Origin of the sequence: Klebsiella sp. RCJ4 (assembly GCF_009025755.1) — a bacterium.
Taxonomy (GTDB): domain Bacteria; phylum Pseudomonadota; class Gammaproteobacteria; order Enterobacterales; family Enterobacteriaceae; genus Klebsiella; species Klebsiella michiganensis.
Window position 1 is genome coordinate 57,672 of the sequence record NZ_WCIN01000027.1, and the last position, 115,343, is coordinate 173,014.

The 115,343-nt window shown below is 56.5% G+C and carries 102 protein-coding genes (2 of these 102 cut by a window edge); 47 read left to right on the forward strand and 55 right to left on the reverse strand.

Going from position 1 to position 115,343, the window contains the following annotated elements:
* The 6 genes from F8562_RS08785 to leuL form a co-directional block, all read right to left on the reverse strand.
* Positions 1-1,361, reverse strand: partial view of an FAD-dependent oxidoreductase gene (locus F8562_RS08785; RefSeq protein ID WP_014227912.1) — the 5' portion only. 673 nt of this gene lie to the left of the window's left edge; 1,361 of the gene's 2,034 nt are visible here — the first part of the coding sequence; its start codon is at positions 1,359-1,361; its stop codon lies beyond the left edge, outside the window.
* A 402-nt stretch (positions 1,362-1,763) separates the two neighbouring features.
* Entirely contained in the window at positions 1,764-2,369 is a 606-nt protein-coding gene (leuD, locus tag F8562_RS08790) for a 3-isopropylmalate dehydratase small subunit (RefSeq protein ID WP_014227913.1), read from the reverse strand.
* Positions 2,370-2,379: 10 nt separating this feature from the next.
* Positions 2,380-3,780: a 3-isopropylmalate dehydratase large subunit gene (leuC, locus tag F8562_RS08795; RefSeq protein ID WP_014227914.1), complete on the reverse strand. Its 1,401-nt coding sequence runs from the start codon at positions 3,778-3,780 to the stop codon at positions 2,380-2,382.
* Positions 3,781-3,782: 2 nt separating this feature from the next.
* Entirely contained in the window at positions 3,783-4,874 is a 1,092-nt protein-coding gene (leuB, locus tag F8562_RS08800) for a 3-isopropylmalate dehydrogenase (RefSeq protein WP_004098566.1), read from the reverse strand.
* Positions 4,874-6,445 (reverse strand): 2-isopropylmalate synthase, encoded by a 1,572-nt coding sequence (gene leuA, locus F8562_RS08805; protein WP_004098567.1) that lies wholly within the window; start codon positions 6,443-6,445, stop codon positions 4,874-4,876. Before leuA ends, leuB begins: the two co-directional genes overlap by 1 nt.
* A 95-nt stretch (positions 6,446-6,540) precedes the next feature.
* Entirely contained in the window at positions 6,541-6,627 is an 87-nt protein-coding gene (gene leuL, locus F8562_RS29760) for a leu operon leader peptide (RefSeq protein WP_009654551.1), read from the reverse strand.
* Between the two features lie 603 nt (positions 6,628-7,230).
* On the opposite strand from leuL, the gene leuO reads away from it, so the two are divergent.
* The 23 genes from leuO to mutT all read left to right on the forward strand — a co-directional run bounded on the left by leuO (position 7,231) and on the right by mutT (position 34,460).
* Positions 7,231-8,199 carry a transcriptional regulator LeuO gene (leuO, locus tag F8562_RS08815; protein WP_086073947.1) on the forward strand — a complete coding sequence of 323 codons (969 nt, stop codon included), beginning with the start codon at positions 7,231-7,233 and terminating at the stop codon, positions 8,197-8,199.
* 391 nt (positions 8,200-8,590) lie between these two features.
* A complete protein-coding gene (gene ilvI / locus F8562_RS08820) occupies positions 8,591-10,315 on the forward strand; it encodes an acetolactate synthase 3 large subunit (protein WP_025106489.1) in 1,725 nt (574 codons plus the stop codon).
* 2 nt (positions 10,316-10,317) lie between these two features.
* Positions 10,318-10,809, forward strand: coding sequence for an acetolactate synthase small subunit (gene ilvN, locus F8562_RS08825; RefSeq protein WP_004098573.1), 492 nt, complete (start codon positions 10,318-10,320; stop codon positions 10,807-10,809).
* Between the two features lie 180 nt (positions 10,810-10,989).
* Positions 10,990-11,994 (forward strand): catabolite repressor/activator, encoded by a 1,005-nt coding sequence (gene cra, locus F8562_RS08830; RefSeq protein WP_004098577.1) that lies wholly within the window; start codon positions 10,990-10,992, stop codon positions 11,992-11,994.
* A gap of 626 nt (positions 11,995-12,620) precedes the next feature.
* Positions 12,621-13,079 (forward strand): division/cell wall cluster transcriptional repressor MraZ, encoded by a 459-nt coding sequence (gene mraZ, locus F8562_RS08835; protein ID WP_009654608.1) that lies wholly within the window; start codon positions 12,621-12,623, stop codon positions 13,077-13,079.
* A gap of 1 nt (position 13,080) precedes the next feature.
* Positions 13,081-14,022 (forward strand): 16S rRNA (cytosine(1402)-N(4))-methyltransferase RsmH, encoded by a 942-nt coding sequence (gene rsmH, locus F8562_RS08840; protein WP_004098579.1) that lies wholly within the window; start codon positions 13,081-13,083, stop codon positions 14,020-14,022.
* On the forward strand, positions 14,019-14,384 hold the full coding sequence (ftsL, locus tag F8562_RS08845) for a cell division protein FtsL (RefSeq protein WP_002888550.1): 366 nt from the start codon (positions 14,019-14,021) through the stop codon (positions 14,382-14,384). The genes rsmH and ftsL overlap by 4 nt, the downstream gene beginning before the upstream one ends.
* Positions 14,385-14,399: 15 nt before the next feature.
* Positions 14,400-16,166 (forward strand): peptidoglycan glycosyltransferase FtsI, encoded by a 1,767-nt coding sequence (locus F8562_RS08850; RefSeq protein WP_004098582.1) that lies wholly within the window; start codon positions 14,400-14,402, stop codon positions 16,164-16,166.
* Positions 16,153-17,640, forward strand: a complete 1,488-nt coding sequence (gene murE / locus F8562_RS08855; protein WP_014837402.1) for a UDP-N-acetylmuramoyl-L-alanyl-D-glutamate--2,6-diaminopimelate ligase — start codon at positions 16,153-16,155, stop codon at positions 17,638-17,640. Before F8562_RS08850 ends, murE begins: the two co-directional genes overlap by 14 nt.
* Entirely contained in the window at positions 17,637-18,995 is a 1,359-nt protein-coding gene (murF, locus tag F8562_RS08860; protein ID WP_014837403.1) for a UDP-N-acetylmuramoyl-tripeptide--D-alanyl-D-alanine ligase, read from the forward strand. The genes murE and murF overlap by 4 nt, the downstream gene beginning before the upstream one ends.
* Positions 18,989-20,071: a phospho-N-acetylmuramoyl-pentapeptide-transferase gene (gene mraY, locus F8562_RS08865; RefSeq protein ID WP_004098585.1), complete on the forward strand. Its 1,083-nt coding sequence runs from the start codon at positions 18,989-18,991 to the stop codon at positions 20,069-20,071. Before murF ends, mraY begins: the two co-directional genes overlap by 7 nt.
* A gap of 2 nt (positions 20,072-20,073) precedes the next feature.
* A complete protein-coding gene (murD, locus tag F8562_RS08870) occupies positions 20,074-21,390 on the forward strand; it encodes a UDP-N-acetylmuramoyl-L-alanine--D-glutamate ligase (RefSeq protein ID WP_014837404.1) in 1,317 nt (438 codons plus the stop codon).
* Positions 21,390-22,649 carry a cell division protein FtsW gene (ftsW, locus tag F8562_RS08875; protein WP_004098587.1) on the forward strand — a complete coding sequence of 420 codons (1,260 nt, stop codon included), beginning with the start codon at positions 21,390-21,392 and terminating at the stop codon, positions 22,647-22,649. Before murD ends, ftsW begins: the two co-directional genes overlap by 1 nt.
* A complete protein-coding gene (murG, locus tag F8562_RS08880) occupies positions 22,646-23,716 on the forward strand; it encodes an undecaprenyldiphospho-muramoylpentapeptide beta-N-acetylglucosaminyltransferase (protein WP_014837405.1) in 1,071 nt (356 codons plus the stop codon). Before ftsW ends, murG begins: the two co-directional genes overlap by 4 nt.
* Before the next feature lie 47 nt (positions 23,717-23,763).
* Positions 23,764-25,239, forward strand: coding sequence for a UDP-N-acetylmuramate--L-alanine ligase (gene murC, locus F8562_RS08885; RefSeq protein ID WP_014227921.1), 1,476 nt, complete (start codon positions 23,764-23,766; stop codon positions 25,237-25,239).
* Positions 25,232-26,152 (forward strand): D-alanine--D-alanine ligase, encoded by a 921-nt coding sequence (locus F8562_RS08890; protein WP_014227922.1) that lies wholly within the window; start codon positions 25,232-25,234, stop codon positions 26,150-26,152. The genes murC and F8562_RS08890 overlap by 8 nt, the downstream gene beginning before the upstream one ends.
* A gap of 1 nt (position 26,153) precedes the next feature.
* Positions 26,154-26,987 (forward strand): cell division protein FtsQ, encoded by an 834-nt coding sequence (gene ftsQ, locus F8562_RS08895; protein WP_014227923.1) that lies wholly within the window; start codon positions 26,154-26,156, stop codon positions 26,985-26,987.
* Entirely contained in the window at positions 26,984-28,240 is a 1,257-nt protein-coding gene (gene ftsA, locus F8562_RS08900; RefSeq protein WP_004098594.1) for a cell division protein FtsA, read from the forward strand. The genes ftsQ and ftsA overlap by 4 nt, the downstream gene beginning before the upstream one ends.
* A 62-nt stretch (positions 28,241-28,302) precedes the next feature.
* A complete protein-coding gene (gene ftsZ / locus F8562_RS08905; RefSeq protein ID WP_004098597.1) occupies positions 28,303-29,454 on the forward strand; it encodes a cell division protein FtsZ in 1,152 nt (383 codons plus the stop codon).
* Positions 29,455-29,554: 100 nt separating this feature from the next.
* Positions 29,555-30,472, forward strand: a complete 918-nt coding sequence (lpxC, locus tag F8562_RS08910; RefSeq protein ID WP_004098599.1) for a UDP-3-O-acyl-N-acetylglucosamine deacetylase — start codon at positions 29,555-29,557, stop codon at positions 30,470-30,472.
* 247 nt (positions 30,473-30,719) lie between these two features.
* Complete coding sequence (secM, locus tag F8562_RS08915; RefSeq protein ID WP_014837406.1) at positions 30,720-31,229, forward strand: secA translation cis-regulator SecM; 510 nt, start codon at positions 30,720-30,722, stop codon at positions 31,227-31,229.
* Positions 31,230-31,291: 62 nt separating this feature from the next.
* The gene (secA, locus tag F8562_RS08920; protein ID WP_004098603.1) at positions 31,292-33,997 is read left to right on the forward strand and encodes a preprotein translocase subunit SecA; all 2,706 of its coding nucleotides are present in this window, start codon (positions 31,292-31,294) and stop codon (positions 33,995-33,997) included.
* Positions 33,998-34,058: 61 nt separating this feature from the next.
* Entirely contained in the window at positions 34,059-34,460 is a 402-nt protein-coding gene (gene mutT / locus F8562_RS08925) for an 8-oxo-dGTP diphosphatase MutT (protein ID WP_014227925.1), read from the forward strand.
* Between the two features lie 56 nt (positions 34,461-34,516).
* Here mutT and yacG read toward each other — a convergent pair whose 3' ends face one another.
* From yacG to coaE, 3 genes are read right to left on the reverse strand one after another with little or no spacing between them, the layout of a single operon-like run.
* Positions 34,517-34,711 (reverse strand): DNA gyrase inhibitor YacG, encoded by a 195-nt coding sequence (yacG, locus tag F8562_RS08930; RefSeq protein ID WP_014227926.1) that lies wholly within the window; start codon positions 34,709-34,711, stop codon positions 34,517-34,519.
* A gap of 9 nt (positions 34,712-34,720) precedes the next feature.
* On the reverse strand, positions 34,721-35,464 hold the full coding sequence (zapD, locus tag F8562_RS08935; RefSeq protein WP_014227927.1) for a cell division protein ZapD: 744 nt from the start codon (positions 35,462-35,464) through the stop codon (positions 34,721-34,723).
* On the reverse strand, positions 35,464-36,084 hold the full coding sequence (gene coaE / locus F8562_RS08940) for a dephospho-CoA kinase (protein WP_004098610.1): 621 nt from the start codon (positions 36,082-36,084) through the stop codon (positions 35,464-35,466). Before coaE ends, zapD begins: the two co-directional genes overlap by 1 nt.
* Positions 36,085-36,432: 348 nt before the next feature.
* Between coaE and F8562_RS08945 the strand changes: the two genes are divergently transcribed.
* Positions 36,433-37,476 carry a GMP reductase gene (locus tag F8562_RS08945; RefSeq protein ID WP_009654638.1) on the forward strand — a complete coding sequence of 348 codons (1,044 nt, stop codon included), beginning with the start codon at positions 36,433-36,435 and terminating at the stop codon, positions 37,474-37,476.
* 29 nt (positions 37,477-37,505) lie between these two features.
* Here F8562_RS08945 and hofC read toward each other — a convergent pair whose 3' ends face one another.
* From hofC to nadC, 4 genes are all read right to left on the reverse strand, one after another.
* Positions 37,506-38,711 carry a protein transport protein HofC gene (gene hofC / locus F8562_RS08950; RefSeq protein ID WP_032694420.1) on the reverse strand — a complete coding sequence of 402 codons (1,206 nt, stop codon included), beginning with the start codon at positions 38,709-38,711 and terminating at the stop codon, positions 37,506-37,508.
* Positions 38,701-40,086, reverse strand: a complete 1,386-nt coding sequence (gene gspE, locus F8562_RS08955; RefSeq protein WP_014837408.1) for a type II secretion system protein GspE — start codon at positions 40,084-40,086, stop codon at positions 38,701-38,703. The genes hofC and gspE (F8562_RS08955) overlap by 11 nt, the downstream gene beginning before the upstream one ends.
* A gap of 10 nt (positions 40,087-40,096) precedes the next feature.
* Positions 40,097-40,528, reverse strand: a complete 432-nt coding sequence (gene ppdD / locus F8562_RS08960; RefSeq protein WP_014227930.1) for a prepilin peptidase-dependent pilin — start codon at positions 40,526-40,528, stop codon at positions 40,097-40,099.
* 183 nt (positions 40,529-40,711) lie between these two features.
* Positions 40,712-41,605: a carboxylating nicotinate-nucleotide diphosphorylase gene (gene nadC / locus F8562_RS08965; protein WP_089046415.1), complete on the reverse strand. Its 894-nt coding sequence runs from the start codon at positions 41,603-41,605 to the stop codon at positions 40,712-40,714.
* A gap of 200 nt (positions 41,606-41,805) precedes the next feature.
* Here nadC and ampD point away from each other — a divergent pair, with 200 nt between their 5' ends.
* Together ampD and ampE are read left to right on the forward strand one after the other, a co-directional pair.
* Entirely contained in the window at positions 41,806-42,357 is a 552-nt protein-coding gene (gene ampD / locus F8562_RS08970; protein WP_094909466.1) for a 1,6-anhydro-N-acetylmuramyl-L-alanine amidase AmpD, read from the forward strand.
* 9 nt (positions 42,358-42,366) lie between these two features.
* On the forward strand, positions 42,367-43,221 hold the full coding sequence (gene ampE / locus F8562_RS08975; RefSeq protein WP_014227933.1) for a beta-lactamase regulator AmpE: 855 nt from the start codon (positions 42,367-42,369) through the stop codon (positions 43,219-43,221).
* 31 nt (positions 43,222-43,252) lie between these two features.
* Here the strand turns inward: ampE and F8562_RS08980 are convergent, their stop codons facing one another.
* From F8562_RS08980 to aroP, 3 genes are all read right to left on the reverse strand, one after another.
* Positions 43,253-44,203 (reverse strand): family 43 glycosylhydrolase, encoded by a 951-nt coding sequence (locus F8562_RS08980; protein ID WP_014227934.1) that lies wholly within the window; start codon positions 44,201-44,203, stop codon positions 43,253-43,255.
* Positions 44,203-45,609, reverse strand: coding sequence for a glycoside-pentoside-hexuronide (GPH):cation symporter (locus F8562_RS08985; protein WP_014227935.1), 1,407 nt, complete (start codon positions 45,607-45,609; stop codon positions 44,203-44,205). Before F8562_RS08985 ends, F8562_RS08980 begins: the two co-directional genes overlap by 1 nt.
* 176 nt (positions 45,610-45,785) lie before the next feature.
* Entirely contained in the window at positions 45,786-47,156 is a 1,371-nt protein-coding gene (aroP, locus tag F8562_RS08990; protein ID WP_086544283.1) for an aromatic amino acid transporter AroP, read from the reverse strand.
* A gap of 652 nt (positions 47,157-47,808) precedes the next feature.
* On the opposite strand from aroP, the gene pdhR reads away from it, so the two are divergent.
* The 5 genes from pdhR to F8562_RS09020 all read left to right on the forward strand — a co-directional run bounded on the left by pdhR (position 47,809) and on the right by F8562_RS09020 (position 55,477).
* Positions 47,809-48,588 (forward strand): pyruvate dehydrogenase complex transcriptional repressor PdhR, encoded by a 780-nt coding sequence (gene pdhR / locus F8562_RS09000; protein WP_004098632.1) that lies wholly within the window; start codon positions 47,809-47,811, stop codon positions 48,586-48,588.
* A gap of 241 nt (positions 48,589-48,829) precedes the next feature.
* On the forward strand, positions 48,830-51,493 hold the full coding sequence (gene aceE / locus F8562_RS09005; protein ID WP_004098634.1) for a pyruvate dehydrogenase (acetyl-transferring), homodimeric type: 2,664 nt from the start codon (positions 48,830-48,832) through the stop codon (positions 51,491-51,493).
* A 14-nt stretch (positions 51,494-51,507) separates the two neighbouring features.
* The gene (gene aceF, locus F8562_RS09010; RefSeq protein ID WP_014227937.1) at positions 51,508-53,397 is read left to right on the forward strand and encodes a pyruvate dehydrogenase complex dihydrolipoyllysine-residue acetyltransferase; all 1,890 of its coding nucleotides are present in this window, start codon (positions 51,508-51,510) and stop codon (positions 53,395-53,397) included.
* A 207-nt stretch (positions 53,398-53,604) separates the two neighbouring features.
* A complete protein-coding gene (lpdA, locus tag F8562_RS09015; protein WP_004098637.1) occupies positions 53,605-55,029 on the forward strand; it encodes a dihydrolipoyl dehydrogenase in 1,425 nt (474 codons plus the stop codon).
* A 163-nt stretch (positions 55,030-55,192) separates the two neighbouring features.
* Entirely contained in the window at positions 55,193-55,477 is a 285-nt protein-coding gene (locus F8562_RS09020) for a hypothetical protein (RefSeq protein ID WP_014227938.1), read from the forward strand.
* Positions 55,478-55,527: 50 nt separating this feature from the next.
* Here F8562_RS09020 and F8562_RS09025 read toward each other — a convergent pair whose 3' ends face one another.
* Positions 55,528-56,328, reverse strand: a complete 801-nt coding sequence (locus tag F8562_RS09025; protein WP_014227939.1) for a DUF2950 family protein — start codon at positions 56,326-56,328, stop codon at positions 55,528-55,530.
* 10 nt (positions 56,329-56,338) lie between these two features.
* The gene (locus F8562_RS09030; RefSeq protein ID WP_014837411.1) at positions 56,339-57,934 is read right to left on the reverse strand and encodes a DUF3300 domain-containing protein; all 1,596 of its coding nucleotides are present in this window, start codon (positions 57,932-57,934) and stop codon (positions 56,339-56,341) included.
* A 355-nt stretch (positions 57,935-58,289) separates the two neighbouring features.
* Between F8562_RS09030 and acnB the strand changes: the two genes are divergently transcribed.
* From acnB to F8562_RS09060, 6 genes are all read left to right on the forward strand, one after another.
* The gene (gene acnB / locus F8562_RS09035) at positions 58,290-60,887 is read left to right on the forward strand and encodes a bifunctional aconitate hydratase 2/2-methylisocitrate dehydratase (protein ID WP_025106504.1); all 2,598 of its coding nucleotides are present in this window, start codon (positions 58,290-58,292) and stop codon (positions 60,885-60,887) included.
* A 175-nt stretch (positions 60,888-61,062) separates the two neighbouring features.
* Entirely contained in the window at positions 61,063-61,425 is a 363-nt protein-coding gene (yacL, locus tag F8562_RS09040; protein ID WP_004098646.1) for a protein YacL, read from the forward strand.
* 181 nt (positions 61,426-61,606) lie between these two features.
* A complete protein-coding gene (locus F8562_RS09045; RefSeq protein ID WP_014227941.1) occupies positions 61,607-62,560 on the forward strand; it encodes a 2-keto-3-deoxygluconate permease 1 in 954 nt (317 codons plus the stop codon).
* Positions 62,557-63,828 (forward strand): D-threonate kinase, encoded by a 1,272-nt coding sequence (dtnK, locus tag F8562_RS09050; protein WP_014227942.1) that lies wholly within the window; start codon positions 62,557-62,559, stop codon positions 63,826-63,828. The genes F8562_RS09045 and dtnK overlap by 4 nt, the downstream gene beginning before the upstream one ends.
* Positions 63,818-64,801 (forward strand): D-threonate 4-phosphate dehydrogenase, encoded by a 984-nt coding sequence (locus F8562_RS09055; RefSeq protein WP_014837413.1) that lies wholly within the window; start codon positions 63,818-63,820, stop codon positions 64,799-64,801. Before dtnK ends, F8562_RS09055 begins: the two co-directional genes overlap by 11 nt.
* Positions 64,802-64,810: 9 nt before the next feature.
* Positions 64,811-65,581 (forward strand): DeoR/GlpR family DNA-binding transcription regulator, encoded by a 771-nt coding sequence (locus F8562_RS09060; RefSeq protein ID WP_014227944.1) that lies wholly within the window; start codon positions 64,811-64,813, stop codon positions 65,579-65,581.
* 23 nt (positions 65,582-65,604) lie between these two features.
* Here F8562_RS09060 and speD read toward each other — a convergent pair whose 3' ends face one another.
* The 5 genes from speD to F8562_RS09085 all read right to left on the reverse strand — a co-directional run bounded on the left by speD (position 65,605) and on the right by F8562_RS09085 (position 70,319).
* Positions 65,605-66,399, reverse strand: coding sequence for an adenosylmethionine decarboxylase (speD, locus tag F8562_RS09065; RefSeq protein WP_004098656.1), 795 nt, complete (start codon positions 66,397-66,399; stop codon positions 65,605-65,607).
* A 14-nt stretch (positions 66,400-66,413) separates the two neighbouring features.
* Complete coding sequence (gene speE, locus F8562_RS09070) at positions 66,414-67,277, reverse strand: polyamine aminopropyltransferase (RefSeq protein ID WP_014837414.1); 864 nt, start codon at positions 67,275-67,277, stop codon at positions 66,414-66,416.
* 165 nt (positions 67,278-67,442) lie between these two features.
* Positions 67,443-69,206 carry an FKBP-type peptidyl-prolyl cis-trans isomerase N-terminal domain-containing protein gene (locus tag F8562_RS09075; protein WP_014837415.1) on the reverse strand — a complete coding sequence of 588 codons (1,764 nt, stop codon included), beginning with the start codon at positions 69,204-69,206 and terminating at the stop codon, positions 67,443-67,445.
* Positions 69,203-69,622 (reverse strand): permease, encoded by a 420-nt coding sequence (locus F8562_RS09080; RefSeq protein WP_224316659.1) that lies wholly within the window; start codon positions 69,620-69,622, stop codon positions 69,203-69,205. The genes F8562_RS09075 and F8562_RS09080 overlap by 4 nt, the downstream gene beginning before the upstream one ends.
* A 349-nt stretch (positions 69,623-69,971) precedes the next feature.
* The gene (locus tag F8562_RS09085) at positions 69,972-70,319 is read right to left on the reverse strand and encodes a YacC family pilotin-like protein (protein ID WP_014227947.1); all 348 of its coding nucleotides are present in this window, start codon (positions 70,317-70,319) and stop codon (positions 69,972-69,974) included.
* Positions 70,320-70,465: 146 nt separating this feature from the next.
* Between F8562_RS09085 and cueO the strand changes: the two genes are divergently transcribed.
* Positions 70,466-72,067: a multicopper oxidase CueO gene (gene cueO, locus F8562_RS09090; RefSeq protein ID WP_014837416.1), complete on the forward strand. Its 1,602-nt coding sequence runs from the start codon at positions 70,466-70,468 to the stop codon at positions 72,065-72,067.
* Positions 72,068-72,167: 100 nt separating this feature from the next.
* Here the strand turns inward: cueO and F8562_RS09095 are convergent, their stop codons facing one another.
* Positions 72,168-74,558 (reverse strand): glucose/quinate/shikimate family membrane-bound PQQ-dependent dehydrogenase, encoded by a 2,391-nt coding sequence (locus F8562_RS09095; RefSeq protein WP_042933986.1) that lies wholly within the window; start codon positions 74,556-74,558, stop codon positions 72,168-72,170.
* 203 nt (positions 74,559-74,761) lie between these two features.
* Between F8562_RS09095 and hpt the strand changes: the two genes are divergently transcribed.
* On the forward strand, positions 74,762-75,298 hold the full coding sequence (hpt, locus tag F8562_RS09100) for a hypoxanthine phosphoribosyltransferase (protein WP_014227950.1): 537 nt from the start codon (positions 74,762-74,764) through the stop codon (positions 75,296-75,298).
* A 51-nt stretch (positions 75,299-75,349) separates the two neighbouring features.
* Here the strand turns inward: hpt and can are convergent, their stop codons facing one another.
* Complete coding sequence (gene can / locus F8562_RS09105) at positions 75,350-76,012, reverse strand: carbonate dehydratase (RefSeq protein WP_004098666.1); 663 nt, start codon at positions 76,010-76,012, stop codon at positions 75,350-75,352.
* Positions 76,013-76,119: 107 nt separating this feature from the next.
* Between can and F8562_RS09110 the strand changes: the two genes are divergently transcribed.
* From F8562_RS09110 to F8562_RS09125, 4 genes are all read left to right on the forward strand, one after another.
* Positions 76,120-77,046 carry an ABC transporter ATP-binding protein gene (locus F8562_RS09110; protein WP_014227952.1) on the forward strand — a complete coding sequence of 309 codons (927 nt, stop codon included), beginning with the start codon at positions 76,120-76,122 and terminating at the stop codon, positions 77,044-77,046.
* On the forward strand, positions 77,043-77,813 hold the full coding sequence (locus tag F8562_RS09115; protein WP_004098668.1) for an ABC transporter permease: 771 nt from the start codon (positions 77,043-77,045) through the stop codon (positions 77,811-77,813). The genes F8562_RS09110 and F8562_RS09115 overlap by 4 nt, the downstream gene beginning before the upstream one ends.
* A 121-nt stretch (positions 77,814-77,934) precedes the next feature.
* A complete protein-coding gene (locus F8562_RS09120; RefSeq protein ID WP_014227953.1) occupies positions 77,935-78,375 on the forward strand; it encodes a PTS sugar transporter subunit IIA in 441 nt (146 codons plus the stop codon).
* A gap of 57 nt (positions 78,376-78,432) precedes the next feature.
* Positions 78,433-79,686 (forward strand): polysaccharide deacetylase family protein, encoded by a 1,254-nt coding sequence (locus F8562_RS09125; protein WP_042933987.1) that lies wholly within the window; start codon positions 78,433-78,435, stop codon positions 79,684-79,686.
* 1 nt (position 79,687) lies between these two features.
* Here the strand turns inward: F8562_RS09125 and F8562_RS09130 are convergent, their stop codons facing one another.
* From F8562_RS09130 to thpR, 16 genes are all read right to left on the reverse strand, one after another.
* On the reverse strand, positions 79,688-80,767 hold the full coding sequence (locus F8562_RS09130) for a fimbrial protein (RefSeq protein WP_014227955.1): 1,080 nt from the start codon (positions 80,765-80,767) through the stop codon (positions 79,688-79,690).
* 14 nt (positions 80,768-80,781) lie between these two features.
* Entirely contained in the window at positions 80,782-81,333 is a 552-nt protein-coding gene (locus tag F8562_RS09135) for a fimbrial-like protein (protein WP_014227956.1), read from the reverse strand.
* Positions 81,334-81,429: 96 nt separating this feature from the next.
* The gene (locus F8562_RS09140; protein ID WP_014227957.1) at positions 81,430-81,987 is read right to left on the reverse strand and encodes a fimbrial protein; all 558 of its coding nucleotides are present in this window, start codon (positions 81,985-81,987) and stop codon (positions 81,430-81,432) included.
* A 22-nt stretch (positions 81,988-82,009) separates the two neighbouring features.
* The gene (locus tag F8562_RS09145) at positions 82,010-82,591 is read right to left on the reverse strand and encodes a fimbrial protein (RefSeq protein WP_014227958.1); all 582 of its coding nucleotides are present in this window, start codon (positions 82,589-82,591) and stop codon (positions 82,010-82,012) included.
* A gap of 24 nt (positions 82,592-82,615) precedes the next feature.
* Positions 82,616-85,171 carry an outer membrane usher protein gene (locus F8562_RS09150; protein WP_041165269.1) on the reverse strand — a complete coding sequence of 852 codons (2,556 nt, stop codon included), beginning with the start codon at positions 85,169-85,171 and terminating at the stop codon, positions 82,616-82,618.
* A gap of 45 nt (positions 85,172-85,216) precedes the next feature.
* Entirely contained in the window at positions 85,217-85,939 is a 723-nt protein-coding gene (locus F8562_RS09155; protein ID WP_014227960.1) for a fimbrial chaperone, read from the reverse strand.
* 63 nt (positions 85,940-86,002) lie between these two features.
* Positions 86,003-86,608 (reverse strand): fimbrial protein, encoded by a 606-nt coding sequence (locus F8562_RS09160; RefSeq protein ID WP_094909463.1) that lies wholly within the window; start codon positions 86,606-86,608, stop codon positions 86,003-86,005.
* Positions 86,609-86,931: 323 nt separating this feature from the next.
* Positions 86,932-87,312 carry an aspartate 1-decarboxylase gene (panD, locus tag F8562_RS09165; protein ID WP_004098675.1) on the reverse strand — a complete coding sequence of 127 codons (381 nt, stop codon included), beginning with the start codon at positions 87,310-87,312 and terminating at the stop codon, positions 86,932-86,934.
* Positions 87,313-87,405: 93 nt separating this feature from the next.
* A complete protein-coding gene (gene panC, locus F8562_RS09170) occupies positions 87,406-88,260 on the reverse strand; it encodes a pantoate--beta-alanine ligase (RefSeq protein WP_014227962.1) in 855 nt (284 codons plus the stop codon).
* An 11-nt stretch (positions 88,261-88,271) separates the two neighbouring features.
* On the reverse strand, positions 88,272-89,063 hold the full coding sequence (gene panB / locus F8562_RS09175; RefSeq protein WP_004098680.1) for a 3-methyl-2-oxobutanoate hydroxymethyltransferase: 792 nt from the start codon (positions 89,061-89,063) through the stop codon (positions 88,272-88,274).
* 119 nt (positions 89,064-89,182) lie between these two features.
* Positions 89,183-89,662 (reverse strand): 2-amino-4-hydroxy-6-hydroxymethyldihydropteridine diphosphokinase, encoded by a 480-nt coding sequence (gene folK / locus F8562_RS09180; protein ID WP_014227964.1) that lies wholly within the window; start codon positions 89,660-89,662, stop codon positions 89,183-89,185.
* Entirely contained in the window at positions 89,659-91,056 is a 1,398-nt protein-coding gene (pcnB, locus tag F8562_RS09185) for a polynucleotide adenylyltransferase PcnB (RefSeq protein ID WP_071881716.1), read from the reverse strand. Before pcnB ends, folK begins: the two co-directional genes overlap by 4 nt.
* 51 nt (positions 91,057-91,107) lie before the next feature.
* A complete protein-coding gene (gluQRS, locus tag F8562_RS09190; RefSeq protein ID WP_014837424.1) occupies positions 91,108-91,989 on the reverse strand; it encodes a tRNA glutamyl-Q(34) synthetase GluQRS in 882 nt (293 codons plus the stop codon).
* A gap of 60 nt (positions 91,990-92,049) precedes the next feature.
* Positions 92,050-92,505 (reverse strand): RNA polymerase-binding protein DksA, encoded by a 456-nt coding sequence (dksA, locus tag F8562_RS09195; protein ID WP_004098689.1) that lies wholly within the window; start codon positions 92,503-92,505, stop codon positions 92,050-92,052.
* Positions 92,506-92,669: 164 nt separating this feature from the next.
* The gene (gene sfsA / locus F8562_RS09200) at positions 92,670-93,386 is read right to left on the reverse strand and encodes a DNA/RNA nuclease SfsA (RefSeq protein ID WP_014227967.1); all 717 of its coding nucleotides are present in this window, start codon (positions 93,384-93,386) and stop codon (positions 92,670-92,672) included.
* Entirely contained in the window at positions 93,386-93,922 is a 537-nt protein-coding gene (thpR, locus tag F8562_RS09205) for an RNA 2',3'-cyclic phosphodiesterase (RefSeq protein WP_014837425.1), read from the reverse strand. The genes sfsA and thpR overlap by 1 nt, the downstream gene beginning before the upstream one ends.
* A gap of 72 nt (positions 93,923-93,994) precedes the next feature.
* Between thpR and hrpB the strand changes: the two genes are divergently transcribed.
* Positions 93,995-96,424, forward strand: a complete 2,430-nt coding sequence (hrpB, locus tag F8562_RS09210; protein ID WP_014227969.1) for an ATP-dependent helicase HrpB — start codon at positions 93,995-93,997, stop codon at positions 96,422-96,424.
* Between the two features lie 97 nt (positions 96,425-96,521).
* On the opposite strand, the gene F8562_RS09215 is transcribed toward hrpB, so the two are convergent.
* From F8562_RS09215 to gspC, 13 genes are read right to left on the reverse strand one after another with little or no spacing between them, the layout of a single operon-like run.
* Positions 96,522-97,319 (reverse strand): prepilin peptidase, encoded by a 798-nt coding sequence (locus F8562_RS09215; RefSeq protein WP_032720561.1) that lies wholly within the window; start codon positions 97,317-97,319, stop codon positions 96,522-96,524.
* 2 nt (positions 97,320-97,321) lie between these two features.
* Positions 97,322-98,086, reverse strand: coding sequence for a type II secretion system protein N (locus tag F8562_RS09220; RefSeq protein ID WP_151891900.1), 765 nt, complete (start codon positions 98,084-98,086; stop codon positions 97,322-97,324).
* Positions 98,076-98,561 (reverse strand): type II secretion system protein GspM, encoded by a 486-nt coding sequence (gene gspM, locus F8562_RS09225; RefSeq protein WP_014837427.1) that lies wholly within the window; start codon positions 98,559-98,561, stop codon positions 98,076-98,078. The genes F8562_RS09220 and gspM overlap by 11 nt, the downstream gene beginning before the upstream one ends.
* Complete coding sequence (gene gspL / locus F8562_RS09230) at positions 98,554-99,747, reverse strand: type II secretion system protein GspL (RefSeq protein ID WP_042944310.1); 1,194 nt, start codon at positions 99,745-99,747, stop codon at positions 98,554-98,556. Before gspL ends, gspM begins: the two co-directional genes overlap by 8 nt.
* Entirely contained in the window at positions 99,740-100,720 is a 981-nt protein-coding gene (gspK, locus tag F8562_RS09235; protein WP_014227974.1) for a type II secretion system minor pseudopilin GspK, read from the reverse strand. Before gspK ends, gspL begins: the two co-directional genes overlap by 8 nt.
* A complete protein-coding gene (gspJ, locus tag F8562_RS09240) occupies positions 100,717-101,313 on the reverse strand; it encodes a type II secretion system minor pseudopilin GspJ (protein WP_014837428.1) in 597 nt (198 codons plus the stop codon). The genes gspK and gspJ overlap by 4 nt, the downstream gene beginning before the upstream one ends.
* The gene (gspI, locus tag F8562_RS09245; RefSeq protein ID WP_009654631.1) at positions 101,310-101,675 is read right to left on the reverse strand and encodes a type II secretion system minor pseudopilin GspI; all 366 of its coding nucleotides are present in this window, start codon (positions 101,673-101,675) and stop codon (positions 101,310-101,312) included. Before gspI ends, gspJ begins: the two co-directional genes overlap by 4 nt.
* Positions 101,672-102,184 (reverse strand): type II secretion system minor pseudopilin GspH, encoded by a 513-nt coding sequence (gspH, locus tag F8562_RS09250; protein ID WP_014837429.1) that lies wholly within the window; start codon positions 102,182-102,184, stop codon positions 101,672-101,674. Before gspH ends, gspI begins: the two co-directional genes overlap by 4 nt.
* A complete protein-coding gene (gene gspG / locus F8562_RS09255) occupies positions 102,184-102,606 on the reverse strand; it encodes a type II secretion system major pseudopilin GspG (RefSeq protein WP_004098709.1) in 423 nt (140 codons plus the stop codon). The genes gspH and gspG overlap by 1 nt, the downstream gene beginning before the upstream one ends.
* Before the next feature lie 20 nt (positions 102,607-102,626).
* Positions 102,627-103,832: a type II secretion system inner membrane protein GspF gene (gspF, locus tag F8562_RS09260; protein WP_014837430.1), complete on the reverse strand. Its 1,206-nt coding sequence runs from the start codon at positions 103,830-103,832 to the stop codon at positions 102,627-102,629.
* 1 nt (position 103,833) lies between these two features.
* Positions 103,834-105,327 carry a type II secretion system ATPase GspE gene (gene gspE, locus F8562_RS09265; RefSeq protein ID WP_014837431.1) on the reverse strand — a complete coding sequence of 498 codons (1,494 nt, stop codon included), beginning with the start codon at positions 105,325-105,327 and terminating at the stop codon, positions 103,834-103,836.
* Entirely contained in the window at positions 105,324-107,270 is a 1,947-nt protein-coding gene (gene pulD, locus F8562_RS09270; protein ID WP_029946937.1) for a GspD family T2SS secretin variant PulD, read from the reverse strand. The genes gspE (F8562_RS09265) and pulD overlap by 4 nt, the downstream gene beginning before the upstream one ends.
* A 36-nt stretch (positions 107,271-107,306) precedes the next feature.
* Positions 107,307-108,146, reverse strand: a complete 840-nt coding sequence (gspC, locus tag F8562_RS09275) for a type II secretion system protein GspC (RefSeq protein WP_032694390.1) — start codon at positions 108,144-108,146, stop codon at positions 107,307-107,309.
* A gap of 352 nt (positions 108,147-108,498) precedes the next feature.
* On the opposite strand from gspC, the gene pulA reads away from it, so the two are divergent.
* On the forward strand, positions 108,499-111,771 hold the full coding sequence (gene pulA / locus F8562_RS09280; RefSeq protein WP_014837434.1) for a pullulanase-type alpha-1,6-glucosidase: 3,273 nt from the start codon (positions 108,499-108,501) through the stop codon (positions 111,769-111,771).
* A 71-nt stretch (positions 111,772-111,842) separates the two neighbouring features.
* Entirely contained in the window at positions 111,843-112,367 is a 525-nt protein-coding gene (gene gspB / locus F8562_RS09285) for a type II secretion system assembly factor GspB (protein WP_014227982.1), read from the forward strand.
* Between the two features lie 28 nt (positions 112,368-112,395).
* Here the strand turns inward: gspB and pulS are convergent, their stop codons facing one another.
* Complete coding sequence (gene pulS / locus F8562_RS09290; protein ID WP_004098724.1) at positions 112,396-112,773, reverse strand: GspS family T2SS pilot lipoprotein variant PulS; 378 nt, start codon at positions 112,771-112,773, stop codon at positions 112,396-112,398.
* A gap of 572 nt (positions 112,774-113,345) precedes the next feature.
* On the opposite strand from pulS, the gene mrcB reads away from it, so the two are divergent.
* Positions 113,346-115,343, forward strand: the 5' portion of a protein-coding gene (mrcB, locus tag F8562_RS09295; RefSeq protein ID WP_014837437.1) for a bifunctional glycosyl transferase/transpeptidase. The gene runs 558 nt beyond the window's last position; 1,998 of the gene's 2,556 nt are visible here — the first part of the coding sequence; the start codon lies at positions 113,346-113,348; its stop codon lies off the right edge, out of view.

Consider the following 115,343-nt stretch of genomic DNA (forward strand, 5'->3'; position numbering starts at 1 on the left):
TGCAGCATCAGGTTATCGAGCGAGGCGATACGGTTTTTCATAAACTGCGGAAAATCAGCGATACGCTTTTTCTCCGGCAGCAGGGAGATCTCGCTGGCCAGTCCGCCGATGCTGTGCTTCTCTTCCAGCAGCCAGGTATGACAGCCGACTTCAGCCGCGGTGCAGGCCGCTTCCATTCCCGCCGTACCCGCGCCGATGACCACGACGTTGGTATCGCGGATCACGCGCTGCTGCTTATACGCGTCGCCGTGGATGATATCCGGGTTGATCGAGCAGCGAAGAGGGCGGGAGCGGGCGATGCGGTGATCCGCGCAGCCAATGTTGCAGGAGATGCATTTCCGCATCAAACGTTCGTTGCCGCTTTGAACTTTTTGCACCCACTCCGGCTCGGCGATCAGGCCGCGGCCAATGGCAATCAGGTCGGCATCGCCGCTGGCGATAATATCTTCGGCGACTTTCGGGGTACGGATGTTGCCGGCAATCACCGTGGGCTTGTGGAATTTGTCGCGTACCGCACGCGAGAGGTAGCGCTTCCAGCCATCTTCCAGAGACATCTGGTCAATCTGGAAATTGAGGTTGTCGTTTTGCGCGGCGGAGACGTTGATAATATCCACTTTTTCCTGGCACAGTTCGAGGATCCGCAAGGAGTCTTCGAGCGTATTTCCACCTTTCAGAAAGTCATCGGCGCTAATACGCAGGCTGACCGGAAAACGCGGACCTACGCAGGCCCGAACCTTATCGACGATTAAGGTTAATATTCTGGCGCGATTCTCTACGCTGCCGCCAAATTCATCGGTGCGCTTATTAAACAGCGGTGATAAAAACTGGCTAATTAAATAAGAGTGGCCGGCGTGAATTTCCACGCAGTCGAATCCAGCGCGGCGAACGCGCTCCGCCGCGTCACCAAATTTATCGACGGCATGATATATCTCATCGTGCGTCATCGGGCGGGGAATATTCCCGTTCTTTTTGGACGGCGTGCTGGAAGAAGACAGCGGCATTTCGCCGTTCAGGCGATACGCATAGGCCGACGCGCCGGCGTGGTTTAATTGAATACTGACGCAGGCGCCGTGTTTATGTAAGGTTTCGGTTAATTTGAACAGGCGCGGAATATATTGATCGTTATCGATACGCAGCTGCGTAGTGCCGTTAGAGGCGAAAGGAAAATCGATGCAAATATTCTCGATAGTGATGAGTCCTGTGCCGCCCCGCGCGCGTAGCTCATAGTAGTCAATCTGCTCCTGCGTGACTTCCCCGTTCAGGCTCGCCAGGTTGGTGCCCATTGGCGGCATGATGATGCGGTTTTTTATTGTCATTCCGTTAATGGTCAACGGGGAAAAAAGATGGGGATAGTGGCTCATATGCTCTCTCCACTGGATGCCTGATGGCCTTTTACGGCGATTCTGGCCTGTCCAAAGTTAATATTTCTCTGTGGGAAAGATAACGAGGCGTTTAATAGAAAAATAATGCTTTTTTTTGCGCGGAGCTATAGCGTGATTCTATGGGATTAACAATTTATTTACACATTGGTGTTTTTACCTTAAATATTTCAATCGATTTTTTACTTGTACTTGTGGAATGACACAAAAATAGTAGGGGAATGATTGAATAGATGCCCAATTGATAATGATTTATTTTTATCGCGGCAAAAATGTCGCCCCGTGATAGCGACGAATATTGATATATGTGCGCCAGATCTCATTTTTACCGGCGAAAAAAAAGCCCGGATCGCGGTCCGGGCTGAGATATACATGGCGGCTGCCTTAATTCATAAAGGCCGGCTGTTTTTTCTCATAGGCTGAGATCGCCTCTTCATGCTGCAAAGTCAGGCCGATGCTGTCCAGACCGTTCAGCATGCAGTGGCGGCGGAAAGCGTCAATTTTAAAGCTGTAAGATTTATCGCCTGCTTTAACCACTTCGGCTTCCAGATCGACTTCAAACTTAATGCCCGGCTGGGAGTGGACCAGCTTAAACAGCTCATCGACCTGCGCTTCGCTCAGGGTGACCGGCAGCAGCTGATTGTTAAAGCTGTTGCCGTAGAAGATATCGGCGAAGCTCGGCGCGATGACGACTTTAAAACCGTAATCGGTCAGCGCCCACGGCGCGTGCTCGCGCGAAGAGCCGCAGCCGAAGTTTTCCCGCGCCAGCAGGATAGAGGCGCCTTTATATTCCGGGAAGTTCAGCACGAATTCCGGGTTAGGCTGTTCGCCTTTGTCGTCCAGGAAGCGCCAGTCGTTAAACAGATGGGCGCCAAAACCGGTACGCGTGACTTTCTGCAGGAACTGCTTTGGAATGATTGCATCGGTATCGACGTTCGCGGCGTCCAGCGGAACCACCAGGCCGGTATGTTGGGTAAATTTCTCTGCCATGATGGTTTCCTTATTTCAAGCTACGGATATCGGCGAAATGACCGGTAACGGCCGCCGCGGCTGCCATGGCCGGGCTGACCAGGTGAGTACGCCCGCCGCGGCCCTGACGGCCTTCAAAGTTACGGTTGCTGGTGGAGGCGCAGCGCTCGCCCGGGTTCAGGCGGTCGTTGTTCATCGCCAGGCACATGGAGCAGCCGGGTAAACGCCACTCAAAGCCGGCTTCAATAAAGATTTTATCCAGGCCTTCGGCTTCGGCCTGCGCTTTTACCGGACCAGAGCCTGGCACGACCAGCGCCTGAACGCCCGGCGCGACTTTGCGGCCTTTAGCGATTTCGGCCGCCGCGCGTAAGTCTTCGATACGCGAGTTGGTGCAGGAGCCGATAAAGACTTTATCAATCGCCACGTCGGTTAACGGTACGCCAGATTTCAGGCCCATATAGGCCAGCGCTTTTTCCGCGCTCGCGCGCTCTACCGGGTCGGTGAATGATGCCGGATCCGGAATGATGTCGGTGACGGAGATGACCTGACCTGGGTTGGTGCCCCAGGTGACCTGCGGGGCAATCTCTTCCGCCTGCAGGGTGACAACGCTGTCAAAGGTCGCGCCATCATCGGTGGTCAGGGTTGTCCACCAGGCGACGGCTTCGTCAAAATCCTTGCCTTTCGGCGCGTGCAGACGGCCTTTCACGTAATCGAAGGTGGTCTGGTCAGGCGCGACCAGGCCCGCTTTCGCGCCCATTTCGATAGCCATATTGCACAGGGTCATACGGCCTTCCATGCTTAAATCACGGATGGCTTCGCCGCAAAATTCGACAACATGACCGGTGCCGCCGGCGCTGCCGGTTTTACCGATAATCGCCAGAACGATATCTTTGGCGGTGATGCCCGGAGCCGCTTTACCTTTGACTTCGATCTTCATGGTTTTAGCGCGACCCTGCTTCAGCGTCTGCGTAGCCAGGACGTGTTCGACTTCAGAGGTGCCGATACCGAAGGCCAGCGCGCCGAATGCGCCATGGGTTGCCGTGTGTGAGTCGCCGCAGACGATGGTCATACCCGGCAGGGTGACGCCCTGTTCCGGCCCCATCACGTGGACGATGCCCTGGAAAGGGTGGTTCAGATCGTACAGTTCCACGCCGAACTCTTTGCAGTTTTTAATTAACTCCTGCATCTGGATACGCGCCATTTCGCCGGACGCGTTAATGTCTTTCGTCTGCGTCGAAACGTTGTGATCCATCGTGGCGAAGGTTTTGCCCGGCTGACGTACCGGGCGTTTGTGGGCGCGCAGACCGTCAAACGCCTGCGGCGAGGTCACTTCGTGAACCAGATGACGGTCAATATACAGCAGCGGGGTTTCGTTTTGCGCTTCATAAACCACGTGAGCATCAAACAACTTTTCGTATAACGTCTTCGCCATGATTACACCCCTTCAGCGACATAGCGGGCAATGATATCGCCCATTTCATCGGTACTGACCGCCGCCGCGCCGCGCGCTAAATCGCCGGTACGTACGCCTTCTTCTAATGCGCGGTTGATCGCATTTTCAATCGCGGTTGCCGCGTTATCGGCATCCAGGCTATAGCGCAGCAGCAGCGCCAGGGAGAGGATCTGCGCGATGGGGTTAGCGATGTTTTTACCGGCGATATCCGGCGCGGAGCCGCCTGCGGGTTCATATAAACCAAAGCCTTGCTCGTTGAGGCTGGCGGACGGCAGCATGCCCATTGAACCGGTAATCATGGCGCATTCGTCAGACAGGATGTCGCCGAAAAGATTGGAGCACAGCAGGACGTCAAACTGGGACGGATCTTTGATCAGCTGCATGGTGGCGTTGTCGATATACATATGCGACAGCTCAACGTCAGGATACTGCTTACTGACTTCACTAACGATTTCACGCCACAAAATAGAAGACTGCAGCACGTTCGCTTTATCAATCGAGGTCACTTTGTGGCGACGCTTGCGGGCGGACTCGAACGCAATATGGGCGATACGCTCAATCTCAAAGCGATGATACACCTCGGTATCGAACGCTTTCTCATGCTGGCCGCTGCCTTCACGGCCTTTCGGCTGGCCGAAGTAAATGCCGCCGGTCAGTTCGCGGACGCATAAAATGTCGAAGCCGTTAGCGGCGATATCGGCGCGCAGCGGGCAAAACTCTTCCAGGCCCTGGTACAGCTTAGCCGGGCGCAGGTTGCTGAATAATTTGAAATGCTTACGCAGGGGCAGCAGCGCGCCGCGCTCCGGCTGCTCCGCGGGCGGCAGGTGCTCCCATTTCGGTCCGCCAACGGAGCCAAACAGGATCGCGTCGGCCTGTTCGCAGCCTTCGACGGTAGTCTGCGGCAGGGGAGTGCCCTGACGATCGATGGCGACACCGCCGACGTCGTGCTGGCTGGTGGTAATGCGCATATCAAAACGGTGGCGAACGGCTTCCAGTACTTTCATCGCCTGGTTCATGACTTCCGGGCCAATACCATCACCTGGTAAAACAGCAATATGGTAATTCTTCGACATTACACGGTTTCCTTATTGTTCTCTTTATTCTGAGCTTTGCGTTGCAATTCTTTTTCGACTTCAGCGGCGCGCCAGATATTGTTCAGGACGTGAACCATGGCTTTCGCGGAAGATTCCACGATATCCGTCGCCAGACCCACGCCGTGGAAGCGGCGGCCGTTGTAGTTCGCCACGATGTCCACCTGGCCCAGCGCATCCTTACCCTGACCCTTGGCGTTGAGGTCATATTTGACCAGCTCAATCTCATAGCCGGTGATGCGGTTAATGGCCTGATAAATGGCGTCCACCGGGCCGTTACCGTTGGCGGCCTCAGCTTTTGTTTCATCACCGCAGGCCAGCTTCACGGAGGCGGTTGCGATATCGCTGGAGCCGGACTGCACGCTGAAGTAATCCAGGCGGAAATGCTCCGGTTCTTCCTGCTGTTTATTAATGAAGGCTAATGCTTCCAGGTCATAGTCAAATACCTGGCCCTTTTTATCCGCCAGCTTGAGGAACGCGTCATACAGATGGTCCATGTTATAGTCGGTGTCTTTATAGCCCATCTCTTCCATACGGTGTTTTACCGCCGCGCGGCCGGAGCGTGAGGTCAGGTTCAGCTGCACCTGGTTCAGACCGATAGATTCCGGCGTCATGATTTCGTAGTTTTCGCGATTTTTCAGCACGCCGTCCTGGTGAATACCGGAAGAGTGGGCAAAGGCGCCGGTTCCGACGATAGCTTTGTTGGCAGGGATCGGCATATTGCAAATCTGGCTGACGGTCTGGCTGGTACGCCAGATTTCCTGGTGATTAATGCGGGTGTGCACATTCATAATGTCTTTGCGCACTTTAATCGCCATGATCACTTCTTCCAGCGAGCAGTTGCCGGCGCGTTCGCCGATACCGTTCATCGCGCCTTCAACCTGGCGAGCGCCGGCGTGGACCGCTGCGAGGGCGTTACCGACCGCGATGCCTAAGTCGTCATGGGTATGGACGGAGATAATGGCTTTGTCGATGTTAGGCACGCGTTCGTACAAACCGGTGATGATGTTGGCGAATTCGAACGGCATGGTGTAGCCGACGGTATCCGGAATATTGATGGTTGTTGCGCCTGCATTAATCGCGGCTTCAACGACGCGAGCCAGATCGGCAATCGGCGTACGGCCAGCGTCTTCACAGGAAAACTCGACATCGTCAGTGTAGTTGCGTGCGCGCTTCACCATATAGATGGCACGTTCAATAACCTCATCCAGGTTACTGCGCAGCTTGGTGGCGATATGCATCGGCGAGGTGGCGATAAAAGTGTGAATACGGAACGCTTCCGCCACTTTTAATGATTCTGCTGCAACATCGATATCTTTTTCTACGCAGCGGGCCAGGGCGCAAACGCGGCTGTTTTTGATCGTGCGCGCGATGGTTTGCACGGATTCAAAGTCGCCTGGAGACGAGACTGGGAAGCCCACTTCCATGACGTCAACGCCCATCCGCTCCAGGGCCATAGCAATCTGCAGTTTCTCTTTCACACTCAGGCTGGCTTGTAACGCTTGTTCACCGTCGCGTAAGGTCGTATCGAAAATAATGACTTGCTGGCTCATGGTTTAGATCCTTGGTCTGTGTCCTGGCGCCTTGCTTACGAGCATAAAAAAACCCGCGCATTGGCGCGGGTTTTATAGTCTTGCTGGAAGATGACTTAACGATGAACGTCGCCCAACAGCCTACCGCGCAAAATGGATGCGTTTAGTAGTAGTAGGCTGAGAAAGCGAATGCTGCGAATCATTGCGTCATGCTCCAGATGAAATCGTTATGTATTTAGAGTTACTGGATATGGGGTTTGATGTCAACCCTTGGGTGAACAAAAGGTCTTTTTACCCGCGAGAAGAATTAGCTAATTGTGCTGACGATCGCGCTTTTTTGCCGATGATCCTTTTTAGGACATCAGCGCATGTTGAGATATTTTCACTATTTGATAATTTTGATTTTCGCTGAGAGCCGCAAGGATAGCGCGCCTGGCCAGAATCATATCTTAATGAAATAGCTGAATTTATTTGTTTGCTGAATGTGTTCATGTTTGTAAAGGGGTATTATCAATGATAATAAAATGTGAATGTTAAGGGCGGCTTAAACCGATATTGTAATAGTGCTTAAATTATAGTTAACCGCTGCTGTTATTGTTTATTTTTGATATTTATGGGTACACTTGGTTTTATCAAGTAAACAATATGGTTAGGGGGTTGCGGGTACGTTCAACTGCAGAATTTTCGTCGCCACTCATAACCTTAATATATTCCTAAAATTCATCTTTGCCCTTTTGTAAATGTCATATGCATGGTAAATGATATTTTCAGAATTAATTACTGCACTTTGGCAAAGGGAATTTAGCGTGACAGTGGAGTTAAATATGTTAAAAGAAAATACTGAATATAAGCCGGACTCAGAGGTGGAAAACGCAAAACCTCAGCTGAGAATGGTCGACCTGAATCTGTTAACCGTATTTGATGCGGTAATGCAGGAACAAAATATCACCCGTGCGGCACACTCCCTGGGGATGTCGCAGCCGGCGGTCAGCAATGCCGTATCAAGACTGAAGGTGATGTTTAATGATGAGCTGTTTGTTCGTTATGGGCGCGGCATCCAGCCAACGGCGCGTGCTTATCAGCTATTTGGTTCTGTACGACAGGCATTACAATTAGTGCAGAACGAGTTGCCGGGCTCGGGCTTCGAGCCGCTCAGCAGCGAGCGGGTCTTTAATTTATGCGTTTGCAGCCCGCTGGATAACGCATTGACTTCGGTTATTTTCAATAAAGTTGGCGAGATTGCGCCCAACATTCATTTGGTCTTTAAATCGGCATTGAATCAAAACACGGAACATCAATTACGTTATCAGGAAATTGAATTCGTTATTGGTTATGAAGAGTTTCGTCGCCCTGAGTTTGCCTGCGTGCCTTTATTTAAAGATGAAATGGTGCTGGTGGCGAGCCGGAAACATCCGCGTATTTCTGGCCCAATGATGGAAAATGATATTTATCAGGAGGAGCACGCGGTTGTCGCTCTCGACCGATACGCTTCATTTAGCCAGCCGTGGTATGACACCGCGGATAAACAATCGCGTATTGCTTATCAAGGTAACGCGATGGTCAGCGTATTAAATGTGGTTTCCCAGACCAATATGGTTGCTATCGCACCGCGCTGGTTAGCCAGCGAGTTCGCCGATAAGCTGGATTTGCAAATATTACCGTTGCCGCTGAAAGTGAATAGCCGTACCTGCTATCTTTCATGGCATGAAGCGGCGGGCCGTGATAAAGGGCATCAGTGGATGGAAGAATTGCTGGTCAATATCTGCCAGCGCTAAACGGTCGCGATACAAACGGGGGCTTCGGCTCCTGCTTTGTGTGACAAAAATCACTAAACATAGAATTTTATTCTGTTTGCGCTTGTCCGCCTCCGGCGCTGCCCGTTAAAAAATGGATGATTTGCTGTAGTTGGTTATTTTCCCCGAGCATTGACTATCATATTTTCTTATCTCCGAAGTTTTTCACCGTGTTTTAGCTGCGAACCTTTCTTTTATCCTTTTAATGCCTCTTAGGTGCCGACGGTCGCCAATTGCCTGCCCGTTAGCGAGCAGTTATGGTAACGGCATGCAGTCTATTCACCTCAGGACGAAGCTTTTGCGCTTCGTCCTGTGCGAGCGCGCGGAAATCGGATTCCGCTGTCGTTAAAAACTATAAGCCGGGAGGCAAACCATGGAGATGTTGTCAGGAGCCGAAATGGTCGTCCAGTCGCTGGTCGATCAGGGCGTCAAGCAGGTATTCGGTTATCCCGGGGGCGCGGTCCTCGATATCTATGATGCGTTACATACCCTTGGCGGAATCGATCACGTACTGGTCCGCCATGAGCAAGCTGCCGTGCATATGGCGGATGGCCTTGCGCGCGCAACGGGCGAGGTCGGGGTAGTCCTGGTGACCTCGGGTCCGGGGGCGACTAACGCGATTACCGGCATTGCGACGGCTTATATGGATTCCATTCCGCTGGTGATTCTTTCCGGCCAGGTCGCGACGTCCTTAATTGGCTACGATGCTTTCCAGGAGTGCGACATGGTGGGGATCTCCCGACCGGTGGTAAAACACAGCTTTCTGGTTAAGCAAACCGAAGATATTCCCGGCGTGCTGAAAAAAGCGTTCTGGCTGGCAGCCAGCGGGCGTCCCGGCCCGGTCGTCGTCGATCTACCGAAAGATATTCTCAATCCGGCGAAAAAACTGCCGTACGCCTGGCCAGATACGGTCAGCATGCGCTCTTATAATCCGACGACCTCAGGTCATAAAGGGCAGATTAAACGTGCGCTGCAGACGCTGGTGGCGGCCAAAAAACCGGTGGTTTATGTCGGTGGCGGGGCGATTAATGCGCAATGTGAACCGCAGCTGTTCGCGCTGGTTGAGAAACTGAAGCTGCCGGTGGCGTCTTCGCTGATGGGGCTGGGCGCCTTCCCTGCTTCACACCAGCAGGCGTTAGGGATGCTGGGCATGCATGGGACCTATGAAGCCAATATGACCATGCACCATTCCGACGTGATTTTCGCCGTCGGCGTGCGCTTCGACGATCGTACAACGAATAATCTGGCCAGGTACTGTCCGAACGCGACGGTGCTGCATATTGATATCGATCCCACTTCGATCTCCAAGACCGTTCCTGCCGACGTGCCTATCGTTGGCGACGCCCGCCTGGTGCTGGAACAGATGCTGGAACTGCTCGACCATGAAGAGACGCAGCAGCCGCTGGATGAAATCCGCGACTGGTGGCAGCAGATTGAGCAGTGGCGCGCGCGTCATTGCCTGCAGTACGACACGCAAAGCGGCAAGATTAAACCGCAGGCGGTAATTGAGACCATCTGGCGGCTGACGCACGGCGATGCGTACGTGACGTCCGATGTGGGTCAGCATCAGATGTTCGCGGCGCTTTATTATCCTTTCGACAAACCGCGGCGTTGGATCAACTCAGGTGGTCTGGGAACGATGGGATTTGGCCTTCCCGCCGCGCTGGGCGTGAAGATGGCGCTGCCGGAAGAAACGGTGATTTGCGTGACCGGCGATGGCAGCATCCAGATGAATATTCAGGAGCTCTCCACCGCGCTGCAGTACGAGCTGCCGGTGCTGGTGCTGAACCTCAATAACCGCTACCTCGGGATGGTGAAGCAGTGGCAGGATATGCTTTACTCTGGCCGTCATTCACAATCCTATATGGAGTCATTGCCTGATTTTGCTCGCGTCGCGGAAGCCTACGGCCACGTGGGGATTCGTATCAGCGACCCGCAGGAGCTGGAAGCGAAGCTCGCTGAGGCGCTGGAGCAGGTGCGTAATAATCGACTGGTTTTCGTTGATGTAACGGTTGACGGCAGTGAGCATGTATACCCCATGCAGATTCGCGGCGGCGGTATGGACGAGATGTGGCTGAGCAAAACGGAGAGGACCTGATTATGCGCCGGATATTATCAGTATTACTGGAGAACGAATCGGGCGCGCTATCCCGCGTGATCGGCCTCTTTTCACAGCGCGGTTATAATATTGAAAGCCTGACGGTAGCGCCGACGGACGATCCGACGTTATCCAGAATGACGATTCAAACCGTTGGCGATGAGAAAGCGATTGAGCAGATAGAAAAGCAGCTGCACAAGCTGGTCGACGTGCTGCGCGTTAACGAGCTTGGACAAGGCGCGCACGTTGAGCGTGAAATTATGCTGGTAAAGGTCCAGGCCAGCGGCTATGGACGCGATGAGGTCAAGCGCAATACGGAAATTTTCCGTGGGCAAATTATCGACGTCACGCCGTCTATCTATACCGTTCAGCTGGCGGGAACCAGCGATAAGCTGGATGCGTTTTTGGCTTCGCTGCGCGACGTGGCGCGAATTGTTGAAGTCGCCCGCTCGGGCGTAGTCGGATTGTCGCGCGGCGACAAAATCATGCGCTGAGCCGCTGAAACCGACGTAAAAATAGCCCGACACAGCCTGTCGGGCTATTTTTTTGCGAAATCGGTGGGAACTGTGGACTAAAGCGGTTGCTGCGCTTACTTTTCTGCGCTTAGATGTTATAAAAACGAATCCATACCTGAAGAATGGTTATGTTCTGTACTTATTACCCAAGGGGCAATTGTGAAACTGGATGAAATCGCCCGGCTGGCCGGTGTCTCGCGAACGACCGCTAGCTATGTGATTAATGGGAAAGCGAAGCAGTATCGCGTTAGCGATAAAACTGTTGAAAAGGTGATGGCGGTGGTTCGTGAGCACAACTATCATCCGAATGCGGTTGCTGCAGGCTTGCGTGCAGGACGTACGCGGTCCATTGGTCTGGTTATCCCGGACCTGGAAAACACCAGCTATACGCGCATCGCTAATTACCTGGAGCGTCAGGCGCGCCAGCGCGGCTATCAGCTATTGATCGCCTGCTCCGAGGATCAGCCGGATAACGAAATGCGCTGCATTGAGCATCTGCTGCAGCGTCAGGTCGACGCGATAATCGTTTCCACCTCATTACCGCCTGAACATCCGTTCTATCAGCGCTGGGCTAACGATCCGTTCCCGATTGTCGCGCTTGACCGCGCGCTCGATCGAGAGCACTTCACCAGCGTGGTGGGTGCCGATCAGGACGATGCTGAAATGCTCGGGGCGGAATTGCGTAAGTTTCCGGCTGAAACGGTGCTGTACCTTGGCGCGCTGCCGGAGCTTTCGGTGAGCTTCCTGCGCGAGCAGGGATTCCGTACGGCATGGAAGGACGATCCGCGAGAGGTGCATTTCCTCTATGCAAACAGCTACGAGCGCGAAGCCGCGGCGCAGCTCTTTGAAAAGTGGCTGGAAACGCATCCAATGCCTCAGGCGCTGTTTACGACTTCGTTTCCGCTGCTGCAGGGCGTGATGGACGTCACGCTGCGCCGGGAAGGGAAGCTGCCTTCCGAGCTGGCTATTGCCACTTTTGGCGATAATGAGCTGCTGGATTTCCTCCAGTGTCCCGTTTTAGCCGTGGCCCAGCGCCACCGCGACGTGGCGGAGCGCGTGCTGGAGATCGTGCTCGCCAGCCTTGATGAACCGCGTAAGCCGAAACCTGGGTTAAGCCGTATCCGGCGCAATCTTTATCGTCGCGGCAGCCTGAATCGACGCTAAGCGCGTGACCAGGATTATTCGTAGAGTATTCGCCAGACGGAGACGCGTCTGGCGATAATCCGCTGAGATGACGTAAAAATTGCAGGGTTAAGGATCTTTCAGACAAATCCTTAATCTTCCTGACATCTCTTTTAATTCTATTCTTCGCGCCATTTATTTTGCGGTTTAATTAGCCCATAAAAGGATTAGCGTATTTATTTGTATTATTTTGTTACATTCAGCGGGGGAGTTGCTGAATTAACACTCATTTCCTCGCTATTATGGTAGCGATAAGCGCTGTACCCCGCAGTAAGAGTGCCTCTCCTGTGAAAACTGGTGCTGTTAACGGTCATCAGAATGGCCTAAAATGCCGCTCGCGTCGCAAACTGACACTTTATATTTTCCCTTAGAAGATATTTTGCTGCTTTAACCGTTACAAGTTTGTTGGTTGTTTTCTTACCGATATTCATAACGTTAATTTGCCTCGTTTGTTGGTTGATTTTTCCTCAGGGCGAATATCGGCTGTAAATAATGGGTTTTTGAGCTCTGTTGGCATTCGTGCTGGCTTGACAAGCTTTTCCTCCGCTCCGTAAACTCCTTCTTGTGGGAATTTGTGGGGTAAAGTGGCGAAAAGGGGTGAGGCTGGCATGTTCCGTGGGGCAACGTTAGTCAATCTCGACAGCAAAGGCCGTCTGGCCGTACCGACGCGCTACCGCGACGGGCTGATCGAGAACGCTTCCGGTCAATTGGTGTGCACCATTGACATCCATCACCCGTGCCTGCTGCTTTACCCTTTGCCTGAATGGGAAATCATCGAGCAAAAATTATCGCGTTTATCGAGCATGAACCCCACCGAGCGGCGCGTACAGCGTTTGCTTCTGGGACATGCCAGCGAATGTCAGATGGATAGCGCCGGGAGGCTATTAATCGCCCCGGTGCTGCGGCAACACGCCGGGCTGACAAAAGAAGTGATGCTGGTCGGGCAGTTCAATAAGTTTGAGCTGTGGGACGAAACGACCTGGTATCAACGGGTCAAGGAAGATATCGACGCTGAGCAGTCCGCTTCCGGGGAACTGTCGGAGCGCCTGCAGGATTTGTCTTTGTAAAATGATGGAAAATTATAAACACACTACGGTACTTCTGGATGAAGCCGTTAACGGCCTGAATATTCGTCCTGACGGTATCTACATTGATGGTACCTTTGGCCGCGGCGGTCACTCGCGCCTGATTCTCTCCCAGCTGGGAGCGGAGGGACGCCTGCTGGCGATCGATCGCGACCCGCAGGCTATCGCCGTCGCGAAAACTATCGATGATCCCCGCTTTTCCATCGTTCATGGTCCTTTTTCTCAGCTGGCCGACTATGTTGGCGAGCGCAATCTAACCGGCAAGATCGACGGTATTCTGCTCGATCTTGGCGTCTCCTCACCGCAGCTGGATGACGCTGAACGTGGCTTCTCATTTATGCGCGATGGTCCGCTGGATATGCGCATGGATCCGACGCGCGGCCAGTCAGCCGCTGAATGGCTACAAACCGCCGACGAAGCCGATATCGCCTGGGTCATCAAAACCTTCGGCGAAGAGCGCTTTGGTAAACGCATTGCCCGCGCCATCGTCGAACGCAACCGCGTCGAACCGATGACGCGTACCAAAGAGCTGGCGGAGGTCGTTGCGGCGGCGACGCCGGTGAAAGATAAATTCAAACATCCCGCGACCCGTACCTTCCAGGCGGTGCGCATTTGGGTGAACAGTGAACTGGAGGAGATAGAGCAGGCGCTAAAAAGCTCGCTCAGCGTGCTGGCCCCGGGCGGGCGGCTCTCAATCATCAGTTTCCACTCGCTGGAAGACCGTATTGTGAAGCGCTTTATGCGCGAGCAAAGCCGCGGTCCGCAGGTTCCGGCAGGGTTACCGATGACCGAAGAGCAGCTTAAAAAACTGGGCGGCCGTGAGCTAAGAGCATTAGGCAAGTTGATGCCGGGCGAAAAAGAGGTAGCTGAAAATCCTCGTGCCCGTAGTTCAGTTCTGCGTATTGCAGAGAGGACGAACGCATGATCGGCAGAGTGACAGAAGCCCTAAGCAAGGTGAAAGGGTCGATAGGAAGCAACGAGCGCCATGCTTTGCCTGGCGTGATCGGAGACGACCTCCTGCGGTTTGGGAAGCTGCCACTCTGCCTGTTCATTTGCATCATTATTACGGCGATTACGGTGGTGACAACGGCGCACCATACTCGCCTCTTAACCGCGCAGCGCGAACAGCTGGTGCTGGAACGCGACGCGCTGGATATTGAATGGCGCAACCTGATCCTCGAAGAAAATGCTCTCGGCGATCACAGTCGGGTTGAGCGGATCGCGACCGAGAAGCTGCAGATGCAGCACGTCGATCCATCACAAGAAAATATCGTTGTACAGAAATAAGGATTATTGCGACGCATGAAAGCAGCGCCGAAAACGCCAAAAGCAAAACGTCAGGAAGAACAGGCCAACTTTATCAGTTGGCGTTTTGCGTTGCTGTGCGGCTGTATTCTGCTGGCGCTGGGCTTCCTGCTGGGCCGCGTGGCCTGGCTACAGGTGATTAGCCCGGACATGCTGGTACGCCAGGGCGATATGCGTTCTCTGCGCGTGCAGGAAGTCTCTACCGCGCGCGGAATGATAACCGATCGTTCCGGCCGCCCGCTGGCGGTGAGCGTGCCGGTAAAAGCTATCTGGGCTGACCCGAAAGAGCTGCATGAAGCCGGGGGCGTGACCCTGGACAACCGCTGGAAGGCGCTGGCCGATGCGCTGAATATGCCGCTGGATCAGCTGGCATCGCGCATCAATACCAATCCACGGATGCGTTTTATCTATCTGGCGCGTCAGGTGAACCCTGATATGGCCGACTACATCCGCAAATTGAAGCTGCCGGGGATTCATCTGCGGGAAGAGTCCCGCCGCTACTATCCGTCTGGCGAAGTAACCGCTCACCTCATTGGCTTCACTAACGTCGATAGCCAGGGGATTGAGGGCGTAGAGAAGAGCTTTGATAAGTGGCTTACCGGCCAGCCTGGCGAGCGTATCGTGCGTAAAGACCGCTATGGTCGAGTGATTGAAGATATTTCGTCTACCGATAGCCAGGCCGCGCATAACCTGGCGCTGAGCATTGACGAACGCCTGCAGGCGCTGGTGTATCGCGAGCTGAATAATGCGGTGGCGTTCAACAAAGCGGAGTCAGGTACCGCGGTTCTGGTCGACGTTAACACCGGCGAAGTGCTGGCGATGGCCAACAGCCCGTCGTACAACCCGAATAATTTCGCGGGCACCTCCAAAGATACGATGCGTAACCGCGCCATTACCGACGTGTTTGAGCCGGGTTCAACGGTGAAGCCGATGGTGGTGATGACCGCGCTTCAGCGCGGCATTGTTAACGAAAATACCGTACTGAACACCATTCCCTATCGAATTAACGGCCACGAAATCAAAGACGTGGCGCGCTACAGCGAATTGACCCTGACCGGGGTACTACAGAAGTCGAGTAACGTCGGTGTTTCTAAGCTGGCGTTAGCGATGCCGTCCTCAGCGTTAGTAGATACTTACTCACGTTTTGGACTCGGAAAAGCGACCAATTTGGGGTTGGTCGGAGAACGCAGTGGCTTATACCCTCAAAAACAACGGTGGTCTGACATAGAGAGGGCCACCTTTTCTTTCGGCTATGGGCTAATGGTAACCCCGTTACAGTTAGCGCGAGTCTACGCAACGATCGGCAGCTACGGCATCTATCGCCCGCTGTCGATTACCAAAGTTGATCCACCGGTTCCGGGCGAGCGCGTCTTCCCGGAATCACTCGTTCGTACCGTTGTTCATATGATGGAAAGCGTGGCGCTGCCCGGCGGCGGCGGCGTGAAGGCGGCGATCAAAGGCTATCGCATCGCCATTAAAACCGGTACGGCGAAAAAAGTAGGGCCCGACGGCCGCTACATCAACAAATACATTGCTTACACCGCAGGCGTTGCGCCCGCCAGCCATCCGCGCTTTGCGCTGGTGGTGGTGATCAACGATCCGCAGGCGGGTAAATACTACGGCGGCGCCGTTTCCGCGCCGGTCTTCGGTGCCATCATGGGCGGCGTACTGCGCACCATGAACATTGAACCGGATGCGCTGGCAACGGCTGAAAAAAGTGAATTAGTGATTAATCAAGGCGAGGGAACAGGTGGCAGATCGTAATTTGCGCGACCTTCTCGCTCCGTGGGTGCCAAATGCGCCGGAGCGAATTCTGCGAGAAATGACGCTGGACAGCCGGGTGGCTGCTTCTGGCGATCTTTTTATCGCGGTTTTAGGTCATCAGGCGGACGGGCGTCGTTATATCCCGCAGGCGATAGCGCAAGGTGTTGCTGCCATTATTGCTGAGGCCAAAGATGAGGCCCATGACGGCGAAATCCGTGAAATGCACGGTGTGCCGGTTATCTATCTGAGCCAACTCAACGAGCGCTTATCCGCGCTGGCCGGGCGTTTTTACCATCAGCCTTCGGAACAACTGCGCCTGGTGGGCGTCACCGGGACTAACGGCAAGACCACCACGACACAGCTGCTGGCGCAGTGGGCGCAGCTGCTGGGGGAAACCAGCGCGGTAATGGGAACCGTAGGCAATGGCCTGCTGGAGAAAGTTATCCCAACGGAAAACACCACCGGTTCGGCCGTTGATGTTCAACACGTACTCTCTGGCCTGGCAGGGCAAGGGGCGACGTTCGCCGCGATGGAAGTCTCTTCCCACGGGCTGGTGCAGCATCGCGTAGCCGCGCTGCAGTTTGCCGCCTCGGTCTTCACCAACCTGAGCCGCGATCACCTCGATTACCACGGTGATATGGAACATTACGAAGCGGCGAAATGGCTGCTCTACTCAACCCACCATTGCGGGCAGGCGATTGTTAATGCGGACGATGAAGTCGGTCGCCGCTGGCTGGCGAAGCTGCCGGATGCGGTTGCCGTATCGATGGAAGATCACATTAACCCGAACTGCCGGGGCCGCTGGCTCAAAGCGACCGCCGTGAGCTATCACGATAGCGGCGCCACCATTCAGTTTGCCTCCAGCTGGGGGAACGGCGAGATCGAAAGCCGCCTGATGGGCGCCTTTAACGTCAGCAATCTGCTGCTGGCCTTAGCCACCCTGCTGGCGCTGGGCTATCCGCTTGCCGATCTGCTGAAAACCGCCGCGCGCCTGCAGCCGGTATGCGGGCGTATGGAAGTGTTCTCCGCGCCGGGTAAACCGACCGTGGTCGTTGATTACGCCCACACGCCTGATGCGCTGGAAAAAGCGCTGCAGGCGGCGCGTCTGCACTGTCGCGGTAAACTGTGGTGCGTATTTGGCTGCGGCGGGGATCGCGACAAAGGCAAGCGCCCGCTGATGGGCGCTATCGCCGAAGAGTTTGCCGATATCGTGGTTGTCACCGACGACAACCCGCGCACCGAAGAGCCGCGGGCGATTATCAATGACATTCTGGCCGGCATGCTGGACGCGGGCCATGCCAGGGCGGTGGAAGGTCGTGCGGAAGCGGTCACTAATGCGGTGATGCAGGCGAAAGAAAACGACGTCGTTCTGGTGGCGGGCAAAGGCCACGAGGACTATCAAATCGTCGGCAATCGCCGACTCGATTACTCTGACCGCGTCACCGTGGCGCGTCTGCTGGGGGCGGTAGCATGATTCGCTTGACTCTCAGCCAGCTCGCCGGCATCACGCATGGCGAGCTGCACGGCCGCGATGTGGCGATTGATGACGTCACCTCCGATACCCGTAAAATCACGGCGGGCTGCCTGTTCGTGGCGCTAAAAGGCGAGCGCTTTGATGCGCATGACTTTGCCGAACAGGCGAAAGCTGCCGGCGCGGGCGCACTGTTGGTCAGCCGTCAGCTGGCCTGCGATCTACCGCAGGTGGTGGTGAAGGATACGCGTCTGGCGTTTGGCGAACTGGCCGCGTGGGTGCGTCAGCAGGTGCCGGCGCGCGTGGTCGCGCTGACCGGATCTTCCGGAAAAACCTCGGTTAAAGAGATGACCGCGGCGATTCTGAGCCAGTGCGGCAATACGCTGTATACCGCAGGTAACCTGAACAACGATATCGGCGTGCCGATGACGCTGCTGCGTCTCACCAAAGAACATGACTACGCGGTCATCGAGTTAGGCGCTAATCACCAGGGGGAAATTGCCTGGACCGTTAGCCTGACCCGTCCCGAAGCCGCGTTAGTGAATAACCTGGCCGCCGCGCACCTGGAAGGCTTTGGCTCTCTGGAAGGCGTGGCGAAAGCCAAGGGCGAAATCTACACCGGTCTGCCGCTCAACGGCATCGCGATTATGAACGCCGACAATAATGACTGGCTGAACTGGCAAAGCGTGATTGGCGAGCGTAAAACCTGGCGTTTTTCGCCGAACGCCGCCCACAGCGATTTCACGGCAACCAACGTTCATGTGACGTCGCACGGGACTGAATTTACTCTGCAGACCCCAACGGGCAGCGTTGATGTACTGCTACCGCTGCCGGGGCGCCATAACATCGCCAACGCGCTGGCTGCCGCGGCGCTGTCAATGGCGGTGGGGGCGACGCATGAGGCGATCAAAGCGGGTCTGAAAGATCTGAAAGCGGTACCGGGGCGGTTATTCCCGATTCAGCTGACCGACAGCCAGCTGCTGCTGGATGATTCCTATAACGCCAACGTCGGCTCGCTGACCGCTGCGGTACAGGTGCTGTCTGAGATGCCGGGCTACCGGGTACTGGTCGTTGGCGATATGGCCGAACTCGGCGCGGAAAGCCAGGCGTGCCATCGTCAGGTGGGCGAAGCGGCAAAAGCGGCCGGGCTCGATCGCGTACTGAGCGTCGGTACGTTGAGCGCAGAGATCAGCGGCGCCAGCGGCGTTGGCGAACATTTTAGCGAGAAGGCCGCGCTGGTGACCCGCCTGCGCGAGCTCACCGCAGAACATAAAATTATGACCATTTTAGTGAAGGGTTCACGTAGTGCCGCCATGGAAGTGGTAGTACGCGCATTACAGGAGAACGGAACATGTTAGTATGGCTGGCCGAACATTTGGTCAAATATTATTCAGGCTTTAACGTCTTTTCCTACCTGACGTTTCGCGCCATTGTCAGCCTGCTGACCGCGCTGTTCATCTCTCTGTGGATGGGCCCGCGCATGATCGCCCGTCTGCAAAAACTCTCCTTTGGCCAGGTTGTACGTAACGATGGCCCGGAATCTCACTTTAGTAAGCGCGGTACGCCGACCATGGGCGGGATCATGATCCTGACCGCCATTGTTGTCTCCGTTCTGCTGTGGGCCTATCCATCTAACCCCTACGTCTGGTGCGTGCTGACGGTACTGGTGGGCTACGGCATCATCGGCTTCGTTGATGACTACCGTAAGGTGGTTCGCAAAGATACCAAGGGCCTGATTGCCCGCTGGAAATACTTCTGGATGTCGGTGATTGCGCTGGGCGTCGCCTTTGCGCTGTATATGGCGGGTAAAGATACGCCGGCGACTCAGCTGGTGGTGCCGTTCTTTAAAGACGTGATGCCGCAGCTGGGCCTGTTCTACGTCCTGCTGGCCTATTTTGTTATCGTCGGGACCGGTAATGCGGTCAACCTGACCGACGGCCTTGATGGGCTGGCGATTATGCCAACCGTATTCGTTGCCGCCGGCTTCGCGCTGGTTGCCTGGGCGACCGGGAACATGAATTTCGCCAACTACCTGCATATCCCTTATTTGCGTCACGCCGGTGAACTGGTGATCGTCTGTACGGCGATTGTCGGCGCGGGCCTGGGCTTCCTGTGGTTTAACACCTATCCGGCACAGGTCTTTATGGGCGATGTGGGTTCGCTGGCTCTCGGCGGCGCGCTGGGGATTATCGCCGTGCTGCTGCGCCAGGAATTCCTGCTGGTGATTATGGGCGGCGTATTTGTGGTGGAAACGCTCTCGGTGATTCTGCAGGTCGGCTCCTTCAAGCTGCGCGGTCAGCGCATCTTCCGCATGGCGCCGATTCACCATCACTATGAACTGAAAGGCTGGCCGGAACCGCGCGTTATCGTGCGTTTCTGGATTATTTCGCTGATGCTGGTGCTGATTGGCCTGGCGACGCTGAAGGTACGTTAATCATGGCAGATTATCAGGGTAAAAAAGTCGTCATTATTGGGCTGGGTATGACCGGCCTGTCATGCGTGGACTTTTTCATGGCTCGCGGCGTGACGCCGCGGGTGATGGATACCCGCGTTGCGCCGGCGGGGCTGGACAAGCTGCCGGAAGCCGTTGAGCGCTATGTCGGCGGTCTGAACGAAGACTGGCTGTTGACGGCGGACCTGATTGTCGCCAGCCCTGGCATCGCGCTGGCGCATCCTTCCCTGAGCGCCGCGGCGGATGCGGGGGTAGAAATTGTCGGCGATATTGAACTGTTCTGCCGCGAGGCGCAGGCGCCGATTATTGCGATCACCGGTTCCAACGGTAAAAGCACCGTGACTTCCCTTGTGGGAGAAATGGCGAAAGCGGCGGGGTTGAACGTTGGCGTCGGGGGCAATATTGGCCTGCCGGCGCTGATGCTGCTGGATGCTGAGCGCGAACTCTATGTCCTGGAGCTTTCCAGCTTCCAGCTGGAAACCACCTCCAGCCTGCGGGCGGCCGCGGCGACGATCCTTAACGTCACCGAAGATCATATGGACCGCTATCCGCTGGGGCTTCAGCAGTACCGCGCCGCCAAACTGCGCGTTTATGAGAACGCCCGGGCCTGTATCGTTAATGCCGACGATGCGTTAACCATGCCGGTACGCGGCGCTGACGATCGCTGCATCAGCTTCGGCGTTGACGTTGGTGACTATCACCTGAACCGCCAGCAGGGAGAAACCTGGCTGCGCGTCAAAGGCGAGAAAGTGCTCAACGTCAAAGAGATGAAGATTAGCGGCCAGCATAACTACAGTAACGCGCTTGCGGCCCTGGCTCTGGCGGACGCGGCGGGTCTGCCGCGCGCCAGTAGCCTGAAAGCGCTGACCACATTCACCGGGCTGGCGCATCGTTTCCAGCTGGTGCTGGAGCACAACGGCGTGCGCTGGATCAACGATTCTAAAGCCACCAACGTCGGCAGTACCGAAGCGGCGCTCAATGGGCTGCATCTTGATGGAACGCTCTATCTGCTGCTGGGCGGCGATGGGAAATCCGCTGATTTCACGCCGTTAAGCCGTTACCTGACCGGCGACAACGTTCGCCTGTACTGCTTCGGCCGCGACGGCGCGCAGCTGGCGGCCCTTCGCCCGGACGTCGCCGTGCAAACGGAAACCATGGAACAGGCGATGCGCCAGATTGCGCCGAAGGTTGTCGCGGGCGATATGGTGCTGCTGTCTCCCGCGTGCGCCAGCCTCGATCAGTTTAAAAACTTTGAACAACGCGGCGACATCTTTGCTCGCCTGGCGAAGGAGTTAGGTTGATGCGTTTATCACTCCCGCGCCTGAAAATGCCACGGCTGAGACTGCCGCGTCTGCCGGGAATGTTTATTTTCGCATGGCTGTTCGCCGCGCTGAAAGGCTGGGTGATGGGCTCGCGGCAAAAAGATACCGATAGCCTGGTGATGTATGACCGGATGCTGCTGTGGCTGACCTTTGGCCTGGCCGCAATCGGCTTCATTATGGTGACCTCGGCGTCGATGCCGGTAGGCCAGCGTCTGGCGAACGATCCGTTTCTGTTTGCCAAGCGCGATGGCTTATACATTCTGCTGGCGCTAGGGCTGGCGATGGTGACGCTGCGCCTGCCGATGGAGTTCTGGCAGCGCCATAGTACCGCGATGCTGATCGCCTCTATCGTCATGCTGCTGATTGTTCTGGTGGTCGGTAGCTCGGTTAACGGGGCGTCGCGCTGGATTGCGCTGGGGCCGCTGCGTATCCAGCCTGCGGAGTTTACCAAGCTGTCGCTGTTCTGCTACATCGCCAACTACCTCGTGCGTAAAGGCGACGAAGTGCGTAACAACCTGCGCGGCTTCTTAAAGCCGATGGGCGTGATTTTCGTACTGGCGATTTTACTGCTGGCGCAGCCGGACCTCGGTACCGTCGTCGTGCTGTTTGTGACCACCCTGGCCATGCTGTTCCTGGCGGGAGCCAAGCTGTGGCAGTTTATCGCCATTATCGGGATGGGGCTTTCGGCGGTCGTACTGCTGATTCTGGCTGAACCGTACCGTATCCGCCGCGTGACCTCTTTCTGGAACCCGTGGGAAGATCCGTTCGGCAGCGGCTACCAGCTAACCCAGTCGCTGATGGCCTTTGGTCGCGGCGAAATGTGGGGGCAGGGCCTGGGCAATTCGGTCCAGAAGCTGGAGTATTTGCCCGAGGCGCACACCGATTTCATCTTCGCCATTATCGGTGAAGAGCTCGGTTATATCGGTGTGGTACTCGCACTTTTAATGGTATTCTTCGTCGCTTTTCGCGCCATGTCCATTGGCCGCAAAGCGCTGGAGATTGACCACCGTTTCTCCGGATTTCTGGCCTGCGCCATTGGGATCTGGTTTAGCTTTCAGGCGCTGGTTAACGTCGGCGCGGCGGCGGGGATGCTGCCAACCAAAGGCCTGACGCTGCCGCTGATCAGTTACGGCGGTTCGAGCCTGCTGATTATGTCGACGGCGATCATGTTGCTGTTACGAATTGATTATGAAACGCGTCTGGAAAAAGCCCAGGCGTTTACACGGGGTGTTCGATGAGCGGTCAGGAAAAGCGCTTAATGGTGATGGCAGGCGGTACCGGCGGACACGTGTTCCCGGGACTGGCGGTTGCGCACCATTTAATGGACCAGGGCTGGCAGGTCCGCTGGCTGGGTACCGCGGATCGTATGGAAGCGGATTTAGTGCCGAAGCACGGCATTGAAATTGATTTCATTCAGATATCCGGCCTGCGCGGCAAGGGCCTGAAGGCGCAGATGCTGGCGCCGGTGCGTATTTTCAACGCCTGGCGTCAGGCGCGAGCGATTATGCAGCGTTTTCAGCCGGACGTGGTGCTGGGCATGGGCGGCTATGTTTCCGGACCCGGCGGTCTGGCGGCATGGTCGCTGGGGATCCCGGTTGTCCTGCATGAACAGAACGGGATTGCCGGCCTGACGAATAAATGGCTGGCGAAAATTGCCAAAAAGGTCATGCAGGCATTTCCCGGCGCTTTCCCGCATGCCGACGTTGTTGGCAACCCGGTTCGTACCGATGTGCTGGCGCTGCCGCTGCCGGAACAGCGGTTAGTCGGGCGTCAGGGGCCGATTCGCGTATTGGTTGTCGGCGGCTCGCAGGGCGCGCGCGTGCTCAATCAGACGATGCCGCAGGTGGCGGCGAAGCTGGGTTCTGCTGTCACCATCTGGCACCAGAGCGGTAAAGGGGGCCAGGAGAGCGTACAGCAGGCCTATTCCGACGCCGGCCAGCCGCAGCACAAAGTCACCGAATTTATTGACGACATGGCGGCGGCTTATGCCTGGGCCGATGTGGTCGTATGTCGTTCCGGGGCGCTGACGGTGAGCGAAATTGCCGCCGCGGGTTTACCGGCGCTGTTTGTGCCTTTTCAGCACAAAGATCGTCAGCAGTACTGGAATGCGCTGCCGTTAGAGAAGGCAGGGGCAGCGAAGATCCTTGAGCAGCCGCAGTTTACCGTGGAGGCCGTCGCGCAAACCCTGGCGGGTTGGGATCGCGAGACGCTGCTGGATATGGCGGAGCGAGCGCGCAGAGCCTCGATTCCGGACGCGACCGAACGGGTAGCAGAAGAAGTGAGCGCCGCAGCACTGGCGCGTTAATCGCGGTGATGATCACCGTCCGAATAAAGAAGTTGATGGCGTAAAGAATGAATACACAAGATCTGGCAAAACTGCGTTCTATCGTGCCCGAGATGCGTCGCGTCCGGCACATTCACTTTGTTGGCATTGGCGGTGCCGGCATGGGCGGTATTGCCGAAGTTCTGGCCAACGAAGGTTATCAGATTAGCGGCTCCGACCTGGCGCCGAATCCGGTGACCCAGCAGTTGACTCAGCTTGGCGCCACGATTTATTTCAACCATCGCCCTGAAAACGTGCGCGATGCGAGCGTTGTCGTGGTTTCCAGCGCGATTTCTGCGGATAACCCGGAAATCGTCGCCGCCCACGAAGCGCGTATTCCGGTTATTCGCCGCGCCGAGATGCTGGCGGAGCTGATGCGTTTTCGCCACGGCATTGCCATTGCCGGCACGCACGGAAAGACCACAACCACGGCGATGGTCTCGAGCATTTACGCTGAAGCCGGGCTGGATCCTACCTTCGTGAACGGTGGTCTGGTCAAAGCCGCTGGCGTGCACGCGCGCCTTGGCCATAGTCGTTACCTGATTGCCGAAGCGGACGAAAGCGACGCCTCGTTCCTGCATTTACAGCCGATGGTCGCTATCGTGACCAATATCGAAGCCGATCATATGGATACCTACCACGGCGACTTCGAAAACCTGAAGCAGACGTTTATTAACTTCCTGCACAATCTGCCGTTCTACGGACGCGCGGTGATGTGCGTGGACGATCCGGTGATTCGTGAACTGCTGCCGCGCGTTGGCCGCCAGCTCACCACCTACGGATTTAGCGATGATGCCGACGTTCGCGTGGAAGAGTATCGTCAGGTTGGCGCTCAGGGCCATTTCCGTCTGGTTCGCCAGGATAAAGAGGTCATTCAGGTGACGCTGAACGCACCGGGTCGCCACAACGCGCTGAACGCGGCGGCGGCGGTGGCCGTTGCCACGGAAGAGGGCATTGATGATGACGCTATTTTGCGCGCGCTGGAAAGCTTCCAGGGCACCGGCCGTCGCTTTGATTTCCTTGGCGAATACCCCTTAGCTGAAGTTAACGGTAAAGAGGGTACCGCGATGCTGATCGATGATTATGGTCATCATCCTACAGAAGTGGATGCCACCATCAAAGCGGCGCGGGCGGGCTGGCCGGATAAAAACCTGGTGATGCTGTTTCAGCCGCACCGTTTTACCCGTACGCGCGATCTGTACGATGATTTCGCCAACGTGCTGACCCAGGTTGACGCGCTGCTGATGCTGGACGTTTATTCCGCGGGCGAAGCCGCTATTCCTGGCGCCGACAGCCGCTCGCTGTGCCGTACGATTCGCGGCCGCGGTAAAGTCGACCCGATTCTGGTTTCCGACCCGGCGCAGGCGGCAGAGATGCTGGCTTCAGTATTGACCGGCAACGATCTGGTGCTGGTTCAGGGGGCGGGAAACATTGGTAAAATCGCCCGTCACCTGGCGGAAATCAAATTGCAGCCGCAAAAATCGCAGGAGGAGCGCCATGGCTGATAAAATCGCGGTCCTCTTTGGCGGAACCTCCGCTGAACGTGAAGTCTCTCTCAATTCAGGTTCGGCGGTGCTCGCCGGCCTGCGCGAAGCCGGGGTCGATGCGCACCCGGTCGACCCGCGCGACGTGGATATTACCCAATTGAAAAATATGGGTTTTCAGAAAGCGTTTATTGCCTTGCACGGTCGCGGCGGTGAAGATGGTACGTTGCAGGGTCTGCTGGAGCTGATTCAACTCCCCTATACCGGCAGCGGCGTGATGGCTTCCGCTATCTCAATGGATAAGCTGCGCAGCAAACTGCTGTGGCAGGGCGCCGGGCTGCCGGTTGCGCCGTGGGTTGCGCTGACGCGTAAACAGTTCACCGCGGGGCTTTCCGCTGAGGTAGAACAGCAGATTTCCGCCCTCGGACTGCCGTTGATTGTTAAACCCAGTCGCGAAGGCTCCAGCGTCGGTATGTCCAAAGTCAGCGAAAGTTGTGCATTACAAAATGCATTGGCGCTGGCTTTTCAGCATGATGACGAAGTTCTGATTGAAAAATGGCTCAGTGGGCCGGAATTTACCGTCGCTATCGTCGGAGAAGAAATTTTACCGTCAATACGTATCCAGGCGGCTGGAACCTTCTATGATTATGAAGCAAAGTATCTCTCTGATGAAACGCAATATTTCTGCCCTGGCCTGGAAGATTCCGCGCGCGAGGCAGAAATGCAGGCTCTGGTGCAAAAAGCCTGGGATAGTCTTGGCTGTTACGGCTGGGGGCGAATTGATGTGATGCTGGACAGCGATGGCCAGTTTTATCTGCTGGAAGCAAACACCTCTCCTGGCATGACCAGCCATAGTCTGGTGCCCATGGCGGCGCGTCAGGCAGGGATGAGCTTCTCGCAGCTTGTTGTACGAATTCTGGACCTGGCGGGGTGATATGTCGCAGGCTGCGCTGAATACGCGGAACCACGAAGAGGAAGACGAAACCTCTTCGCGTCGAAGTAATGGCTCTCGTCTGGCGGGTATCTTCTTCCTGCTGGCGGTGCTCTGTACCGTGCTGGTCAGCGGATGGATGGTTCTGGGCTGGATGGAAGATGCACAGCGGTTACCGCTGTCAAAGATGGTGGTCACCGGTGAGCGTCACTACACGCGCAACGATGATATCCGTCAGGCGATTCTGGCATTGGGGTCGCCGGGCACCTTTATGACGCAGGACGTCAACATTATTCAAAGCCAGATTGAACGTCTGCCGTGGATTAAGCAGGCGAGCGTCAGAAAGCAGTGGCCGGACGAATTGAAGATTCATCTGGTTGAATATGTGCCGATAGCGCGCTGGAATGATCAGCATATGGTAGACGTGGACGGAAATTCTTTCAGCGTGCCGTCAGATCGCACCAGTAAACAGAATTTACCGATGTTGTACGGCCCGGAAGGCAGTGAGAACGAAGTCCTTCAGGGATACCGCGACATGGGGCAGGTGCTGGCGAAGGATAAATTCACGTTGAAAGTAGCGGCAATGACCGCGCGTCGCTCCTGGCAGTTGACGCTTAATAACGACATTAAGCTCAACCTTGGCCGGGGTGACACCATGAAACGGCTTCAGCGCTTTATGGAACTCTACCCGGTTCTTCAGCAGCAGGCGCAGACCGACGGCAAACGGATAAGCTACGTTGATTTGCGTTATGACTCGGGAGCGGCAGTCGGTTGGGTACCGGCTCCTGTAGAGGAAACTCAACAACAACAGAATCAGGCACAGGCAGAACAACAATGATCAAGGCGACGGACAGAAAACTGGTAGTTGGACTGGAGATTGGCACCGCTAAGGTTGCCGCTTTAGTAGGGGAAGTTCTGCCCGACGGTATGATTAATATCATTGGCGTGGGCAGTTGCCCATCGCGTGGTATGGATAAAGGCGGAGTGAACGACCTGGAATCCGTGGTGAAATGCGTACAGCGCGCCATTGACCAGGCCGAACTGATGGCGGATTGCCAGATCTCGTCAGTCTATCTGGCGCTTTCAGGCAAACATATCAGCTGTCAAAATGAAATCGGTATGGTGCCGATTTCTGAAGAAGAAGTGACGCAGGACGACGTAGAGAACGTGGTACATACCGCGAAATCGGTTCGCGTGCGCGACGAGCATCGCGTTCTGCACGTTATCCCGCAGGAGTACGCCATCGACTACCAGGAGGGGATTAAAAACCCCGTAGGACTGTCTGGCGTACGCATGCAGGCGAAAGTGCATTTGATTACCTGCCATAACGATATGGCAAAAAATATTGTCAAAGCAGTGGAGCGTTGCGGTCTGAAAGTCGACCAGCTTATTTTCGCCGGTTTAGCCGCCAGCTATTCCGTATTAACGGAAGACGAACGTGAACTGGGTGTCTGCGTGGTGGATATCGGCGGTGGTACAATGGATATTGCGGTCTATACCGGCGGCGCGCTGCGTCATACCAAAGTGATCCCGTACGCGGGCAACGTGGTGACCAGCGATATTGCCTACGCTTTCGGTACGCCGCCGAGCGACGCAGAAGCCATTAAAGTGCGTCACGGCTGTGCGCTGGGTTCCATCGTTGGTAAAGACGAGAATGTGGAAGTCCCCAGCGTAGGCGGGCGTCCGCCTCGTAGTCTGCAGCGTCAGACGCTGGCCGAGGTGATTGAGCCACGTTATACCGAATTGCTCAACCTGGTGAATGAAGAGATCCTGCAGCTGCAGGAACAGCTCCGTCAACAAGGTGTGAAGCACCACCTGGCGGCTGGCATTGTATTAACCGGCGGTGCGGCGCAAATTGAAGGACTTGCCGCCTGCGCGCAGCGCGTATTCCATACGCAGGTGAGAATTGGCGCGCCGCTGAATATTACCGGATTAACGGATTATGCCCAGGAGCCGTATTACTCGACGGCGGTTGGGCTGCTGCACTACGGGAAGGAATCTCATCTCAGTGGTGAAGCAGAGGTGGAAAAACGCGTAACGGTCGGGTCGTGGATCAAACGACTCAACAGTTGGTTGCGAAAAGAGTTTTAATTTTTTAAGAGAACGCAGAAAATTAGCGTTCTCAGGCGACAGGCACAACGGAGAGAGAAATTATGTTTGAACCTATGGAACTGACCAACGACGCGGTGATTAAAGTCATCGGCGTCGGCGGCGGCGGCGGTAATGCCGTTGAGCACATGGTGCGCGAGCGCATTGAGGGTGTTGAATTTTTCGCGGTGAACACCGACGCGCAGGCTCTGCGCAAAACGGCTGTTGGCCAGACTATCCAGATCGGTAGCGGTATTACCAAAGGTCTGGGCGCAGGCGCAAACCCGGAAGTCGGCCGTAACGCGGCGGATGAAGACCGTGAAGCGCTGCGTGCCGCCCTTGACGGCGCCGATATGGTGTTTATCGCAGCCGGCATGGGCGGCGGTACCGGAACCGGTGCTGCGCCAGTGGTGGCTGAAGTTGCAAAAGATTTAGGTATCCTGACCGTTGCCGTGGTGACTAAGCCGTTCAATTTTGAAGGCAAGAAGCGCATGGCGTTCGCTGAGCAGGGCATCACCGAGCTGTCCAAGCATGTGGATTCGCTGATCACCATCCCGAACGACAAGCTGCTGAAGGTTCTCGGCCGCGGCATTTCTCTGCTCGACGCTTTCGGTGCGGCCAACGACGTGCTGAAAGGCGCGGTGCAGGGTATCGCTGAGCTGATCACCCGCCCAGGCCTGATGAACGTCGACTTTGCGGACGTGCGTACCGTGATGTCTGAAATGGGCTACGCCATGATGGGCTCCGGCGTGGCGAGCGGTGAAGACCGTGCGGAAGAAGCGGCTGAAATGGCGATCTCTTCTCCGCTGCTGGAAGATATCGATCTGTCCGGCGCGCGTGGCGTTCTGGTCAACATCACTGCGGGCTTCGACCTGCGTCTGGATGAGTTCGAGACCGTAGGTAACACTATCCGCGCATTTGCTTCGGATAACGCCACCGTGGTTATCGGTACCTCTCTGGACCCGGATATGAACGACGAGCTGCGCGTAACCGTCGTTGCTACCGGTATCGGTATGGACAAACGTCCGGAAATCACCCTGGTCACCAACAAACAGGTGCAGCAGCCGGTGATGGATCGTTACCAGCAGCACGGTATGTCTCCACTGACGCAAGAGCAGAAACCGGCCGCAAAAGTGGTCAACGACAATACGCCGCAGGCCGCGAAAGAGCCAGATTATCTGGATATTCCAGCCTTCCTGCGTAAGCAAGCCGATTAAGAATTGGCTGGAAGTTGGGCATCTGCGCTCTTTGTGCTAAACTGGCCTGCCGAATGTATAGTACACTTCGGTTGGATAGGTAACTTGGCGAGATTATACGATGATCAAACAAAGGACTCTTAAACGTATCGTTCAGGCGACTGGCGTCGGTTTGCATACCGGCAAGAAAGTCACCCTGACGTTACGCCCTGCGCCGGCAAATACCGGGGTCATCTATCGTCGCACCGACTTGAATCCACCGGTTGATTTTCCGGCTGATGCCAAATCTGTGCGTGATACCATGCTCTGTACTTGCCTGGTCAATGAGCATGACGTACGGATATCGACGGTTGAGCACCTCAATGCCGCGCTGGCTGGCTTGGGTATCGACAACATTATTATTGAAGTCGATGCGCCGGAAGTCCCAATTATGGACGGTAGTGCGGCTCCGTTCGTTTATCTGTTGCTGGATGCCGGCATCGATGAACTGAACTGCGCTAAGAAATTTGTGCGTATCAAAGAGACAGTTCGCGTTGAAGATGGCGATAAATGGGCCGAATTCAAACCGTACAATGGTTTTTCACTGGACTTCACCATTGATTTTAACCATCCGGCGATTGACTCCAGCAGCCAGCGCTACGCAATGAACTTCTCGGCTGATGCGTTTATGCGCCAGATTAGCCGCGCGCGTACCTTCGGTTTTATGCGTGATATCGAATATCTGCAGTCCCGCGGCCTGTGCCTGGGCGGCAGCTTCGATTGTGCCATCGTTGTTGACGATTATCGCGTACTGAACGAAGACGGTTTGCGCTTTGAAGATGAGTTTGTCCGTCACAAAATGCTGGATGCCATTGGCGACCTCTTTATGTGTGGTCACAACATTATCGGCGCATTTACGGCGTACAAATCCGGTCACGCGTTGAATAACAAACTGCTGCAGGCTGTTCTGGCAAAACAGGAAGCCTGGGAGTATGTGACCTTCGAGGACGACGCAGAAATGCCGCTGGCGTTCCGCGCCCCGACGCTGGTTCTGGCATAAGTCAGACCCGGCAGTAAATTCGACTGGTAACCTGGTACTCTCTCCGGCCAGGGAGCCAGTCGTTTTCTTTTTTATATTCCCGCTGCGTCCTGCTTTGATTTTTAACTGCATTTTTTGCGCGTTCGTTCCTTTTTTAAACGTTTTTCCCCCGCCTGAGACCTCATTCCTGCTGCCGTGACGGCGTATTAATGTTAGTATTTGGACGCAAAATATTTCTTAGGGTTGCTACCAACAAAAGGTAACGTAAGTGAGTGGATTGCTGACGCGCTGGCGACAGTTTGGCAGACGGTATTTCTGGCCGCATCTCCTGTTGGGGATGGTCGCGGCTAGCCTCGGCCTGCCTGCGCTTAGCAATGGTCATGAGCATGAGACCGCGTCGCCCGCTAAAACGACGTCCAGCAACCATAATCCTGCTAAAGTTAATTTTTCTCAGCTAGCGCTGCTGGAATCTTCCAGTCGTCGGCCCAATTTCACGGTTGATTACTGGCATCAGCACGCCATTCGTACGGTCATTCGCCACCTCTCTTTTGCGATGGCCCCGCAGGCGCTGCCGGTAGCGGAAGAGTCTTCACCGCTTCAGGCGCAGCATCTGGCCCTTCTCGACACGCTTAGCGCGCTGTTGACGCAGGAGAGTAAACCTCCGGCCATTGTTCATCTGGCGGCATATAACCCCTCTATTTCCCACTGCGCGTTTCGCGTCTGTACCTGGATTAGCCAGGTGGCCGGCATACGCGCAGGGCCTCAACGTCTCAGCTAAACCAAAAACGGACCATTCTATTTTTTTGTGACACCGCACCGCGGGGCGTTTGAGATTTTATTATGCTAATCAAATTATTAACTAAAGTATTCGGTAGCCGTAACGACCGTACGCTGCGTCGTATGCGCAAGGCCGTCAACGTGATCAACGCCATGGAACCGTCCATGGAAAAACTGTCCGACGACGAACTGAAAGGGAAAACCGCTGAGTTCCGCGCTCGCCTGGAAAAAGGCGAAGCCCTGGAGAGCCTGATCCCGGAAGCCTTTGCCGTCGTGCGTGAAGCCAGTAAACGCGTCTTCGGCATGCGTCACTTTGACGTTCAGCTGCTGGGCGGCATGGTTCTCAACGACCGCTGTATTGCAGAAATGCGTACCGGTGAAGGTAAAACGCTGACCGCAACTCTGCCTGCCTATCTGAATGCGCTGACCGGTAAAGGCGTTCACGTGGTGACCGTCAACGACTATCTGGCGCAGCGTGATGCCGAGAACAACCGCCCGCTGTTTGAATTCCTGGGGATGACCGTTGGCATTAATATGTCCGGCCTGCCTGCGCCTGCCAAGCGTGAAGCCTACGCAGCCGATATTACTTACGGTACCAACAACGAATACGGCTTTGACTATCTGCGCGACAATATGGCCTTCAGTCCTGAAGAGCGCGTACAGCGCAAACTGCACTATGCGCTGGTGGATGAAGTCGACTCCATTCTGATCGATGAAGCGCGTACCCCGCTTATTATTTCCGGCCCGGCTGAAGACAGCTCGGAAATGTACAAGAAGGTGAACAAGATCATTCCGCACCTGGTGCGTCAGGATAAAGAAGACTCCGAAACCTTTACCGGCGAAGGGCACTTCTCCGTCGATGAGAAAGCGCGTCAGGTAAACCTGACCGAACGCGGCCTGGTGCTGATTGAAGAGCTGCTGGTGAATGAAGGTATTATGGAAGAAGGCGAGTCGCTGTACTCACCGACCAATATCATGCTGATGCACCACGTGACCGCCGCGCTGCGCGCGCATGTGCTGTTCACCCGCGATGTTGATTACATCGTGAAAGATGGCGAAGTGATCATCGTCGACGAACACACCGGCCGTACGATGCAGGGGCGCCGCTGGTCCGATGGCCTGCACCAGGCCGTTGAAGCGAAAGAAGGCGTTGATATTCAGAACGAGAACCAGACGCTGGCTTCAATTACCTTCCAGAACTATTTCCGCCTGTACGAGAAGCTGGCAGGGATGACCGGTACCGCCGATACCGAAGCGTTTGAATTTAGCTCAATCTATAAGCTGGATACCGTTGTGGTTCCGACCAACCGTCCGATGATTCGTAAAGACATGGCGGACCTGGTCTATATGACCGAAGCGGAAAAAATTCAGGCCATTATCGAAGATATTAAGCAGCGTACCGCCGCGGGTCAGCCGGTGCTGGTGGGTACCATTTCTATCGAAAAATCAGAAGTGGTCTCTAATGAATTAACGAAGGCGGGCATCAAGCACAACGTGCTGAACGCGAAATTCCACGCCAGCGAAGCGGACATCGTTGCGCAGGCGGGCTATCCGTCTGCGGTAACCATTGCGACCAACATGGCCGGCCGTGGTACCGACATTATGCTTGGCGGTAGCTGGCAGGCCGAGGTCGCCCAGCTGGAAGACCCGACTCCGGAACAGATTGCGCAGATCAAAGCCGACTGGCAGGTTCGTCACGATGCGGTACTGGCTGCGGGCGGTCTGCATATCATCGGTACCGAACGCCATGAATCCCGCCGTATTGATAACCAGCTCCGCGGTCGTTCAGGCCGTCAGGGGGACGCCGGTTCTTCCCGTTTCTATCTGTCGATGGAAGATGCCCTGATGCGTATCTTCGCGTCTGACCGCGTGTCCGGCATGATGCGTAAACTGGGTATGAAGCCGGGTGAGGCTATCGAGCATCCGTGGGTGACCAAAGCGATTGCCAACGCGCAGCGTAAAGTCGAGAGCCGCAACTTCGATATTCGTAAGCAGCTGCTGGAATATGACGATGTGGCTAACGATCAGCGTCGCGCTATTTACACCCAGCGTAATGAGCTGCTCGATGTGACCGACGTGAGCGAGACGATTAACAGCATTCGTGAAGACGTATTTAAAGCGACCATCGATGCCCATATTCCTCCGCAGTCGCTGGAAGAGATGTGGGATATTGAAGGCCTGCAGGAGCGTCTGAAAAATGACTTCGACCTCGAGCTGCCGCTCAAAGAGTGGCTGGATAAAGAGCCGGAGCTTCATGAAGAAACGCTGCGTGAGCGCATTCTGCAGAGCGCCATTGAAACCTATCAGCGTAAGGAAGAAGTGGTTGGCGCTGAGATGATGCGTCACTTCGAAAAAGGCGTCATGCTGCAAACGCTGGACTCCCTGTGGAAAGAGCACCTGGCGGCGATGGACTACCTGCGTCAGGGGATCCACCTGCGCGGCTATGCGCAGAAAGATCCGAAGCAGGAATATAAGCGTGAATCTTTCTCCATGTTCGCTTCAATGCTGGAATCCCTGAAATATGAAGTGATCAGTACTCTGAGCAAAGTTCAGGTGCGGATGCCGGAAGAGGTTGAAGCGATGGAGCAGCAGCGTCGTGAAGAAGCTGAGCGTCTGGCGCAGATGCAGCAGCTGAGCCATCAGGACGATGATAGCGCAGCCGCGGCCGCGCTGGCTGAACAAACCGGCGAGCGTAAAGTGGGTCGTAACGATCCTTGCCCGTGCGGTTCTGGCAAAAAATACAAGCAGTGCCACGGTCGCCTGAGCTAAGCTTTTACAATATTGAATACCAGGGCGCAGATATCTGCGCCTTTTTTATGGAATGAAGACAATGAAAACGCTGCAAATTTCAGTGGGTATTATCCGTAATTCGCAAGGGGAGATTTTTATCACTCAGCGGGCCGCCGATGCGCATATGGCGAACAAGCTTGAATTCCCGGGCGGTAAAATTGAAGAGGGCGAGTCGTCCGAACAGGCCTTAGTGCGCGAACTGCAGGAAGAGGTCGGCATTACAGCTAAAGCTTACAGCCTGTTTGATAAGCTGGAGTACCAGTTTCCCGATCGCCATATCACGCTGTGGTTCTGGCTGGTGAACAGCTGGGAAGGCGAGCCGTGGGGGAAAGAAGGGCAGCCGGGACGCTGGATGGCGCAGAGCGCGCTCGTTGCTGAGGATTTCCCGCCGGCAAACGAACCCGTCATTACGAAGTTAATTCAAGGTTCTCAGATCGGGTAGGGTGCGCCTGCATCCGGCAAATCAGGGCGGGCCTGCACATGCCCGCCCGAAATCCGTTACTCTTTTTCTTCGCTCCAGCCGTCGCTATCTGACAGATCGCTGCTGCTCGGGATACGTTTCTCTTCCGCTGCCCATTCGCCTAAATCGATAAGCTGACAGCGTTTGGAGCAGAACGGGCGATGCCGGCTCTGCTCATTCCAGACCACAATTTTGCCGCAGGTTGGGCAGTTGACGGTTATCTCTTCTGACATATTGACTCCTTAACAGCAGGCCAGTTCAAAATCAAAACGCTCCGGCACGATGCCGTGCTCGCTGTCCAGCGGCATAAAGCGGATGGCAAAGCGGCTCTTGTGGCCTGATATTTGGGGGTAGAGCTGGCTGGCAAGATCCAACCGCAGACGCAGCAGATCGGCATCTTCGCCGTTGTCCTGATAAAAACCGTTCAGGCTGGTCTGCTTACGGAAGGGGGCCGAGTTACGGATGAGATCGAGAATGAGCATCAGCGATTGCGTCAGCGGTTCCAGGCTGGCCAGCCACTTACCGACCTGCTCATCGCGATATTCCTGCGGCATATGCAGCCAGATGTGCAGCGTCGGAAGATCGAAGCTACAGCAGCCGCCCGGGATACTCAGGCGTTGGCGTACCAGGGCGATCAGGCGATCCTCTCGCAGGTACTGGCCGATACGCGGCGCCGACATTAACGTACTGCCTGATTGCTTCAGCTGCTGACGCAGTTCGTTGATACGATCCTGATCAACCCCAGGGACTTCCGCCCAGGATTGCAGCTTCCTCTGCTGGCGATCCAGCTCTTTCATCAGATCGGTACGTACTTCACCGCGTTCAAAAACATCTAAAAGGTCGCCGATATTGCGGAAAAAATGCAGCGCATCCGCATGGCTGGTAATGGCGGGATGTACGGTCAGCTGCTGAAGCAAAAACTCAATACGCAGCCAGGTGCGCATTTTTTCATTAAGCGGATGTTCAAATAGAACAGGGGTAGACATTACGGTTTTTCCTGTGAGGCGGCCTGCGCTGCCAGCTGTTGATACTTTGCATGCAGGCGGGCGACAGCTGATGCGATGGCATCAGGTGAACCCATATTTTCAATAACATCATCCGCAACGGCAAGGCGCTGCTCGCGCGTTGCCTGAGCGGCAAGAATATGTTCCGCATGTTGCCGACTGACCCGATCGCGAAGCATCGTGCGCGCTATCTGCGTCTCTTTCGGCACATCGACAACAAGGACCCGATCGGCTTTGGCGGACAAACGGTTTTCGACCAGTAAAGGTACAACCCAGAGAATATAAGACGAGGTGGCAAGCTGCATCTGACGACGCGTTTCCTGCTGAATTTGCGGGTGCAGCAGCGCGTTTAGCCAGTTCTTATCCTCTGCATGAGCGAAAATATGTTCACGCAGAGCGCGACGGTTAAGGGTGCCATCTTTGTTCAGGATCTGCGGACCGAAGCGTTGAGCAATTGCGTTTAGCCCCGGGGTGCCGGGCTCGACCACCTGGCGCGCGATAATGTCAGCATCAATAACGTTAACCCCGAGGTGTGAGAATGCGTCGGCTACGGTACTTTTACCGCTACCGATGCCGCCTGTTAACGCTACCGTGTATGTCATACACCTCAATCCTGAAACTGACTACATGCACATTTTTCAATAACAGAGCCGTGATTTACGACGCGACGACGCCACTGCGATAGTGGCTTTATCGACGTGATATCAACCAATAAATGGCTGTCACCACGTACCCTGGTTCTTTTTGCGCATGTAAATCAAATGGTTAAAAATGATACGCCTGCGATGGGATATCGCAAATTCGCTTTTGGCTGTTCACCAGGTAAATTTATACGATTGTAGCGTAAAAAAAGTGAAAATCGCAGTCTTGCGCGGCCATGATTCGTGCGTATGATAACGTCACTGGAGTTGTGCTCTCACAATAATGCAATTAACCCCAGGAATTCGCACATGCGTATTGAAGAAGATTTGAAGCTTGGTTTTAAAGACGTTCTTATCCGCCCGAAACGTTCTACCCTCAAAAGCCGTTCTGACGTACAGCTGGAACGTGAATTCACTTTCAAACATTCTGGCCAGACCTGGTCTGGTGTGCCGATCATTGCTGCTAACATGGACACCGTTGGCACGTTTGCCATGGCTAAAGCCCTGGCTTCATTTGGCGTTTTGACCGCCGTACATAAGCATTACAGCGTTGAACAGTGGCAGGCGTTTGTTCAGAGCGTATCGGCAGATGTCGTGCAGCACGTCATGGTCTCTACCGGCACCTCCGATGCGGATTTTGAGAAAACAAAACAGATTCTGATCCAAAATCCGCAGCTTAGCTTTGTGTGCATTGACGTGGCGAATGGCTATTCAGAGCACTTCGTGCAGTTTGTCGCGAAAGCCCGCGAAGCCTGGCCGCAGAAAACCATTATTGCGGGCAACGTTGTGACCGGCGAAATGTGCGAAGAGCTGATTCTTTCGGGGGCTGATATCGTTAAGGTGGGTATCGGTCCGGGCTCCGTATGTACAACTCGCGTGAAAACCGGCGTCGGCTATCCGCAGCTTTCCGCAGTGATTGAGTGTGCCGATGCGGCGCACGGCCTGGGCGGGCAGATTATCAGCGACGGCGGATGTACTATGCCGGGCGATGTGGCTAAAGCCTTCGGCGGCGGCGCGGATTTCGTGATGCTTGGCGGTATGCTGGCCGGTCACGAAGAGAGCGGCGGTACCGTGGTTGAAGAAAACGGCGAAAAATTCATGCTGTTCTACGGCATGAGCTCGGAGTCGGCGATGACCCGTCACGTTGGCGGCGTAGCCCAGTACCGTGCGGCTGAAGGCAAAACCGTTAAGCTGCCTCTGCGCGGCCCGGTTGAAAACACCGCGCGCGATATTCTTGGCGGCCTGCGTTCCGCATGCACCTACGTAGGTGCTTCACGGCTGAAAGAACTGACTAAACGCACGACTTTTATTCGCGTACAGGAACAAGAGAACCGCGTGTTCAACAGCCTGTAATGCCGTTCGCTGGCGCGTTTGCGCCAGCGTTATCCCCCCATTCCGCTAATGGCGTCGCCCAGATGAAAAATGGGTAAATACATCGCCACCACCAGCACGCCGACAATCGTTCCGGTCACTACCAACATCATCGGTTCCAGCAAGGTCGCCAGATTATCTGCCTGCTGATGCGTCTGCTCACTATGGTGACGAGCCAGATTTTCCAGCATGGTATCCAGCGAACCCGAAGCTTCACCGGTACGGATCAGTTGTAGGCAAAGCGGCGTGAAGCCTCCGCCGTTGGCGAGCGCCTGCCAGATGGGATCGCCGTGGGTAATTTGCCGGCAAACCTGCTGGAGCCTCTGCCGCCATAGCGGGCAGCTCAGGGTTTCCTCCACGCTTTGCAGGCCTTGCAGAAAGCTGATTCCGGCGCTTTGCGTCAATGCGAGTACGGTAAAAATCTGGCTAAGCCGCTGGCCGCATAGCAGTTTGCCAAACACCGGCAGCGTATGGAGCAGCTTCTGACGGTACAGCAGCCAGCCTGGCCGCTGGCAAATCAGCCGGTTGAGTATTGCAGGTAAAATACCCAGGGCAGCGAGCAGTGGCCAACAGCGAGTTAACCCTTCGCCAATGCTTATTACCGCGCGGGTCAGCCACGGCAGCGGGGTGTTGAAGGTTTGATATATAGCGGCGAACTCCGGTAAGACAAAGCACAGCATTCCCATCACCACCAGCAGCGCCAGGGATAAGATAATCAACGGGTAGCGCAGCGCTTTTTTCACTTTTTCGGTGAGGAGCAGCTGCTCTCGCTGCTGCCTGGCCAACTGAGCGCAGCAAAGTTCCAGTTTACCGGTAAGTTCACCGGTGCGAATCATGGCCAGATAGAGCGGAGGGAACGCCTCAGGCCATTTTTCCAGGGAGCCTGAAAGCGAAATGCCCTGCGCCAGATCCTCCGCCAGGGTTTGCAGCAGCGCCTGCCATTGCGCATTGGGCTGCTGCTGCGCCAGCAGTTCCAGCCCCTCGGCCAGGGGGAGACCGGCCTGAAGAAGCGCGGCCAGCTGGCGGATGATTTCGCCACTGTAGCGCGGATGCCAGAGGGCGCTTTGCACGCTACAGCGGCGCAGCGTCAGCGGGATAATTCGCTGCCGCTGCAGAGCCTGCAATGCCTCAGGGCGATTATCCTGCCAGAGCGTTCCCTGGCAGGGAATGCCCTGGAGAGAGAGACCGCGCCAGCGCCACAGTCGTTTAGTCGCCATGCGGTATCCCCAACACGCGAACGACCTCTTCCAGACTTGTCATCCCACGTTCGACGGCCAGACAGCCGCTCTCAAACAGCGTCATCATACCGGATTCGCGCGCCAGGGACTCGATCTCTCCGGCGCTAAGACCCTGAGTAATCGCCTGCCGTAACGCGGTGGTGACGGGGAGCAGCTCAAATAGCGCCAGGCGACCGTAGTAGCCGTGATAGCAGTGCTGACAGCCCGGAGCCTGCCAGCGAGGAAGCGCCCGCGGCCACAGGCTGTGTGGAACATCGGCCGAACTGCCGGTTTCCTGGCGGCAGTGCGGGCACAGTTTGCGTACCAGGCGTTGAGCAACCACCAGAGAAAGCGCGGATGAGATCATCCAGCGCGCAACGCCCATCTGCTGCAGGCGAACCAGCGTTTCACTGGTTGAATTGGTGTGCAGCGTTGAGAGAACCAGGTGCCCGGTTTGCGCTGCTTTTATCGCAATTTCAGCGGTTTCTGCATCGCGTATCTCCCCGACCATCACGATATCAGGATCCTGGCGTAGCAGGGCGCGCAGTACGCTGTGAAAGGTTAAGCCCGCCCGCGGATTAATCTGCGTCTGATTCATCCCCACGATGGGGATCTCCAGCGGATCTTCAACGCTGCATATATTGACCTCGTCGCGATTCCGCGCCTGCAGCGCGCTGTACAAAGTGACGGTTTTCCCACTTCCCGTCGGGCCGGTGACCAGCATCAGCCCCTGAGGTTGGTTAAGCGCCGCGCGAAAGACGGCAAGCTGCTGAGACGATAGCCCCAGCGCTTCGAGGTCCAGCGCTTGTTCGACCTGATGTAATAAGCGAAGGACGATTTTTTCCCCGCCGCGGCAGGGAAGCGTGGCGATCCGAAACGAGATCGGGCGGTCTGCGAGCGTGAGGGTAAACTGACCGTCCTGCGGTACCCGGTGTTCAGCGATATCCAGATTGCTGAGCACTTTAAGTCGGGCGGTGATGGGGGCGGCGAGTTCCGGCGCAAGCGGCGCAAGAGAATGGAGTACGCCATCTACCCGCAGGCGAATTCTCAGGCGATCGTCACCGGGTTCAATATGAATATCCGATGCGCGCTGGCGCAGGGCCTGTTCCAGAAGGCTATTTACCTGTTCAACGATGCTGGCCGAGGCTTCAACAGGCGGGGTGAGGGTTGATATTCCCGGCGTCTGCAGCCGCTTGTCCATCTGGTCCTGGCTCCAGCACTCGATATCAATCCTTTTCTGCGTCGCGAAACGTAACGCTTCCAGCAGCTCCGGGGCGGGGGCGTCAACCACGGCGATAGCGATGGTGTGTTCATTACTATCGAGCAGTAAGGCCTGATAGCGCTGGCAAAGAGGTATCAATTGTTCAGTTTTCATTGCCGCGCCCTCAGTTAAAACGGAACACGTCTTCACAGGCCTGCTTGAGTGCGCTATCGCCGGTAATGTTGCACACTCGCTGCCAGCCGGTGATGCCGTTAGCGTTATCCCAGGTCGGCGTCAGCGTGACGCTTAAGCCATTAAGGCTTTCCTGCCCGGTGAGCGTGACAACGCCTGTGGCGACGGTCATAGCCGAAACGTAGCGGGTTGTGGCGGGCGAGGGAATACCGTTGCTGCCGCCATCGCAGGTGGTTAATCCGCCGTGCTCCAGCGCGCACAGCTCAATGGCGGTGCGGAACGGGACGAAGGTTTGCAGCATATCGGTAAGCGCCGCTTTTCGCAGATAGTTCTGATAAGCCGGAATGCCGATTGCGCTGAGAATGGCGATGATCCCAATGACCACCATAAGTTCGATGAGGGTAAAGCCGCGTTGTTTGTCCATAAGTTGCTCCTTGTTATCTTCGGGAGCACTTTGCCGGGGTTTGTTTAGCGATACGAGCGGCAGATCGCGTCTGGAGAAGCACGCTTCCAGGCTTTTTTTGCGGGTTGCATTGAGGGATTATTGGCGTGCGAACCGGCTCGCAAAAGTGCGCCCCGGCATCAACGACGAACCGGGGCAGGGGGATTAGCGGAAGCGCATAGAGAGATCGAGAGCGCGGACGTGCTTGGTCAACGCGCCAACGGAGATGTAATCGACGCCGGTTTCAGCAAATTCACGAATAGTCTCGAATGTGACGTTGCCGGAGACTTCCAGCGCCGCCTGGCCGTTGGTGTGTTTGACCGCTTCGCGCATCAGGTCGGTAGTGAAGTTGTCGAGCATAATGATGTCAGCGCCGGCTTTCAGCGCTTCATCCAGCTCTTCAAGGGTTTCGACTTCCACCTCAACCGGCACATCCGGGTGCAGCCAGAACGCTTTTTCAACCGCCTGCCGTACCGAGCCGGAAGCGATAATATGGTTCTCTTTAATCAGAAAGGCATCGGAGAGGCCCAGGCGATGATTGGCCCCGCCGCCGCACAGGACCGCATATTTCAGCGCCGTGCGCAGGCCCGGCAGCGTTTTGCGCGTATCGAGCAGTTGAGTTTTGGTGCCTGCCAGCAGGTCGACATAGCGGCGGACTTCGCTGGCCACCCCGGAGAGCGTCTGCACGAAATTGAGTGCGGTACGTTCGCCGGTGAGCAGGATCCGCGAAGGGCCTTCCAGCTCGAATAGCGGCTGATTGGCTTTTAGCGCGTCGCCATCGGCAACGTGCCAGGTGAAGTTAACGTCGTCGCCCGCAAGCTGAATAAAGACTTCTTCTACCCAGCGTTTACCGCAAAACACGCCGTCTTCACGGGTGATGACGACGGCATGCGAGCGCGCATCCTGCGGCAATAATTGCGCGCTAATATCGTTGTTCGCATCCACTTCACCGCCTAAATCTTCCCGCAGGGATTGAGAGACGGCATCGGTAATATCAAGATTAATACGCTCCAGCAGCGCGTCACGGCGGCGGTCGGGATTGTAGCGACGAGGCGTCATGATAAAGCTCCAGATAGATAAGATTCAGAAGTGGGAAACATGCTAACCTGAACGACGTTTCTGTACCACATCCGCGTCCTTTCGTCGGCGGCGCCAGCGTGAAGTTTTGGCGTTAGCCAGCCGAGCGAGCGTGGGTATGATGCCGGGGATTGTTTGGTCACGGTGCCACGAATGCATAAGCTAGTAAAAGGAGACTCAACATGCAGTTGAACGGGGGATGGCTGGAAGAGGCGCGTCGGGTTCCTTCGCCGCACCACGATAGCCGCCCGGATAATGAACCCCCCTCTTTGCTGGTGGTGCATAATATAAGCCTGCCGCCCGGTGAATTTGGCGGGCCATGGATTGATGCCCTGTTCACCGGTACGCTCGATCCGAATGCGCACCCTTTTTTTGCTGAAATCGCGCATCTTCGCGTTTCGGCACACTGTCTGATTCGCCGCGACGGTGAAATCGTGCAGTATGTGCCTTTCGACCAGCGCGCCTGGCACGCGGGGGTTTCCAGCTATCACGGGCGCGAGCGCTGTAATGATTTTTCGATAGGCATTGAGCTGGAAGGGACCGACGAGCTGGCTTATACCGACGCGCAGTATCAGCAGCTGGTTGCCGTTTCCCGTCAGCTTATCTCGCGCTATCCGGCGATAGCTGACAATATCACCGGCCATAGCGATATTGCGCCAGTGCGTAAAACGGATCCCGGCCCGGCTTTTGACTGGGTAAAATTTCGCGGTCTGTTAACCCCGTCGTCAGAATAAGGAGATGCCATGACGTTGTTCACTACGCTGTTAGTCCTCATTGCCGAGCGTTTGTTTAAGCTGGGCGAGCACTGGCAGCTCGATCACCGGCTGGAAGTGCTGTTTCGCCGGGTAAAGCATTATTCCCTGCTCACTACCCTACTGATGACGGTCGCGGCGGCGGCGGTCGTGTTTATTATTCAGCGTCTGCTGCAGGGGCAGCTGTTTAACATTCCTCTGCTGGTGTTCTGGATCCTGCTGGGCCTGCTGTGCATCGGCGCGGGCAAAGTCCGTCTGCACTATCACGCCTACCTGAAGGCGGCGGCGCGCGATGATAGCCGCGCCTGCGACGCCATGGCCAGCGAGCTCACCCTGATCCACGGCGTGCCGCCCGGCTGCGACCAGCGTGAATATCTGAGCGAGCTGCAAAACGCGCTGCTGTGGATTAACTACCGCTACTATCTCGCTCCGCTGTTCTGGTTCGTTGTCGGCGGGCCGTGGGGACCGTTAACCCTGATTGCCTACTGTACGCTGCGGGCCTGGCAGACCTGGCTGGCGCGTTATCAGACGCCGCGTCATCGCTTACAGTCGGGTATTGACGGCATTCTGCACGTGGTCGACTGGGTTCCGGTACGTCTGGTCGGCGTGGTGTACGCGCTGGTTGGGCACGGGGAAAAGGCTTTGCCTGCGTGGTTTGCCTCGCTGGGCGACCTCCACTCTTCGCAGTATCAGGTGCTGACGCGCCTGGCGCAGTATTCGCTGGCGCGCGAGCCGCATGTGGATAAAGTGGCGACGCCGAAGGCGGCGGTCTCCATGGCGAAAAAAACATCGCTGGTGGTGGTGGTGATTATGGCGCTGCTGACGATTTACGGTACGCTGATTTAAGCACCTGCCCGCTGGCGGGCAGGTTTCGCTTTTAATCCGTATCTGCTGCCGGGATGCCAAAATCAGGCATCCCGTTTTCGTCCCAGCGGACAAGCTTCAGGCGGGTATGGCGATTCGGATCGTACAGCGGGTCGCCTTCGATTTCGGTGTAGTTGCGCGCGTGGTACACCAGCACATCTTCTCCCTCCGGCGTTTGCGTAAAGCTATTGTGTCCGGGCCCATACTGACGATTCTCATAGCTGGTACGGAACACCGGCTGCGGCGCTTTATGCCAGTTTTCCGGCCGCAGCGGGTCGGCGTTAATGTCTATCCACAATAAGCCCATACAGTAGTTTTCGTCGGTGGCGCTGGCGGAGTAGCTGACGAACAGCTTGTCGCCGTGGAACAGGACCGCCGGGCCTTCGTTCACCAGAAAACCCCGGCACTCCCAGTCAAACTCGGGTTGACTCAGCATGACCGGCTGACCTTTTAGCGTCCACGGATTTGCCAGTTCAGCCAGATAGAGGTTGGTATTACCCTTAATTTCCGGATCTTTTTGCGCCCACAGGTACCACCGTTTACCCTGATGGTGGAAGGTGGTGGCATCCAGCGCAAAGGTATCAAGCGGCGTTTTAATCTGGCCTTTTTCCTGCCATTTCCCGGTTAACGGGTCGCTCTCCGCGCATTCGAGCGCGAACATGCGGTGCTGGAACATGCCCAGCGCATCCAGATCGTGGGTGTGGCTGGCGGCAAAGTAGATATACCATTTGCCGTCAATCTCATGCAGCTCCGGGGCCCATATGAGCTGGCTCATCGGGCCGCTGTCCGGTTTACGCCAGACGACCACCGGCTGCGCGTCGCGTAAACCTTCAAGGGTTGCTGAGCGGCGGATTTCCAGACGGTCATACTCCGGCACCGAGGCAATAAAGTAGTAGCTCTCCTGATGGCGCAGAATATACGGGTCCGCGCGTTGTTCAATAAATGGATTCGGCCAGTTTTTCATTACGCTTTCCTTACCTGTTCGCCGGTTTTCAGTTCCTGATAGTCGTTGAGTTCGCTGTAGTTGACCCGGCGTTTCTCGAGGTCGGACTGAATTAGCCGCATAAATTCGCGGTTTACCTTCAGCATACGCACCACCCCCGCGGTAATCAGATAGCCGATGCCGGGGATAACGCTGAATAACAATACGATACCGTTAATCGCGGAGGCGCTTTGCTGCTTCGCACCGGCATCGTAACCGTACCAGGAGAGCAGGAAGCCAACCATCGCGCCGGCGATGGCCAGACCGACCTTCAGGAAGAACAGGTTGCCGGAGAAGCTGATGCCGGTGATGCGTTTGCCGGTCTTCCATTCGCCGTAGTCATCCACGTCGGCCATCAGCGACCAGTGCAGCGGCGAGGGGATCTGATGCAGAATGTTCAGCAGGAAGTAGAGCACCATAATCATCATGGTGGCGTGCGGGTCGAAGAAGTAGAAGGCGCAGGAGAAAATCGCCAGCACGATGTTGGTCCAGAAAAACACCTGCAGTTTGCACCAGCGGTCGGTCAGGACTTTAGCCAGCATACTGCCGATCATCATTCCGACTACCCCGAGGCTGATAAATAGCGTGGCGAAGTGGGTGCTTTGCTGCATCACCCAGGTGACGTAGTACATGGTGGCGGCCATGCGAATAAAGCCCGGACAAACGTTGCACAGCGTTAGCAGCAGGATGCGAACCCACTGGTCGTTTTTCCAGACGTCTTTCAGATCTTTTTTCAGCTCGTCGTTGGTCTGGACGGCGGGTTTTACGCGTTCACGAACGGTGGCAAAGCAGAACAGGAACATGCACATACCGATAATCGCCAGCACGGTCATCGCCATCTGATAGCCTTTGGCTTTATCCTCACCGCCGAACCAGTCCGCCATCGGCAGCAGCGTCAGGGAGAGCAGGAGCGTGGCGATACCGACCATCACGAAGCGATAGGACTGGCAGGCCACGCGTTCCTTCGGGTCATTCGTAATCACGCTACCCAAGGAGCAGTAGGGGATGTTGATCGCGGTGTAGGTCAGCGAGAGCAGGAAGTAGGTGACGAAAGCATAGATAACCTTGCTATTGTACGACCACTCCGGGGTGGTAAACATCAGCACGCTGAACAGCGCGTACGGGAAGGCAATCCACAGCAGCCATGGGCGAAAGCGCCCGTATTTACTGCGGGTACGGTCGGCCATCGCCCCCATAATCGGATCGGTGACGGCATCAATAACGCGTACGGAAAGCAGCAAAACGCCCACCAGCGCCGGCGCGAGACCAAAAATATCCGTATAAAAATAGTTAACAAACAACATGATGGCGCCGAATATGATATTGCATCCGGCGTCACCCATCCCGTAGCCTATTTTTTCTTTAACTGAAAGCTTATTGCCATTCATCGCAGCGATCTCCCCGTGGCGGTATGGAGAGAATTATTAGCCGGGTAATGGACTAATGCGTTGCAGGATAGGGTTAACGATATGGATAAATCGGTTATCAGGGGGAAAGTGTGAAGCAGATAACAATGCGCTGTGTCCGCCAGCGGCGGGCGGACACAGGTTGTGGAGATGCAGGATTATGCTTTAATGGCGCTGGCGGTTTTCTGCTTAAACAGGTAGCCGACGCCGAGAACGGCAATCCATACCGGGATAAGGTAGACGGAAATCGCCATGCCAGGGGTCATCAGCATGATCACCAGCACTCCCGCCATAAACAGCAGGCAGATCCAGTTGCCCAGCGGATAAAGCAGCGCCGGGAAGCGGGTGACCACGCCCTGCTGCTGCTTAGCGCGACGGAACTTCATGTGCGCCAGGCTAATCATCGCCCAGTTGATCACCAGGGCTGAAACCACCAGCGCCATCAGCAGACCAAACGCGGATTCCGGCGCGAAGTAGTTAATCAGTACGCACAGCGCGGTGACCACCGCGGAGACGAGGATGGTGTTGACCGGCACGCCGCGTTTATCGACGCTCATCAGCGCTTTTGGCGCGTTCCCCTGCTGGGCCAGACCGAACAGCATCCGGCTGTTGCAGTATACGCAGCTGTTGTAAACGGAGAGCGCCGCGGTTAATACCACGATATTCAGCGCATTCGCGACGAAGGTATCGCCCAGCTCGTGGAAAATCAGGACGAACGGGCTGGTATCGGCGGTTACGCGGCTCCACGGCAGCAGCGAAAGCAGAACGGCCAGCGAGCCCACATAGAAAATCAGGATGCGGTAGATGACCTGGTTGGTGGCCTTCGGAATGCTCTGCTCCGGGTTATCCGCTTCGGCTGCGGTGATACCGACCAGCTCCAGCCCGCCGAAAGAGAACATAATAATCGCCATCATCATTACCAGCCCGGTGAAGCCGTGCGGCAGGAATCCGCCTTGCTCCCACAGGTTGCGTACGGTGGCCTGCGGGCCGCCGTTGCCGCTGAACAGCAGCCAGCCGCCGAACAGGATCATCGCCACGACGGCGACGACTTTGATGATCGCGAACCAGAACTCCATCTCGCCAAACACCTTGACGTTCGTCAGGTTGATGGCGTTGATAGCGATAAAGAAAACGGCCGCAGAAACCCAGGTAGGAATTTCCGGCCACCAGAACTGGACGTATTTCCCGACCGCGGTCAGCTCGGCCATTGCGACCAGCACGTAAAGCACCCAGTAGTTCCAGCCGGAAGCGAAGCCTGCAAAGCCGCCCCAGTATTTGTAGGCAAAATGACTAAATGAACCGGCTACCGGCTCTTCGACGACCATTTCGCCCAGCTGACGCATAATCAGGAAAGCAATAAAACCGGCAATTGCGTAGCCCAGAATAATACCGGGACCCGCGTTTTGGATGACGGATGCGCTACCCAGAAACAAACCGGTACCGATAGCGCCTCCCAGCGCAATAAGCTGAATATGGCGGTTTTTAAGGCCGCGCTTTAGCCGATCGCCATGCTGTTGACCTTCCATCATGAATCCTCGTGTGTGGTTATGGCTATTATGTTTGTCCGCGTCATCCATCAGGTGACTTCTTCGCTGTCCATCCCTGCCTGATAGCATAGTCAGCGAATTTCTACGGAGCCTGCGCCCCGTTTTGCCCCGAGTGATGTAGCGCACATATTGTTGTGTTTGTGTAATTATCAAATTCCGTAGATGTACTTATTTCTTTACGCAAGGCGGAGAGGAAATTCATGAAAAGGCCTTTCGTATCATGGAGAATAGTGATAAGCGCCGCTGAATGCACCTGCTTTATGAAGGGATGATGACGAAGCGAGCAAAAAGACGCCATTTGTAAATCCCACCCCATGCGCCAGTGCCTACCCACTATTTGTCATCCATGCAAATTTATTGAATTTATATTCACTTAATGAGGAGTTGAATCGGTTCAGATAGCGTAATTTTTCGTTTCTATTACGTTAACGCTACCTCTTTGTGAGTAAACACAACATTTGTGCAAGGTTACATTTTTGAAATGTTATTTCTGTAAGGTTGTTAAAACGTGCCGGGTTTAATGATTTCAATCAAAACCTGTATGGACAGAAGGTGAATACTTTGTTACTTTAGCGATACGAACTATGAATTGGTAAGACCAATTGACTCCGGGCTAATGGCAGAGACAGGGAATATGGCCTACAGCAAGATCCGCCAACCAAAACTATCCGATGTGATAGAGCAGCAGCTGGAGTTTTTAATCCTTGAGGGGACGTTGCGCCCCGGTGAAAAACTCCCGCCAGAACGTGAACTGGCAAAACAGTTCGACGTTTCCCGTCCCTCGCTCCGTGAGGCTATTCAACGCCTCGAAGCTAAGGGCTTGTTGCTTCGTCGCCAGGGGGGCGGAACGTTTGTACAAAGCCGCCTGTGGCAGAGCTTCAGCGACCCGCTGGTAGAGCTACTGTCCGACCACCCTGAATCCCAATTTGATCTGCTGGAAACCCGTCACGCGCTTGAAGGCATCGCGGCTTATTACGCGGCGCTGCGCAGCAATGATGAAGACCGCGAACGCATTCGCGAGCTGCATCAGGCCATTGAGCGGGCTCAGCAGTCCGGCGATCTCGACGCCGAATCCGATGCCGTCGTCCAGTATCAAATCGCCGTCACCGAAGCGGCGCACAATGTGGTGCTGCTCCATCTACTACGCTGTATGGAGCCGATGCTGGCCCAGAACGTTCGCCAGAATTTTGAATTGTTGTACGCCCGTCGGGAGATGCTCCCGCAGGTCAGCAATCATCGTACTCGCATTTTTGAGGCGATAATCGCCGGGGAACCGGAGCAGGCGCGTGAAGCGTCGCATCGTCACCTGGCGTTCATTGAGGAAATTTTGCTGGATCGTAGCCGTGAGCAGAGCCGTCGTGAACGCTCACTGCGTCGTTTACAGCAACGAAAAGATGAGAACTCCGGTTCTTAAGCGCCATTTTTAGAGCGCGGCAACTAAACGCAGAACCTGTCTTATTGCACTTTTAGTTGTTCAAAATAATTTTGGGTGTATCGCGGCGGCAAGCGCGCGAATCCCCGGGAGCATAGTGAACTATGTGACTGGGGTGAGGAAGCGAAGCCAACAAAGAGACAGCCAGAAGTATGAAGAACAAAGAGCGCAATGGGACAGGTTCCAGATTAATCAACGATTAGATAGATAAGGAATACCCCCCATGTCAGAACGTTTACCAAATGACGTGGATCCGATCGAAACTCGCGACTGGCTACAGGCGATCGAATCGGTCATCCGTGAAGAAGGTGTTGAGCGCGCTCAGTATCTTATTGACCAACTCCTTTCTGAAGCCCGCAAAGGCGGGGTGAAAGTGGCTGCTGGCGCATCGACCGGCGGTTACGTGAACACTATTGCCGTTGAAGATGAGCCGGAATACCCGGGTAATCTGGATCTGGAACGTCGTATCCGTTCTGCGATCCGCTGGAACGCGATTATGACCGTTCTGCGCGCATCGAAAAAAGATCTCGAACTGGGCGGCCACATGGCTTCCTTCCAGTCTTCCGCAACCTTCTATGAAGTGTGCTTTAACCACTTCTTCCGCGCACGCAACGAGCAGGACGGCGGCGACCTGGTTTACTTCCAGGGCCACATCTCTCCGGGCGTCTACGCGCGTGCTTTCCTGGAAGGTCGTCTGACTGAAGAGCAGATGAACAACTTCCGTCAGGAAGTTCACGGTAAAGGTCTGTCCTCTTATCCGCACCCGAAACTGATGCCGGAATTCTGGCAGTTCCCGACCGTCTCTATGGGTCTGGGCCCAATCGGTGCGATTTATCAGGCTAAGTTCCTGAAGTATCTGGAACACCGCGGCCTGAAAGACACTTCCAAACAAACCGTTTACGCTTTCCTCGGCGACGGCGAGATGGACGAGCCGGAATCCAAAGGCGCGATCACCATCGCGACCCGTGAGAAGCTGGACAACCTGGTCTTCGTTATCAACTGTAACCTGCAGCGCCTTGACGGCCCGGTTACCGGTAATGGCAAGATCATTAACGAACTGGAAGGCATCTTTGGCGGTGCTGGCTGGAACGTTATCAAGGTTATCTGGGGCGGACGCTGGGATGAGCTGCTGCGTAAAGATACCAGCGGTAAACTGATCCAGCTGATGGAAGAGACCGTTGACGGTGACTACCAGACCTTCAAATCCAAAGACGGCGCTTACGTGCGTGAGCACTTCTTCGGTAAATATCCGGAAACCGCAGCGCTGGTTGCCGACTGGACTGACGAGCAGATCTGGGCCCTGAACCGCGGCGGTCACGATCCGAAGAAAGTCTACGCTGCGCTGAAAAAAGCACAGGAAACCAAAGGCAAAGCCACCGTAATCCTCGCCCATACCATTAAAGGTTACGGCATGGGTGACACCGCTGAAGGTAAAAACATCGCTCACCAGGTTAAGAAAATGAACATGGACGGCGTTCGCTACGTCCGCGATCGTTTCAACGTGCCGGTTGCCGATGCTGATATCGAAAAACTGCCGTACGTGACCTTCCCGGAAGGTTCTGAAGAGCACACCTATCTGCACGCCCAGCGTCAGAAACTGCACGGCTATCTGCCGAGCCGTCAGCCAAACTTCGATGAGAAGCTGGAGCTGCCGACCCTGGAAGATTTCGGTCCGCTGCTGGAAGAGCAGAATAAAGAGATCTCTACCACTATCGCGTTCGTTCGTGCCCTGAACGTGATGCTGAAGAACAAATCCATCAAAGACCGCCTCGTGCCGATCATCGCCGATGAAGCGCGTACCTTTGGTATGGAAGGCCTGTTCCGTCAGATTGGTATCTACAGCCCGAACGGTCAGCAGTACACTCCGCAGGACCGTGAGCAGGTTGCTTACTACAAAGAAGACGAGAAAGGCCAGATTCTGCAGGAAGGTATCAACGAACTGGGTGCCGGTGCATCCTGGCTGGCTGCTGCGACCTCCTACAGCACCAACAACCTGCCGATGATCCCGTTCTACATCTACTACTCCATGTTCGGGTTCCAGCGTATCGGTGACCTGTGCTGGCAGGCAGGCGACCAGCAGGCTCGCGGCTTCCTGATCGGCGGGACTTCCGGTCGTACCACGCTGAACGGCGAAGGTCTGCAGCACGAAGATGGCCACAGCCACATTCAGTCTCTGACCATCCCGAACTGTATCTCTTACGATCCGTCTTACGCGTACGAAGTTGCGGTCATCATGCACGATGGTCTGGAGCGTATGTACGGTGAGAAACAAGAGAACGTTTACTACTACATCACCACGCTGAACGAAAACTACCACATGCCGGCAATGCCAGCAGGCGCCGAGGAAGGTATCCGTAAAGGTATCTACAAACTCGAAACCGTTGAAGGTAGCAAAGGTAAAGTTCAGCTGCTGGGCTCCGGTTCTATCCTGCGTCACGTCCGTGAAGCAGCGCAGATCCTGGCCAAAGACTACGGCGTAGGCTCTGACGTTTATAGCGTCACCTCCTTCACCGAACTGGCGCGTGATGGCCAGGATTGTGAACGCTGGAACATGCTGCATCCGCTGGAAACGCCGCGCGTTCCGTACATCGCTCAGGTGATGAACGACGCTCCGGCAGTCGCATCTACTGACTATATGAAACTGTTCGCTGAGCAGGTTCGTACTTACGTACCGGCCGATGATTACCGCGTACTGGGTACCGACGGCTTCGGTCGCTCTGACAGCCGTGAAAACCTGCGTCATCACTTCGAAGTTGACGCTTCCTACGTGGTGGTAGCAGCGCTGGGCGAACTGGCTAAACGTGGCGAAATCGATAAGAAAGTGGTTGCGGAAGCCATCACTAAATTCAACATCGATGCAGATAAAGTTAACCCGCGTCTGGCGTAAGAGGTAAAAGAATAATGGCTATCGAAATCAAAGTACCGGACATCGGGGCTGATGAAGTTGAAATCACCGAGATTCTGGTCAAAGTGGGCGACAAAGTTGAAGCTGAACAGTCGCTGATCACCGTAGAAGGCGACAAAGCCTCTATGGAAGTCCCGTCTCCGCAGGCTGGCGTCGTTAAAGAGATCAAAGTCTCCGTCGGCGACAAAACCGAGACCGGTAAACTGATCATGATTTTCGATTCCGCCGATGGTGCAGCAGCCGCTGCACCTGCGCAGGAAGAGAAGAAAGAAGCCGCTCCGGCCGCCGCAGCACCGGCAGCCGCCAGCGCGAAAGAAGTTCATGTACCGGATATCGGCGGTGATGAAGTTGAAGTCACGGAAATCATGGTAAAAGTGGGCGACACCATCGCCGCTGAACAATCCCTGATCACCGTAGAAGGCGATAAAGCCTCTATGGAAGTGCCGGCGCCGTTCGCCGGTACCGTGAAAGAGATCAAGATTAACACCGGCGACAAAGTGTCCACGGGTTCCCTGATCATGATCTTCGAAGTGGCGGGCGCAGCGCCTGCCGCGGCGCCGGCGAAAGCGGAAGCCGCTCCGGCTGCTGCTGCACCGGCAGCTTCAGGTTCTAAAGAAGTTCACGTGCCGGATATCGGCGGCGATGAAGTTGAAGTGACTGAAGTGATGGTGAAAGTGGGCGATAAAATTGCCGCTGAACAGTCACTGATCACCGTTGAAGGCGACAAAGCTTCCATGGAAGTGCCTGCGCCGTTCGCGGGTACCGTGAAAGAGATCAAAATCAGCACCGGCGACAAAGTCTCCACCGGCTCCCTGATTATGGTCTTCGAAGTGGAAGGCGCCGCGCCTGCCGCAGCTCCGGCTGCCGCGGCTGCCCCAGCACCAGCTGCTGCACCGGCTCAGGCTGCTAAACCAGCTGCACCTGCTGCAAAAGCAGAAGGCAAATCTGAGTTCGCTGAAAACGACGCTTACGTTCACGCTACCCCGCTGATTCGTCGCCTGGCGCGCGAGTTCGGCGTAAACCTGGCGAAAGTGAAAGGAACTGGTCGTAAAGGCCGTATCCTGCGCGAAGACGTTCAGGCCTACGTGAAAGAAGCGGTTAAACGCGCTGAAGCCGCGCCTGCTGCTACCGGTGGTGGTATCCCGGGCATGCTGCCGTGGCCGAAAGTGGACTTCAGCAAGTTTGGTGAAGTGGAAGAAGTTGAACTGGGCCGCATCCAGAAGATCTCTGGTGCTAACCTGAGCCGTAACTGGGTGATGATCCCGCACGTTACGCACTTCGACAAAACCGATATCACCGATCTGGAAGCGTTCCGTAAACAGCAGAATGCCGAAGCTGAGAAGCGTAAGCTGGACGTGAAATTCACTCCGGTGGTCTTCATCATGAAAGCCGTTGCCGCGGCGCTTGAGCAGATGCCGCGCTTCAACAGCTCCCTGTCTGAAGATGCACAGCGTCTGACGCTGAAGAAATACATCAATATCGGTGTGGCGGTTGATACCCCGAATGGTCTGGTTGTTCCGGTCTTCAAAGACGTGAACAAGAAGAGCATTACCGAGCTGTCTCGTGAACTGACCGTGATTTCCAAGAAAGCGCGTGATGGTAAGCTGACCGCTGGCGAAATGCAGGGTGGTTGCTTCACTATCTCCAGCATCGGCGGCCTGGGTACCACCCACTTCGCACCGATTGTGAACGCGCCGGAAGTGGCTATCCTCGGCGTCTCCAAGTCCGCGATGGAGCCGGTATGGAATGGCAAAGAGTTCGTGCCGCGTCTGATGATGCCGATCTCTCTGTCCTTCGACCACCGCGTGATCGACGGTGCTGATGGTGCGCGCTTTATCACCATCATCAACAATATGCTGAGCGACATTCGCCGCCTGGTGATGTAAGCAAAAAGCCGGCCTGACGGCCGGCTTTTTTCTGGTAATCTCTTCTGCGTTTTGAAGTTACCAGCAATAAAGGACAAAATCGTTTGCCGTTTGTTGTTTCAAAATTGTTAACAATTTTGTAAAATGCTTGCGGATAGAACGTCCCGGTGGACATGGGCGTAAAAACAATAGCGTCAGACCCGCCGGATACAAATAACAGAGGTCATGATGAGTACTGAAATCAAAACTCAGGTCGTGGTACTTGGGGCAGGCCCCGCAGGTTATTCTGCTGCCTTCCGTTGCGCTGATTTAGGTCTGGAAACCGTCATCGTAGAACGTTACAGCACCCTCGGCGGTGTTTGCCTGAACGTCGGCTGTATCCCTTCTAAAGCACTGCTGCACGTTGCTAAAGTTATCGAAGAAGCGAAAGCGCTGGCCGAACACGGCATCGTTTTCGGTGAACCGAAAACTGACATTGACAAGATTCGCACCTGGAAAGAAAAAGTCATCACTCAGCTGACCGGCGGTCTGGCTGGCATGGCCAAAGGGCGTAAAGTGAAGGTGGTTAACGGTCTGGGTAAATTTACCGGCGCTAACACCCTGGAAGTGGAAGGCGAAAACGGTAAAACCGTCATCAACTTCGACAACGCTATCATCGCGGCGGGTTCCCGTCCGATCGAACTGCCGTTCATTCCGCATGAAGATCCGCGCGTATGGGACTCCACCGATGCGCTGGAGCTGAAAACCGTACCAAAACGCCTGCTGGTTATGGGCGGCGGTATCATCGGTCTGGAAATGGGTACCGTATACCATGCGCTGGGTTCAGAGATTGACGTGGTTGAAATGTTCGACCAGGTTATCCCGGCTGCCGATAAAGACGTGGTGAAAGTCTTCACCAAGCGCATCAGTAAGAAATTCAACCTGATGCTGGAAACCAAAGTGACCGCCGTTGAAGCGAAAGAAGACGGTATCTACGTTTCCATGGAAGGCAAAAAAGCCCCGGCTGAAGCGCAGCGCTACGACGCCGTGCTGGTAGCTATCGGCCGCGTGCCGAATGGTAAAAACCTCGATGCCGGTAAAGCAGGCGTTGAAGTTGACGAGCGTGGCTTTATCCGCGTTGATAAACAGCTGCGTACCAACGTGCCGCACATCTTCGCTATCGGCGATATCGTCGGTCAGCCGATGCTGGCGCACAAAGGCGTTCACGAAGGCCACGTTGCTGCCGAAGTTATCGCCGGCATGAAGCACTACTTCGACCCGAAAGTTATCCCGTCCATCGCCTATACCGAGCCGGAAGTTGCGTGGGTTGGTCTGACTGAGAAAGAAGCGAAAGAGAAAGGCATCAGCTACGAAACCGCCACCTTCCCGTGGGCTGCTTCTGGCCGCGCCATCGCTTCCGACTGCGCTGACGGTATGACCAAACTGATTTTCGACAAAGAATCTCACCGCGTTATCGGCGGGGCGATTGTCGGCACCAACGGCGGCGAGCTGCTGGGTGAAATCGGTCTGGCGATCGAAATGGGCTGTGACGCTGAAGACATCGCGCTGACCATCCACGCTCACCCGACTCTGCACGAGTCCGTTGGCCTGGCAGCAGAAGTCTTCGAAGGCAGCATCACCGACCTGCCAAACGCGAAAGCGAAGAAAAAGTAAATTTTTCTTTCAGGCAAAATCCAAAAAGCGGCTCAGTGAGCCGCTTTTTTTATCGGTGATGTTTAGAACTGTGTCGCCGTTAATAAAATTGCATATCTTATTAATACTTGAAAAATAGTTACTCAGTAAACTTATAGGTAGTTAACTATATGTGAGGTGTGTGATGAAAAAAGTTTTAACGACGACGCTGCTGGCAGCAACGCTGGTCTCGGGTATGGCCTGCGCGGCCGATGCCGCGATTCCCTGGGCTGATAACAGCGGCGGGACCGAAAGCACCCATATTGCGGCGATGGGCCAGGATTTGAATATGCAGCATCAGCAGATAACAAAGACCAGCGAAGGGGTATGGGCGGCGAATTCCGGCAGCATCAGCTCTGATGAAGCGGCGTTGACCAGCACTAAACCGGCTTTTGCGGGTGACCCGTCTCTGATGCCCCATCAGGGCTAAATCAGCACACAGATATGGCCCGGCGGCGTTATCGCACGCCGGGCTTTTTTCTATTGATTGATGGCCTGCCAGGCTGAATCCGGCGAAAACTGCGAAATTGCGCGCGCTTTGCTCTGCGTCTCATCCCCTAAATTAGCCTGATAAACCTCATCATTCTGGTTGACCATAAAGCTCATGATGCCGGTTTTTCCCCATTCCACAGGCCACGCCAGCAGGGCGAAGCCCTGACCCTCGCCATCTTGAATGATGCGAAAACGGTAGCCGTGATAGCCTTCTCCGGGTTCGGCGGGGCTAAACGCGGGCCCAAGCGGGCTGGGCGCTTCGCCGGGAGCGGCAGGCCAGTAGAGGCCGTCTTTCTTGCCATCGCTGCTGATAATCCTCTGCGCCCAGGTGTGGTTTAGCCGATAAAAATCCTGCTGGGCATCAACGTAAGCGTGCATCGCCTGAATGGCTGACAGCTCATTGCGGCCAATCGCGCGAGTCAGGATCTCATCTTCAGCAGCGGCCATATCAAAACGCCAGCCGCTCTTATCCTTAATGATGGGGATCGGTAGCCGCCATGCTTCCTGTCCCACCTCCAGCCAGGCGCTATTCTGCTGCTGAACGATACGATGGCTGACTTTCCAGTCGCGCTGAAAGCGAGCGACGGCATCAGGGTCGATGCCCTCCGGCGGTAAAAATTGCTGCCAGCTATCGCCGAGCAGCCCGTTGAGGGCAGATTCATCATGCCTGCCGATTGCCTCAGCCAGCGCGCTTGCGGCCTGTTCCGGAGAGGAAAACTGCTGCTGAGCCAGCGCCATGGCGGGCGTCAGGGCCAGCGCCAGCAGCGTCATTTTTAATAATTTTTTCATCTGATTATCCTCAGCGGCGGCGCAGTTCACGGTGTTCGGAAAGATGTTCTCTGGCCGCGCTGCGCTGCTCGCTGCTTAAACCCGAGATATGGCGGCTCTGCAGGCCGCGCTCCTGCTGAGACTGCCAGGAGGGAGAGCGGATATCGTTACCGCTCAGGGCATTGGCGTGCAGATTATTCAGCTTCTGCTGACGTTGTTCGGGCGTTGCGGCCCGGAACTGTTCACGGCGCTGTTGCTGCTGCGCCGTCGGATGCTGAATTTGCGTTTTGACCGCTTCCCGATGCTGCTGTTGTACGGCGCTATTTTTTACCGCCGGCGTGGCGTCATAGCCGCGATAGTTATTGCGCTGGGTCACCTGATGGAGCTGCTGCGACGCGGCCTGGCGCTGGGCATCGCGGGAAGGCGCGTGATTAAGCGCGTTATCCGCAGGCCCGGTACGCTGCTGTAGCTGCGTCATGGCCGCCTGACGCTGCGCGTTGCGATCGGCGGGCTGATGTTGGGTCGCGCTAAGGCCGCCGGGAACATTGGTCTGATGGTAATGCTGCGCAATCGTATTGTTCGGATAGGGAATATTGCCGCGGTAGGCCGGATTATGCTGCCAGCTGGCGCGGTTTCCCGGCAGGTTCTGCCCGGTAATATGGTTGAAATTATTGACGTTGATGTTGATGTTATCGCCGTTGTGCGCGTAGCCGCCGTGATGATCATCATCGTGATGGTGATCGTCATCGTCATGGTGGTGATGATCGTCATCATCCCAGTCGATGCTGCTGAACAGAGCGTAGGTTGTGGCGACGCCGAGGCTATAGCCAAACCCCTTGACGAAGCTGTCGGTAAACTGCTCCCCCGGAGGCGGCGGCAGGTAGACCGGCGGATAGGCGGTGTCAGGCCAGGCGCCGTAAACAACTGAAGGGTTATAGGCCGGCACGTACACCACATTTGGATTGGTGGATTCGATTTTAATCACCTGCGCCGGGGCGGAGGATGTCACGGCGCTGCTGCTGCTGCGGGAAGCGGTGGCCGTGGACGTTGCCGAAGCCGGTGCCGCGGAGCGGGTGGCGGTGATGACTTTCTGCTGCGGCGTGGATTTTAACGTTCCGGTCTGCTGGGCGATGGCGCGTAAGCGCTGCACCGAATCCATGACGGCCTGCGGCTGGGCGAGAAAGGCGTTACCCAGGTTTTCCACCCACGGCGCATTTTCTCCCATTAACGCGAGCAGGGAAGGGAAGGCGACCAGCGATTTTACGCTGGGGTCCCAGGGCTGATTTGCCACCGCTTGCACCGCCGCGTCGCCCTTCATTGTGGGGTTATCCTGCGACCACTCTACCGCCTGGACAACGTTACTCGGGTAGGTCGAAGCCATCAGCACCTGCGACAGCAGATTGTCCGGATAGAGCGCGATTGGCGCGACCCACTGGTCTATCTGCGCGGGTGTATAGGTCGTGGTCACCGGCTGGACGGCGGCGGTTGCCTGCGCCGTCTGCGCAACGGCGGGGGGCTCGGGAACCGTTTGCGGCTCCCGGCTTTTGACGTAGAGCGTACCCGCGGCGGCTAATAGCCCGGCGCTACAGAGCAGCGCGAGCAGATGGGGTTTGAAAGGCAGTGTCATGAGAACTCCCGGCACAATAATTGGCCCGTTTTGACAGAGTATTGTCGAAAAGCGGGGGATTGCCTGAGTATAGAGAGCGCGTATTTGCGTTTTTGATTTTAGTTGGGATTTCGCTCAATTATGTGTAACAGAATTAATTTTATATACCGCTAAATTGACAGAAAACCTGCATTATTCTGCCCTTAACGATTCAGCTAATTTTTAATGTTGCTTTTTTGTAAACAGATTAACACCCCGCCAAAATCCTGCTATGCTGCCGACGCGGTATCGGGCATTTACCCTACAAACTGCTGTCTCACAGGAGCGTGAAGAGAATCGCCTACCGCATTTTACAATGAGAGCGAGGAGAACCGTCGTGCTAGAAGAATACCGTAAGCACGTAGCTGAGCGTGCCGCCGAGGGGATTGTACCGAAACCCTTAGATGCAACCCAAATGGCCGCGCTGGTAGAACTGCTGAAAAACCCGCCAGCGGGTGAAGAAGAATTCTTGTTAGACCTGTTAATTAACCGCGTACCGCCGGGCGTCGACGAAGCCGCCTATGTTAAAGCCGGATTCCTTGCCGCGATCGCCAAAGGCGAAGCGACTTCTCCACTGGTTACCCGTGAAAAAGCTGTCGAACTGCTGGGCACCATGCAGGGCGGTTACAACATCCATCCCCTGATTGACGCGCTGGACGACGCAAAACTGGCGCCGATCGCCGCGAAAGCGCTGTCCCACACCCTGCTGATGTTCGACAACTTCTACGATGTAGAAGAGAAAGCCAAGGCGGGCAATGCCTACGCCAAACAGGTTATGCAATCCTGGGCCGACGCTGAGTGGTTCCTGAGCCGTCCTCAGCTGGCTGACAAAATCACCGTGACCGTTTTTAAAGTCACCGGCGAAACCAACACCGATGATCTGTCTCCGGCCCCTGACGCCTGGTCCCGCCCGGACATTCCGCTGCACGCGCTGGCAATGCTGAAAAACGCCCGCGAAGGCATCGACCCGGATCAGCCCGGCGCCGTTGGCCCGATTAAACAAATTGAAGCACTGCAGCAAAAAGGTTTCCCGCTGGCGTACGTCGGCGATGTCGTGGGTACCGGCTCATCGCGTAAATCCGCCACCAACTCGGTGCTGTGGTTTATGGGCGACGATATTCCGAACGTGCCGAACAAGCGCGGCGGCGGTCTGGTTCTCGGCGGCAAAATTGCGCCTATCTTCTTTAATACCATGGAAGATGCCGGCGCGCTGCCGATTGAAGTGGACGTAAACAACCTGAACATGGGCGACGTGATCGACGTTTATCCGTTCAAAGGTGAAGTCCGTAACCACGAAACCGGCGAACTGCTGGCGACCTTCGAGCTGAAAACCGACGTGCTGATCGACGAAGTGCGCGCCGGCGGCCGTATCCCGCTAATCATCGGCCGTGGCCTGACCACCAAAGCGCGTGAAGCGCTGGGTCTGCCGCACAGCGATGTGTTCCGTCAGGCGAAAGACGTGGCGGAAAGCAGCCGCGGATACTCTCTGGCGCAGAAAATGGTGGGGCGCGCCTGCGGCGTGGCCGGGGTTCGTCCGGGCGCTTACTGCGAACCGAAGATGACCTCCGTAGGCTCTCAGGACACCACCGGCCCGATGACCCGTGATGAGCTGAAAGACCTGGCGTGCCTGGGCTTCTCTTCCGACCTCGTGATGCAGTCCTTCTGCCATACCGCCGCCTATCCGAAGCCGGTGGACGTCACCACGCACCACACGCTGCCGGACTTCATCATGAACCGCGGCGGCGTATCGCTGCGTCCGGGCGATGGCGTTATCCACTCCTGGCTGAACCGTATGCTGCTGCCTGATACCGTGGGTACCGGCGGTGATTCTCATACCCGTTTCCCGATCGGTATCTCCTTCCCGGCAGGCTCAGGCCTGGTGGCGTTTGCCGCCGCAACTGGCGTCATGCCGCTGGATATGCCGGAATCGGTACTGGTACGTTTTAAAGGCAAAATGCAGCCGGGCATCACCCTGCGCGATCTGGTACACGCCATCCCGCTGTATGCGATCAAACAGGGTCTGCTGACCGTGGAGAAGAAAGGTAAGAAAAACATCTTCTCCGGCCGCATTCTGGAAATTGAAGGTCTGCCGGATCTGAAAGTTGAGCAGGCGTTTGAGCTGACCGATGCCTCCGCCGAGCGTTCCGCTGCGGGCTGTACCATTAAGCTGAACAAAGAGCCGATCGTTGAGTATCTGACCTCCAACATCGTCCTGCTGAAGTGGATGATCGCCGAAGGTTACGGCGATCGCCGTACGCTGGAGCGTCGCGTTCAGGGCATGGAAAAATGGCTGGCGGATCCGCAGCTGCTGGAAGGCGACGCGGATGCGGAATATGCGGCGGTGATCGATATCGATCTGGCCGATATCAAAGAGCCCATCCTATGCGCGCCGAACGATCCGGACGATGCGCGTTTGCTGTCCGACGTGCAGGGCGAGAAGATCGATGAAGTGTTTATCGGTTCCTGCATGACCAACATCGGCCACTTCCGCGCGGCCGGTAAGCTGCTGGACAACCACAAAGGCCAGCTGCCGACTCGTCTGTGGGTGGCGCCGCCAACCCGTATGGACGCCGCGCAGCTGACTGAAGAGGGCTACTACAGCGTGTTTGGTAAGAGCGGTGCGCGTATTGAAATCCCTGGCTGTTCCCTGTGTATGGGTAACCAGGCGCGCGTTGCCGACGGTGCGACGGTGGTCTCTACCTCAACCCGTAACTTCCCGAACCGTTTAGGTACCGGCGCTAACGTCTTCCTGGCCTCTGCGGAGCTGGCGGCCGTGGCCGCGCTTATCGGTAAACTGCCGACGCCGGAAGAGTATCAGACCTATGTTGCTCAGGTGGATAAAACCGCAGCGGATACCTATCGTTATCTGAACTTCGACCAGCTCGGTCAGTACACCGAGAAGGCCGACGGGGTTATTTTCCAGACCGCGGTGTAATGCGCTAACTCAGCGCTGTACATAATCCCGCCAATGCCCGGTGAACTTTGCGTCACCGGGCATTTTTATTTCCCGTCCCTCCGTCCACCACGCTTTTTTTCTCTTCCACTGCTGCGATAATGACTGTATGGGTACAGTGCAGCGGTGACGCACTGCCCTTGCAGAGGAAAAGACTATGGATTACGAATTTCTGCGCGATATTACCGGAGTGGTAAAGGTGCGAATGTCGATGGATCATGAGGCGATCGGCCACTGGTTCAACGAAGAGGTTAAAGATAACCTTGCCCTGCTGGACGAAGTCGAGCAGGCCGCGCGCACCGTTAAAGGCAGTGAACGGTCCTGGCAACGCGTCGGCCATGAATACACGCTATGGCTGGACGGCGAAGAAGTGATGATCCGCGCTAACCAACTGGATTTTTCCGGCGATGAGATAGAAGAGGGGATGAGCTACTATGACGAAGAAAGCCTCTCGCTATGCGGCGTGGAAGACTTTCTTCAGGTCGTCAACGCCTATCGAAAATTTGTAGGTCAATCCTGAGCAACGTTAATCATTTCCACGGCCGGACAGTTATGTCCGGCTTTTTTTTAGCCTTAACGGCCTGGTTTGATTTTTATTAATCATTTTAAAACTGTGATCTGGCGCGTTTGTGAAGTTTATTTGATTGAATATAATCTTTGTGATTTTATTTAATCACAGCATAACAACAGGCGGGAAGACCATGAACATCAAAAAGGCTATAGAACGTGTACCTGGCGGCATGATGGTTGTGCCACTGGTGATCGGCGCCATTATCAATACCTTTGCCCCGCAAGCGCTTGAGATCGGCGGGTTCACCACCGCGCTGTTTAAAAACGGCGCAGCGCCGCTGATTGGCGCCTTCCTGCTCTGTATGGGGGCGGGAATTAGCGTCAAGGCAGCGCCACAGGCGCTGTTGCAGGGCGGTACGATTACGCTGACCAAACTCCTGGTCGCCATTGCGATTGGCCTCGGCGTGGAACAGCTCTTTGGTGCTGAAGGGATCTTCGGCTTAAGCGGCGTGGCGATCATCGCTGCGATGAGTAACTCGAATGGCGGGCTTTACGCCGCGCTGGTTGGCGAGTTTGGTAACGAGCGTGATGTGGGAGCGATCTCCATCCTGTCACTGAATGACGGGCCATTCTTTACGATGATCGCACTGGGCGCGGCGGGGATGGCCAACATTCCCATTATGGCGCTGGTCGCCGTGCTGGTGCCGCTGGTGGTGGGAATGATCCTGGGTAACCTCGATCCCAACATGCGCGACTTCCTGACCAAAGGCGGCCCGCTGTTGATCCCATTCTTCGCTTTTGCGCTGGGCGCAGGGATCAACCTTGAAATGCTGCTACAGGGCGGTCTGGCGGGCATTCTGCTCGGCGTGCTGACGACCTTCATCGGCGGTTTCTTTAACATTCGTGCCGACCGTCTGGTGGGCGGAACCGGGATTGCCGGCGCGGCGGCGTCCAGTACCGCCGGAAACGCCGTGGCGACGCCGCTGGCGATTGCCCAGGCCGATCCCTCTCTGGCAGAGGTTGCCGCCGCGGCCGCGCCGCTGATTGCCGCATCGGTGATCACCACCGCGATTCTGACGCCGGTCCTCACCTCATGGGTGGCTAAGAAGCAAGCGCGTCAGGTTGCAGAGGAGAAAAAAGCATGAAAATGATCGTTATCGCCGACGACTTTACGGGTTCTAACGATACCGGCGTGCAGCTGGCAAAGAAGGGGGCGCGCACGGAAGTGATGCTAACGCCAGATCAAAAACCTTCGCGTCGCGCTGATGTGCTGGTGATCAACACCGAAAGCCGCGCGATGCCTGCAGCTGAGGCCGGGAAAGCGGTAGCGCAGGCGTTAGCGCCGTGGTGCGATGGTGATGCGCGTCCGCTGGTTTACAAGAAAATCGACTCCACTTTCCGCGGTAACGTGGGGGCTGAAGTGACGGCGGCAATGCGTGCTGCAAACCGGAAGCTGGCCGTAATTGCGGCGGCTATCCCCGCAGCCGGGCGTACCACCCGCGACGGATTATGCCTGGTCAACGGTACGCCACTGCTGGAAACCGAATTCGCCAGCGATCCGAAAACGCCCATTATCTCCTCGCGTATTGCGACGTTGATCGCCCTGCAAAGCGATATCCCGGTTCATGAAGTGTCGCTCGAAGACGTTCGTCGGGGGCAATTGAGCGCCCTGTTGACGGCTTTTTCAGCCGAGGGTGAGTGCATGGTGGTGGTGGATGCCGTGGAAGATCGCGATCTGTTGCTGATTGCCCAGGCTATTTGTGAACAAAAAGAGATGCCGCTGTTGGTGGGCGCTGCCGGGCTGGCGAACGCGCTACCGGTCAGCACCTTCATGCAGGAAAAGCAGGAGCTACCGGTACTGGTGGTGGCCGGATCGATGAGCGAGGCCACGCGGCGGCAGGTTGAAAAAGCGCTCTGCCAGGCGCGCGCCAGGGTCGTGGATATTGATGCCTCGCGGCTGGCCTCGGCCCAGTACGAGCAGGAAATGGCCGCGGCGGTTGAACAGGCCTGTGCGCTGCTCGGTCGCCAGCAGCACACCATTTTACGTACCAGCCGGAGTGCGGACGATCGGCAGATGATCGACGGCCTGTGCGCTCAGGCTGGCGTAAGCCGCCAGCAGCTCGGTGAGATGCTTAGCGAACGCCTCGGGATGATTACGCTGCGCATTATCGAACAGGCTCGTATTGGCGGGCTCTTCCTGACCGGAGGAGATATCGCCACCGCGGTCGCCGCCGCGCTCGGGGCGGAAGGCTATCGCATTCAGAGTGAGGTGGCGCCCTGTATTCCCTGTGGGACGTTCGTTAACAGTGAAATCGACGATCTGCCGGTTATCACTAAAGCCGGCGGATTCGGTTCAGACAGCACCCTTTGTGATGCGCTTTATTTTATTGAGGAGATGTACAGTGGTAACTAAAACAATTGCGATTACGATGGGCGACCCGGCGGGCATCGGTCCGGAAATTATTGTCAAAGCGCTTTGTGAAGACGAGCTCAACGGCGCGCCGCTGGTGGTGGTCGGGTGTCTGAAAACCCTGAAACATCTGCAGGACAAAGGGCTGGCCGAAGGCGTCACCTTTCGCGCGATCGCCGAGGTCGCGGAGGCGCGATTTGCTCCTGGCGTGATTCATGTCATCGACGAGCCGCTGGCCCAGCCGGACGCGCTGGAGCCGGGTAAAGTGCAGGCCCAGGCGGGCGATCTGGCCTACCGCTGCGTGAAGCGGGCGACGGCGCTGGCGATGAAAGGCGACGTACACGCCATCGCGACCGCACCGCTGAATAAAGAAGCGCTTCATCTGGCCGGGCACAATTATCCTGGTCATACCGAGCTGCTGGCGACGCTGACTGAAAGCCGCGATTACGCCATGGTGCTCTACACCGACAAGCTGAAGGTCATTCATGTCTCGACCCACATTGCGTTGCGTAAGTTCCTCGATACGCTTAATGGCCAGCGCGTGGAGACGGTCATCGGCATCGCGGATCGCTTCCTGAAACGCGTCGGCTTCACCCAGCCGCGCATTGCCGTTGCCGGGGTCAATCCCCATGCGGGCGAAAACGGTCTGTTTGGCGATGAAGAAATACGCATTGTGTCGCCGGCCATTGAAAACATGAAAGCGAAGGGAATCGATGTTTACGGGCCCTGCCCGCCGGACACCGTGTTTCTACAGGCATACGAGGGGCAATATGACATGGTGGTGGCGATGTACCACGATCAGGGACATATTCCGCTCAAACTGCTTGGCTTCTACGATGGGGTGAATATCACCGCGGGTCTGCCGTTCATCCGCACTTCTGCCGATCACGGCACCGCGTTTGATATAGCCTGGACGGGAAAAGCAAAATCTGAGAGCATGGCCGTATCGATTAAACTGGCAATGCAACTGGCGTAATTTCCTGTTATGAAAGGACAACACCGTCTGGATAAGATTGTAGCGTATTTGAAAAATCATACGCTGGTGACCGTGGAACAGCTGGTGGATGCGGTAGAAGCATCGCCTGCAACGATACGACGCGATCTGATCAAACTGGATGAGCAGGGCGTGATCAGCCGCAGCCACGGCGGTGTTGCCCTGCGGCGCTTTGAGCCTTCTCAGCCTACCACCAATGAAAAGCAGCTACGATCGCCTGCGGAAAAGCGGGCGATTGCGCGTTTTGCCGCCTCGATGGTGCAGGCGGGCGACGCGGTGGTACTCGACGCCGGCACCACCATGCTGGAGCTGGCAAAATGCCTGACCCATCTTCCGCTCAGGGTGATCACAGTCGATCTGCATATCGCTCTGTTTTTATCCGAGTTCCGGCAGATAGAAGTGACCATCGTCGGTGGCCGCATTGATGACAGCAGCCAGTCCTGTATAGGCGAGTTTGGTCGTAAGATGTTACGTAGCGTCTATCCCGATATCGCTTTTATGAGCTGTAACAGCTGGAGCGTGGAAAAGGGCGTGACGACGCCGACGGAAGAAAAGGCGGGGCTGAAGCAGGAGATCATTGCCAACGCCCAGCGTAAGATCTTACTGGCCGACAGCAGCAAATATGGCGCCCACTCGCTGTTCAACGTCGCTCCGCTGGGCCGCTTCACTGACATTATTACCGATGTGAGTCTGCCTCTTCCCGTTCAGGCTGAGCTGAAAGCGCAGTCCGTTGCCCTTACGCTGGTACAGCCTGAACGTTAAGGATACCGCCAGCCGATACGGTGTTACACGCTCGGTATATTACGTCCGTAGTAGATTTCGCGCATCTCTTTCCAGAGCAGGTCGGTAATCACCTTACGCTCCTCTTCGCTCAAATCTTCCGGCTTCGTGTGGAACATATAGTGCTTAAGGTCGAACTCCTTAAGCAACATCTTGGTATGGAAAATATTTTCCTGATAAACGTTCACGTCCACCATGTCATACAAAGACTTAATATCTTCGGACATGAAGTTCTGAATGGAGTTAATTTCATGATCGATGAAGTGCTTCATGCCGTTCACATCGCGGGTAAAACCGCGAACGCGATAATCAATCGTGACGATATCGGATTCTAGCTGGTGAATCAGATAGTTCAGGGCCTTCAGCGGTGAAATGACCCCGCAGGTTGAGACTTCAATATCGGCGCGGAAGGTGCACAGTCCGCCCTCAGGATGGCTTTCCGGATAGGTGTGAACGCAGATATGGCTTTTATCGAGATGCGCCACCACGGTTTCCGGTAGCGGACCCGGGTGTTCTGTCTGATCGATAAGCTGCGGATCGACTGGCTCTTCGCTGACCAGGATCGTCACGCTGGCGCCCTGCGGTTCATAATCCTGGCGGGCAATGTTAAGAATATTGGCGCCGATAATCGAACAGGTCTCTGACAAAATTTCCGTCAGGCGGTTGGCGTTGTAGAGTTCGTCAATATAGGCGATGTAGCCATCGCGCTCCTCTGCCGTTTTTGCGTAGCAGATATCGTAAATGCAAAAACTCAGGCTTTTGGTCAGATTGTTAAAGCCGTGCAGCTTCAATTTTTTCAATTTAGATCACCTCCTTACTTAACGGTGGATAGCGCATCCAGTAAATACTGCGGCAAAGCAAATGCCCCCGCGTGAATGGCCGGATTGTAATAACGGCACTTCAGGTTCGACTTGTGAAAACGGGCCTGGATGATTTCACTGGAAAGATGGCGCAGCGCTTCGTTGTCCGTGGCCCATGCGAAGGTCATGATGCCGCCGTAGTAGGTGGGAATCGCCGCCTGATAGAAGCTTACGTCGCTAAAGTAATGGCTGAGCTTGCGATGGCTATCGACGGCCTCATCCTGTTGCAGGAAGCTGACGCCGTTCTGAGCGACAAAGATCCCGCCTGGGTTGAGGCAGCGCTTGCAGCCTTCATAGAAGGCGGAAGTAAACAGGCTCTCGCCGGGACCGATAGGATCGGTGCAGTCGGAGATAATGACGTCAAACATTTGCGCCGTCTGGTTAACAAAATTGACGCCATCGTCAATCACCAGGGTAAAGCGCGGGTCGTCGTACGCACCCGCATTATGGTTGGGGAGGTACTGGCGACAGAATGAAACCACGCCAGCGTCAATTTCTACCATGGTGATGGTTTCGACGCTGCGGTGACGGGAGACTTCGCGCAGCATGGCGCCATCGCCGCCGCCGATAATTAACACATGTTTCGCCTGGCCGTGGGCCATCAGAGGAACATGGGTCATCATTTCATGGTAGATAAACTCATCACGTTCGGTGGTTTGTACCACGCCGTCCAGCGCCATCACGCGGCCAAAGGCTGCGTTTTCGAAAATGATTAAATCCTGATGATCGGTTTTCTCATGATACAGAACGTTATCAACGCTGAAATACTGACCAAAATGGTCGTGCAGCGTTTCATGCCACAGATTGCTATCGGCCACGGGCAGATCCTCCTTTGTTAACACCTGTTACACCCATTAAAAATGAGCGCAACATCATAGCCAACTATAGAAGATGATGCACGGTGGATATTTCAGCAAATGAAGCGTGGAGCATTACCCGTTCACAAAGAGGGGAAAGCGCCTCCCCGATGGGAGGCGCCAGGATCAGGGTTTTTTAGCCAGTGGTTCTGCCGCAGTGGCGTCAACGATTCTGACGGTATATACCATGGTCGCTCCCGGCGGGATTTTAGGCGGCTTGCCTTCGCTGCCGTAGGCGAGATTGGGAGGGATCACGACCGTTATCGCTCCGTGGTTTCCCAGCCGCTTGAGTGGCCCAAGGAAGATGGGAGGATAAGATTTCAGAGGCTGGGACCAGACTTTCCCTTCCGCTTCCATATCGTTAATGACGGTTCCGTCGGTAAGTGTTTCCTTGATGGTGACGGTAACGATATCGCTGTCGAGAATCTTGCCCTTGCCGGCATAATCTATGCGACTGTAAATGCCGTCTTTCAATACCACCCCTTTTTGCTTCGCGAAGTTTTGTTGATATTTCTTTCCTTCGCTAAGGGTTTGCTGTTCGAGCTTCTTTAGGTTCTGAAAGACTTTTTTAGACACATCGAATAAGGCTTTATTGCGCGCTTTCTCATCAAGGGCGATATCCCCTGAAAAAGAATCCATAATCCCCTGTAAAACGGTATCTTTACTGGTTTTTACGCCCTGAGATGCCCGGGTAGATAAGAGCTGCAGCACCTCCTCGCCCATCGATACGCCGATAGCGTAAGCCTGCCGAAGAGGCTCTTTTGCAAAGTCGATAGCCAGCGGCTTTTTCGCCTCGGCGTCAGCAAGCCTGGCCTTTAGCCGGGTAATTTCATCGGCGCTGGCCTGCTGTAGGGCGTGGTCTTGATCGGCCTGCTGACGGACAGCATCCGCCTGAAGGGACGGCTGGGGCTTACTGATGATAACGGCGTCTAGTTTAGCCGTGAGCGCCTGTTTTTCTACTGCCGCGGCCGCCAGCTTTGTCGTTAAATCTGTTTTTTCCTCTTCACTGGCGGCGAGCTTCGCTATCGCTGCTTTCTGCTCGGCTTGAGACGCATCGAGTTTCGTTTGCAGCGCCCGCTGTGCGGCGTCAGCCGCGGCGAGTTTTGTCAGCATTTCCTGCTGATCTGCCTCTGCAGCAGCGAGCCTTGTTGCGAGGGCTTGCCTCTCTTTCGCCTCTGTCGTGAACTTACCGGTGAGCGCTTGTTTCTCCGCTGCGGCCGCCGCCAGCTTTGAGAGCGTATCCTGCTTTTCTGTTTCCAGCGCTGCGAGCTTCTGCAGCAGGGATTGCTTTTCGGCGGTTGCCTCAGCCAGCTGACGCTCAACTTTTTGTTTCGCGGATTCTATTAATGCCACTCTTTTTTCCTGCTGCAGCGTTTTATTTTCTGTGGCATTACGCTGACCTTCGATCTGTTTTATTTCAGCCGCGGCGGATAGCGCGTTATCTATTAATTGTTGTTTTTCGGCTACGGCAGTCGCTAACTTTTTCTCAAGCAGCTGAATTTTATCCTTCAGCGCTTTTTGGTTGTCTGCTTCGGCGTTCATCATGGCCGGCTTCGCATCAAGCTGCTGCTGAAGTTGGCGGATGAGTTTATCTTTTTGAGCAATTATTGCAGCCTGACGGGAAACTTCATGGGTATTCAGGACGGTTTTTTTATTCGTTGTTTTTGTATTATTGCTTTTCTCCTCAACGGGCTTTACCGGCTCGCTGATTTTTTGCGCCTGATGCTCTTTAGCATAATTTAAAAATGCCGGGCCTGAAGCATCGCTATTTGAGCTTGCCGTGACGCTAATAAGGGCATCTTTTTCCGCATAGACATCCGGCGATAGCGCCAGCACAAAAACTGCTGCCAGCGATACCGGATTGAAGTTTTTGGCTATTTTCCCGTTCATGGCTGAACATTTTCACCACGTTTAACAAGGCTATCGATCAGCTCCTTTTCAATATCAGCGCACAGCTTGATTGATTTGAACTGGTACATCGAATCGATCCCCTGTTTTGTCGATTCTGCCACTTTACTGCGCACAGAATTATATTGTGATGCCGCGCTAAGCAGGGCAGTGAACTCATTGCCGAGTTTGTCCGCCTGTTTGGGGTTCACTTCTTTCAGCGACTCCAGCGCCTTACGGCAAGTGTCTAAACGCGCTTGCTCATCGGCGATTCTCTGCTGTTCGGTTTGCTGTTGGCTTAATGTCGACTCAGATAAGGGTTTCACTAATCCGGCGGATTGCCTGGATTGTATTGAATTACAACCCGCTAATAAAATGAGGGCCAGAGGCGCTATGCTTGTAAATAAGGATCTGTTCAAGGTTTCATTCCATTGATAAAAAGAGGTGTTATCGGGCGATAATAGTGTGCGAAAAAGAAGAATGCAATAATAGAGTTTATGATTTTTGATGGCGTACTTTTAATATTAGTTATACCCGTCATATTTCACGCTGCTTATGCGTTGGCTACGCTCGCTTACCCCTTGCCGCCTTCAAGTAACTCTAATTATTTAGGGTATATATTAATATGTTGAATGCTTAATGAATTATCATTGAATTCTATGAATTGAGATATAAATTAAGTGCTGTTGTTAATTGAATTGCTATTATTACGCGGCGCCATAGCCGTATTCGCACGGCTACCGTATTATGAAATGAAGGGGGGGGGGGCTATTTCACGTAAGCGAGCAGGCTAAGCGAATCGCGGGCCAGCGCTTTGCATTTTTTAGTGGTGGGAATCTGGATTCCGCTAAGGTCCCGGTAGCTATCTTCGCCGAGCGCTTTCATATTGAAGCTGTCGTAATTGCTTAAATCCCATTGATTCTGCTGAGCAAAAAAGACCAGGGCACGGCGAATCTGTGTGTTAGGCAGATTTTGATAACCGCAGTCGTTCTTCAGGAAGACGAATACTGCCGTTAAATCAGCCATATCTTCCGCTTCGGACTCGCTTAATGCATAGCTATTGGCGGAGAGAGTCAGCAGGCTGCCAAGCACTATTGTTCTGAAAAGCGTCTTCATTTTTTCTACCATTGAATCACGGACAAACAAAGTTAGCACACTTCGTTACAGTGCGCCGAGCTTTATTCTTACTCTTCTGCTTGACCTTCCTGTTGGGGGAGGGTTTAAGCTCAATTATTCACCAGCAGAATAAAAAGGATGTGAAAATGCAACGTCGTGAGTTTCTTAAACTAACCGCTGCGGTCAGCGTGGCCAGCGCATTGCCGCTATGGAGCCGCTCGGTTTTTGCCGCCAGCCGCCCATCTTTGCCTGTACCCGAACTGCTTACCGCCGACGCGCGCAATCGCATCTCGTTAATCATTCAGGCTGGAAAAACGCAGTTCGGTCCGCATCTGGCGACCACCTGGGGCTATAACGGCAATCTGCTGGGCCCGGCCCTACAGCTTAAGCAGGGTGAGGAGGCGACCATCGATATTCATAACCGTCTGGCGGAAGAGACCACCGTGCACTGGCACGGTCTGGAGGTTCCCGGCGCCGTGGACGGCGGTCCCCAGGGCGTGATTGCCGCCGGAGGCTCCCGCACGGTGACCTTTACCCCAACGCAGCGGGCGGCGACCTGCTGGTTTCATCCCCATCAGCATGGTAAAACCGGCAGACAGGTCGCGATGGGGCTGGCAGGGCTGGTGCTGATTTCTGATGCAGAAAGCGAAAAGCTGCTCCTGCCAAAGCAGTGGGGAATTGATGATGTCCCGGTGATTGTGCAGGATAAAAAATTCACCTCAGCGGGAGAGATTGATTATCAGCTCGATATTATGAGCGCAGCCGTGGGCTGGTTTGGCGATACGCTACTCACTAACGGCGCGCTGTACCCGGAGCACGCTGCGCCTCGCGGCTGGCTACGTTTACGTCTGCTGAACGGCTGTAATGCGCGTTCTTTGAATTTCGCCACCAGCGATAACCGGCCCATGTACGTCGTGGCAAGCGATGGTGGTCTCCTGGCTGAGCCGGTGAAAGTTAACGCGCTGCCGGTGCTGATGGGCGAGCGTTTCGAAGTGCTGGTGGATACCACTGACGGGAAGCCCTTCGATTTAATTACGCTCCCGGTCAACCAGATGGGGATGGCGATCGCTCCGTTTGATCGGCCGCAGCCAGTGTTACGCGTGCAGCCGCTGACTATCCAGGCTTCCGGTAAGCTGCCGGATGTGCTGGCCGCTATGCCAGCGCTGCCCTCGCTTCAGGGCCTGACTCAGCGTACTTTTCAGCTCTCGATGGATCCGATGCTCGATATGATGGGCATGCAGGCGCTGATGCAAAAATATGGCGACCAGGCCATGTCCGGCATGGACCATGGCATGATGATGAATCACGGAGAGATGGGGAATATGAACAATATGAACCACGGTGACATGGGAAACATGAATCATGGCGGCACGGCGCAGATGAAGCACGGTAATAAGGAGTTTGATTTCCATAATGCTAATCGGATCAATGGTAAAGCCTTTGATATGAATGTTCCCCTGTTTGCGGCGGCGAAAGGGCAGTATGAGCGGTGGGTGATTTCTGGCAAAGGCGACATGATGCTGCATCCGTTCCATATTCACGGCACTCAGTTCCGTATTTTGTCCGAAAACGGCAAAGCGCCGGCACCCCACAGGAGCGGCTGGAAAGATACCGTCAGGGTTGAAGGCGATGTCAGTGAAGTACTGGTGAAATTTGATCACGATGCGCCGAAAGAACATGCCTATATGGCGCACTGCCATCTGCTGGAGCATGAAGATACGGGAATGATGCTGGGTTTTACGGTGTAGAATTCGCTTCCCGTCTAAGGGCGAGGCGTGTGGCTTGTTTCGATAGAAAAGAGAGAGACGTACCATAGGGAGAAGGCCCGGAAACCGGGCCTTCTGTTTTTTACTTCGCGTCGTCCGGTAAAGCATAAGCGACGATATAGTCGCCCATCTTCGTGCCAAACGAACCGTGACCGCCCGCAGAGATGACAACGTACTGCTTGCCATTCACTTCATAGGTCATCGGCGTCGCCTGGCCGCCCGCCGGCAGACGTGCCTGCCATAATTTTTCACCGTTGCTCATATTGTACGCGCGCAGGTAATTATCCGCGGTCGCGCCGATAAACAGCACATTGCCGGCCGTCGAGATTGGACCGCCCAGCATCGGCATACCCATTGTGAACGGGAGCTTAATCGGCATCGGGAACGGCAGGCTATCCTGCGGCGTACCGATACGTTTTTTCCACACCACTTCGTTGGTTTTCAGATCCAGCGCGGAGATATAGCCCCAGGCTGGCTGTTTGCAGGGCAGACCAAACGGTGACAGGAACGGATTAAGCGTAACGCCGTAAGGGACACCGTACTGTGGCTGAATACCGGCTTCGGTACCGGAACCCTTGGCGTCTTTAGGCTGCTCCATCGGGTTACCTGGGCCGCGAGGGATCAGTTTTGAGACAAACGGCAGCGCCATCGGGTTAGCAATCGCCACCTGGCGGTTCGGATCGACGGAGATGCCGCCCCATTCGAACATCCCCAGGTTACCCGGGAATACCAGCGTGCCTTGTTCTGAAGGCGGGGTGAAAATCCCTTCGTAGCGCAGCTGATGGAAGATAACGCGGCACACCAGCTGGTCGAACATGGTGGCGCCCCACATGTCCGCGCCGGTCAGGTCTTTCTTCGGACGGAAGCTCAGGTCGGAGAACGGCTGAGTTTTCGCGACGTAGTCACCTTTCGCCGCCCCTTGCGGAACCGGTTTTTCCGGCGCCGGGACAACCAGTTCACCGTTGCGGCGATCGAGGACAAAAATATTACCGGTTTTTGCCGGAGCGTAGATCACCGGCACGGTTTTACCGTTGACGTCGATATCCGCCAGCGTTGGCTGCGACGGCATATCCATATCCCACAGATCGTGGTGGACGGTCTGGTAGCTCCACGCCAGTTTACCGGTCGTGGCGTTCAGCGCCACGATGGAGCTGGCATAGCGCTCTTGTTCAGGCGTACGGTTGCCGCCCCAGATATCCGGGGTGGTTACGCCCATAGGCAGGTAGACCAGATCCAGCTTCGCGTCATAGGCCGCTGGCGCCCAGGAGTTTGGTGAATTCAGCGTGAAATGATGTTCATCATCAGGAATCGCGTTGGGATCTTTCGCGCCCGGGTCAAAGGCCCACAGCAGTTTACCGGTATTCACATCAAAGCCGCGGATAACGCCCGACGGCTCGCGGGTGGAGAAGTTATCGGTCACGGCGCCGGCAATGACGATAGTTTTGTCGGTAATAATCGGCGGTGATGTTGGTTCATACATACCCGGCGTAGTGACAGGCATGTTGGTTTGCAGATTGAGAATGCCTTTATTGGCAAAGGACTCGCACAGCTTACCGGTTTCGGCATTGATGGCGAACAGGCGACCATCGTTGACCGGAAGAATGATACGACGCGGGCAGTCGGCAACCACATCCGCCGGCGCGTTATCCGCTTTGGCTTCATGATATGAAACGCCGCGACAGGTCACGTGCTGGAAAGAGGGGTCAGCGTTGAGCTGCGGATCGAAATGCCACTTTTCTTTACCGGTGGCCGCGTCAAGCGCGAACAGGCGCTGATGAGCGGTACACAGATAAAGCGTGTCACCCACTTTAATCGGCGTGACTTCATTGGTGATTTCACCCGGATCGTTAGGCTGCTTGAGATCGCCCGTACGGAAGACCCAGGCTTCTTTCAGGTTCTTCACGTTATCGGCGTTGATCTGCTTCAGCGGCGAGTAGCGCTGGCCTTCCTGATTGCGGCCATACGCCGACCAGTCGCCATCGGCTACGTCGGAAATGGGGGCCGCTGGCGTTGCATCTGCGCTCAGCGTACCGTTGACTTCCTGCGGGTCGTTGAAGCCGGCCCAGGTCAGGATACCGCCGCTAATCAGCAGGGCGACAACCAGCCCGGCAACGGCGCCAGAGGAGGGAATTGGCAGGCGGCGCCAGACAAACGGCAGAATAAGCCAGATGCCGAAGAAGACCAGAATGTCGCTACGCGGGGTCAGCGCCCAGAAGTCGAAACCAACTTCCCATACTCCCCAGATCATAGTGGCAAGCAGCAGCGTGGCGTACAGCCAAAGCGCAGAACGCTTGCCGCGGAACAGCATGACGGTGACGCCCAGCATGACCAGGCCTGCGACAGGGTAGTACCATGAGCCGCCAAGAGCGACCAGCCAGGCCCCGCCCGCTAAAAGATACAGGCCACAGAACGCTGCAAAAAGAGCCGTCAGCGTCACGAGTAGCCGTGATTGTTGAGATTTTGTTTCTGCCATAGAAGGACACTCGTTTGTTTGTTAATTTTTTAACTGCAATTAAGTATAGGATTTAACAAGTGTGATCGGAATCACAAAATGGGCTTTATTAATCACTGCATCGCATATTTCTTTTTACTGGTATACTGCGTGGCTTGCCGGTCAACGTCGGTGCAATCGCAGCGGCTTTGATGATTTACATTAAGAATCAAATGGTTAGTTTTATGAAACATACTGTAGAAGTGATGATCCCGGAAACTGAGATCAAAGCCCGTATCGCTGAGCTCGGTCGTCAAATTAATGAACATTACAAAGATAGCGGCAGCGAAATGGTGCTGGTGGGGCTATTACGCGGTTCATTTATGTTTATGGCCGACCTGTGCCGTGAGGTTCAGGTACCCCATGAAGTAGATTTCATGACCGCCTCGAGCTACGGCAGCGGCATGTCCACCACCCGTGACGTCAAAATCCTCAAAGACCTGGATGAAGATATCCGCGGTAAAGATGTGCTGATCGTGGAAGACATCATCGACTCTGGCAATACGCTGTCAAAAGTGCGTGAAATCCTCAGCCTGCGTGAACCAAAATCGCTGGCGATTTGTACGCTGCTCGATAAGCCAAGCCGCCGCGAAGTGAAGGTGCCGGTTGAGTTTGTCGGTTTTGCGATCCCGGACGAGTTCGTGGTGGGGTACGGTATCGACTATGCTCAGCGCTATCGCCACCTGCCGTATATCGGCAAAGTGACGCTGCTGGACGAGTAACGCGGAGTGTCTATCCCGGCTTATCCGGGATAGTTAAGAGGGGCGCGTGAATTACCTGTGATTGACGTGCTTGCTTTTAAGGTTGGAAATGCCCTGGCGATAGCGCTGCTCCAGCGTTTCGCGGCTGACGGCGGTCACGTCCAGATCGCGTAACATGCCATCGTGAATGCCGTAGGCCCAGCCGTGAATCGTCACCTTCTGTCCACGCTTCCACGCCGACTGCATAATCGTTGAATGGCCAAGGTTGTAAACCTGCTCCATCACATTCAATTCACACAGCGTATCAAGGCGGCGCTCTTCGGGCATTTCCCCCAGCAGCGAGCTGTGCTTAAACCAGATATCGCGAATATGCAGCAGCCAGTTGTCGATAAGGCCAAGCTCGGTATTTTCAATCGCCGCCTGCACGCCGCCGCAGCCGTAGTGGCCGCAGATGATGATGTGTTCAACCTCCAGTACGTCAACCGCGTACTGCACGACGGAAAGACAGTTCAGATCGGTATGAATAACCAGGTTGGCGACGTTACGGTGTACAAACAGCTCGCCAGGTTCCAGGCCGGTCAAACGTTCAGCGGGGACGCGGCTATCGGAACATCCAATCCACAGAAAGCGCGGCTTCTGCGCCTGTGCCAGTTTCTCAAAGAAACCGGGGTCTTCCTCCACCAGCATTTTTGACCATAGTGCATTGTTGCTGATGAGTGTATCTATATCGTTCATGGATGTTTACGGGCCTGTAACCAAGTAAGTGCGTTGCGCTAATATAGGTTAACCTCACATTTTTTAAAACAACCCATCGCGTGTCACGACACGAGAAGAGACATTTAATGACCATTGCTCTGGAATTAAAACAGCTTAAAAAAACCTACCCCGGCGGGGTTCAGGCGCTGCGCGGAATCGATCTGCAGGTTGAGGCGGGCGATTTTTACGCGCTCCTGGGGCCAAACGGCGCGGGAAAATCCACCACTATCGGCATTATCAGTTCGCTGGTGAATAAAACCTCCGGCGAGGTCAACGTGTTTGGCTATGACCTGCAAAAGGATGTGGTGAACGCCAAGCGCCAGCTCGGCCTGGTGCCGCAGGAGTTCAACTTTAACCCGTTTGAAACCGTGCAGCAGATTGTGATTCACCAGGCGGGCTACTACGGCGTCGAGCGCAAAGAAGCGATCGCCCGTAGCGAAAAGTACCTTAAACAGCTCGATCTTTGGGAAAAACGCAACGAACGCGCGCGGATGCTCTCCGGCGGCATGAAGCGCCGCCTGATGATTGCCCGCGCGTTGATGCACGAGCCGAAGCTGCTGATTCTTGATGAACCCACGGCGGGAGTGGATATCGAGCTGCGTCGTTCGATGTGGGGCTTCCTGAAAGATCTCAACGATAAAGGCACGACGATTATCCTCACTACCCACTATCTGGAAGAGGCCGAGATGCTGTGTCGCAATATTGGCATTATTCAGAACGGTGAGCTGGTGGAAAACACCTCGATGAAGGCGCTGCTTTCCAAACTGAAATCGGAAACCTTTATTCTCGATCTGGCACCTAAGAGTCCATTACCGGTACTGGAAGGCTATCAGTATCGTCTGGTTGATACGTCGACGCTGGAGGTTGAGGTGCTGCGTGAGCAGGGGATTAACAGCGTATTTACTCAGTTAAGCGCGCAGGGCGTACAGGTATTAAGTATGCGTAACAAAGCTAACCGTCTGGAAGAGCTGTTTGTCACGCTGGTCCATGACCGGAAAGGAGAATCAGCATGATGCAGCTTTATTGGGTCGCGCTGAAAAGCATCTGGACCAAAGAGATCCACCGCTTTATGCGTATCTGGATCCAGACGCTGGTGCCGCCGGTCATAACTATGACCCTCTACTTTGTTATTTTCGGCAATCTGATCGGCTCGCGCATCGGTGAAATGCACGGTTTCACCTATATGCAGTTTATCGTGCCGGGCCTGATTATGATGGCGGTGATCACCAACGCCTACGCCAACGTGGCGTCCTCCTTCTTCAGCGCGAAATTTCAGCGCAATATTGAAGAACTGCTGGTCGCGCCGGTTCCCACCCACGTGGTTATCGCCGGCTATGTGGGCGGCGGCGTTGCCCGCGGTCTGTGCGTCGGGATTCTGGTGACGGCGATTTCGCTGTTTTTCGTACCGTTCCAGGTTCACTCATGGATATTCGTCGCCCTGACCCTGGTGCTGACCGCCGTGCTATTTTCGCTGGCCGGTCTGCTGAATGCGGTGTTTGCCAAAACCTTTGACGATATCAGCCTTATTCCGACCTTCGTGCTGACGCCGCTGACCTATCTCGGCGGGGTTTTTTATTCGCTGACCCTGCTGCCGCCGTTCTGGCAAGGGCTGTCGCATCTGAACCCGATCGTCTACATGATCAGCGGTTTCCGCTACGGTTTCCTCGGCATTAACGATGTTCCGCTCGCCACCACTTTCGGCGTGCTGGTGGTGTTTATCGTCGCGTTTTATCTCTTGTGCTGGTATCTGATCCAGCGCGGACGCGGGCTTCGCAGCTAATTTAGCCAACCACGGCGCTTCGCAGCCCCGTTCAGCGAAGCGCCGGCAAACAATTTTGATTGTCATCACCGATATTCATCTCTTCCCTTGCTACATTGTTTGCCTGCTAAGGAGGTGGGCGATGTTAGGTTGGGTGATTACCTGTCATGACGAACTGGCGCAGGAGATGCTGGATCGTCTGGAGAAAAAGTTTGGGCCGCTGACGCAGTGTCGGGCGGTCAACTACTGGCGTAATCTCAGCAGCAATATGCTGAGCCGCATGATGTGCGATGCGCTGCACGAGACGGACGGCGGAGACGGGGTCATTTTTCTGACCGATAAAACCGGCGCGGCGCCTTATCGCGTGGCGGCGCTGCTGAGCCATAAGCACACCCACTGTGAAGTGATTTCCGGGATCGACTATTCATTACTGGAATGTATGTATTTGCTGCGTCAGAGTCTGAGCAGCGAAGCCTTCCGACACGCCATTGTCAGCGCCGGAGGCCCGGCGGTGAGCAGCCTCTGGCATCAGCAGCAAAAAAATCCGCCTTTTCGACTACTGCATGAGCCGTACGGGAATTAAGCATTGGTATTGATGAGGCTTTTGTTACAATGACGGCAGTTCTTGTCTACCGGCTCGATGCGCATGTTTGCCCGAATTCTTGCTTTACTCCTCCTGTTCACGGCGCTAAGCGCTTCCGCCAGCCTGTTAAGCCAGCAGGGTGTGCCGGCACGTTATATGCAAACGACCGAAGATGCGGATATCTGGGCGCAGGTTGGCAATCAGGTGGTGAGCGTCGGCAACGTGCGGGCAGGGAAAATTCTGGCGGTAGTACCGACGGCGGCGGATTACTATGAGTTTAATTTTGGCTTTGCGACCGGCTTTATCGATAAAGGCCACCTGGGGCCGGTACAGGGTAAGCAGCGGGTGGAGGATAGCCTGGGCGATCTGCATAAGCCTCTGAGCAACCAAAACCTCATTACCTGGAAAGATACGCCAATCTATGATGCCCCCGCCGTGGGCAGCGCGCCATTTGGCACCCTGGCGAATAATCTGCGTTATCCGATTATCAGCAAACTCAAAGATCGGCTTAATCAAACCTGGTTTCAGATTCGTATCGGCAACCGCCTGGCGTGGGTGAGCAGTCTGGATGCGCAAGAAGATAACGGCATCCCTGTACTGACTTATCACCATATCCTGCGTGATGAAGAAAATACCCGCTTTCGCCATACCTCAACGACGACCTCCGTGCGCGCCTTCAGCAATCAGATGACCTGGCTACGCGACCAGGGCTATACCACGCTCAGCATGTATCAACTGGAAGGCTATCTGCGTAATAAAGTGAATCTTCCGGCGCGTGCGGTGGCGATCACCTTTGACGATGGGCTGAAGTCGGTCAACCGCTATGCCTACCCGATCCTCAAGCAGTATGGCTTTCACGCCACGGCGTTTATTATCTCGTCGCGCATCAAGCGCCATCCGCAGAAATGGGCGCCGAAATCGCTGCAGTTTATGAGTATTTCCGAGCTAAAACAGATCCAGGACGTCTTTGACGTGCAGTCGCATACCCACTTCCTGCATCGGGTTGATGCTGAACGTCATCCGATCCTCCTCAGCCGCAGCTATCACAATATTCTGTTTGATTTTGCGCATTCGCGGCGGGCGCTGGCGCAGTTTAATCCCCACGTACTGTATCTCTCTTACCCGTTTGGCGGCTATAACGCTAAGGCGATCCAGGCCGCCAACGACGCCGGTTTTCATCTGGCGGTGACCACGGTGAGGGGGAAGGTAAAGCCGGGCGATAATCCGTTCTTGTTGAAAAGGCTGTATATATTAAGAACGGATTCGCTGGAGACGATGTCGCGGCTGATAAGCAACCAGCCGCAGGGGTAGATCAGAAATAATCGATGGTAAACGTGCCTATCGCTTTAAATTTTCCCGGCTTTAGCTCACCGGATGTGCGGGAAAGCCAGGCATCAAAGCTATAGTCATATGATGACGAATTGCTGACGCTTGTTGACGGCGACCATATTTCTAAACCGGGCTGCAGGTTGAAACCATCGGCGGTAGTGAAGTTCGACGCTAACCCTACTCCTACGCCAGTTGCCGCATCGCTGCCGGTGAGCGTATTGGTCATTAGCGTCACGCCGCCGGTCACGCTCAATTCTGATTTAGGTGTGGCAAGCTTCATACGTACCCAGACGGTGTTATTGCATCCGCTTAACCTTAACGTAAACGGTGTTCTCGGCCAGTAGCCTTCCCGGAAAGATGAGAACATGACGTCGCCGAAGTTCACGTTATTGGTGCCGTTATTGACCATGGCGGAAGAACACGTTGCGGCCATGACCAGTATGCTAAAGCTGCTGGGATTGACGTTAATCGTCCACGGGTTATTGTCATCTGAATCTGCCGAACCGACGCGGATTTGACCCAATGTTCTTGAATCTTTAGGGTAAATTCTCATGTCGTGGTTGAGGTTTCCTTGAAAAGGGACGTCCTGATACAAGGTCACAGAGTACTTTAATTGCTGGTTATTCCAGTACGACTGATTGCCGCCGCTGACCCAAACCCAGTCCTTGCTGCTGTTAACCTCTGGCAAATATCCGCCGCCGCCGGCCTGGGTGTATATTCTTACCGCATAATAAATACCCTCTATATTTGTAGGGAAAAGTGCTCTGCCGTCTACGGTGGTCGGCGTGGCGCTTGGGTTGGTTTTTGCATAAAAATCAAATCCATCGTTTCCCGCATCGCATTCGGTCCGGAGAGCGTAACTGGACTGAATGTCGAAGGTAAGCAGCTCGGGTTTCTTGCTTCCCTGGTCACCTAATGCTGTCTTGAATGTTATTGGATAGGTGGTTACACCGTTGTTCAGCGTTAACGAGCCGCTTCTGCCATCGTCAAGATGGCACTCCTTGGCGCTGGCGCCAAAGCTCAGAGCCAGCAGCGCGAATGGGTATACCATCAATTTGATCATCTCATCCTCCCTGATCACTGGTAAATAGCGTCTACCAGGACATGACTGTTAACTTTCCCTGGGGTAACGGTGCCCGTATTTTGATAGCGGGCATAAAAATCGTAGCTGGCCAGATAGTTATCCGCTTTTGAAACATCAATAACCACGGCGGAGCTACCGTCGCTATTCACAACGTTACGGTTATCGTGGGTAGAAAAAATGACAATCCCGACGTTCTCCGCCCCGCCTGCGGCGGCTGGCGCTTCATTGATAAATACCTGCTGGCTTTCCACGGGCCAGATCCCATTTTGTGGCTTAAAGCCAAAGGTGAGAGTATTGACCGTCGTGGCATCGCCTGAGCAGCTTTCAACGTTCACGCTAAATAGCGTCCCGCTGGCAGGGTCGCCGGGCTGCAAACGCGAAGTGCCGTCATCGTTATAAAACCAACGGCGGGAAACCGTAGGTAGATGAACGGTTCCATTGCCAGAGATGGAAATCTGGCAGGTATTTTCCACAATATTGGCTGTCAGGGTGACGTCCAGCCCTTCTTTATTTTCATTCGCGGCATCCGCAAAATAAGGAGCCATGCACAGCCCGCCTGCCGCTCCCACAACCAGCAACGCCTTCCCAACTGGGCCGATTAGACGGATACAGAATGACATAGCGGTGCTGCTCCTTTTAACTTACTGATAGGTGATAACAAACGTGACGGGAGAGCTGACGCTACCCGCTGTGACGTTGGCTATTTTTCTATCTTTAGCGATAACAATGCGCGAAGCAAAACTGACGCTGAGCGAACGACCGCTGATGCTGAGCGTTTGTGAGGGCTTGTTATTACAGCTAAGCAACGTTCCCGTTCCGGACTCCCCTTGCCACACTTCAAAAGCCGTTGAGTTGCCTGCGGCAAAAGAGTCGCCGTTCGAACTTGGGCCCGAGCAGCCGCCACCGCTGCCGGGAATGACTTGATATTTGGCGGATTTCACCCCAGAACAGTCGCTAAAGGCTACCTTGAACGGTTCGCTGCGGCTTTGCTTAACCAGATCGGATTTAAATACATCGCCGAAATTCAGCGTACTCATGGGCTGACCGCTGGCGTTCTGAATCTGCGCCGTGCAGGTACCGGCTTGAATTGTCGAGGTAAAAGTGGCGGAAATGCTGCTGGTTCCGGTTATCTCGGCAATAGAGGGCGCAGAAAAAAGCAACGTGCCGACAACACCGCCCAGAAAAGAGATTTTTTTCATCAAGAGGTTCCTTTTCTGATGATTATTCGTAGGTGAAGTTGAAAGTGGCCAAAGCGCTAAAGGCACCCGTCGTGCCTTGTCCCGTCTGCGTTTCAACCAGCGTCGCGACCAGAGGAACTTCTTTGTTGTTAATTTCCTGGCTGGTCCATACCAGTCGACCCGTGTCCGAGCCCGCATTAATCACGAAAGGGGCATCGGTGGCGGAAGCTCTGGCGATAGTGATCCCAAGGGCTCCCGCAGCATCTGCCGTTGCGTTACCATTCAGAATCACCGTCTCTTTTTCCGCCGATTTCGTCCCGCTGATGGTGGTTTTAAGCGACTGCAGGCTGCTCGGGCATTCCGTGATTTTCAGCTTAAAGGTTGCCTGCGCCGCGCTGTCGCCGCTGATAATTTTATCCAGGCTCACTATGCCATTCGCGCCGACAGGAATGGTGTTGTTTTTGCCATCGCCGCTGCCGCCTTCAATGGCCATATCGCAGGTCGTTTCGCGCAGGTTAGCGGTAAAGGTGACATCCAGCGATGTTGCCTGACCCGGTAACGCGGTAGCGAGTAAAATGCCGCTACAGCCCAGCAGGCAGCGTTTTCTAAAACTGATTATCTTCATTCTGTTCCCTGTAAAAAAGTGCCGTTACATCTGGCAGCGTTGATGACTCAGTAGACGGGTAAGCCCCACTTTTCTATCGGCACCGCTATCAGCGAGCTGATAATGAACGGTGCAGCGTCCTTCGCGGCCGCTTCCCCAGATAACCTGTAGTGTTCCGCTTTCCGTGACGCCGCGAACATAGGCCATACCGGCCTGTCCGACCGTGCCGATAGATTCGCCCCGTTCGTTTTGCACATCCGCGCCGAGCGGGATAAACCCCTTGTCGGAGCGCTGAAGCTCCAGCAGGAGTGAGCGCCCTTCGTTGGTTTCGAAATCAACCCGCACAACGGAGCCACTGCGGGGGACCACGACCGTACTGGTATTCTTCACTTCAACATCTTCTTCCATTGTGTCGATGTTGAGACCGACGCTATTTTCCCGATAGGCGGATAAGTAAGGTTGAATGGCATAGCCAAAGCGATTAATACGCCCGTCGCCATTCGTTAAACGAGCGCCTTCCGCCCCGGAGGCGTGCACCAGCGCCAGGGTATCGGTATCGCCAATACTGCCCGGGGCCAGAGTCAAGCCGCCGGAATGCAGCAGCATGCCGCCGCTGTAGCTCATGGAGTACTGGCGGCTGTCATCATCGGAAGCAGAAGCCGACAGGCTTAAGGGCCCCCACGGGCTGCTGTAGCTGCCGTAACCGCCAACCTGGTTGATTGACGAGCCATCTGACCGGCTGGCGCTGGTGTTAAGGCTGTAGCTGAAGCGATAGTCGTCGGTATTGCCGTTGGCGCTGGTGGAGATGTTATTGTTCGACTTCAGGTCGCTGTTGACGCTGGTATTGATGGTTGAAAAACCGAGCGGCCGTTTGTTGTGTCCCAGCAGGTTTTCCAGCGGAATACTCAGATTGAGGTAAACGCTGTCGTCCTTATCGCCATATTCGTTATAGGAACGCTGGAGTGAAACGCTATAGCTGGCCCATGAAAATGCGTCGTTATAACCGATAGAGTACTGGGAGGTAGAGGAGGTTTTGTTCCAGTAATCCTCCCAGCTACCGCTTACATACAGGTTGCCGCTGCTGGATTCCCAAAGGGATATCGGCTGACTCACATTGACCTGGAACTGATTTTTCATCCGCTGAAAACGGGAGTACTCCTGCTGCGACGCATTATCATGACGTTTGACGTTGCTATTTAAGGTGGCCGCGTCGCGTAACGACATATAGTTTTCGGTGGAGAAACGCCAGGCGGCAATGTTGAATGAGGTATTTGATTCCCTGAGTAGTTTGCTCCACGTCACGCGATAGCTCTGGCCCGTCAGGGTCTCCAGATTATCCATAGCGGTGGTTGAATGCGTGATGTCAAAAGCGAACGCGCCGATGGGCGTATTCGTCGCGATACCTGCTAACCCGGCGTAGTAGCCGATATCCATATACTGAAAGCCAGCATAGCCGGTGAAGGTGTTGTTTAAGCCGTAATATCCCGTGGCGTAACCTAACCTGGGCCTGTCATGTAAACCGTCATCATGCAGTTCCCCGGCGCCGATATCCCAGCGTCCATATCCGGGCCTGAGCATTTGAGTGACCGATGAGTAGGGTACCGAGAAAGTACGGATGCTGCCGTCCGCTTCTTCAATGGAGACATCCAGGTCGCTACCATAGCCGGTAGTGCTGAGATCGGTGATAGCAAAGGGCCCCGGTGGGACGGTGGTTTCATAAATCTTATTACCGTTCTGCTTAATCACGATCTTCGCATTACTTTTCGCCACGCCGCGGATCTCCGGGGCGTAGGTTGAGGCGCCGCCGGGCAGCATGCGATCGTCATTGTAAAAACGTACGCCGCGCAGGCTGAACGAATCGAAGCCATCACCGCGGGTATAAGAGTCGCCGATCAGAAACTGCGAGCGTAATGCGGCGACATCGCGCTGGAGATAAATATCCTGGCTGGTGTAATCGCTACCGGAGTCTTCATCCCAGTTGGCGTTGCCCCTGGCCCGTAGATGCCAGGCGCCGACATTCACGCCGTACTTCAATCCGGCATAAACCGAATCGGAGCTGCTGCTGTCGCTTTCGTTATGCCAGGCGTTGAGATCGTAAGAAACCATCGCGGCGTTAATCCCGTTCTGCCAGAGTGAAGGATCGACGTAACCGTTAGGGTGTTTAAGGGTGTAAATTTGCGGCATTGAGAGCGAGAGCTCCTGGGTGCCGATATCATAATTCCACGTCGATTGCGGATACTGTTGCGCAATATCGATACAGGCCGCGGATTCGAGATCCATTCCCACCGTTTTTACGCCAATTTGCGCCAGCAGCTTTGCGGTGAAGCAGGGCGTTGCGCGAGGCGTACCGTTATCATTAAAGGTAAAATCCACCAGCATCTTCGGCTGATTATTCAGTAAAACTTGCGTCTTATAGGTGCCCGGCGGCACCGGATTCCCTTTAGAAAAACGGCTGACGTCAATATTGCTACCGGTACTGAATAAAAACTGATCGTTAAATTCAACTTCATCTGAAGCCGCTGAAAGCGCTTGTTCCGCCATTACTGAGGACGGCAGTGCAATATATAGCGTTGTACACAATAACGATCGACGAAAAAACATGTTGTCCCTGTTCTTGTAAAGGCTGAGGTCCTTCAGCAGTAACAATTAATTGATGGTGGCTTGATGTTTTTCGGTACCACCAAAATCGTTAATAGCGATATATTCAATTCCCCCTCCCTGTAATGCTGGCGCATTTTTAACGGGGATCGTTTCATGAGAGAGCGGAGGAATAGTGTGAGAATCGACCTCTATTTTTTTTCCCTTCACGGTAATGGTCGCTTTAGCCATTGATATATAATAAGGGCTGCTATTATTGGCGATTAACGCGGTTCCTTGCTGCGTCCATTGCAGATTACCGGCGGCAACCGCCGGATCGCCCTGCAAACCATCCGGGCGAAAAAACATCTTAATGCGGGTGCGAAACGCCAGCTGCAATGCGTTTTGGCTATCGGCATCTTTTGCTTTTGGCGGCACCTCAAGGACGTTAAACCAGAACAGCGATTCCCGATCCTGGGCCAGAGGTTGTTGGGTCCACGTAATACGTACGGTTTGCCCCTTCGACGGGTCGATGCGCGAGACCGGCGGCGTGACGACAAACGGCAGCTTCAGCTCCTGAGGATTAACGGTATCGCGACCGTCATCAAGCCACGACTGTACCAGCAGCGGGTTATTACCGCGATTTTCCATTTTAACGGTGACGTCTTTGGACGACTGGGGATAGATAATACGGGTGCCGGAAATAACGATATCCGCACGGGCATTAAGCGTACTGAACGCCGCGCTGGCGCATACCAGCGATGTCAGCGTAAGTTGGGTAAAACGATCCATAACCATCAGCTCCCTGCAATGCGCCTGCTTTCAGCCGCAGACGCACAATCCATTACGTTACGATTACTCGTAAGACATAGTAAACGTCGCGTTGCTCGTCACTTTACCCGCGGTGATATCGTTGGTGCCTTTCACCCAATCGGCGCCTGGAACGTAGGCAACGCGATAAGCCAGTACGCCTTCGCCGCCTTTCAGGGAGGCGACCTGCGTGTTGTTATTCGGCAGGCCAACCTGAATGCGACTGGTGTCGGTGGTGCTGTTGTTAAACAGCGCCAGGCTCACGTTATCGGCATGACCGGTGACGCTCGGATCGGTTTTCAGCGTGCCGTTAGAGAGTTCGGCAAACTGCTGAGAGGTAAAGGTCGCGGATGCTTTGGTCAGCGTGTCCGGGCAGCTGCTCAGGTGCAGTTCGAACTCTTTTGAGCCAACGCCTGCATCAACGCTGGTACCTTCAACTTCTGATTTTTTTACCACCGGCATGCTAATGGTGACGTTGTTTGCATTAATGCCGTTATTAGTGGTGATGGTGCAAGTGGTATCAGAAACTGCGCCATCAAATGTGATGAGACCAACGTCGTTACCGATTGTAGTTACCGTATCTTCAGCAAATGCGGAAGCGGAGCCCAAAGCCAGAATAATTGATGCGGCAGCAATGGTTAACTTATTCATAGATAAACATCCATATAAAATTAAACTTTCCCATAACGCGTGGGAGCAGCCTAAATAATATTTAGGTGCCAATGATTCTATTCTTTTAGATGAGGGCTAATACTTAATATTTTTACAAAATAATGTAAGTAATGACGGATTGATTTTTGCTTTCTATGTGTGATAAGGGGGTAAGTCTATTTTTAAATAATCTAATGATGTGATTGAGAAAGCGCGTAGGTGGGCGGTGAATCATATTGATCGCAATGATCATATTATATCGAAGAATAATATAAATCAAAAAAATAATAGCTCCGGATAGAGTTCCGGAGCTATTGATAATATCAGGCAACCTGCACCGGAATCGCTTTGGCCTGGCGCTTCATTTCGTTTTCGCCTTCGAAATAGGCCACTTTCGGCTGCCAGGTGCGGGCTTCTTCGTCAGGCATGGTGACGAAGCTGGCGATAATCAGAATATCGCCGACGCTCGCACAGTGTGCCGCCGCGCCGTTCACGGAGATAATTCGCGAACCTCGCTCCGCGGCGATGGCGTAGGTGGAGAAACGATTACCGTTGGTCACGTTCCAGATATGAATTGCCTCGTTTTCAAGGATGCCGGACGCATCCAGGAAATCCTGATCAATAGCGCAGGAGCCTTCATAGTGCAGGTCGGCCTGCGTGACTTTTACGCGGTGGAGTTTGCCCTGCAGCATATTACGAATCATAACGTCTACCTTTAAAGCTTAACGATAACAAAGCGGACGTGACGCCCGCCTTGAGGAAATTCCAGGCAGTATTGCCCGATTTTTAACCCGTGTCTACCGAACGAGCGCCACTATCTGGTTGTCGATCAAACGCGCTTCGCCGAGCCATGCCGCCATCAGGATCACCGCGCGCTGGCTGTTTTCCGTCAGGTCGAGCAGCGTGTCGGCATCGCGGATCTGGATATCATCGGCGCGGAAGCCTTTTTCGTTCAGCTCCTGCGCGGCAATCGCGATAATCTCGTCAAGATTGCGCTCGCCGGCCGCCAGCTTCTCCGCCGCGCCATTCATCACCTTATACAGCCCCGGCGCAACTTTGCGCTGGTCTGCGCTGAGATAGCCGTTGCGCGAACTGAGCGCCAGCCCATCTTTCGCGCGCATAATCGGTACGCCGATAATCTCGATGTCGTAGCCCATATCGGCCACCATTTTGCGGATCAGCGCCAGCTGCTGGAAGTCTTTTTCGCCGAAGCAGGCGACGTCCGGCTGGATCAGGTTGAACAGCTTGCTGACGATAGTGGAAACGCCGCGGAAGTGGCCCGGACGACTGGCGCCCTCGAGCATCGTCGACAGCCCCGGAACATCCACGTAAGTCTGATTTTCGAGGCCGTGCGGATAGATTTCCGCCGCGGCAGGGGCAAAGACAAAATCGACCTTACGCTTGTTCAGCTTTTCGCAATCGTCCTGCAGGGTACGCGGATAGCGCGCCAGATCCTCGGCGCGGTCGAACTGCATAGGGTTGACGAAGATACTGGCCACCACCACATCCGCGCTGGCTTTGGCGGTATCAACCAGCTTCATATGACCATCGTGCAGGTTGCCCATGGTGGGAACCAGCGCAATGCGCTTGCCTTCCTGGCGTAAACGACGGATATGCTGGCGCAGCAGCGGCAGGGTTTCAATAATCAGCACAACAACACTCCTTAATGGAAACTGTGTTCTTCGCCCGGATAGACGCCGGACTCCACTTCGGCAACATATTGCCGTACCGCGGCGCGCATGTCGCCCGCTGTGCTCAGGAAATTTTTGGCAAATTTGGGAATATGGCCGCCGGTAATGCCGAATGCGTCATGCATGACGAGGATTTGCCCGTCGGTGACGTTGCCCGCGCCGATGCCGATCACCGGGATGGTTAACGCCTCGGTGACGCGTTTCGCCAGCTCGACCGGTACGCACTCCAGCACCAGCAGCTGCGCGCCCGCCGCTTCCAGCGCCAGCGCGTCATCCAGCAGAACTTGCCCGGCATCGCCGCGGCCCTGAATTTTATAGCCGCCGAAGACGTTCACCGACTGGGGCGTCAGACCGAGGTGCCCGCACACCGGCACCGCGCGCTCGGCAAGCATTTTCACGGTGTCCGCCAGCCATGCGCCGCCCTCGATTTTGACCATATTGGCTCCCGCGCGCATCACGATGGCGGCGTTCTCGAAGGTCTGTTCCGGCGTGGCGTAAGCCATAAACGGCAGATCGGCGAGCAGCAGACAGTTGGGCGCTCCGCGGCGCACCGCGCGCGTGTGATAGGCAATGTCTTCTACGGTCACCGGCAGGGTGGAGTCGTGGCCCTGCACCGTCATGCCCAGCGAATCGCCGACCAGCATCACGTTGATACCCTCATCGGCAAACAGCTTCGCAAAGCTGTAGTCGTAGGCGGTGATAGTGGCGAAGCGTTTCTTCTCCTGTTTGCATTTCTGCAGCAGGGCGATAGTGGTCGGTTTCATAACGTTTCCTGATGATGAAAGTCATTTTAACCGGCATTCTAGCAGCCGCATTCAGGGGGGCAATGGTTTTAGGCAACCGATTACCACGATCGCCGTAATTGCTAAAAAATGAAGGGGTATTACCAGGCGGCGGGTTTTTCCGCGCCGAGATTGGCCAGCACGTCGCGCAGCGCCGGGCCGTCGGGGAAACGCAGCTCAGGGGCGATTTCAAACAGCGGCCACAGCATAAAACCGCGGTTTTGCATATCGTAGTGCGGTACGGTCAGGCGCGGGGTGTTAATCACCTCATTGCCAAACAGCATGATGTCGAGGTCCAGCGTGCGCGGTCCCCAGCGTTCAGCTTTACGCGTGCGGCCCTGCTGCAGTTCGATGCGCTGGGTGTGATTGAGCAGCGCGTCTGCGTCCAGGGTCGTTTCCAGCGCCACGGCGGCGTTGAGATAGTCAGGCTGATCCTGTGGCCCCAGCGGCGGCGTACGGTAGAAAGAGGAAACGCTTATCACCCGGCTGCCAGGAATCTCCGACAGCGCGTTGACGGCAGCGTTAACCTGCTCCAGCGGCGAGGCCAGATTGCTGCCGATAGCGATATAAGCGAGCGTCATGCGCTACCTTCGCGACGCGGCGCGCGTTTGCGCGGACGGCGGTGGCGGCGACGTGGAGCCGGATCGTCGCCTAAATCATCCAGCATATCTTTCTGAGCCGGCGGCGCGGCGACCTGGAACTCGCCCCACCATTTGGTCAGGCGCTGTAGTTCGCTATTGTTCTCTGCGCCGGCGCGCAGCTCCAGCAGATCGTAGGCGGCGCGGAATTTGGGATGCTCCATCAGCTTCCACGCGCGTTTGCCCTGACGGCGGGACATCCGTAGCTGAAGCTGCCAGATGTCGCGCACCAGGGTGGTGATGCGTTTCGGGATCGCCAGCGTACGGCAGGCCTCGTCCAGCACGTCGTTCATCGCCAGCGCGAAGGCGTCGTAGTAGGCCAGCCCGCTCTCCTGAGCGATTTTCTGCGCGGTTTCCAGCAGCGGGTACCAGAACATTACCGCGAACAGGAACGCCGGATTAACGCGCATATCGTTGCGAATGCGGTTATCGGTATTCTTCAGCACCTGGCTGATGATGCGCTCCATCGGGCTATCGCCGCGCTCGGTGAAGTAGCGGGTAATGGTCGGGAACAGCGGCTGGAACAGATTATATTCGCGCAGCAGGAGATAGGTTTGATAGCCGTCGCCGGCCTGCAGCAGCTTTAACACTTCTTCAAACAGGCGCGCCGGGGGCACATCGTGCAGCAGCGTCGCCAGGCGCGGAATCGGTTCGGCGGTCTCTTCGCTGATGCTCATACTGAGCTTCGCCGCAAAACGCACCGCGCGCAGCATGCGCACCGGATCTTCGCGATAGCGGGTTTCCGGATCGCCGATCAGGCGGATGACGCCATCCTGCAGATCTTTCATGCCGCCGACGTAGTCGCGGACGGTGAAATCCGCCACGCTGTAATAGAGGCTGTTGATGGTAAAGTCGCGACGCTGGGCGTCTTCTTCAATCGAACCGAAGATATTGTCGCGCAGCAGCATGCCGTTCTGGCCGCGCTGGGAGGTGACGCGATCGGTGGTGTGGCCTTCGTGATGGCCGCGGAAGGTCGCGACTTCGATAATTTCCGGCCCGAACATCACGTGCGCCAGGCGGAAGCGACGGCCGACCAGGCGGCAGTTGCGGAACAGCTTACGCACCTGCTCCGGCGTGGCGTTGGTGGTGACGTCAAAATCTTTGGGTTTTTTGCCCAGCAGCAGATCGCGTACGCCGCCGCCGACCAGCCACGATTCGTAGCCCGCCTTATTGAGTCTGTACATGACCTTGAGGGCATTTTCACTGATATCTTTGCGGGAAATTGCATGCTGCTCGCGCGGGATAACCGTCATATGTAGTTGTTCGACGGCGGCTTCTGCCTCGCGCTCTTCACGGCTTAGCACCTTACGGCAAAAATTAGCGACTCGGGTAAAAATGGTACACCTCGTAGTGTCAGACGGACTTCAGGACAAAAAAATAGCGGCTAATCATAGCTCAGCAGAACGCATTTGAGAATGCTGGATTTGCTCCGGCCGCCAGTTCGCTACCGCGTACTTGAGTAAATCCTCAATGCTCAGCGTCTGCCATTCCTGAATGACATCCTGATTAAGAAACGTTAGCGCCCGCACAATTTCCGGGCGCGGATCGCCTGTAGATAACGCCGGAGCGTGGTTTTGCTTCGACAGTTTATTGCCCTGCGCGTTGAGAGCCAGCGGCAAATGGATATAGTCCGGCGCCTGCCAGCCAAAATGCTGATAGAGCGAAATTTGCCGCACCGTCGGCTCGATAAGATCGGCGCCGCGGACGATTTCGCTGACGCCCTGAAAATGATCGTCCACCACCACCGCCAGATTATAGGCGAACAGCCCATCGCGACGGTGGATAATAAAATCTTCACGCGCCAGAGGCTCGTCGGCGACGATGGTGCCGCGTAGCTGGTCATAAAATTCGAGGACCGGACGCGTTTGCCGCAGGCGCAGAGCGGCGTTTTCCGCGCCGAGGCGTAAATCCCGGCAGTGGCCGTCGTAAAGGCCGCCGATAGCGTGGATACGCGCGCGGGTGCAGGTGCAGTAGTAGCAGAGGCCCTGCTCGCGTAGCCAGGCCAGGCGCTCACGATAGGCTTCGTGGCGTTTTGACTGCCAGAGTACCTCTCCGTCCCAGTGCAGGCCGAAGTGCTCTAACTGACGAAGAATAGTCTCGGCGGCGCCGGGGACTTCACGCGGCGGATCGATATCTTCAATGCGCACGCGCCAGATACCGTTCTGCGCCCGAGCCTGGAGATAGCTGCCAAGCGCGGCAATCAATGAGCCGAAGTGGAGTTCGCCGGAAGGTGAGGGGGCAAAGCGCCCGATGTAGTGGGAATCTGTCATCGTATGACTAAAGCATCAGGGCGGGAGAAAGCTCCCGCCAGAGATGCGTCAGCGAAGTGATTAGCCTGCCATCTGTTTTTCGCGAATTTCCGCCAGCGTTTTGCAATCAATGCACAGGTCGGCGGTCGGACGCGCTTCCAGACGACGGATACCAATCTCAACGCCACAGGATTCACAGAAGCCGAAATCTTCGTCTTCGACTTTTTTCAGCGTTTTCTCGATCTTTTTGATCAGTTTACGTTCGCGGTCGCGGTTACGCAGCTCCAGGCTGAACTCTTCTTCCTGAGCGGCACGGTCTACCGGATCCGGGAAGTTAGCAGCTTCATCCTGCATATGCGTTACGGTGCGATCCACTTCATCCCTAAGTTGATTACGCCACGCTTCAAGAATGCGCTTGAAGTGCGCCAGCTGGGCTTCGTTCATATACTCTTCGCCCGGCTTCACTTGGTACGGCTCCACCCCAGCGATGGAGAGAATACTCAGGGACGATGTTTTACGGTTTTGCCCTTCTTGCATGTTGCTTCTCCTTAACACGCACTATCGATCCCCGTGTTGGGGGAAAAATCAGGCCGCTATAAATAGCAGATGCTTTTCCGGATAGCAATTATCTAAACGTTACACTTGACAACCCTGTGAGGAAAAGCGTATTTGCGCTCGCGACCCGAATACTATTTAGCCGTTTATTTACCGGGGGTTAACACCACGGTAATCGGCTTATTCAGAGTCATCATCTCGGTAGAAAGTTCCGCCTTGTAGGCGAGAATTTCCACCCCCTTGTTTTGCGCCTCAATCAATAGCTGTGCGTATCTGGCATCAATATGATGCGCGGGTGAGAAACGGTCTATCGCCGAGTGCAGCACGGCGAACAAAATCACCGCCCGATCGCCCGCTGCCGCCACGCTCATCAGCTCCCGCAGGTGCTTCTGACCGCGTGCGGTAACCGCATCGGGGAAGTAACCGTATTCCTTTTCCGCCAACGTAACCGATTTCACTTCAATATAGCAGTTTTGTTGGTCATCTGCTTGTAACAGAATATCAATGCGGCTGCTTTCATCACCATACTTCACTTCGCTTTTCAGCGCGTTATAGCCCAAAAGCTCGGGAATATTTCCTGCCAGAATCGCCTCTTTTGCCAACGTGTTAGCACGTAGAGTATTAACACAAATTGTCGCGCCCTCTACGGTTTCAGTTAATTCCCACGTGTGGGCATATTTGCGCTTAGGATTATCTGAGGTGGAATACCAGACGGTATCGCCCGGCGCGGCGCAGCCGGTCATGGCGCCGGTGTTGGGACAGTGCAGGGTCAGCTCGCGACCGTCGGGGGTGACCACGTCGGCGAGAAACCGTTTGTAACGTTTAACCAGGGTGGCAGACTGCAGGGGAGGAGTGAACAGCATCAGCTTTCCTTGTCGAAGGGATAACGTTCCAGCGCCTGATAGCGGGTGCGCCCGCGGCTAAAGCTGGATTCGTAGAGCACAAATTCGTTGACCGCAAACGCCCAGCTAAATCCGGGCGGCGGAATCGGCACCGCGTGGCGCGCGTCGCGCAGCAGGGTGATATGCGGATGAAACGGCTGCGGGCTCTGATAGCAGCCGCTGCGGGCGGCCTGGGCGCGCAGCATATTCGCTAATTGCAGCACCCCGCGCGGCGGCTGACGGGTGCCCAGCCACACCACCCGCGAACGCAGCCACTGCCCGGCATCGTCAAGCGTCAGGGTAAAGCCCGGCTGGCGGATCCGTCCGGCCATCGCTGACAGCGCCCGCTGCTTGTCCGCGCTCACCTCGCCAAGAAACGCCAGCGTCAGATGGAGGTTAGCCGCCGCCACCGGTCGCCCCGCATCGCCGGGAAAGCTGGCGGCGCGCCAGTGCACGATCTGCTGCTGAACGTCCCCGGGTAGTTCAATGGCGAAAAACAGCCTTTTCGGCTCGGACATGATAGAGACTCGGTAATGAATTACCGGGATGCTACAATGCTTGCCCGCAAATGTTAACCTCCGGAGCGTTTCGTGTCCTCATTGCCGGTTGCCGCCGTCCTCCCTGAACTTCTTTCTGCCCTGCGGCATGCGCCGCAGGTTCTGCTTAATGCGCCAACCGGCGCCGGGAAATCCACCTGGCTGCCGCTGCAAATCCTCGCCGAAGGTAACATCAACGGACGCATAATCCTGCTGGAGCCGCGGCGGCTGGCCGCGCGTAACGTGGCGCAGCGGCTGGCGGAACTGCTGGGAGAGAAGCCCGGCGAGACCGTGGGCTATCGCATGCGCGCGGAGACCTGCGTCGGGCCGAACACGCGCCTCGAAGTGGTGACGGAGGGCATTTTAACGCGGATGATCCAGCGCGATCCGGAGCTGAGCGGCGTGGGGCTGGCGATCCTCGATGAATTCCACGAACGCAGCCTGCAGGCGGATCTGGCGCTGGCGCTGCTGCTCGACGTTCAGCAGGGGCTGCGCGACGATCTCAAACTGCTGATTATGTCGGCGACGCTGGACAATGAACGCCTGCAGCGGCTGCTGCCGGAGGCGCCGGTTATCGTTTCCGAAGGGCGCGCGTTTCCGGTTGAGCGGCGTTTTCTGCCGCTGCCGGCCCATCAGCGCTTTGACGAGGCGGTGGCGGTGGCCGCCGCGGAGCTGCTGCGCAGCGAAAATGGCTCAATGCTGCTGTTTCTGCCCGGGGTGGGAGAGATTCAGCGCGTTCAGGAGCGGCTGGCGGAGCGGGTGGCGAGCGATGTGATCCTTTGCCCCCTGTACGGCGCGCTGCCGCTGAGCGAGCAGCGTAAGGCGATACTGCCCGCGCCCGCCGGGATGCGCAAAGTGGTGCTGGCGACCAATATCGCCGAGACCAGTCTGACCATCGAGGGGATTCGGCTGGTGGTGGATAGCGCCCAGGAGCGCGTCGCCCGCTTTGACGCCCGCACCGGGCTCACTCGCCTGGTGACGCAGCGCATCAGCCAGGCCTCAATGACCCAGCGCGCCGGACGCGCCGGGCGTCTGGAACCGGGGATCTGCCTGCATCTGCTGGCTAAAGAGCAGGCCGAGCGCGCGGCGGCGCAGGGCGACCCGGAAATTCTGCAAAGCGATCTGTCGTCGCTGCTGCTGGAGCTGCTGCAGTGGGGATGCCAGGACCCGGCCCAGCTCAGCTGGCTGGATCTGCCGCCTGCGACCAACCTGGCGGCGGCCCGGCGTCTGCTCACCGACCTTTCTGCGCTGGAAGGCGAGCGGCTGTCGGCGCACGGGCGCAAAATGGCGGCGTTGGGCAACGATCCGCGCCTGGCGGCGATGCTGACCGCGGCGGAGGATGCCGATGGCGCCGCCACGGCGGCTAAACTGGCGGCGATCCTTGAAGAGCCGCCGCGCGGCGGCAATAGCGATCTTAGCGCGGCGTTTGCCCGTCAGCAGGGTAACTGGCAGCAGCGGGCGCAGCAGCTGATGAAAAGGCTGGCGGTTCGCGGCGGTCAGCCCGACGCCGACAGCATCGCGGCGCTGCTGGCCTCCGCTTTTGCCGACCGTATCGCCCATCGTCGCGGCCAGGAGGGGCGCTACCAGCTGGCTAACGGGATGGGGGCGATGCTCGACGCCGACGATGCGCTGGGCCGCCACGAATGGCTGATTGCGCCGCTGCTGCTGCAGGGAAGCGCATCGCCGGACGCGCGGATCCTGCTGGCGCTGCCGGTCGATATTCACGCGTTGATTGAGCAGTGTCCGGCCCTGGCCCGGCGTTCCGATATCGTCGAGTGGGATGAGGCGTTAGGAACGCTGAAGGCCTGGCGGCGCACCTGTATCGGACGCCTGGTGATTAAGACCCAGCCGCTGGCGAAGCCGTCGGAAGAGGAGCTGCACCAGGCGATGCTCAACGGGATCCGCGAGAAGGGACTGAGCGTGCTAACCTGGACGCCGGAGGCGGAGCAGCTGCGTCTGCGGCTACACTGCGCGGCGCGGTGGCTGCCGGAGGAGGCGTGGCCGGCCGTTGACGAGGCGTCGCTGCTGGCCTCGCTTGAACAGTGGCTGCTGCCGCAGATGGCGGGCGTCCATTCGCTGCGCGCCCTGAAGGCGCTGGACGTGCGTCAGGCGCTGCAAAACTGGCTGCCGTGGCCGCTGCGCCAGAAGCTGGACAGCGAGCTGCCCACGCACTATACGGTGCCGACCGGTAGCCGCATCGCGATTCGTTATCACGATGAAAACCCGCCGGCGCTGGCGGTGCGGATGCAGGAGATGTTTGGCGAGGCGACCACTCCGACTATCGCCCAGGGGCGCGTGCCGCTGGTGCTGGAGCTGCTTTCGCCGGCGCAGCGCCCGCTGCAGATCACCCGCGATTTAGGCGCCTTCTGGCAGGGGAGCTACCGCGAGGTGCAAAAAGAGATGAAAGGGCGCTATCCCAAGCACGTCTGGCCCGACGATCCGGCCAATACCGCCCCGACCCGGCGCACCAAAAAGTATTCGTAGCCGGAGAGTTCCCGGGTTGCGGCGTAAACGCCTTACCCGGGCTACCGGACCAGCACCGCCAGTAGCCCTGCTAAGCGCAGCGCGAGCAGGGGATGTTTTATACCTGGCTCCACAAAAAGATGCCGCCGCCCGCCAGCGCCAGCCAGGGGCCGAAGGCCAGAGGTTGTTCGAGCGAACGACGGGTTACCAGGCGCTGCAGCAGCGTCCAGACCAGACCGCTGGCGGAAGCCAGCAGCAGCGTCTGCGGCAGCGGCTGCCAGCCGAGCCACGCGCCGAGCGCTGCCAGCAGCTTGAAATCGCCGTAGCCCAGCGCCTCTTTACCGGTCAGCAGACGGAACACCCAGTACACCGACCACAGCGACAAATACCCGACCATCGCGCCAATGACCGCCTCCGCCAGTGGCGCGAAGGTATCGGAAAGATTGAACAGCAGCCCGGCCCACAGCAGCGGCAGCGTCAGCCTGTCAGGCAGCAGCTGCGTTTGCGCGTCGATGGCGGCGAGGATCAGCAGTACGGACACGAAAATTAGCCCGCCCAGCAGCGGCATACCCGGAGCCATCAGGTACCCCGCGAGTACAAACAGCGCGCCGGTCGTCAGCTCCATCAGGGGATAGCGACGCGAGATCGGCTGCCCGCAGCAGCGCGCGCGCCCCATGAGCCATAAAAAGCTCAGCAGCGGGATATTGTCCCGCCAGGCGATAGGCTGACGGCACTGCGGGCAGAACGAGGCGGGGAGGCAGAGATTTACCCCCTCTGCGCGTTCCATCATCAGCGGTAAACGATGGATAACGACGTTAAAAAAGCTGCCGAACGCCAGTCCGGACAGGAATAAAAAGCCACCCCAGATTGACGGGAATTGCGCGGCGAACTCGGGTAACAGCGCGATATTTTCCATCTCTATTTTTTCTCCCCGGAGCGCCACTGCCCCTGCCACTGCCACTGCCACGGCGTGCGCCCCTGCTCATCTTTGCGGCCGTTTTGCGCGAGCAGCAGCGTCAGCAGCGCCGGAGCCGTCTGGCGGGTCTGCAGCGTACCGTTAAACGTATAGCGCCCGTTGGGCGTCAGAACGCCCTGTCCTGCGAGGCTAAGCTGGCGGGAGTCCTGGGTCAGGGCGACAGTCAGCGCGCCCGCCGGGGTACAGCTTAATTTGCCGTTGACCTGGGCCAGTTCGAGCGACCCGGCGGGGGAGCTGAGCGCCGCATCCCGCCACTGCACGGTGCTGGCGGTCATCTGTCGGCAACCGCCGGCGTTAAAGCGGGCCTCGGGCAGCGTCAGCACAACCTGACCGCGAGCCTCCAGCGGTATGCCGGATGCTAACCGCTGGCCGAGCGTCCGGGCCGGCGCCGCGAGTCGCCCCTCGCGCACCACAACGTCGTTCAGACCGTGCAGCCAGGCCCGGCCGCGCAGGCCGGAGGGGTCGTTAAACGCGATATGCCAGCCGGGAAGCCACGACGAAAAGCCAAACTCCCAGCGTAAATGGGCGATGTCAAAACCGAGCCAACTGGCCTGACGGGCTTCTCCTTGCCACAGGGTGCCCGTGGTTTCGCCGAGCCGCGCGCCGCCCGGTAGCGCCAGAGTAAGCAGCTGCGCCGGTGCGCTAAGCAGCAGCCAGAAGAGATAGACCGCCGCCAGCAGCAGGGCGATAGTGAGTTTATTTTTCATCGCTGCGCTCCAGCACCAGCGTATTAATCGTCACCCAACCGGGCTGCTGCGCCACGGCGGTCACCGCCAGGGTGGCGGTAGTCATCCCCGCCTGCCCCAGCGCGTCCAGCCATGCCATCAGCGTCTGGAAATCGGCGGGCTGCACGGTAAGGCTCAGGCGGGAGCCCTGCGGCTGCAGGCGAACGATAGCGATACCGTGGCGGCCGGCTTCGCGCATAATCACCGTTGAGGGTTCTTCCGGCGCGGCAGAAGGTTTCCGCTGGTTAAGCTGCTGGAGAAGCGGGGTCTGCTGGCGCATCCACCGCAGGCTGGACTGCTCCCTGGCCAGCGTTTGCCGCCACTGCGCCTCGCGATTTTGCCAGGGCTGCCAGAGGGCGTAATAAATCAGGCCAATAAGCAGCATGACGCCCATCCCCAGCAGCAGATGCCGTTCGCGGCGCGTACGCTGTTGCCATAAGGCGAGCAGGTTATCCATCGTTCCCCTCCAGCGTCAGACGCCCTTCAATACCGTCGGCGCGCGGCTTCATCTCGCCGGTCTGCACGCGAAACCCCGCCCGCGCCCGCTGGCTGAACTGCGCCAGAGCCTGCGATGAAACGGCGGATATCTCCAACTGCAGCGCGTTGCGCGCGGCGTCAAAGCTCAGGGCGCGCAGACGAATGCCCGGCGTTTCGGCGATGATTTGCTGCAGGGCGCCGAGCCGTGAGATGAGCGCCGGCCGGGCGCTCACGCTTTCCAGACGGCGCAGATGCTGCTGCATTTGCAGGCGTGGATTGACGAGATTTTTTTCCGCTTTGAACCACTGGCGGTAAAAATCACGGCTGGCCTGCACGGCGGCGTCGGCCTGACGCGCCAGGGCGAGATGGTCGTGGAGGCGATTTCCGCTCCACAGCAGCAGTAGCGCCAGGGTTGCGACAATCGTCGGCCGCCAGCGTCGGGGCGTCGGCGGCCGGCGTTTCGCGGCAAAATTGCCCTGGCGTAAGCAGATTTTGCGCGCCTGCGGGTTGCTCGCCGCCAGCGCCAGCAAATCCTGCGCCGGGCGAGGCTGCCACGGCGCGGCGATATCCGGCGGCGGTGAGTAGCAGGCGATGGGCGCGAGGTCAGGCCAGTGAACCAGCAGTTCGCCGAGCCATGGGGTTTCCACCGCCATACCGCTGCACGTCTCGCAGCGAAACAGCCACTGTTCGCCGCAGCGTACGGCGCTCCAGCCGGTCGGGTTCTGCGGCAGGGCAAGGGCATCCGGCGTCAGGGCCAGCACGTTGAGTCCGAGCCCCTCGCACCAGGCCTGCCATGCGCGCATCTTCTCCCGCCCGACCACCGCCACGGCACAGTCGCTTTTATCCCGGTGGATCAGGGCAAAATGGCTCTCTTCGATCTCCGTTGCCAGCTGTTCTTCGAGTAAAAACGCCAGCGCCTGCTGCGCATTTCGGCGCGCGCCGGCGGGCAGGGTAACGCGATGAAACGCGCAGTCGCTGGCGGGCACCAGCACCCAGGCCGGATGACGCTGCGCCAGCAGGCTGAGCGTCGGGTCGCCAGCGTCAGGATGCCACTCGCCAGTCTGCGCCGCGTCGCCCGGCGCGGCCAGCCGCCATATCGCCGTCGCGGCATCGGGATTGAGGCGAATAATCAGCACGGCGGCGGAAAAAGTATGGTGGTTATTCATCGGCTACCCAATAGATTCCGTAGCGCCGCTGGACGACGCTGAAGGTTCGCCCCTGCTTTTGCAGGAGACTGCGTTGCTGATAGCGGGCGCTGCCCATCACCACGCTGAAGGTGGCGATAAAGCGCTCGCTGTGCACCGCCAGCCACGGACGCGCGGCGGCGGTATCGGTTTTTTGTAATAGCGGCTGCGACAGGAAGGCGGCGACGCTGCTCCAGCCGGTGGTCGCGCGGGCCTGCAGCAGCTGCCGGGCTTCGACGAGGGTGAGTTCAGCGGGGAAGAGCGCCGCCAGCAGCGCGGCCTGAGCGGGCTGCAGGGTATTGACGTTCACCTGCAGCGTCTCGTCCGCCAGGGCGCAGACGTAGGGCAGCAGACGCTGATAGAGCGCGGCGTCCATCCCGGCCAGCAGACGCAGCTCGCTGACGTCCTGCAGCGGCTGATTGCCCGTCAGATAGCCGGGGGATTGCGCCATATAGACTTCGTCTTCCGCGCCGTTCAGCAGCGCCTGGCGATCGCTATCCACCCAGTCGCGCAGGGCGGCGGTCAGCTGTAAGGCGCGCAGCGGCTCGCTGCCGAGGTTCTCCAGCAGTCGGGTAAAAACCTGCGCGGGATAAGGGATTTCAACGCTTTCGTCGCCGCTGAGCTGGTTAATGGCGTTGAGGTTGAAGCAGGCCTGAGCGTCGGTAATCGTGGCGTAGATCTCGCCATCATTGACCGCAAAGCGGCGCCCCTGCTGGGCCCAGTTCTGCGCCAGATGGGTCTGGTTCGGCGAGTCGAGCGCGTCGCGTTGCAGCAGCGCCGCCGCCAGGGTTTCCGCCCCCAGCGCGTACCATTTAGCCTGCAGGTTATCGAGGGTAGTGGCGGTTTGCTGATACATCCGCGCGCTGCGTTCGGTCATGGCGCTCGCCAGCACCATCATCAGAGCGAGGATCAGCAGCACCATAAGCAGGGCGACGCCGCGCTGGCGGGTATTCATTGGCTGCCTCCCGGCGTAAGCAGAAACAGCCGGCGGATCTCGCCGGACTGCTCCAGCGTCAGGGTGACTTCCAGCCCCTGCGGCAGCGTCTGCGTCTGCTGCCATTCATCCTGCCAGCGGCCGCTGGCGTAAAAGCGCAGGCGAAACGCCTGGACGCCGCGCTGCATAACGGTCACCGTGGGCAGACTACCGGGCAGCGGGTCCTGCTGGTCGTAGCTCAGACGCTCCAGCCGATCCCCACGCAGGCGGTAGCTGACGTTCTGAATTTCCGAACGCGGCAGGATCCCCAAAGGATTGGGCCAGCCGTTGCGGCTAAAGGCGATCGCCCAGTCGTCGCTGCCGAGCTGAAAACGTCCGGCAAAAAAGAGGCTCGCGCTGTCGCGGCTGCGGCGGGGAATGATTTGGCTAAAGTCCGCCGCCATCTGGCTGAACGTGAGCTGTAACGCCTGCATGCGCCCGCCCTTATCGCGGGTGAGCGTATCGGCGCGCATCACGTTTTGCAGCACCGTGACCGCAGCGACGCTGAGCGCGGCGAGGATTGCCAGCGCCAGCAGCATTTCGACGAGGGTAAATCCGCGAGCGCGCTGGATCATGGCGGCGTCACGTAGGTGCGCAGCGAAGAGACGGGCATTTTATCGCTTTTGGCGCGGCGGACTTCAACGTCCAGCGCCCGCAGCTGCGGCAGGTCGGTCTCCACCCCCTGCCAGCGAATGTGCCAGCTGACGCCCGCCGCCTGCACCGTGGTTTCCGACCAGCTCAGCGCGGGCCAGCGATTTTCCAGCCGTAGCTGCACCAGCTGATTATCCGCCAGCCAACCGGCCAGGGTTTTCTCTTCCATACGACCCAGCTGGCGGGTTTGCTGGAGCGTGGCCTGCATCACCGCCAGCCCGGCGAGGGCGAAGACCGCCAGGGCGACCATCACTTCAATCAGCGTCATACCGGCCTGCTTTTTCATGGCGTCTCCTGCGGTTCGGGCAGGCTTTCGCCGCGCGCATTAAACGCGATACCCGGTCCCTCGCCGACGGTCAGCCGGAACGGCGTCATCTCACCGCCGGGAAAGATCAGCACATCGGGATTGTCGCCCGGCGTCCAGGCCTCGCCCTGCGGAAAAGTGAGATGCAGCGTGTTCCCGGCGACGCTGCCCGAGGTGGCGACGCGTCCGGCGCGCAGGGGGAGCCAGCGATAGCCGTTCCAGTCGTCGCCGGCCGGGGGCGGTTCGTTGCTTTCGCGGGGCTGTAAGACCAGAAACTGCCAGCGATCGGGATGCACCGAGGCGCCAAAAAACTGGCCGGTTTGCAGCCCTCGCTGCTGGACAAAGCGCAGCTGCGCCTCAAAGCGTGCCAGCGCCTGCGCCGAGCTATCGTCGCGCGAGGCGGGGAAGGCCAGCATCACCATGCCCGCGCTGACGCCGATCAGCAGCAAAATGAGCATCATCTCCAGCAACGTAAAGCCGCGCTGTCGCACTATTTCTTCCCGATTGTCCAGTTGCCGATATCGTCATTGCTCTCCGGTACGCCGTCCGGCCCGAGGCTGAAAATATCCACCTGTCCGTGCTGGCCGGGGCTCAGCAGCTGGTAATCGCTGCCCCACGGATCCTGCGGCAGACGGCGAATATAGCCGCCTTCAGGATAGTTACGCGCGTGCGGCTCGGCCGACGGCGCGCTGACCAGCGCCTGCAGCCCCTGCTCGGTGGTGGGATAGCGGCTGTTATCCAGTTTGTACATGTCCAGCGCCCCCTCGAGCGCCACAAGATCGCTGACCACTTTTTGCCGGTCGGCCTTTTCCTTGTTGCCCATCAGGTTGGGCACCACGAGGCTGGCGAGCACGCCGAGGATGACAATCACCACCATGATTTCCAGTAAGGTGAATCCACGCTGTCGTTGCATATTTTTCTCCATTAGAACAATTACATACTCATCAGGGTATTGAGCTGCAGTATCGGTTGCAGGATGGCGAGGACGATAAACAGCACCATGCCGGCCATCGCCACCACCAGCAGAGGTTCAAACAGGCTGAGGGCCAGCTGAATTTGCGCGCTCAAATCCCGGTCCTGGTTATCCGCCGCGCGCTCCAGCATGCCGTTGAGCTCGCCGCTCTGTTCGCCGCTGGCGACCATGTAGCGCATCATCGGCGGGAACAGCTGGGTCATTTCGAGCGCGCGATGCAGGCTGACGCCTTCGCGAACCGCGTCGCTGGCGGCTTCCAGCTGGCGCTTCGCCCAGGCGTTGCTTAATACTTCCGCGCTGATGCGCATCGCCAGCAGCAGCGGAACGGCGCTGGCGTTGAGAATGCTCAGGGTGCGGGCGTAGCGGGCGCTGTTAACGCTGCGCGCGACCCGGCCAATCAGCGGCAGGCGCAGCAGCAGCCTGTGCCAGGCCAGCCGCTTTGCCGGCTGCCGCAGCAGGTAGCGCAGCAGCAGAGCGATGAGCATGGCGGCCAGCAGCAGCCACGGACCGGCGGCGCGCAGCACATCGCTCATCGCCATCAGCAGGCGGGTGGAAAACGGCAGCGCCTGCTTAAGGTGGATAAACTGCTCGACAACCTTCGGCACCACCGTCGATAGCAGAATGACGATCACGCTGACCGCCACCAGGGTCAGCACGATGGGGTAAATCATCGCCTGCAGCAGCCGGGCGCGCAGCTGCTGGCGCTGTTCGGTATAGTCCGCCAGCCGGTTCAGCACGCCGTCGAGGTGGCCGGAGGCTTCTCCGGCGGCGACCATCGCGCAGTAGAGCGCGTCGAAGCAGCCCGGGTAGCCGCGCATCGCTTCCGCCAGCGAATGGCCTTCCAGCACTTTGCCGCGCACGCCGGCAATCAGGGTTTTCAACTGGTTTTTTTCACACTGCTGGGCCACCGCGTCGAGTGCTTTTTCCAGCGGGATGGCGGCGGCGACCAGCGTCGCCAGCTGGCGGGTAACGAGGGCGAGATCGCGGGTGTTGGTGCGGCGGATAAAGCGCGGTTGCCCGCCGCTGCCGGCTGCCGGGGCGATGTCCAGCGCCAGCCAGCCCTTTTCCCGCAGCAGCTGGCGAGCGTGGCGGGCGGAGTCCGCCTGCTGGACGCCGCGCCGGGTTTTACCGTTTTCATCAACGGCCTGATAGCGAAAAAGCGCCATGTCAGGAGGCCTCCGCGATCTGCTGTTCGCTAACCCGCAGCACCTCTTGCCAGCTGGTGATCCCCACCAGCGCCTTGTCCCGTCCGGCGTGGCGCAGGGTGATATAGTCCGCCCCCAGCTGTTGGTTCAGCGTCACCTCGTTTTCGCCGCGGTGGATTGCCATACGCACGCGATCGTCCACCAGCAGCAGTTCGTGAATGCCGGTACGTCCGCGATAGCCGGTAAAGCCGCACTCGGCGCAGCCCCGGGGCTGCCAGAGCGCCGTGCCGGGAGCGATCTCCATCTGGCGGGCGGTGTCGGCATTCGCCGGTTCCTGCTGGCGACAGTGTGGGCAGAGCCGGCGCACCAGCCGCTGCGACATCACCGCCAGCAGCGAGGTGGAGAGCAGAAAAGGCTCCACGCCCATATCCTGCAGGCGCGAGATGGCGCCCAGCGCGCTGTTGGTGTGCAGCGTTGAGAGCACCAGATGACCGGTTAGCGAAGCCTGAACGGCGATCTGCGCCGTTTCGCCGTCGCGAATTTCGCCCACCAGCACCACGTCAGGGTCCTGGCGCAAAATAGCGCGCAGCCCGCGGGCAAAGGTCATATCGACTTTCGCGTTAACCTGGGTCTGACCGATGCCCTCCAGCTCATATTCGATAGGATCTTCAATGGTCATGATGTTGCGCTCGCGGGCATCGAGGCGGCTCAGCGCGGCGTAGAGGGTGGTGCTTTTTCCCGAACCGGTCGGCCCGGTCACCAGCACGATGCCGTGCGGGCGGGCGATCAGTCCATCCACCTGCTGAAGCAGCGCGGGCGACATGCCGAGGGTCAGCAGGTCGAGATTGACGCTGTTTTTATCGAGCAGACGCAGCACCACGCGTTCGCCGTAGCTCGACGGCAGGGTGGAGACGCGCACGTCGACGGCGCGTCCGCCAATGCGCAGCGCCATGCGACCGTCCTGAGGAATGCGCTTTTCGGCGATATCAAGGCTCGCCATCACCTTAATGCGCGAGATCAGCAGCGCGGCGAGGCGGCGCTGGGGGCGCAGGATTTCGCGCAGTACGCCGTCGACGCGAAAGCGAATTTGCAGGTGGCGTTCATAGGTTTCGATATGAATATCCGACGCTTTCTCTTTGATAGCCTCGGTGAGCATGGCGTTAATCAGGCGGATAATCGGCGCGTCGTCTTCGCTATCCAGCAGGTCGTCGGTGTCCGGCAGCTCTTCGGCAAGGGTGTACAGATCCAGCTCGTTGCCGATATCCGCCATCATGCGCCGGGCCTCGGCGGAGTCGCGCTGATAGCTCAGCACCAGCAGCTTTTCGAACGCCTCCGCTTCCAGTCGCTCGAGGCTGAACGGCATCCCGGCCACCCTGCGGGCTTCCAGCAGCGCCTGCGGCGCGGTGGCGGCGAGGCAGAAAACCTCGCAGCTTTCGCCGTTGCTCAGGAGCATCACGTTGTGCGCGCGGGCGTAGCCGAAGGGGAGCAGCGGGCGTCGTTCAGCGGCGGGGGTCATAGATTGCCTCCCAGATTGAAGGCGTCGATGGCGGCGCTGACCTGGCGGAACGCGGCGGTATCCTGGCGCGGGTAGATCTCCAGCAGATCGTTACTCAGCATCGCGTCGTTGTTCTCTTTGCCGCGCTGTTTGCTCTGGGCGTCGTTAAACGCGGTGTACTGCCCGGATGAAGCCTGACGGTACTCGTCGCGGTCGCGGATCACCGTCGGGCGGATAAACAGCATCAGGTTGCGCTTGGAGACCTTTTTGCTGGTGGAGCGGAACAGCGCGCCAATCACCGGGATATCGCCGAGCAGAGGAACTTTGTCGGCGGTGTCGGAGACGCTTTTATCCAGCAGTCCGCCGACGACCACCGTTTCGCCGCTGCCGACCAGCACGGCGTTATTAACCGTACGGGTATTGAAGGTCGCGCCGAGATCCGAGCTGGTGCTAGAGGCGGCGTCCGCCACGCTGGAGACCTCCTGTTCGATCTCCAGCAGAACCGAATCGCCTTCATTGATCTGCGGCTTCACTTTTAGCTTGATGCCGACGGTTTTGCGCTCGACGGTATTGAAGATGTTATCGCCGGAGGTGGTTTGCGAGCCGGTCAGCACCGGGACCTCCTGGCCGACGTTAAAGGTGGCTTCCATGTTGTCGAGGGTGACGATACTCGGCGTCGCGAGAATATCGTTCTTGGTGCTGCTGGAGAGGGCGGTTAACAGCATCGCCCAGTTGCCCTGGTAGAACCCGGCGGCAATGCCGTTGAAGGAGCTTAAGGCGCTTGCCAGCGAGCTGCTGACGGTGCCGTCTTTGTTGTACTGGTTGGCCCCGGCGATGGCCGTGGATATCGGCAGACCGCTGTTGGTGAACTGGGTCATCCCGGCATTTTTATTGGCCCACTGGATGCCGAGGTTCAGACCGTCAGCGTCCTGCACTTCGGCGATAATCGCTTCGACCAGCACCTGCGGGCGGCGGATATCCAGCTGGGCGATCACCCGTTCCAGATCGTTCATTACGTCCGGGGCGGCGGTGACAATCAGGGCGTTGGTCTGACCGTGCGCTTTGATAATGATATTTTTATCCAGCGCCGCCACCGGCTTCGCGGCCTGCTTTTCGCTCTGCATCGTGCTGCTGATGCCGGTCAGCACTTCCACCAGGTCGGAGGCTTTGGCGTATTTCAGGTAGATCACTTTGGTATTGCCCTGGGTCGCCTGCTGGCGGTCGAGCTGCTTAATCATGGCGATGATCCGCTGGCGGGAGTTCGGCTCGCCGCTGACCAGCACCGCGTTGGTGCGTTCATCGGCCACCACGTTGGCGACCATTGAGCCGGGCAGCGCCGATTTGCTGGTGTCTTTGTTGAGTTCGGTCACCAGCTTGACCACATCGGCGGCGGAGGCCCAGGCGAGGGGAACGGTCACCACGCTGCGGTCTCCGGCGTTATCGACGCGTTCGACGATGGTTAGCAGGCGCTTGATGACCGCCGCGCGGCCGGTCATCAGCAGGACGTTGGAGGGTTCATAGTGCACCACGCTGCCCGCGCCGGCGTTATCGTTAAGCTGGCGCAGCAGCGGCGCCAGATCGCGGGCCGCGACGTTGGTCAGGGGCACGACGCGGGTGACGACCTCATCGCCAATGCCCGGCGCGGCATCGCTCGCCACCGGCACCGCGGCGGTTTTCGCATCCTTCGAACGAACGACTTTCAGGACGCCGTTATTCATATTAATCACCGCGAAGCCATAGACATCGAGGACGCTGAGGAAGAATTGATAATATTGCTCTTCGTTGAGCATATCGTAGCTGCGCACGGTAATAGTGCCGCGTACGCTGGGATCGATAATGACCGTTTTATTCAGGTTTTTACTCACCGTATTGATAAATTCCTGAATATCGGTGCCCTTAAAGCTGGCGGAAAACTCTTCCGCCGCGGCCGGTTTGAATAACAGCGCGGCGAATACCAGCAGCATCAGGAAAAATGGGCGAATGACGTTGGCGATGATCAATTATTCATCCCTCAGGGCTAGATAAATATCTTGTTTCTGGCCGTCGCGTTCAACGGTAAGAGTTATTTCAGTTAATTCCGGTAGCTGGGCTAATGCCTGGCGGGACTGTTCTTTATCGCGGAGATCCAGGCCGTTCAGGGCTATCGCCAGATCGTTTTCCTTGAGACCCGCCTGGCGAAATAGCGCCGGGTCTTTGCCCGGATTCAGACGATATCCGCTGAGCTTGTCGTTAACCATGACCGGCGAAATATTGAGGTAATGAAGAATATTTTGCGGCTGCGCGCGGAGTTCCTGCGCCAATTGGCGGGCTGGCGGCGCGGCGCTATTTTTGCCGGCGGCGGGCGGGTCGTTAAACAGCGGGATAGCCTCATTTCTGCCGCGGTAATTAACAATCAGGCGGTCGGGGAAAATGGCGACGATTTTCGCCTCTCCGCCCGGCGTGCTATCGCCAATCCCGAGGCTAACCTGTTGATTCCCTTTCATCATGATGGCAATGGCGCGAGAGGGATCGGTGCTGGCGAGCAGGCCGGTAACGCGCAGTTTGAGCGCCGATACGGGCGCCTGGTCGAGGTTGCCGCCGTGCGCGGAGGCGGAGGTTTTCTCCGCAAGGCCAAACAGCGTAAAGCGCGGCAGCGCCGTTTCCGGGGAGGGGGTTGCGGGCGCCGTCATATCGGCAGGGCTCAAGGCGTTATCCGTAAAGTTTACCGGGAGAATTATTTTCCAGGTTAATTGGGCGAGCTGCTGGCAGATAAAAAATAATATGATGGACGTCACAATATGAGGCGCGTAATTAATTATTTTTTTATTTGATATTGTTAATCTCATCACGGAATTATGCATTTTTATTCCTTTGCTCATTCTATTTCCCTCAGCAAAAGGTACCGCCCTACCGATATTGGTGGGGCATTTTTTATTGTGAGCGTGCTTATTGCGGGAATCTGCGTAGGTCGCTGCGAATCATAAAGAGTTTGGCTATTGCGGTCGTCATTCCCTTTTTATTTTTTCTCCTCCGGCCGCCTACGCCCCCACGTAATGAGCGAATGGATGATTGAACCGGAGAGAGCAAGAATATCTAATTATCGGCGCTTTAAAGATATGCTCGTTATTTTTTTATGGTGCTTAAGTGCGCCAGGAATAGTTTCGCGTATATAACACTTCATATAATTTAATCAGCATGTATAGGGACTATCGAATGCTCAGATATACCCGTAATGCCCTGGTTCTGGGATCGCTGGTTTTACTTAGCGGCTGCGATAACGGATCCTCTTCTTCTTCCTCTGGAAATCCCGATACTCCTGGTAATCAGGATGTGGTTGTACGTTTACCTGACGTTGCCGTACCCGGCGAAGCGGCCACGGCGACAGAAAAGCAGGCGGTCATTCACCTGGTGGATATCGCCGGCATCACCAGCAGTAGCGCTGCGGACTACAGCAGTAAAAACCTCTACTTATGGAACAACGAAACCTGCGACGCGCTGAGCGCGCCGGTAGCGGACTGGAATGACGTCAGCACCACGCCGAGCGGCAGCGATAAATATGGCCCGTACTGGGTGATCCCGCTCAACAAAGAGAGCGGCTGTATTAACGTTATCGTTCGCGACGGCACCGATAAGCTGATCGATAGCGACCTGCGGGTGTCGTTTGGCGACTTTACCGATCGTACGGTATCGGTGATCGCCGGCAACAGCGCGGTCTATGACTCCCGCGCCGACGCCTTCCGCGCCGCTTTTGGCGTCGCGCTGGCCGAAGCCCACTGGGTCGATAAAAATACGCTGCTGTGGCCGGGCGGGCAGGATAAGCCCCTCGTGCGCCTCTACTACAGCCACAGCAGTAAAGTGGCGGCCGACGGCGAAGGCAAATTTACCGACCGCTACCTGAAACTGACGCCGACTACCGTCAGCCAGCAGGTCAGCATGCGCTTCCCGCACCTTTCCAGCTATGCGGCCTTTAAGCTGCCGGACAACGCCAACGTTGACGAGCTGCTGCAGGGCGAAACGGTCGCCATTGCCGCCGCAGAGGACGGGATCCTGATTTCCGCCACCCAGGTACAGACGGCGGGCGTGCTGGATGATACCTATGCCGAAGCGGCGGAAGCCCTGAGCTACGGCGCGCAGCTGGCCGACGGCGGCGTCACCTTCCGCGTCTGGGCGCCGACCGCTCAGCAGGTGGATGTGGTGGTCTACAGCGCGGACAAAAAAGTGATTGGCAGCCATCCGATGACCCGCGACAGCGCTTCCGGCGCGTGGTCGTGGCAGGGCGGTAGCGATCTGAAAGGCGCGTTCTACCGCTATGCGATGACGGTTTATCACCCGCAGTCGCGCAAGGTTGAACAGTACGAAGTCACCGATCCGTATGCGCATAGCCTGTCGACCAACTCGGAGTACAGCCAGGTGGTCGATCTCAACGACAGCGCCCTGAAGCCTGACGGCTGGGATAGCCTGACGATGCCGCATGCCCAGAAGACAAAAGCGGATTTAGCGAAGATGACGATTCATGAATCGCATATTCGCGATCTCTCCGCCTGGGACCAGACCGTTCCGGCCGAACTGCGCGGTAAATACCTTGCGCTGACCGCCGGCGACAGCAATATGGTGCAGCATCTGAAGAAGCTCTCCGCTTCAGGCGTCACGCACGTCGAACTGCTGCCGGTCTTCGATCTGGCGACGGTGAACGAGTTCAGCGACAAAGTCGCCGATATTCAGCAGCCGTTCAGCCGCCTGTGTGAAGTGAACAGCGCGGTGAAAAGCAGCGAGTTCGCCGGATACTGCGACAGCGGTTCCACCGTGGAAGAGGTGCTGAATCAGCTTAAGCAGAGCGATAGCCAGGATAATCCTCAGGTGCAGGCGCTGAATACGCTGGTGGCGCAGACCGACTCCTACAACTGGGGCTACGATCCGTTCCACTACACGGTTCCGGAAGGATCCTACGCGACCGATCCGGAAGGCACGACGCGCATCAAAGAGTTCCGCACCATGATTCAGGCGATCAAGCAGGATCTGGGGATGAACGTCATTATGGATGTGGTATACAACCACACCAACGCCGCGGGCCCGACCGACCGCACGTCGGTGCTGGATAAGATCGTACCCTGGTACTATCAGCGTCTGAATGAAATGACCGGCAGCGTTGAATCCGCCACCTGCTGTTCCGACTCTGCGCCGGAGCATCGGATGTTCGCCAAGCTGATCGCTGACTCGCTGGCGGTGTGGACCACGGACTATAAAATCGATGGCTTCCGCTTCGATCTGATGGGCTATCACCCGAAAGCGCAAATTCTCTCGGCGTGGGAGCGCATTAAGGCCCTGAACCCGGATATCTACTTCTTCGGCGAAGGCTGGGACTCGAACCAGAGCGACCGTTTTGAAATCGCCTCGCAGATCAACCTGAAAGGTACCGGCATCGGCACGTTCTCCGATCGCCTGCGCGACTCCGTGCGCGGCGGCGGCCCGTTCGATTCCGGCGATGCGCTGCGTCAGAACCAGGGCGTCGGCAGCGGCGCGGGCGTGTTGCCAAACGAACTCGCCAGCCTGAGCGATGACCAGGTGCGTCATCTGGCCGATCTGACCCGTCTGGGCATGGCCGGTAACCTCGCTGACTTTGTGATGATCGACAAAGACGGTGCGGTGAAGAAAGGCAGCGAAATTGACTATAACGGCGCGCCTGGCGGCTATGCCGCAGACCCGACGGAAGTCGTCAACTATGTTTCGAAGCACGACAACCAGACGCTGTGGGACATGATCAGCTATAAAGCGTCCCAGGAAGCCGACCTGGCGACCCGCGTTCGCATGCAGGCCGTTTCGCTGGCGACGGTGATGCTCGGGCAGGGGATCGCTTTCGACCAGCAGGGTTCTGAACTGCTGCGCTCGAAATCCTTTACCCGCGACTCCTACGACTCCGGCGACTGGTTCAACCGCGTGGATTATTCCCTGCAGGATAACAACTACAACGTTGGGATGCCGCGCATCAGCGATGACGGCAGCAACTATGACGTGATTACTCGCGTCAAAGAGATGGTTGCCACTCCGGGCGAAGCGGAGCTGAAGCAGATGACCGCGTTCTACCAGGAGCTGACCGAGCTGCGTAAATCCTCCCCGCTGTTCACCTTAGGCGACGGCAGCGCGGTGATGAAGCGCGTTGATTTCCGTAATACCGGTTCAGACCAGCAGGCCGGTCTGCTGATTATGACCGTGGATGACGGAGTGAAAGCGGGCGCCAGCCTGGATAGCCGTCTTGACGGCCTGGTGGTGGTGATTAACGCCGCGCCGGAAAGCCGTACGCTGAATGAGTTTGCCGGTGAAACGCTGCAGCTGAGCGCGATCCAGCAGGCGGCGGGCGAAAATTCGCTGGCAAACGGCGTGCAGATTGCCGCTGACGGCACGGTCACGCTGCCGGCATGGTCGGTGGCGGTGCTGGAAATGCCGCAGGGCGATGCCCAGGGCGCCGGGCTGCCGGTCAGCAGCAAGTAAGACCTGAACCTCCCGGCCCGCGGCGTCATAACCACGGGCCGGGATGGCGTGTCTTGATTAAGGAGAAGCCCGTGCTTGTTCGTCAGCAAGAGCCGTACCCGCAGTCCGCGCCCCCGACGGTAGTTGGAAAAATGGTGCAGATCCCCTATGTGACCGTACCGCTGTACGCCGCGCTGCTGATTGCGCTCGGCTGGTTCGGCGGCGAGCAGTGGCGGAATAAGCCCGAGCCGCAGCCGATAAGGCAGCCGGTAGCGCATGCGGCGTTAGTGCCGCTGAATCAACCGGCGGTCAAAACTGCCGTGACGGCGGTTAAAGCCGAGCCAGAAATGAAGGCTGAACCAGAAATAGCGATCGATGAAGATACTCTGCCGCCTCTGCGCTATAGCGCGCACGTCTACGCCTCGCTGGCGGAGAAACGCAGCATTGTATTAAACGGACAGTCCTGGAAGGAGGGCGACTCGCCGCTGCCGAACCTGGTTATTGAGCAGATTCAGCAGGATCTCACCGTATTTAGCTTCAACGGTAAAACGTTTACCCTCGCGGCGCTGGATGACTGGCCGGGCGGGGCGATTGAGGAGAGTCCGCAGGCTGAATAAAATAGTGCGAGCGGAATAAAAATAAGCGCTATTTATTGCCGCGCAGGCTATCAATAAATGGCGCCAGCTGGCGATTAAACTGGCTGCATTTTGTGGCTTCCGGGGTACTGTCCTGCTGGAGCTGTTGATATAGCTGCGCGCTGCGCTGGCTTAGCAGATTATCGTCAATATTCGCCCATCCGCGTTTTTTACCCACGTTTATTGCCGCACGATTAATCGCTTCATCGGCGGGCAGATCGCTGCGGTTGCATTTATTCTTCAGATAGCGCGCCCCGGCGGCGACGGAGGCGAGCTGCTCAAGCTGGGCCTGACCGCTCACGGCAGGACTGAGGGTTGTCGAACGATTTTGCTGACAGCCTGAGAGCAGGGCGACCGCCATAAGCGGGAATAGAATAAAGTTGCGCATAATATATTAATCGGAAAAATTAATTGGCTGACAGTTTAACAAATATTTGTCCGCAGTCATCAGAAAATCTGCCAAATTATCAATGTTAAGCGGCTCGCTTTTTTATCATTGTCGTCTTTTAAATTTGTTTTTCTTTCACCTGCATGATTTTTCTTTTATGGCGGAAATACTATTTTCCGGCGTTGCCGTTCCGCTTTCTTTTGGCGGCATGTAGAAGGATACGGACGGACATGTTTATGTTGTTAAAAAACATAATAATTTCCCTTTTGTTACCTGATGAGCATGTAAAATGCTGGTTAAGAATGTCGCGGTTTAGTGCTATCCTGTATCGCCTGGACAACAAGTACCGTGTCCCGAACTATTCTGTCGATGAAGCCGGTAACAATGTGATTTGTATGGTGAATTTTTAAAGTGAAAATCATGCGAGCGACATGATAACGCGTCGCGCAGTTCATAAATGGTCGCCTGAAAGCCAAAACGGTCGGGCGTCAATTTGAGAGATTTCTTCTTTCCCCCAATCGGGGAAACATTGAGAATCAGGCCTTTACGCCTGTAAGTTGCGGAGAAAAAGCATGGCGGGAGATGACCGCGAGCCGATCGGACGTAAGGGGAGACCCTCGCGCCCGGCAAAACAAAAGGTAACTCGCCGTCGGGTCCGGGAAGAGGACTACGACGACGATTACGATGATGATGACTATGAGGATGAAAAACCGATGCCGCGGAAAGGAAAAGGCAAAGGCGGTAAACCCCCTCGTCGTAAACGCGCCTGGCTATGGCTGCTGATTAAGATTGGGGTCGTCTGCGCGGTGTTGATTGCCGCCTATGGCGTCTACCTCGATCAGAAAATCCGCAGCCGCATCGACGGTAAAGTCTGGGATCTGCCCGCGGCGGTTTATGGCCGGATGGTCAACCTTGAGCCGGATATGCAGATCAGCAAAAACGAAATGGTGCGCCTGCTCAACGCCACGCAGTATCGTCAGGTGAGCGCGATGACGCGCCCGGGCGAATACACGGTACAGGCCAACAGTATCGAGATGATCCGCCGTCCGTTCGATTTCCCGGACAGTAAAGAAGGGCAGGTGCGCGCGCGTCTGACCTTTAATGGCGATCGTCTGGACACTATCGAGAATATGGATAACAACCGCCAGTTCGGTTTCTTCCGTCTCGATCCGCGCCTGATCACCATGCTGCAATCGGCCAACGGCGAACAGCGTCTGTTTGTTAAGCGCAACGGCTTCCCGGATCTGCTGGTCGATACCCTGCTGGCGACGGAAGACCGCCATTTCTACGAACACGACGGCATCAGCCTCTACTCGATTGGCCGCGCGGTGCTGGCGAACCTGACCGCCGGGCGTACGGTGCAGGGCGCGAGTACGCTGACCCAGCAGCTGGTGAAGAACCTGTTCCTCTCCAGCGAACGTTCGTACTGGCGTAAGATTAATGAAGCCTATATGGCGCTGATCGTCGATGCCCGCTACAGCAAGGATCGTATCCTTGAGCTGTATATGAACGAAGTGTACCTCGGCCAGAGCGGCGATAACGAGATCCGCGGCTTCCCGCTGGCGAGCCTCTATTACTTTGGTCGTCCGGTGGAAGAGCTGAGCCTCGATCAGCAGGCGCTGCTGGTGGGGATGGTAAAAGGCGCGTCGGTCTATAACCCGTGGCGTAACCCGAAGCTGGCGCTGGAGCGACGCAATCTCGTGCTGCGTCTGCTGCAGCAGCAGCAGGTTATCGATCAGGAGCTGTATGACATGCTCAGCGCGCGTCCGCTGGGCGTACAGCCGCGCGGCGGGGTGATCTCTCCGCAGCCGGCGTTTATGCAGATGGTACGCCAGGAGCTGCAGGCGAAACTGGGCGACAAAGTGAAAGATCTCTCCGGCGTGAAGATCTTTACCACCTTCGACTCGGTCGCGCAGGACGCGGCGGAAAAAGCGGCGACGGAAGGTATTCCGGCGCTGAAGAAACAGCGTAAGCTGCCGGATCTGGAAACCGCGATGGTGGTGGTCGACCGCTTCACCGGCGAGGTGCGGGCGATGGTCGGCGGCGCGGAGCCGCAGTTTGCCGGCTATAACCGCGCGATGCAGGCGCGTCGTTCAATTGGTTCACTGGCAAAACCGGCGACCTATCTGACCGCGCTAAGCCAGCCGAACCAGTATCGTCTCAATACCTGGATTGCCGATGCGCCTATCTCGATTCGCCTGTCTAATGGCCAGACGTGGTCGCCGCAGAACGACGATCGTCGCTACAGCGATAGCGGTAAAGTGATGCTGGTTGACGCGCTGACGCGTTCAATGAACGTGCCGACGGTGAACCTTGGGATGGCGCTGGGTCTGCCGGCGGTGGTCGATACCTGGACTAAGCTGGGCGCGCCGAAGAATCAGCTGAACGCCGTGCCGTCTATGCTGCTGGGGGCGCTGAACCTGACGCCGATTGAAGTGGCGCAGGCGTTCCAGACCATTGCCAGCGGGGGTAACCGCGCACCGCTGTCCGCGCTGCGTTCCGTTATTGCTGAAGATGGTACCGTGCTCTATCAGAGCTATCCGCAGGCGGAACGCGCGGTGCCGGCGCAG

Excerpts from the sequence above, each read along its gene's own strand:
- rsmH (WP_004098579.1), top strand. The coding sequence starts at position 13,081 with ATGATGGAAAATTATAAACACACTACGGTACTTCTGGATGAAGCCGTT.
- murG (WP_014837405.1), top strand. The coding sequence starts at position 22,646 with ATGAGCGGTCAGGAAAAGCGCTTAATGGTGATGGCAGGCGGTACCGGC.
- F8562_RS09125 (WP_042933987.1), top strand. The coding sequence starts at position 78,433 with ATGCGCATGTTTGCCCGAATTCTTGCTTTACTCCTCCTGTTCACGGCG.
- F8562_RS09045 (WP_014227941.1), top strand. The coding sequence starts at position 61,607 with ATGAACATCAAAAAGGCTATAGAACGTGTACCTGGCGGCATGATGGTT.
- F8562_RS09020 (WP_014227938.1), top strand. The coding sequence starts at position 55,193 with ATGAAAAAAGTTTTAACGACGACGCTGCTGGCAGCAACGCTGGTCTCG.
- mraY (WP_004098585.1), top strand. The coding sequence starts at position 18,989 with ATGTTAGTATGGCTGGCCGAACATTTGGTCAAATATTATTCAGGCTTT.
- gspK (WP_014227974.1), bottom strand. The coding sequence starts at position 100,720 with ATGAATACCCGCCAGCGCGGCGTCGCCCTGCTTATGGTGCTGCTGATC.
- gspC (WP_032694390.1), bottom strand. The coding sequence starts at position 108,146 with ATGCATAATTCCGTGATGAGATTAACAATATCAAATAAAAAAATAATT.
- leuL (WP_009654551.1), bottom strand. The coding sequence starts at position 6,627 with ATGATTCGCAGCATTCGCTTTCTCAGCCTACTACTACTAAACGCATCC.
- F8562_RS09025 (WP_014227939.1), bottom strand. The coding sequence starts at position 56,328 with ATGAAAAAATTATTAAAAATGACGCTGCTGGCGCTGGCCCTGACGCCC.
- F8562_RS09150 (WP_041165269.1), bottom strand. The coding sequence starts at position 85,171 with ATGTTTTTTCGTCGATCGTTATTGTGTACAACGCTATATATTGCACTG.
- sfsA (WP_014227967.1), bottom strand. The coding sequence starts at position 93,386 with ATGCTGTTCACTCCTCCCCTGCAGTCTGCCACCCTGGTTAAACGTTAC.
- thpR (WP_014837425.1), bottom strand. The coding sequence starts at position 93,922 with ATGTCCGAGCCGAAAAGGCTGTTTTTCGCCATTGAACTACCCGGGGAC.
- hpt (WP_014227950.1), top strand. The coding sequence starts at position 74,762 with ATGAAACATACTGTAGAAGTGATGATCCCGGAAACTGAGATCAAAGCC.
- F8562_RS09075 (WP_014837415.1), bottom strand. The coding sequence starts at position 69,206 with ATGAACGGGAAAATAGCCAAAAACTTCAATCCGGTATCGCTGGCAGCA.
- F8562_RS09110 (WP_014227952.1), top strand. The coding sequence starts at position 76,120 with ATGACCATTGCTCTGGAATTAAAACAGCTTAAAAAAACCTACCCCGGC.
- leuD (WP_014227913.1), bottom strand. The coding sequence starts at position 2,369 with ATGGCAGAGAAATTTACCCAACATACCGGCCTGGTGGTTCCGCTGGAC.
- F8562_RS09120 (WP_014227953.1), top strand. The coding sequence starts at position 77,935 with ATGTTAGGTTGGGTGATTACCTGTCATGACGAACTGGCGCAGGAGATG.
- leuC (WP_014227914.1), bottom strand. The coding sequence starts at position 3,780 with ATGGCGAAGACGTTATACGAAAAGTTGTTTGATGCTCACGTGGTTTAT.
- panD (WP_004098675.1), bottom strand. The coding sequence starts at position 87,312 with ATGATTCGTAATATGCTGCAGGGCAAACTCCACCGCGTAAAAGTCACG.
- aroP (WP_086544283.1), bottom strand. The coding sequence starts at position 47,156 with ATGATGGAAGGTCAACAGCATGGCGATCGGCTAAAGCGCGGCCTTAAA.
- murC (WP_014227921.1), top strand. The coding sequence starts at position 23,764 with ATGAATACACAAGATCTGGCAAAACTGCGTTCTATCGTGCCCGAGATG.
- F8562_RS09215 (WP_032720561.1), bottom strand. The coding sequence starts at position 97,319 with ATGGAAAATATCGCGCTGTTACCCGAGTTCGCCGCGCAATTCCCGTCA.
- leuA (WP_004098567.1), bottom strand. The coding sequence starts at position 6,445 with ATGAGCCAGCAAGTCATTATTTTCGATACGACCTTACGCGACGGTGAA.
- dksA (WP_004098689.1), bottom strand. The coding sequence starts at position 92,505 with ATGCAAGAAGGGCAAAACCGTAAAACATCGTCCCTGAGTATTCTCTCC.
- gspL (WP_042944310.1), bottom strand. The coding sequence starts at position 99,747 with ATGAATAACCACCATACTTTTTCCGCCGCCGTGCTGATTATTCGCCTC.
- aceF (WP_014227937.1), top strand. The coding sequence starts at position 51,508 with ATGGCTATCGAAATCAAAGTACCGGACATCGGGGCTGATGAAGTTGAA.
- cueO (WP_014837416.1), top strand. The coding sequence starts at position 70,466 with ATGCAACGTCGTGAGTTTCTTAAACTAACCGCTGCGGTCAGCGTGGCC.
- ftsZ (WP_004098597.1), top strand. The coding sequence starts at position 28,303 with ATGTTTGAACCTATGGAACTGACCAACGACGCGGTGATTAAAGTCATC.
- ftsA (WP_004098594.1), top strand. The coding sequence starts at position 26,984 with ATGATCAAGGCGACGGACAGAAAACTGGTAGTTGGACTGGAGATTGGC.
- yacL (WP_004098646.1), top strand. The coding sequence starts at position 61,063 with ATGGATTACGAATTTCTGCGCGATATTACCGGAGTGGTAAAGGTGCGA.
- ilvI (WP_025106489.1), top strand. The coding sequence starts at position 8,591 with ATGGAGATGTTGTCAGGAGCCGAAATGGTCGTCCAGTCGCTGGTCGAT.
- ftsQ (WP_014227923.1), top strand. The coding sequence starts at position 26,154 with ATGTCGCAGGCTGCGCTGAATACGCGGAACCACGAAGAGGAAGACGAA.
- zapD (WP_014227927.1), bottom strand. The coding sequence starts at position 35,464 with ATGTCTACCCCTGTTCTATTTGAACATCCGCTTAATGAAAAAATGCGC.
- ampE (WP_014227933.1), top strand. The coding sequence starts at position 42,367 with ATGACGTTGTTCACTACGCTGTTAGTCCTCATTGCCGAGCGTTTGTTT.
- F8562_RS09135 (WP_014227956.1), bottom strand. The coding sequence starts at position 81,333 with ATGGCTCCTTATTTTGCGGATGCCGCGAATGAAAATAAAGAAGGGCTG.
- ampD (WP_094909466.1), top strand. The coding sequence starts at position 41,806 with ATGCAGTTGAACGGGGGATGGCTGGAAGAGGCGCGTCGGGTTCCTTCG.
- F8562_RS09115 (WP_004098668.1), top strand. The coding sequence starts at position 77,043 with ATGATGCAGCTTTATTGGGTCGCGCTGAAAAGCATCTGGACCAAAGAG.
- ilvN (WP_004098573.1), top strand. The coding sequence starts at position 10,318 with ATGCGCCGGATATTATCAGTATTACTGGAGAACGAATCGGGCGCGCTA.
- coaE (WP_004098610.1), bottom strand. The coding sequence starts at position 36,084 with ATGACATACACGGTAGCGTTAACAGGCGGCATCGGTAGCGGTAAAAGT.
- lpxC (WP_004098599.1), top strand. The coding sequence starts at position 29,555 with ATGATCAAACAAAGGACTCTTAAACGTATCGTTCAGGCGACTGGCGTC.
- dtnK (WP_014227942.1), top strand. The coding sequence starts at position 62,557 with ATGAAAATGATCGTTATCGCCGACGACTTTACGGGTTCTAACGATACC.
- mraZ (WP_009654608.1), top strand. The coding sequence starts at position 12,621 with ATGTTCCGTGGGGCAACGTTAGTCAATCTCGACAGCAAAGGCCGTCTG.
- F8562_RS08850 (WP_004098582.1), top strand. The coding sequence starts at position 14,400 with ATGAAAGCAGCGCCGAAAACGCCAAAAGCAAAACGTCAGGAAGAACAG.
- gspM (WP_014837427.1), bottom strand. The coding sequence starts at position 98,561 with ATGGATAACCTGCTCGCCTTATGGCAACAGCGTACGCGCCGCGAACGG.
- F8562_RS08945 (WP_009654638.1), top strand. The coding sequence starts at position 36,433 with ATGCGTATTGAAGAAGATTTGAAGCTTGGTTTTAAAGACGTTCTTATC.
- folK (WP_014227964.1), bottom strand. The coding sequence starts at position 89,662 with ATGACGCTCGCTTATATCGCTATCGGCAGCAATCTGGCCTCGCCGCTG.
- aceE (WP_004098634.1), top strand. The coding sequence starts at position 48,830 with ATGTCAGAACGTTTACCAAATGACGTGGATCCGATCGAAACTCGCGAC.
- lpdA (WP_004098637.1), top strand. The coding sequence starts at position 53,605 with ATGAGTACTGAAATCAAAACTCAGGTCGTGGTACTTGGGGCAGGCCCC.
- nadC (WP_089046415.1), bottom strand. The coding sequence starts at position 41,605 with ATGACGCCTCGTCGCTACAATCCCGACCGCCGCCGTGACGCGCTGCTG.
- F8562_RS09095 (WP_042933986.1), bottom strand. The coding sequence starts at position 74,558 with ATGGCAGAAACAAAATCTCAACAATCACGGCTACTCGTGACGCTGACG.
- F8562_RS09085 (WP_014227947.1), bottom strand. The coding sequence starts at position 70,319 with ATGAAGACGCTTTTCAGAACAATAGTGCTTGGCAGCCTGCTGACTCTC.
- gspE (WP_014837408.1), bottom strand. The coding sequence starts at position 40,086 with ATGAAAACTGAACAATTGATACCTCTTTGCCAGCGCTATCAGGCCTTA.
- F8562_RS09145 (WP_014227958.1), bottom strand. The coding sequence starts at position 82,591 with ATGAAGATAATCAGTTTTAGAAAACGCTGCCTGCTGGGCTGTAGCGGC.
- yacG (WP_014227926.1), bottom strand. The coding sequence starts at position 34,711 with ATGTCAGAAGAGATAACCGTCAACTGCCCAACCTGCGGCAAAATTGTG.
- pulS (WP_004098724.1), bottom strand. The coding sequence starts at position 112,773 with ATGCGCAACTTTATTCTATTCCCGCTTATGGCGGTCGCCCTGCTCTCA.
- ftsL (WP_002888550.1), top strand. The coding sequence starts at position 14,019 with ATGATCGGCAGAGTGACAGAAGCCCTAAGCAAGGTGAAAGGGTCGATA.
- ftsW (WP_004098587.1), top strand. The coding sequence starts at position 21,390 with ATGCGTTTATCACTCCCGCGCCTGAAAATGCCACGGCTGAGACTGCCG.
- ppdD (WP_014227930.1), bottom strand. The coding sequence starts at position 40,528 with ATGGACAAACAACGCGGCTTTACCCTCATCGAACTTATGGTGGTCATT.
- F8562_RS09060 (WP_014227944.1), top strand. The coding sequence starts at position 64,811 with ATGAAAGGACAACACCGTCTGGATAAGATTGTAGCGTATTTGAAAAAT.
- F8562_RS09160 (WP_094909463.1), bottom strand. The coding sequence starts at position 86,608 with ATGAATAAGTTAACCATTGCTGCCGCATCAATTATTCTGGCTTTGGGC.
- gspG (WP_004098709.1), bottom strand. The coding sequence starts at position 102,606 with ATGCAACGACAGCGTGGATTCACCTTACTGGAAATCATGGTGGTGATT.
- murF (WP_014837403.1), top strand. The coding sequence starts at position 17,637 with ATGATTCGCTTGACTCTCAGCCAGCTCGCCGGCATCACGCATGGCGAG.
- pulD (WP_029946937.1), bottom strand. The coding sequence starts at position 107,270 with ATGCTGCTGGTATTCGCCGCGCTGTTATTCAAACCGGCCGCGGCGGAA.
- F8562_RS08890 (WP_014227922.1), top strand. The coding sequence starts at position 25,232 with ATGGCTGATAAAATCGCGGTCCTCTTTGGCGGAACCTCCGCTGAACGT.
- gspJ (WP_014837428.1), bottom strand. The coding sequence starts at position 101,313 with ATGATCCAGCGCGCTCGCGGATTTACCCTCGTCGAAATGCTGCTGGCG.
- F8562_RS09030 (WP_014837411.1), bottom strand. The coding sequence starts at position 57,934 with ATGACACTGCCTTTCAAACCCCATCTGCTCGCGCTGCTCTGTAGCGCC.
- secA (WP_004098603.1), top strand. The coding sequence starts at position 31,292 with ATGCTAATCAAATTATTAACTAAAGTATTCGGTAGCCGTAACGACCGT.
- gluQRS (WP_014837424.1), bottom strand. The coding sequence starts at position 91,989 with ATGACAGATTCCCACTACATCGGGCGCTTTGCCCCCTCACCTTCCGGC.
- panB (WP_004098680.1), bottom strand. The coding sequence starts at position 89,063 with ATGAAACCGACCACTATCGCCCTGCTGCAGAAATGCAAACAGGAGAAG.
- pdhR (WP_004098632.1), top strand. The coding sequence starts at position 47,809 with ATGGCCTACAGCAAGATCCGCCAACCAAAACTATCCGATGTGATAGAG.
- can (WP_004098666.1), bottom strand. The coding sequence starts at position 76,012 with ATGAACGATATAGATACACTCATCAGCAACAATGCACTATGGTCAAAA.
- hofC (WP_032694420.1), bottom strand. The coding sequence starts at position 38,711 with ATGGCGACTAAACGACTGTGGCGCTGGCGCGGTCTCTCTCTCCAGGGC.
- gspE (WP_014837431.1), bottom strand. The coding sequence starts at position 105,327 with ATGACCCCCGCCGCTGAACGACGCCCGCTGCTCCCCTTCGGCTACGCC.
- gspI (WP_009654631.1), bottom strand. The coding sequence starts at position 101,675 with ATGAAAAAGCAGGCCGGTATGACGCTGATTGAAGTGATGGTCGCCCTG.
- mutT (WP_014227925.1), top strand. The coding sequence starts at position 34,059 with ATGAAAACGCTGCAAATTTCAGTGGGTATTATCCGTAATTCGCAAGGG.
- gspF (WP_014837430.1), bottom strand. The coding sequence starts at position 103,832 with ATGGCGCTTTTTCGCTATCAGGCCGTTGATGAAAACGGTAAAACCCGG.
- F8562_RS09220 (WP_151891900.1), bottom strand. The coding sequence starts at position 98,086 with ATGAAAAATAAACTCACTATCGCCCTGCTGCTGGCGGCGGTCTATCTC.
- F8562_RS08980 (WP_014227934.1), bottom strand. The coding sequence starts at position 44,203 with ATGAAAAACTGGCCGAATCCATTTATTGAACAACGCGCGGACCCGTAT.
- murD (WP_014837404.1), top strand. The coding sequence starts at position 20,074 with ATGGCAGATTATCAGGGTAAAAAAGTCGTCATTATTGGGCTGGGTATG.
- F8562_RS09140 (WP_014227957.1), bottom strand. The coding sequence starts at position 81,987 with ATGAAAAAAATCTCTTTTCTGGGCGGTGTTGTCGGCACGTTGCTTTTT.
- F8562_RS09155 (WP_014227960.1), bottom strand. The coding sequence starts at position 85,939 with ATGGATCGTTTTACCCAACTTACGCTGACATCGCTGGTATGCGCCAGC.
- leuB (WP_004098566.1), bottom strand. The coding sequence starts at position 4,874 with ATGTCGAAGAATTACCATATTGCTGTTTTACCAGGTGATGGTATTGGC.
- F8562_RS09130 (WP_014227955.1), bottom strand. The coding sequence starts at position 80,767 with ATGATCAAATTGATGGTATACCCATTCGCGCTGCTGGCTCTGAGCTTT.
- pulA (WP_014837434.1), top strand. The coding sequence starts at position 108,499 with ATGCTCAGATATACCCGTAATGCCCTGGTTCTGGGATCGCTGGTTTTA.
- F8562_RS08985 (WP_014227935.1), bottom strand. The coding sequence starts at position 45,609 with ATGAATGGCAATAAGCTTTCAGTTAAAGAAAAAATAGGCTACGGGATG.